Source organism: Streptomyces sp. NPDC029159 (assembly GCF_055564055.1).
This window is the reverse complement of sequence record NZ_JBVHWT010000009.1, coordinates 56,440-171,520: the sequence shown is the minus strand read 5'-3', so window position 1 is coordinate 171,520 and position 115,081 is coordinate 56,440. Positions and strand designations below refer to the sequence as shown.

General features: G+C 74.2%; 93 protein-coding genes (2 of these 93 running past the window's edge). 41 read left to right on the top strand and 52 right to left on the bottom strand.

Translation table 11 applies throughout. The features are described from left to right. A protein-coding gene (locus ACZ4U4_RS19370; RefSeq protein ID WP_467875596.1) for an AfsR/SARP family transcriptional regulator crosses the window boundary here: on the top strand, positions 1–1,251 show its end. Its footprint begins 2,181 nt before the window's first position; the window shows 1,251 of its 3,432 coding nt (coding positions 2,182–3,432); its start codon lies beyond the left edge, outside the window; its stop codon occupies positions 1,249–1,251. A gap of 117 nt (positions 1,252–1,368) precedes the next feature. Here ACZ4U4_RS19370 and ACZ4U4_RS19365 read toward each other — a convergent pair whose 3' ends face one another. The 3 genes from ACZ4U4_RS19365 to panB all read right to left on the bottom strand — a co-directional run bounded on the left by ACZ4U4_RS19365 (position 1,369) and on the right by panB (position 4,242). After that, on the bottom strand, positions 1,369–2,199 hold the full coding sequence (locus ACZ4U4_RS19365) for an ABC transporter permease (protein WP_467875593.1): 831 nt from the start codon (positions 2,197–2,199) through the stop codon (positions 1,369–1,371). Beyond that, positions 2,196–3,227 carry an ATP-binding cassette domain-containing protein gene (locus tag ACZ4U4_RS19360; RefSeq protein WP_467875590.1) on the bottom strand — a complete coding sequence of 344 codons (1,032 nt, stop codon included), beginning with the start codon at positions 3,225–3,227 and terminating at the stop codon, positions 2,196–2,198. Before ACZ4U4_RS19360 ends, ACZ4U4_RS19365 begins: the two co-directional genes overlap by 4 nt. 121 nt (positions 3,228–3,348) lie before the next feature. After that, positions 3,349–4,242 (bottom strand): 3-methyl-2-oxobutanoate hydroxymethyltransferase, encoded by an 894-nt coding sequence (gene panB / locus ACZ4U4_RS19355; protein ID WP_467875588.1) that lies wholly within the window; start codon positions 4,240–4,242, stop codon positions 3,349–3,351. A gap of 178 nt (positions 4,243–4,420) precedes the next feature. On the opposite strand from panB, the gene ACZ4U4_RS19350 reads away from it, so the two are divergent. The 4 genes from ACZ4U4_RS19350 to ACZ4U4_RS19335 all read left to right on the top strand — a co-directional run bounded on the left by ACZ4U4_RS19350 (position 4,421) and on the right by ACZ4U4_RS19335 (position 9,435). Further along, complete coding sequence (locus ACZ4U4_RS19350; RefSeq protein ID WP_467875585.1) at positions 4,421–6,040, top strand: MFS transporter; 1,620 nt, start codon at positions 4,421–4,423, stop codon at positions 6,038–6,040. Next, positions 6,037–6,645 (top strand): TetR/AcrR family transcriptional regulator, encoded by a 609-nt coding sequence (locus ACZ4U4_RS19345; protein WP_467875582.1) that lies wholly within the window; start codon positions 6,037–6,039, stop codon positions 6,643–6,645. The genes ACZ4U4_RS19350 and ACZ4U4_RS19345 overlap by 4 nt, the downstream gene beginning before the upstream one ends. A gap of 239 nt (positions 6,646–6,884) precedes the next feature. Continuing rightward, positions 6,885–7,901, top strand: coding sequence for an endonuclease/exonuclease/phosphatase family protein (locus ACZ4U4_RS19340; protein ID WP_467875882.1), 1,017 nt, complete (start codon positions 6,885–6,887; stop codon positions 7,899–7,901). Positions 7,902–8,208: 307 nt separating this feature from the next. Then, entirely contained in the window at positions 8,209–9,435 is a 1,227-nt protein-coding gene (locus tag ACZ4U4_RS19335; protein WP_467875580.1) for an MFS transporter, read from the top strand. 13 nt (positions 9,436–9,448) lie between these two features. On the opposite strand, the gene ACZ4U4_RS19330 is transcribed toward ACZ4U4_RS19335, so the two are convergent. Together ACZ4U4_RS19330 and ACZ4U4_RS19325 are read right to left on the bottom strand one after the other, a co-directional pair. Beyond that, positions 9,449–11,203: an NAD+ synthase gene (locus ACZ4U4_RS19330; RefSeq protein WP_467875577.1), complete on the bottom strand. Its 1,755-nt coding sequence runs from the start codon at positions 11,201–11,203 to the stop codon at positions 9,449–9,451. Between the two features lie 159 nt (positions 11,204–11,362). After that, positions 11,363–12,967, bottom strand: a complete 1,605-nt coding sequence (locus ACZ4U4_RS19325) for a multicopper oxidase family protein (protein ID WP_467875574.1) — start codon at positions 12,965–12,967, stop codon at positions 11,363–11,365. 701 nt (positions 12,968–13,668) lie between these two features. Here ACZ4U4_RS19325 and ACZ4U4_RS19320 point away from each other — a divergent pair. The 3 genes from ACZ4U4_RS19320 to ACZ4U4_RS19310 all read left to right on the top strand — a co-directional run bounded on the left by ACZ4U4_RS19320 (position 13,669) and on the right by ACZ4U4_RS19310 (position 19,244). Next, positions 13,669–14,490, top strand: a complete 822-nt coding sequence (locus tag ACZ4U4_RS19320; RefSeq protein ID WP_467875880.1) for an alpha/beta fold hydrolase — start codon at positions 13,669–13,671, stop codon at positions 14,488–14,490. 312 nt (positions 14,491–14,802) lie between these two features. Next, positions 14,803–16,164: a type I glutamate--ammonia ligase gene (gene glnA / locus ACZ4U4_RS19315; RefSeq protein WP_467875571.1), complete on the top strand. Its 1,362-nt coding sequence runs from the start codon at positions 14,803–14,805 to the stop codon at positions 16,162–16,164. A 56-nt stretch (positions 16,165–16,220) separates the two neighbouring features. Beyond that, entirely contained in the window at positions 16,221–19,244 is a 3,024-nt protein-coding gene (locus tag ACZ4U4_RS19310) for a bifunctional [glutamine synthetase] adenylyltransferase/[glutamine synthetase]-adenylyl-L-tyrosine phosphorylase (RefSeq protein ID WP_467875569.1), read from the top strand. A gap of 82 nt (positions 19,245–19,326) precedes the next feature. Here the strand turns inward: ACZ4U4_RS19310 and ACZ4U4_RS19305 are convergent, their stop codons facing one another. Beyond that, complete coding sequence (locus tag ACZ4U4_RS19305; protein ID WP_467875566.1) at positions 19,327–19,935, bottom strand: TetR/AcrR family transcriptional regulator C-terminal domain-containing protein; 609 nt, start codon at positions 19,933–19,935, stop codon at positions 19,327–19,329. 166 nt (positions 19,936–20,101) lie between these two features. On the opposite strand from ACZ4U4_RS19305, the gene ACZ4U4_RS19300 reads away from it, so the two are divergent. Together ACZ4U4_RS19300 and ACZ4U4_RS19295 are read left to right on the top strand one after the other, a co-directional pair. Beyond that, entirely contained in the window at positions 20,102–21,658 is a 1,557-nt protein-coding gene (locus ACZ4U4_RS19300) for an APC family permease (protein ID WP_467875563.1), read from the top strand. A 53-nt stretch (positions 21,659–21,711) separates the two neighbouring features. Continuing rightward, positions 21,712–23,325, top strand: a complete 1,614-nt coding sequence (locus ACZ4U4_RS19295; RefSeq protein WP_467875879.1) for an amidohydrolase — start codon at positions 21,712–21,714, stop codon at positions 23,323–23,325. A gap of 119 nt (positions 23,326–23,444) precedes the next feature. Here ACZ4U4_RS19295 and ACZ4U4_RS19290 read toward each other — a convergent pair whose 3' ends face one another. Further along, entirely contained in the window at positions 23,445–24,185 is a 741-nt protein-coding gene (locus tag ACZ4U4_RS19290) for a DUF899 domain-containing protein (protein WP_467875561.1), read from the bottom strand. 92 nt (positions 24,186–24,277) lie between these two features. On the opposite strand from ACZ4U4_RS19290, the gene ACZ4U4_RS19285 reads away from it, so the two are divergent. After that, positions 24,278–24,763, top strand: coding sequence for a winged helix-turn-helix transcriptional regulator (locus ACZ4U4_RS19285; RefSeq protein ID WP_467875559.1), 486 nt, complete (start codon positions 24,278–24,280; stop codon positions 24,761–24,763). Between the two features lie 22 nt (positions 24,764–24,785). On the opposite strand, the gene ACZ4U4_RS19280 is transcribed toward ACZ4U4_RS19285, so the two are convergent. From ACZ4U4_RS19280 to ACZ4U4_RS19270, 3 genes are read right to left on the bottom strand one after another with little or no spacing between them, the layout of a single operon-like run. Further along, positions 24,786–25,643: a phosphatase PAP2 family protein gene (locus ACZ4U4_RS19280; RefSeq protein ID WP_467875557.1), complete on the bottom strand. Its 858-nt coding sequence runs from the start codon at positions 25,641–25,643 to the stop codon at positions 24,786–24,788. A gap of 36 nt (positions 25,644–25,679) precedes the next feature. Continuing rightward, entirely contained in the window at positions 25,680–26,867 is a 1,188-nt protein-coding gene (locus ACZ4U4_RS19275) for a LacI family DNA-binding transcriptional regulator (RefSeq protein WP_467875555.1), read from the bottom strand. A gap of 24 nt (positions 26,868–26,891) precedes the next feature. Continuing rightward, the gene (locus tag ACZ4U4_RS19270; RefSeq protein ID WP_467875552.1) at positions 26,892–28,502 is read right to left on the bottom strand and encodes a glycoside hydrolase family 13 protein; all 1,611 of its coding nucleotides are present in this window, start codon (positions 28,500–28,502) and stop codon (positions 26,892–26,894) included. Positions 28,503–28,763: 261 nt separating this feature from the next. Between ACZ4U4_RS19270 and ACZ4U4_RS19265 the strand changes: the two genes are divergently transcribed. From ACZ4U4_RS19265 to ACZ4U4_RS19240, 6 genes are all read left to right on the top strand, one after another. Then, positions 28,764–30,038, top strand: coding sequence for an extracellular solute-binding protein (locus tag ACZ4U4_RS19265; RefSeq protein WP_467875549.1), 1,275 nt, complete (start codon positions 28,764–28,766; stop codon positions 30,036–30,038). After that, entirely contained in the window at positions 30,035–30,970 is a 936-nt protein-coding gene (locus tag ACZ4U4_RS19260; protein WP_467875547.1) for a carbohydrate ABC transporter permease, read from the top strand. The genes ACZ4U4_RS19265 and ACZ4U4_RS19260 overlap by 4 nt, the downstream gene beginning before the upstream one ends. A gap of 2 nt (positions 30,971–30,972) precedes the next feature. Further along, the gene (locus ACZ4U4_RS19255) at positions 30,973–31,839 is read left to right on the top strand and encodes a sugar ABC transporter permease (RefSeq protein WP_467875544.1); all 867 of its coding nucleotides are present in this window, start codon (positions 30,973–30,975) and stop codon (positions 31,837–31,839) included. Position 31,840: 1 nt separating this feature from the next. After that, positions 31,841–33,451 carry a glycoside hydrolase family 13 protein gene (locus tag ACZ4U4_RS19250; protein WP_467875541.1) on the top strand — a complete coding sequence of 537 codons (1,611 nt, stop codon included), beginning with the start codon at positions 31,841–31,843 and terminating at the stop codon, positions 33,449–33,451. Next, positions 33,448–34,485: a LacI family DNA-binding transcriptional regulator gene (locus ACZ4U4_RS19245; protein WP_467875537.1), complete on the top strand. Its 1,038-nt coding sequence runs from the start codon at positions 33,448–33,450 to the stop codon at positions 34,483–34,485. The genes ACZ4U4_RS19250 and ACZ4U4_RS19245 overlap by 4 nt, the downstream gene beginning before the upstream one ends. A gap of 110 nt (positions 34,486–34,595) precedes the next feature. After that, positions 34,596–35,366 (top strand): HAD hydrolase family protein, encoded by a 771-nt coding sequence (locus ACZ4U4_RS19240; RefSeq protein ID WP_467875535.1) that lies wholly within the window; start codon positions 34,596–34,598, stop codon positions 35,364–35,366. 9 nt (positions 35,367–35,375) lie between these two features. On the opposite strand, the gene ACZ4U4_RS19235 is transcribed toward ACZ4U4_RS19240, so the two are convergent. Next, positions 35,376–35,564 carry a DUF397 domain-containing protein gene (locus ACZ4U4_RS19235; protein WP_467875533.1) on the bottom strand — a complete coding sequence of 63 codons (189 nt, stop codon included), beginning with the start codon at positions 35,562–35,564 and terminating at the stop codon, positions 35,376–35,378. Continuing rightward, positions 35,561–36,391: a helix-turn-helix domain-containing protein gene (locus ACZ4U4_RS19230; RefSeq protein WP_467875530.1), complete on the bottom strand. Its 831-nt coding sequence runs from the start codon at positions 36,389–36,391 to the stop codon at positions 35,561–35,563. Before ACZ4U4_RS19230 ends, ACZ4U4_RS19235 begins: the two co-directional genes overlap by 4 nt. Positions 36,392–36,550: 159 nt before the next feature. Between ACZ4U4_RS19230 and ACZ4U4_RS19225 the strand changes: the two genes are divergently transcribed. From ACZ4U4_RS19225 to ACZ4U4_RS19215, 3 genes are all read left to right on the top strand, one after another. Further along, positions 36,551–37,012 (top strand): ATP-binding protein, encoded by a 462-nt coding sequence (locus ACZ4U4_RS19225; RefSeq protein WP_467875527.1) that lies wholly within the window; start codon positions 36,551–36,553, stop codon positions 37,010–37,012. Between the two features lie 128 nt (positions 37,013–37,140). Continuing rightward, positions 37,141–37,425, top strand: coding sequence for a hypothetical protein (locus tag ACZ4U4_RS19220; RefSeq protein WP_467875524.1), 285 nt, complete (start codon positions 37,141–37,143; stop codon positions 37,423–37,425). Between the two features lie 132 nt (positions 37,426–37,557). After that, on the top strand, positions 37,558–38,040 hold the full coding sequence (locus ACZ4U4_RS19215; protein ID WP_467875521.1) for a GreA/GreB family elongation factor: 483 nt from the start codon (positions 37,558–37,560) through the stop codon (positions 38,038–38,040). 147 nt (positions 38,041–38,187) lie between these two features. On the opposite strand, the gene ACZ4U4_RS19210 is transcribed toward ACZ4U4_RS19215, so the two are convergent. The 3 genes from ACZ4U4_RS19210 to ACZ4U4_RS19200 form a co-directional block, all read right to left on the bottom strand. Beyond that, complete coding sequence (locus tag ACZ4U4_RS19210; protein WP_467875518.1) at positions 38,188–39,330, bottom strand: serine hydrolase domain-containing protein; 1,143 nt, start codon at positions 39,328–39,330, stop codon at positions 38,188–38,190. A 229-nt stretch (positions 39,331–39,559) separates the two neighbouring features. After that, complete coding sequence (locus ACZ4U4_RS19205; protein WP_467875516.1) at positions 39,560–40,069, bottom strand: GNAT family N-acetyltransferase; 510 nt, start codon at positions 40,067–40,069, stop codon at positions 39,560–39,562. A gap of 200 nt (positions 40,070–40,269) precedes the next feature. Next, complete coding sequence (locus ACZ4U4_RS19200; RefSeq protein ID WP_467875877.1) at positions 40,270–41,256, bottom strand: GNAT family N-acetyltransferase; 987 nt, start codon at positions 41,254–41,256, stop codon at positions 40,270–40,272. A gap of 872 nt (positions 41,257–42,128) precedes the next feature. Here ACZ4U4_RS19200 and ACZ4U4_RS19195 point away from each other — a divergent pair. Next, complete coding sequence (locus ACZ4U4_RS19195) at positions 42,129–42,959, top strand: thioesterase family protein (protein WP_467875513.1); 831 nt, start codon at positions 42,129–42,131, stop codon at positions 42,957–42,959. 181 nt (positions 42,960–43,140) lie between these two features. Here ACZ4U4_RS19195 and ACZ4U4_RS19190 read toward each other — a convergent pair whose 3' ends face one another. The 3 genes from ACZ4U4_RS19190 to ACZ4U4_RS19180 all read right to left on the bottom strand — a co-directional run bounded on the left by ACZ4U4_RS19190 (position 43,141) and on the right by ACZ4U4_RS19180 (position 44,558). After that, a complete protein-coding gene (locus ACZ4U4_RS19190) occupies positions 43,141–43,365 on the bottom strand; it encodes a helix-turn-helix domain-containing protein (RefSeq protein WP_467875511.1) in 225 nt (74 codons plus the stop codon). After that, a complete protein-coding gene (locus ACZ4U4_RS19185; RefSeq protein ID WP_467875508.1) occupies positions 43,365–43,862 on the bottom strand; it encodes a DUF2975 domain-containing protein in 498 nt (165 codons plus the stop codon). Before ACZ4U4_RS19185 ends, ACZ4U4_RS19190 begins: the two co-directional genes overlap by 1 nt. An 81-nt stretch (positions 43,863–43,943) precedes the next feature. Then, a complete protein-coding gene (locus tag ACZ4U4_RS19180; protein WP_467875505.1) occupies positions 43,944–44,558 on the bottom strand; it encodes a TetR/AcrR family transcriptional regulator in 615 nt (204 codons plus the stop codon). A gap of 117 nt (positions 44,559–44,675) precedes the next feature. On the opposite strand from ACZ4U4_RS19180, the gene ACZ4U4_RS19175 reads away from it, so the two are divergent. Further along, positions 44,676–45,641, top strand: coding sequence for an alpha/beta fold hydrolase (locus ACZ4U4_RS19175; RefSeq protein WP_467875502.1), 966 nt, complete (start codon positions 44,676–44,678; stop codon positions 45,639–45,641). Positions 45,642–45,692: 51 nt separating this feature from the next. On the opposite strand, the gene ACZ4U4_RS19170 is transcribed toward ACZ4U4_RS19175, so the two are convergent. The 6 genes from ACZ4U4_RS19170 to ACZ4U4_RS19145 form a co-directional block, all read right to left on the bottom strand. Further along, positions 45,693–46,391 (bottom strand): TetR/AcrR family transcriptional regulator, encoded by a 699-nt coding sequence (locus tag ACZ4U4_RS19170; RefSeq protein WP_467875499.1) that lies wholly within the window; start codon positions 46,389–46,391, stop codon positions 45,693–45,695. 36 nt (positions 46,392–46,427) lie between these two features. Further along, entirely contained in the window at positions 46,428–47,552 is a 1,125-nt protein-coding gene (locus ACZ4U4_RS19165) for a PDR/VanB family oxidoreductase (RefSeq protein WP_467875496.1), read from the bottom strand. Between the two features lies 1 nt (position 47,553). Further along, complete coding sequence (locus ACZ4U4_RS19160) at positions 47,554–48,468, bottom strand: metal-dependent hydrolase (RefSeq protein ID WP_467875493.1); 915 nt, start codon at positions 48,466–48,468, stop codon at positions 47,554–47,556. A gap of 127 nt (positions 48,469–48,595) precedes the next feature. Next, positions 48,596–50,566: a hypothetical protein gene (locus tag ACZ4U4_RS19155; RefSeq protein WP_467875490.1), complete on the bottom strand. Its 1,971-nt coding sequence runs from the start codon at positions 50,564–50,566 to the stop codon at positions 48,596–48,598. A 112-nt stretch (positions 50,567–50,678) separates the two neighbouring features. Continuing rightward, positions 50,679–50,963, bottom strand: coding sequence for a DUF397 domain-containing protein (locus ACZ4U4_RS19150; protein ID WP_467875487.1), 285 nt, complete (start codon positions 50,961–50,963; stop codon positions 50,679–50,681). Positions 50,964–51,021: 58 nt separating this feature from the next. Next, a complete protein-coding gene (locus ACZ4U4_RS19145; RefSeq protein ID WP_467875484.1) occupies positions 51,022–54,159 on the bottom strand; it encodes an alpha-N-acetylglucosaminidase in 3,138 nt (1,045 codons plus the stop codon). Between the two features lie 663 nt (positions 54,160–54,822). Between ACZ4U4_RS19145 and ACZ4U4_RS19140 the strand changes: the two genes are divergently transcribed. Continuing rightward, positions 54,823–55,590 carry a GNAT family N-acetyltransferase gene (locus tag ACZ4U4_RS19140; RefSeq protein ID WP_467875481.1) on the top strand — a complete coding sequence of 256 codons (768 nt, stop codon included), beginning with the start codon at positions 54,823–54,825 and terminating at the stop codon, positions 55,588–55,590. After that, positions 55,587–56,399 (top strand): lysophospholipid acyltransferase family protein, encoded by an 813-nt coding sequence (locus ACZ4U4_RS19135; RefSeq protein WP_467875478.1) that lies wholly within the window; start codon positions 55,587–55,589, stop codon positions 56,397–56,399. Before ACZ4U4_RS19140 ends, ACZ4U4_RS19135 begins: the two co-directional genes overlap by 4 nt. A 67-nt stretch (positions 56,400–56,466) precedes the next feature. Here the strand turns inward: ACZ4U4_RS19135 and ACZ4U4_RS19130 are convergent, their stop codons facing one another. After that, the gene (locus ACZ4U4_RS19130) at positions 56,467–57,090 is read right to left on the bottom strand and encodes a winged helix-turn-helix domain-containing protein (RefSeq protein WP_467875476.1); all 624 of its coding nucleotides are present in this window, start codon (positions 57,088–57,090) and stop codon (positions 56,467–56,469) included. A gap of 586 nt (positions 57,091–57,676) precedes the next feature. Here ACZ4U4_RS19130 and ACZ4U4_RS19125 point away from each other — a divergent pair. The 3 genes from ACZ4U4_RS19125 to ACZ4U4_RS19115 all read left to right on the top strand — a co-directional run bounded on the left by ACZ4U4_RS19125 (position 57,677) and on the right by ACZ4U4_RS19115 (position 60,662). After that, positions 57,677–58,564 carry a Gfo/Idh/MocA family protein gene (locus tag ACZ4U4_RS19125; protein ID WP_467875474.1) on the top strand — a complete coding sequence of 296 codons (888 nt, stop codon included), beginning with the start codon at positions 57,677–57,679 and terminating at the stop codon, positions 58,562–58,564. Between the two features lie 134 nt (positions 58,565–58,698). Next, positions 58,699–60,276: an AMP-binding protein gene (locus ACZ4U4_RS19120; RefSeq protein WP_467875472.1), complete on the top strand. Its 1,578-nt coding sequence runs from the start codon at positions 58,699–58,701 to the stop codon at positions 60,274–60,276. Positions 60,277–60,389: 113 nt separating this feature from the next. Continuing rightward, a complete protein-coding gene (locus ACZ4U4_RS19115; RefSeq protein ID WP_467875469.1) occupies positions 60,390–60,662 on the top strand; it encodes a hypothetical protein in 273 nt (90 codons plus the stop codon). A 400-nt stretch (positions 60,663–61,062) separates the two neighbouring features. Here ACZ4U4_RS19115 and ACZ4U4_RS19110 read toward each other — a convergent pair whose 3' ends face one another. Both ACZ4U4_RS19110 and ACZ4U4_RS19105 read right to left on the bottom strand, forming a co-directional pair. Continuing rightward, positions 61,063–61,653: a PadR family transcriptional regulator gene (locus ACZ4U4_RS19110; RefSeq protein WP_467875466.1), complete on the bottom strand. Its 591-nt coding sequence runs from the start codon at positions 61,651–61,653 to the stop codon at positions 61,063–61,065. Positions 61,654–61,751: 98 nt separating this feature from the next. Further along, entirely contained in the window at positions 61,752–63,779 is a 2,028-nt protein-coding gene (locus ACZ4U4_RS19105; RefSeq protein WP_467875464.1) for an oxidoreductase, read from the bottom strand. Positions 63,780–64,142: 363 nt separating this feature from the next. Between ACZ4U4_RS19105 and ACZ4U4_RS19100 the strand changes: the two genes are divergently transcribed. Beyond that, on the top strand, positions 64,143–65,015 hold the full coding sequence (locus ACZ4U4_RS19100) for a HalD/BesD family halogenase (protein WP_467875461.1): 873 nt from the start codon (positions 64,143–64,145) through the stop codon (positions 65,013–65,015). Between the two features lie 77 nt (positions 65,016–65,092). Next, entirely contained in the window at positions 65,093–66,928 is a 1,836-nt protein-coding gene (locus tag ACZ4U4_RS19095) for a choline/carnitine O-acyltransferase (protein WP_467875458.1), read from the top strand. 71 nt (positions 66,929–66,999) lie between these two features. On the opposite strand, the gene ACZ4U4_RS19090 is transcribed toward ACZ4U4_RS19095, so the two are convergent. After that, entirely contained in the window at positions 67,000–67,860 is an 861-nt protein-coding gene (locus ACZ4U4_RS19090) for an Fpg/Nei family DNA glycosylase (protein WP_467875455.1), read from the bottom strand. Positions 67,861–68,040: 180 nt separating this feature from the next. Here ACZ4U4_RS19090 and ACZ4U4_RS19085 point away from each other — a divergent pair, with 180 nt between their 5' ends. Further along, entirely contained in the window at positions 68,041–70,173 is a 2,133-nt protein-coding gene (locus ACZ4U4_RS19085; protein WP_467875453.1) for an ATP-binding protein, read from the top strand. Here the strand turns inward: ACZ4U4_RS19085 and ACZ4U4_RS19080 are convergent. Continuing rightward, a complete protein-coding gene (locus ACZ4U4_RS19080; protein WP_467875450.1) occupies positions 70,101–70,619 on the bottom strand; it encodes a hypothetical protein in 519 nt (172 codons plus the stop codon). The two genes, ACZ4U4_RS19085 and ACZ4U4_RS19080, sit on opposite strands and share 73 nt — an antisense overlap. After that, positions 70,616–71,881: a hypothetical protein gene (locus ACZ4U4_RS19075; RefSeq protein ID WP_467875447.1), complete on the bottom strand. Its 1,266-nt coding sequence runs from the start codon at positions 71,879–71,881 to the stop codon at positions 70,616–70,618. The genes ACZ4U4_RS19080 and ACZ4U4_RS19075 overlap by 4 nt, the downstream gene beginning before the upstream one ends. 335 nt (positions 71,882–72,216) lie before the next feature. Here ACZ4U4_RS19075 and ACZ4U4_RS19070 point away from each other — a divergent pair, with 335 nt between their 5' ends. Next, positions 72,217–75,438: an AfsR/SARP family transcriptional regulator gene (locus ACZ4U4_RS19070; protein WP_467875444.1), complete on the top strand. Its 3,222-nt coding sequence runs from the start codon at positions 72,217–72,219 to the stop codon at positions 75,436–75,438. A gap of 379 nt (positions 75,439–75,817) precedes the next feature. On the opposite strand, the gene glnA (ACZ4U4_RS19065) is transcribed toward ACZ4U4_RS19070, so the two are convergent. Continuing rightward, complete coding sequence (glnA, locus tag ACZ4U4_RS19065) at positions 75,818–77,227, bottom strand: type I glutamate--ammonia ligase (RefSeq protein WP_467875442.1); 1,410 nt, start codon at positions 77,225–77,227, stop codon at positions 75,818–75,820. A gap of 247 nt (positions 77,228–77,474) precedes the next feature. Here glnA (ACZ4U4_RS19065) and ACZ4U4_RS19060 point away from each other — a divergent pair, with 247 nt between their 5' ends. Next, on the top strand, positions 77,475–77,942 hold the full coding sequence (locus tag ACZ4U4_RS19060; protein ID WP_467875439.1) for an RDD family protein: 468 nt from the start codon (positions 77,475–77,477) through the stop codon (positions 77,940–77,942). Between the two features lie 182 nt (positions 77,943–78,124). On the opposite strand, the gene ACZ4U4_RS19055 is transcribed toward ACZ4U4_RS19060, so the two are convergent. The 4 genes from ACZ4U4_RS19055 to lipB form a co-directional block, all read right to left on the bottom strand. Further along, positions 78,125–78,820, bottom strand: coding sequence for a DUF4191 domain-containing protein (locus ACZ4U4_RS19055; RefSeq protein ID WP_345083438.1), 696 nt, complete (start codon positions 78,818–78,820; stop codon positions 78,125–78,127). A gap of 10 nt (positions 78,821–78,830) precedes the next feature. Then, the gene (locus ACZ4U4_RS19050; RefSeq protein WP_467875437.1) at positions 78,831–79,046 is read right to left on the bottom strand and encodes an SCO2195 family GlnR-regulated protein; all 216 of its coding nucleotides are present in this window, start codon (positions 79,044–79,046) and stop codon (positions 78,831–78,833) included. A 205-nt stretch (positions 79,047–79,251) separates the two neighbouring features. Beyond that, positions 79,252–80,202: a lipoyl synthase gene (lipA, locus tag ACZ4U4_RS19045; RefSeq protein ID WP_467875435.1), complete on the bottom strand. Its 951-nt coding sequence runs from the start codon at positions 80,200–80,202 to the stop codon at positions 79,252–79,254. Positions 80,203–80,326: 124 nt separating this feature from the next. Continuing rightward, positions 80,327–81,151, bottom strand: coding sequence for a lipoyl(octanoyl) transferase LipB (gene lipB, locus ACZ4U4_RS19040; protein ID WP_467875432.1), 825 nt, complete (start codon positions 81,149–81,151; stop codon positions 80,327–80,329). A 383-nt stretch (positions 81,152–81,534) separates the two neighbouring features. Here lipB and ACZ4U4_RS19035 point away from each other — a divergent pair, with 383 nt between their 5' ends. Next, positions 81,535–82,989 carry a regulator gene (locus ACZ4U4_RS19035; RefSeq protein WP_467875429.1) on the top strand — a complete coding sequence of 485 codons (1,455 nt, stop codon included), beginning with the start codon at positions 81,535–81,537 and terminating at the stop codon, positions 82,987–82,989. A gap of 58 nt (positions 82,990–83,047) precedes the next feature. On the opposite strand, the gene ACZ4U4_RS19030 is transcribed toward ACZ4U4_RS19035, so the two are convergent. The 3 genes from ACZ4U4_RS19030 to ACZ4U4_RS19020 all read right to left on the bottom strand — a co-directional run bounded on the left by ACZ4U4_RS19030 (position 83,048) and on the right by ACZ4U4_RS19020 (position 86,048). Continuing rightward, a complete protein-coding gene (locus ACZ4U4_RS19030) occupies positions 83,048–84,337 on the bottom strand; it encodes an FAD-dependent oxidoreductase (RefSeq protein WP_467875426.1) in 1,290 nt (429 codons plus the stop codon). Positions 84,338–84,610: 273 nt separating this feature from the next. Continuing rightward, positions 84,611–85,492: a TIGR01777 family oxidoreductase gene (locus tag ACZ4U4_RS19025; protein WP_467875423.1), complete on the bottom strand. Its 882-nt coding sequence runs from the start codon at positions 85,490–85,492 to the stop codon at positions 84,611–84,613. Between the two features lie 37 nt (positions 85,493–85,529). Then, positions 85,530–86,048, bottom strand: a complete 519-nt coding sequence (locus tag ACZ4U4_RS19020) for a DUF4240 domain-containing protein (RefSeq protein ID WP_467875420.1) — start codon at positions 86,046–86,048, stop codon at positions 85,530–85,532. Between the two features lie 416 nt (positions 86,049–86,464). Between ACZ4U4_RS19020 and ACZ4U4_RS19015 the strand changes: the two genes are divergently transcribed. After that, entirely contained in the window at positions 86,465–88,366 is a 1,902-nt protein-coding gene (locus tag ACZ4U4_RS19015; protein WP_467875418.1) for a hypothetical protein, read from the top strand. Between the two features lie 152 nt (positions 88,367–88,518). After that, positions 88,519–89,460 (top strand): SDR family oxidoreductase, encoded by a 942-nt coding sequence (locus tag ACZ4U4_RS19010; RefSeq protein ID WP_467875416.1) that lies wholly within the window; start codon positions 88,519–88,521, stop codon positions 89,458–89,460. Positions 89,461–89,539: 79 nt separating this feature from the next. Here the strand turns inward: ACZ4U4_RS19010 and ACZ4U4_RS19005 are convergent, their stop codons facing one another. From ACZ4U4_RS19005 to ACZ4U4_RS18955, 11 genes are all read right to left on the bottom strand, one after another. Next, positions 89,540–90,631: a helix-turn-helix transcriptional regulator gene (locus ACZ4U4_RS19005; protein ID WP_467875413.1), complete on the bottom strand. Its 1,092-nt coding sequence runs from the start codon at positions 90,629–90,631 to the stop codon at positions 89,540–89,542. A gap of 291 nt (positions 90,632–90,922) precedes the next feature. Continuing rightward, a complete protein-coding gene (gene aceE, locus ACZ4U4_RS19000; RefSeq protein ID WP_467875410.1) occupies positions 90,923–93,586 on the bottom strand; it encodes a pyruvate dehydrogenase (acetyl-transferring), homodimeric type in 2,664 nt (887 codons plus the stop codon). A 240-nt stretch (positions 93,587–93,826) separates the two neighbouring features. Beyond that, on the bottom strand, positions 93,827–94,450 hold the full coding sequence (locus ACZ4U4_RS18995) for a GntR family transcriptional regulator (RefSeq protein ID WP_467875407.1): 624 nt from the start codon (positions 94,448–94,450) through the stop codon (positions 93,827–93,829). Between the two features lie 211 nt (positions 94,451–94,661). Then, on the bottom strand, positions 94,662–96,425 hold the full coding sequence (sucB, locus tag ACZ4U4_RS18990) for a 2-oxoglutarate dehydrogenase, E2 component, dihydrolipoamide succinyltransferase (protein WP_467875405.1): 1,764 nt from the start codon (positions 96,423–96,425) through the stop codon (positions 94,662–94,664). Positions 96,426–96,515: 90 nt separating this feature from the next. Beyond that, positions 96,516–97,904 carry a dihydrolipoyl dehydrogenase gene (gene lpdA, locus ACZ4U4_RS18985; RefSeq protein ID WP_467875402.1) on the bottom strand — a complete coding sequence of 463 codons (1,389 nt, stop codon included), beginning with the start codon at positions 97,902–97,904 and terminating at the stop codon, positions 96,516–96,518. Between the two features lie 391 nt (positions 97,905–98,295). After that, positions 98,296–99,843, bottom strand: a complete 1,548-nt coding sequence (locus ACZ4U4_RS18980) for a leucyl aminopeptidase (RefSeq protein ID WP_467875400.1) — start codon at positions 99,841–99,843, stop codon at positions 98,296–98,298. Positions 99,844–100,294: 451 nt separating this feature from the next. Further along, positions 100,295–101,155 carry an adenosylcobinamide-GDP ribazoletransferase gene (locus ACZ4U4_RS18975; protein WP_467875396.1) on the bottom strand — a complete coding sequence of 287 codons (861 nt, stop codon included), beginning with the start codon at positions 101,153–101,155 and terminating at the stop codon, positions 100,295–100,297. 44 nt (positions 101,156–101,199) lie between these two features. Then, positions 101,200–101,919 (bottom strand): hypothetical protein, encoded by a 720-nt coding sequence (locus ACZ4U4_RS18970; protein WP_467875393.1) that lies wholly within the window; start codon positions 101,917–101,919, stop codon positions 101,200–101,202. 182 nt (positions 101,920–102,101) lie between these two features. Next, positions 102,102–103,148: a nicotinate-nucleotide--dimethylbenzimidazole phosphoribosyltransferase gene (gene cobT, locus ACZ4U4_RS18965; RefSeq protein ID WP_467875391.1), complete on the bottom strand. Its 1,047-nt coding sequence runs from the start codon at positions 103,146–103,148 to the stop codon at positions 102,102–102,104. A 144-nt stretch (positions 103,149–103,292) separates the two neighbouring features. After that, complete coding sequence (locus ACZ4U4_RS18960) at positions 103,293–104,099, bottom strand: class I SAM-dependent methyltransferase (protein WP_467875389.1); 807 nt, start codon at positions 104,097–104,099, stop codon at positions 103,293–103,295. Positions 104,100–104,161: 62 nt separating this feature from the next. Continuing rightward, positions 104,162–105,505, bottom strand: coding sequence for a bifunctional adenosylcobinamide kinase/adenosylcobinamide-phosphate guanylyltransferase (locus ACZ4U4_RS18955; protein ID WP_467875387.1), 1,344 nt, complete (start codon positions 105,503–105,505; stop codon positions 104,162–104,164). Positions 105,506–105,681: 176 nt separating this feature from the next. Here ACZ4U4_RS18955 and ACZ4U4_RS18950 point away from each other — a divergent pair, with 176 nt between their 5' ends. Further along, positions 105,682–105,894, top strand: a complete 213-nt coding sequence (locus ACZ4U4_RS18950) for a hypothetical protein (protein WP_467875385.1) — start codon at positions 105,682–105,684, stop codon at positions 105,892–105,894. A gap of 78 nt (positions 105,895–105,972) precedes the next feature. Here the strand turns inward: ACZ4U4_RS18950 and ACZ4U4_RS18945 are convergent, their stop codons facing one another. Next, positions 105,973–106,728 carry a class I SAM-dependent methyltransferase gene (locus tag ACZ4U4_RS18945; RefSeq protein ID WP_467875383.1) on the bottom strand — a complete coding sequence of 252 codons (756 nt, stop codon included), beginning with the start codon at positions 106,726–106,728 and terminating at the stop codon, positions 105,973–105,975. Positions 106,729–106,832: 104 nt separating this feature from the next. Further along, positions 106,833–107,429 (bottom strand): DUF3043 domain-containing protein, encoded by a 597-nt coding sequence (locus tag ACZ4U4_RS18940; protein ID WP_467875380.1) that lies wholly within the window; start codon positions 107,427–107,429, stop codon positions 106,833–106,835. A gap of 287 nt (positions 107,430–107,716) precedes the next feature. On the opposite strand from ACZ4U4_RS18940, the gene ACZ4U4_RS18935 reads away from it, so the two are divergent. The 5 genes from ACZ4U4_RS18935 (at position 107,717) to ACZ4U4_RS18915 (ending at position 114,307) form a co-directional block, all read left to right on the top strand. After that, the gene (locus tag ACZ4U4_RS18935) at positions 107,717–108,514 is read left to right on the top strand and encodes a PspA/IM30 family protein (RefSeq protein WP_467875379.1); all 798 of its coding nucleotides are present in this window, start codon (positions 107,717–107,719) and stop codon (positions 108,512–108,514) included. A gap of 57 nt (positions 108,515–108,571) precedes the next feature. Then, positions 108,572–108,850 (top strand): PspA-associated protein PspAA, encoded by a 279-nt coding sequence (gene pspAA, locus ACZ4U4_RS18930; protein ID WP_467875377.1) that lies wholly within the window; start codon positions 108,572–108,574, stop codon positions 108,848–108,850. A gap of 93 nt (positions 108,851–108,943) precedes the next feature. After that, a complete protein-coding gene (locus tag ACZ4U4_RS18925; protein WP_467875375.1) occupies positions 108,944–110,218 on the top strand; it encodes a sensor histidine kinase in 1,275 nt (424 codons plus the stop codon). Continuing rightward, positions 110,215–110,901, top strand: a complete 687-nt coding sequence (locus ACZ4U4_RS18920) for a response regulator (RefSeq protein WP_467875373.1) — start codon at positions 110,215–110,217, stop codon at positions 110,899–110,901. The genes ACZ4U4_RS18925 and ACZ4U4_RS18920 overlap by 4 nt, the downstream gene beginning before the upstream one ends. A gap of 229 nt (positions 110,902–111,130) precedes the next feature. Next, on the top strand, positions 111,131–114,307 hold the full coding sequence (locus ACZ4U4_RS18915) for an efflux RND transporter permease subunit (RefSeq protein WP_467875371.1): 3,177 nt from the start codon (positions 111,131–111,133) through the stop codon (positions 114,305–114,307). A gap of 152 nt (positions 114,308–114,459) precedes the next feature. Here the strand turns inward: ACZ4U4_RS18915 and ACZ4U4_RS18910 are convergent, their stop codons facing one another. After that, a protein-coding gene (locus ACZ4U4_RS18910) for an MBL fold metallo-hydrolase (RefSeq protein WP_467875369.1) crosses the window boundary here: on the bottom strand, positions 114,460–115,081 show its 3' portion. It continues 266 nt past the right edge of the window; only the last 622 of its 888 coding nucleotides appear in the window; its start codon lies off the right edge, out of view — the gene reads right to left on this strand; the stop codon is at positions 114,460–114,462.

The following is a 115,081-nucleotide window of genomic DNA, read 5'->3' as shown; positions in this document are numbered from 1 at the left end:
CGCACCTGGTCGCGGGCGGCGGGCGCGCTGGGCCCCAACCCCTTCCTGCCGCCCGTCACACCGGCGCCGCGCCTCTACGACCGGCCGATCGACGCGCCGCCGCCGATGAGCCCGGAACAGCTGGTGGAGGCCCGCCGGGAGGTGCGGCTGGTGGAGCTGACGTGTGCGGAGACGTATACGGAGGTCTTCACCGATCCGGAGCGGAAGGAGGAGATGGCCGGGATCCTCGCCGCGTACCGCGGGGGTGTCCCGCAGACCTGCCGGGTGCCGGGCGTGCTCTGGTTCTACCCGGTGCTGCTCTCCGGGCGCCAGGAGGACCTGATCGCCTTCGTCGACCAGGGCGTGGCCGCCTGCCGCGCGCTGGGCTACGACTGGGAGCTGGCGTACGTCCTCCAGCTGCGCGCGAAGATCCTCAGCGAGCGGCCCGGCGGCCTGGAGCAGTCGGGCCGGGACGCGGATGAGGCGCTGCGGCTGTTCCTGGAGATCGGCGACGACTGGGGCGTCGCCGAGGCGCTGGCGGGGCGCGGCGAGGCCCGGGAGGCGTGCGGCCGGTACGCGCTCGCCGCCGACGACTACCGCGCGGCGATGCGGTACGCCCGTGACCTGGGCGCCCACGGTCAGACGCTGGTCCTGCGGACCCGGCTGGGCGGGGTGCTCATCGAGGACGGGCGGGAGGCGGAGGGGGAGCGGCTGCTGCGCGAGGTGCTGGCGCGGACCGAGGATCTGGCAGCCGGGCGGGACGCGCTGCCGTTCGCCCGGCTGACGCTGGCGATGCATCTGCTGGTGACGGGGCGGCTGGAGGCGGCGCGTGAGCAACTGAGGCTGGTCCGCGCGGAATCGCTGACCTGGGGCCCGGACCTGTTCGCCGGGATGGTGGACGCGGCGCTGGTCACCGTGGATGTCGAGGCGGGCCGCTCCGACGGGCTGCGGGCGCGGCTGCGGTCGGCCGTCGCCAAGATGCAGGGCGAGCTGACCCGGCTGGTGGCCCCGGACCTGCCGGTGACCCAACTGCTCGTTGGTGCACGGGTGCTGCTCACGGAGCACGGCGCCGAAGCCGGGCGGGACGCGGCGCGGCTGGTGGGCGCGTACGACGCACTGTGGTCGCCGGGGCACGTCCCGCCGCGGACGATCCGGTTCTTGAGGGCGTCGGCGGAGGCGGACGTCCGCACGGCGGTCGGCGACGCGGCGTACGAGCGGGGGCACGCCGAAGGCGGCGGCCTCTCCCTGGAGGAGGCCACCGCCCTCATCTGACGCGAGCCGGGCGAGGTGTCTCCCGGGGGCTCCACGGCCCCCGGGCGCGTCAGGGCCCGGTCCGGGCCGGCGGCGGAACGGGTCCGCCCCCGCCGCGGGGCGCTTCTCCGCACCGGATCAGGTCTTGGTACGGAACTTCTTGACCGCCAGCGGCATGGTGACCGCCGTGATGACCGCCGCCCAGCCGAGCGTGATCAGCGTGGGGTGGGCGACCGCACCGTGCCCGCCGATCAGGGCGCGGGCGGCGTCGGCGAGGTTGGAGAGCGGGTTGACCTTGGTGAAGCCCTCCAGCCAGCCGGGCATCGACGCGGTCGGCGTGAAGATCGACGAGCCGAACTGCAGCGGCATCAGGACGATCATCGCCAGCCCCTGCACCGCCTGCGGCGTCTTCACCGACAGCCCCAGCAGGATGAAGATCCACATCAGGGCGGCGCCGAACACCGTCGACAGGGCGACCGAGGCGAGGAACGGCAGGAAGCCGCCCTTGATCTCCAGGCCCAGCAGAAAGCCCATGACCAGCAGGATCGCGGTGGCGATCAGCATCCGGCCGATCTCGACGACGATTTTGGCGATCAGCACCGAGGAGCGGGCTATCGGCATGGTCCGGAAGCGGTCCATGACGCCCTTGCGGAAGTCCTCGTTGACGCCGGTGCCCACCGCCATGGCGATGTTCATGCCCATCATCGCCATCATGCCGGGCACCAGATACTGCACGTACTGCTGCTGATGGCCCTTGCCGGCGATGGCGCCGCCGAAGACGTACACGAACAGCAGGATGAAGATGATCGGCATCAGCAGGACGTCGAACATCGACTCGGGATCCTGCTTGATCTGGAGGGCGTTGCGCCGCGCCAGCGCGACGATGTGGCGCAGATTGGCCCGCAGCCCGATCCGGCCCTCGTCGGCGCCCGGCTTCGTCGCCGGCGGTGTCAGTGTCGCGGCACTCATGCCGATACCTCCGCGTACTGCTGGTCGTTCGCCGGCGCGCCGTCGGCCGGTGCCTCCGAGGACTTCTGGCCGGTGAGGGCGAGGAACACCTCGTCCAGGCTGGGCAGATGGGTGCTGATCCCGGCCAGGGCGATGCCCTGCGTGCCGAGCAGACCGATCACCGCGGTCAGCTGTTCGTCGCTGATGATGGGGACGTTGACGACGCCCTCGGCGGGGTCGGGCGTCGCGCCGCCGAGGCCGTCGAGCCCGGCGCCCGCGAGGGCCGCGGCCACCGCGTCCAGGGCGGTGGGGTCGGCGGGCCGGATCTGCAGGGTGCGGCCGCCGACCTTGGCCTTCAGCTCGTCGACGAGGCCCTCGGCGATGACCCGGCCGCGGTCGATGACCGTCAGCTCGTTGGCCAGCTGTTCGGCCTCCTCCATGTACTGCGTGGTCAGCAGCACGGTGGCGCCCTCGCGGACCATCCGCTGCACCTCTTCCCACACCTCGTTGCGGGTGCGCGGGTCGAGGCCGGTGGTCGGCTCGTCCAGGTAGAGGACGGCGGGCTGTCCGATCATGGACGCGGCGAGGTCGAGGCGGCGGCGCATACCGCCGGAGTACTTCGCGGCCGGGCGCTTGGCGGCCTCGGTGAGCGAGAACCGCTCCAGCATCTCGTCGGCGCGGCGCCGGGCGTCCTTGCGGGACAGGTCGAGCAGCCGGCCGATCATGTAGAGGTTCTCGTAGCCGGAGAGCTTCTCGTCGACCGAGGCGTACTGGCCGGTCAGCCCGATGGTGCGGCGCAGCGCCCGCGGCTGGCGCACCACGTCGTACCCGGCGACGTGGGCGCTCCCGGCGTCCGGGACGAGCAGCGTGGACAGGCAGCGGACGAGCGTGGTCTTACCGGCGCCGTTCGGTCCGAGTACGCCGAGCACGGTGCCTTCGCGCACGTCCAGGTCCACCCCGTCGACGGCTTTGACGTCGCCGAAGTGCTTGACCAGACCGCGCACCTCCACGGCGTTGCCGCCCCGGGGGGTTTTCGTCTGTCGTGTCATGCCCCCTACGGTGCCGGGCCCCGCCGATACCGCACCGACAGACCGCCGACAGGGGCCGGACCGCGGCCACGGGCCGCCGACACGGGGCCGGTACGCGTACGCACCGGCCCCGTTGGCACCGCTAGTGGAAGGTGTGCCGCTCCTCCGGGAACGTCCCGGCGACGACCTCCTCGGCGAACTCCTTCGCCGCGCCGCCCAGCAGCTCCCGCAGTGCGAGGTACTGCTTGACGAACTTCGGCACCCGGCCGGCGGTCATCCCGGCCATGTCCGTCCACACCAGCACCTGCGCATCGCACTCCGCCCCGGCGCCGATGCCGACCGTCGGGACGTGCAGCGACCGCGTGACCTCCGCGGCCAGCTCCGCCGGGACCGCCTCCAGGACCACCGCGAACGCGCCCGCGTCCTGCACCGCCTTGGCGTCCCGCAACATCTGCTGCGCGGCCTCCTCACCGCGGCCCTGGACCGGGTAGCCGCCGAACGCGTGGACCGACTGCGGGGTCAGCCCGATGTGCGCCATGACGGGGATCCCGGCCGACACCAGCAGCTCCACCTGGTGCGCGGAGCGCTCCCCGCCCTCCAGCTTCACGGCCCCGGCGCCGGCCTCCTTGACCAGCCGGGTGGCGTTGCGCAGCGCCTGGACAGGGCCCTCCTGGTACGCGCCGAACGGCAGGTCGGCGACGATCAGGGCGCGGTCGGTGCCGCGGACGACGGCGGCGGACAGCAGGGCGATCTCGTCCATCGTGACCGGCACGGTCGACTCGTAGCCGAGGTGGCAGTTGCCCATCGAATCGCCGACCAGGAGGACGGGGATCCCGGCCTCGTCGAAGACGGATGCGGTCATCGCGTCGTAGGCGGTCAGCATCGGCCATTTCTCCCCGCGCCGCTTGGCGGCGGCGATGTCACGGACGGTGACCCGGCGGGAGCGGGTACCGCCGTAGAGGGTCTTGCCGGGCTCGGCGGGCGGCGTCGCTGCGGGCTCCGCGGCCGGTTTCCGGGCAGGCGAAAGCTGCGTCATGGTGACGGCTCCTGTTCTCATCTCGAAGCGCCCTGACGGCGTCTCCGGAATCCCCTCCATGCTGGCACGCCCCGCCGGGACGGGGAAGGGGGAGCCCGCCGGGCGCGCTCGCGGCGCGGCGGCCCGGTCGAACATCGATACGGAACGGACCCGTATCGAAAGGCGTACGCTGGCCGGTATGGCCAACTCCCCGAGTCGCTCCGGCGGCCCGCGCCCCGGCCGGGCCGGCGCGGCCGTGCACCGCCGCCGCTGGGTGATCCTCTCCGTGCTCATGCTCAGCCTGCTGATCGTGGTGCTCGACAACTCGATCCTCAACGTCGCGATGAAGACCATCGCCACCCCCGCGCCCGCCGGTCTGGGCGCCACCCAGAGCGAGCTGGAGTGGGCGATCAACGCCTACACCCTGGTCTTCGCCGGGCTGCTGTTCACCGCGGGGCTGCTCGGCGACCGCCTCGGCCGCAAGAAGGTCCTGCTGTTCGGGCTGGCGGTGTTCGGCGCCGGGTCCGTGCTCGCCGCGTTCGCCGCCTCGCCCGTCGAGCTGATCGTCTTCCGCGCCCTGATGGGCCTGGGCGGCGCCTTCGTGATGCCCGCGACCCTCGCCATCCTGATGAACGTCTTCGAGCGCGAGGAGCAGCCCAAGGCGATCGGCATCTGGGCGGGCGGGGTGGGTCTGGCCATCGCCATCGGCCCGATCGCCGGGGGACTGCTGCTCGACCACTTCTGGTGGGGCTCGGTCTTCCTGATCAACGTCCCGATCGTGCTGCTCGCCCTGGCCGCGATGGTCTTCCTGGTGCCCGACTCCCGCGACCCGGCGCCCGGCCGCCTCGACCCGGTCGGCGTCGCGCTCTCCGTCGTCGGCCTGGTCCTGCTGGTCTACGGCATCATCCAGGGCGGCCGGCTCGCCGACTTCACCGATCCCGAGGTCGTCTCCACCGTCCTCGGCGGCCTCGCCGTCCTTACGCTCTTCGTCCTCCAGCAGCGGCGCAGCGACCATCCGTCCATCGACATCGACTACTTCCGCAACCCGGCCTTCTCCGCCGCCGTCGCCGCCATGGCGCTGGTCTTCTTCGCGCTGATGGGCGTCACCTTCTTCATCGTCTTCTACGTGCAGAGCGTGCGCGGCCGTACCCCGCTGGAGTCGGGGATGCTGATCCTGCCGCTGGCCGCCGCCCAGATGATCTTCGCGCCGCGGGCCCGGCACGCCGTCGACCGGTTCGGCGCCCGCGCGGTGTGCACCGCCGGGATGTTCACCGTCGCCGTCACCATGGCCGGACTGCTGCTGCTCGACGCCACCACCCCGCTGTGGGTGATGGAGGTGCTGTTCTTCCTCCAGGGCACCGGCTCGGCGCACATCATGCCCCCGGTCACCGTCTCGATCATGCAGGCGCTGCCCCGTGAGAAGGCCGGGTCCGGCTCGGCGCTCAACAACACCTTCCGGCAGGTCGGCGGGACCCTCGGCGTCGCGGTCCTCGGCTCGGTGCTCTCCACGGCCTACCGCGACTCCATCAAGGGCACCCTCGACGCCGTCCCCGGGCTCCCCGGTCCGGTGCGGCACGCCGCCGGCGAGTCCATCGAGGCCACCCTCGGCGTCGCCGCCCGGCTGGGCCCCGCCGGCCGGCCCCTGGTGGCCGCCGCGCAGGACGCCTTCGTCCACGCCATGCACCTCACCGCGCTCGTCGCGTCCGGCACCGCGCTGATCGGCACCGTGGTGGTCGCGGTGTTCCTGCCCGGCCGCCCGGCGCCCGCCGTGTCCGTCGCCGCCCCGGACGGGGACGAGACCGAACGGGCCCCGCGGTGACCGGCCCGGAGGCGGCGGGGGACGGGCGCCGCGGCCGTCCCCGCTCCGCCGCGGCGGACACCGCCATCGTCGAGGCGGTGCTGCGCCTGATCGAGGAGGGCGCCTCCATCGGTGACCTGTCCATGGAGGGCATCGCCCGCGCCGCCGGCGTCGGCAAGGCCACCGTCTACCGCCGCTGGTCCGGCAAGGACGCCCTCCTCCTGGACGTCATCCGCTCCCTGGACGACGACCTCCCCCCGGCGCGCGGCGACTCGGTCCGCGACGACCTCGTCGCCCTGCTGGAGCATCTGCGCCGCCGTGGCCTGGTCAAACGCCACTCCGCTGTGCTGCGCACCGTCCTCACCCACGTCCAGGCGCAGCCCGCCGTCTGGCGCGAGTACCACGAGACGGTCATACGGGCCCGCCGCGAGGCGGTGCACGCCGTGCTGCGGCGGGGCATGGCGCGGGGCGAGATCCGCGCCGACCGCGAGGTCGATGTGCTCGCCGATCTCTTCGTCGGCCCGATGCTGGCGCGGGCCCTGATCGACGAGCGCACGGCGCTGCCCGAGGGGCTCGCCGAGCAGATCGTCGACACGGTGCTGGAGGGGGTGCGCCCACGCCCCTGACGCACGGCGCCCGAATGACGCGGGGGGCGCCCGGCGGGTGCCGCGCGCCGGGGTGGACGGAGGCATGTGCCCGTTCTGTCACAGCATGCGGTGCGGGAGGCGCGGCCGGAACTTTCCGCCGTGGGCGCCTCGTCACTAAGGGTGGAAAAGCACCGTCCCACGATCACCTAGGGTCGGTGGGCGGAGTCGAGGCCGCGGCGGAACAGAGCAGTGAGGGAAGCGGAATGACGCAGGCGTACATGACGGAGCCGGAGCAGGGACCCGGCCCTGAACGGACCGGTTCCCGGGCCGAGCGTCTGCGCAGGTGGTGGCGGCCGGAGCGGATGTGGCGGCGCGGCATCGTCCTCGCGGTGCTGGCCGTGGCGCTCGGTCTGCTGATGCTGCTGCACGCCAAGGTCCCCAACACCGTCGGCAACCTCGGCAGCCTGCTGGAGACGTTCCTGCCGTGGGTGGGCCTGGCCATCCCGCTGCTGCTCCTGCTGGCGGTGGTCCGCCGCTCGGCGACCGCGCTGGTCGCGCTGGTGCTGCCGGTCCTCGCCTGGGCCAACCTCTTCGGCGGCCAGCTCATCGGCAAGTCGGGCACCGGCGGCGACCTGACGTTCCTCACCCACAACGTCGACGCCGGCAACCCCGACCCCGCGGGCACCGCCCGCGACCTCGTCGCCGCCGACGCGGACGTCGTCGCCCTGGAGGAGGTCACCGCCCAGGCGCTGCCCGCCTACAAGAAGGGCCTCGCGGCGGCGTATCCGTACCACGCGGTCAAGGGCACCGTCGGGCTCTGGAGCAAGCGGCCGCTGTCCGACGCGGCGGCGGTGCCGATCAAGATGGGCTGGACGCGCGCGCTGCGCGCCACGCTGACCGCGCCGGACGGCGAGAAGATCGCGGTGTACGTCGCGCATCTGCCCTCGGTGCGGGTCAAGGTCAAGGCGGGCTTCACCGCCAGCCAGCGCGACGACAGCGCCGCCGCGCTCGGCAAGGCCGTCTCGCAGGAGCCGCTGCACCGGGTGGTCCTCCTCGGCGACCTCAACGGCACGATGAACGACCGCTCGCTGGCGCCGGTCACCTCCCAGATGCGCTCGGCGCAGGGCGCGGCGGGCGACGGTTTCGGCTTCACCTGGCCGCAGTCGTTCCCGATGGCCCGGATCGACCAGATCATGACCCGGGACCTGGAGCCGGTGTCCGCCTGGACGCTGCCCGCCACCGGCAGCGACCATCTGCCGATCGCCGCCTCGATCAACCTCACCGGCGGCTCCTGACCCCACCGGCACCGGGCGGGCGGAACGGCGACGTTCCGCCCGCTCCGGCATGTCCGGGGCCGTACGGAGCCGGGCCGGGCCCGTGAGGGACGCGCCCGCCGACCCGTAGGGGACGGCCCCGCGGCCCACCCCCACCGTGCGCAACGGCACACCCCGAGGTCACACCGCCGTCACCCGCCGGAATTCCGGACCTGCCAGACTTTGTTCCGTCCCCGAACTTACGTCGTCCTGGCCGAGGCGATCCGGCGGCGCGGCCCGTACGGACGCCCCGTGCCCGCCGCCCGCCCACCGCTCCGAAAGGTCTCCCATGCCCTTGGCTCTGCTCGCGCTCGCGATCTCGGCCTTCGGAATAGGCACCACCGAATTCGTGATGATGGGCCTGCTGCCCAACGTCGCGGACGATCTGGGCACCTCCGTCCCCACCGCCGGATACCTCGTCTCCGCCTACGCGCTCGGCGTCGTCATCGGCGCCCCGCTGCTGACCGCGCTCGGCTCCCGCGTCCCCCGCAAGCCGATGCTGGTGGCGCTGATGGCGCTCTTCACCGCCGGCAACCTCGCCTCCGCCCTCGCCACCGACTTCCCGCTGCTGGTCGCCGGGCGGCTCCTCGCGGGCCTGCCGCACGGTGCGTTCTTCGGCGTCGGCGCGGTGGTCGCCGCCCGGCTGGTGCGCGAGGGGCGGCAGGCACGCGCCGTCGCCACGATGTTCCTCGGCCTGACCGTCGCCAACATCGTCGGAGTGCCCGCCGCGACCCTCCTCGGCCAGCATCTGGGCTGGCGCGCCACCTTCCTCGTGGTCGCGGGCATCGGCCTCGTCGCGATGGCGGCGCTGGCCCGGCTGGTGCCGCCGCTGCCCGCCGGGGAGCGCACCGGACTCGGCCGGGAGGCGCGCGCCCTCGCCGGGCGGCAGGTGCTGCTCGGGCTGCTCACCACGGTCCTCGGCTTCGCCGGGGTCTTCGCCTTCTACAGCTATCTCGCCTCGGTGCTGACCGAGGTCACCGGCTTCTCCGAGACCTCCGTGACGGTCGTCCTCGCCCTCTTCGGCATCGGTATGACGCTCGGCGCCCTCGCCGCCGGACCGCTCACCGACCGGGCGCTGCGGCCCACCCTCTACGGTTCGCTGGCCGCCCTCGCCGCCGTCCTCGCGCTCTTCCCGCTGGCCGCGCCGCACAAGCCGCTCGTCCTGGCCGCCGTCGTCCTGATCGGCGCCGTCGGCTTCATGACGACCACCCCGCTGCAGATGCTGGTGATGGAGAAGGCGCAGGGCGCGCCGACGCTGGCCGCCGCCTCCAACCAGTCGGCGTTCAACCTCGCCAACGCGGGCGGCGCCTGGGCGGGCGGCCTCGCCCTGTCGGCGCACCGGGGCTGGACCTCGCCCGCCCTCGTCGGCGCGGTGCTGGCCGCCGCCGGGCTGGCCGTCGCCGTCACCGCCGGACTCCTGGACCGCAGGGACGGGGGCGACGCCTCCCGCGTCGTGGCCCGCGGCGGCGCCCCGGACGAAGCCGCGGCACCGGCCCCCGCCGGCCGGCGGGGCTGACGGGCGTCGGCGGTCAGCCGCCCTCCCGCCACAGGTTGGTGACCGGCAGCCGCCGGTCCTTGCCGAAGCCCTTCGCGGAGATCTTGGTGCCCGGCGGGTACTGCCGCCGCTTGTACTCCGCCGCGTCCACCATCCGCAGCACCCGCACCACCAGCTCGTCGTCGAACCCCTCGGCGACGATCTCGGCCCGCCCCCGGTCCCCGTCGACGTAGCGCGCGAGAATCCGGTCGAGGACGGCGTAGTCGGGGAGGGTGTCGGTGTCGAGCTGGCCGGGGCGGAGTTCGGCGCTGGGCGGTTTGGTGAGGATGTGCTCCGGGATCGGCGGGGTGGTGCCCCGCTCGGTGGCCGTGGCGTTCCGCCGGCGGGCCAGCGCGTAGACGTCGCTCTTGTAGACGTCCTTGATCGGCCCGAACGCGCCGACGGAATCGCCGTAGAGCGTGGAGTAACCGCAGGCCAGCTCGGATTTGTTGCCGGGCGCGAGGACGAGGTGGCCCTCCTGGTTGGAGAGCGCCATCAGCGTGGTGCCGCGCACCCGCGACTGGAGGTTCTCCTCCGCCGTCCCGCTCAGCCCCAGCGACGCCAGGTACACGTCGACCATCGGCCCGATCGGCACCGTACGGAACGCCAGCCCGGTGCGGCGGGCCAGTTCGGCGGCGTCGGTGAGCGAGTGCTCCGAGGAGTACGCGGACGGCATCGCGACGCCGTGGACGTTCCGGGCGCCCAGCGCATCGCAGGCGAGCGTGGCCACCAGCGCCGAGTCGATACCGCCGGACAGGCCCAGCACCACGCTGCGGAAGCCGTTCTTCGTGACGTACGCCCGCACGCCGCAGGCCAGCGCGGCGTAGATCTCGTCCAGGTCCGACAGCCGCTCCGCCGTGCCGCCCGGGTGCTGCGGCGGGTAGGCGGGCAGCGGGTCGGCGGAGAGGGTGACGTGGTCGATGCGCAGCCCGTCGTCGACCACTCCGGACGGGGGCTCGGCGGCGGCCGCGGGCAGCTCCAGATCGACCAGGAGGCACTCCTCGGCGAACTGCGCGGCCCGCGCCAGGACCTGGCCGTCGGGCGCGACGACCAGCGAGTCGCCGTCGAAGACCAGCTCGTCCTGGCCGCCGGTCATCGCCAGGTACGCGGTGGTGCACCCGGCCTCCCGGGCCCGGCGGCGCACCAGCTCCAGACGGGTGTCGTCCTTGTGCCGTTCGTAGGGGGAGGCGTTGAGGGAGAGCAGCAGCCCGGCCCCGGCGGTGCGGGCGGCGGGCACCCGGCCGCCGTCCTGCCAGAGGTCCTCGCAGATCGCCAGCGCCACATCGACGCCGTGCACCCGCACCACGGGCAGCGTGTCGCCGGGCACGAAGTACCGGAACTCGTCGAAGACGCCGTAGTTGGGCAGATGGTGCTTGGCGAAACGCAGCGCGACCCGGCCGCGGTGCAGCACCGCCGCCGCGTTCTGCGGCGCCCCGGCGGGCCGCCCGTAGCGCGCCGGCTCCGGTGCGCCGCGGTCGAGGTGGCCGACGACGACGGGGAGGTCGCCCAGCCCCTCGGCGGCCAGCCGCCCGGCCAGCTCGGCCAGCGCCGCCCGGCTCGCCTCGACGAACGACGGGCGCAGCGCGAGGTCCTCGACGGGGTAGCCGGTCAGCGCCATCTCCGGGAAGGCGACGAGGTGCGCGCCCTGCTCCGCGGCGGCCCGGGCCCGGCGGAGCAGCGTCCCGGTGTTGCGCGCGAGCGCGCCCACACAGGTGTCGATCTGGTTCAGGGCGAGCCGAAGCTGAGGCACCCCACCATTTTATTCGCCCACCCGGCGGGGGAGGGGTCGGGAAGGTTACGGGCCCGGCGCCCGCGTTACGGGCGGATGACGGGGCGCGGGCGCCCGGCCGGGCGGGGGCGGCGGCCCGTGAAGCCCGGGCCGCCGTCCTCAACTCCCGTACGTGCCGGGCTAGTCGCGGTACCCGAGCACCGTCATCATGCCGCTCTCCGAGTGGTACACGTTGTGGCAGTGGAGCATCCACAGGCCCGGGTTGTCGGCGTCCAGGTGGACCCGGATGGTGTGGCCCGGGCGCACGATGACGGTGTCCTTGCGCGCCCCGCCGTACGCCAGCTCGAAGGCGTGGCCGTGCAGATGCATCGGGTGCCACATCCCGGTGTGGTTGCGGAACACCAGCTCCACCCGCTCGCCCTCCCGGACGGCGTACCGCTGCGACGGCTTGAAGGGCGCGTGGTTGATCGCCCAGTCGTAGCGGCGCATCGAGCCGGTCAGCACCAGCTGGTGGCTGCGGTCGATCGCGCGGTCGGGCAGCCGAACCGATTCCGCACAGTCCAGATCGAACGCGGTGACCAGCTTCCCGTCCAGCTCCTTGGGGCGGGTGCCGGGGCCGGGCGCCGCGCCGCCGCCGGTCCGCAGCACCGCCTGGGCCAGGTGGTTCTTGCCCTCGGCGAGCGCGGTGAACGGGAAGACGCCGTCCTTGGCGGTGACCAGCACGTCGTAGCGCTCGCTCATACCGAGTAGCAGGGTGTCGGTGTCGGCGTGCTCGACGGGGTGGCCGTCGGTGTGGGTGACGGTCATGGTGTGCCCGCCGAGCGCCACCCGGTAGGCGGTGTCGCCGCCCGCGTTGATGATCCGGATCCGGATGCGGTCGCCGGGGGAGGCGGTGAAGGTCTGCGGGTCGTCCGCGGTCCGCCCGTTGATCAGGTGGAGCGGGTAGTCGACGTTGCCCGCCATACCGCCGAGCAGATCGCTGTGGGCGTGGTCCAGGATCCGCGACGGCCCCTCCTTCTTCTTCTCCTCCTTCGCGGCGGCCCGCATCTCGTGGCCGCTGTGGTGCTCCCCGTGGTTCAGCTCGTCGAGGATCGCGTCCGGGGTGGAGCCGTCGATCCCGTCGACCCAGTCGTCGAGGACGACCACCCACTCCTTGTCGTACGCGAGCGGCTCCCGGGGATCGTCGACGATCAGCGCCCCGTACAGGCCGCGGTCCTGCTGCACGCCGACGTGCGGGTGGTACCAGTACGTGCCCGGCCGCACCGTGGCGTAGCGGTACGTGAAGGTCTCCCCGGGCGCCACCGGGTCCTGGGTGATGCCGGGCGCCCCGTCCATGTCGTTGCGGAGCGCCATGCCGTGCCAGTGGACGGTGGTGGCCTGCGGCAGGTTGTTGGCGAAGTCGACCGCCAGGGTCTCGCCCGCCGTCACCCGCATCTCCGGGCCGGTCAGCGAACCGTCGTAGGCCCAGGTGTGGACGGTGCGGCCGCCGAGTTGGACGAGGGCGGGCGTGGCGAGCAGGGACAGCTGCCGCACCGGGCCGTTGCCGCGCCGCTTCTCGGCGTCGTGGACCCGGGGGCCGCCGGGCGTGACGTAGCCGGGCGGGACGTCGTCGGAGGCGGCCGCCGCGCCCCTGCCGGCGGCCGGGCGGGCGACGGCGGTGCCGCCCGTGCCGAGCAGCCCGGCGGCGACGGCGGCGGCTCCCGCGCCGAGCAGTGCCCGCCGCCCGGGTTCGGCGGGGCGGGCGGACGGTTCGGACTGGGGACGGGAGGGGCGCTCAGGTCGCATGGAGTACCTCGGGGTGTCGGTGGGTGCACGGCCGGCTGGGCGGACGAGACGGGGACAAGCGTGGAGCAAAAGCGGATGAATGCGGACAAATCGCCGATGGGGGAGTGGGTGGAGGGAGGGTGGCTGGGGGTGGCGGACGGATGCCGGTGACGGCGTGCGGCGGACCCGGCGGTCGGGTGGTGCCTCGCGGGGCACCTTACGACCTGGGACCCGGGAATCCGCGGCGTCACGGCGCCCACCCGGACGCCGCTCCTCCCTCCGGGGTCATCCGCCACTCCGGGTCGTTACCCCCACGGGGTATCCACCGGGCGGCGGGGCGCCCTCCGCCGACGCCGCCCGGAGCGTCCGGCGCACACCTGCGGCGCACGGCCCCGCGCGCCGCCCCGTGCACCCGCTCCCACCGGCCCCGCCTCGGCCCACGGGAGAATCACCGCGTGGGGCGGGAAAATCTCAGGGCCGGGCGGGCGGGAAAATGGGGTGCCGGGCGGGAAGGAATCGAGCAGGGCGCGGCCGGGGGCGGTGCGAGACGGATGAGCGGGAGGCCGCGGATGAACCGCAGCAGGGGCAGCAGTCACGACAGCGGCAGCCGCGGGAGCGGCCGCCACGAGGACACGTTCCCCGGCGGCCCGGACCGCGCGCCGGACCGGCCCCGCGGTGCGGACACCACGGACGGCCCGGGCCCCGGCGCGCCGCCCGGCCGGATGCTGCGCGTCGACGGCGTGCCGCTGCACGTCCTCCGGGAGGGCACCGGCCCCGCCGTGGTGCTCTGCGGCGGCCTCGGCATGGCCTGGTTCGACTGGGAGGCGGTGGCCGCCCTGCTCGCCCCCGACCGCACCGTCATCCGCTTCGACCGCCCGGGCCTCGGCCTGAGCGCCCCCGCGCCCGGCCCGCCGACCGCCGCCGCCGAGGCCGACCGGATCGCCCACGTCCTCGACGCGCTCGGCCACCCCGGCCCGGCCACCGTCGTCGGCCACTCCATGGCCGCCTTCCACGCCGAGGCGTTCGCCCGGCTCCATCCGCACCGCTGCGCGGGCCTCGTCCTCGCCGACGGCTCCCTCGCCGACCCGGCCCGCCCGGTGCTGCCGCGGGCCGTCCGGCACGCCTGGGCGGGCGGCGTGGCGGACGCCGCCTCCGCCGCCGGACTGCCCCGCGTCCTCGGCCCGGCCGGCCGCCGGCTGATCTCCCGCGCCGGGGCGCTCGGCCCGCACCCCGCACACCCCTGGGAGCGCACCACGTACCGCACCAGCCGGGTCGTCCGCGCCTGCGCGCTGGAGAACGCCGCCCACCCCTACCAGGCGGCGGAGGTGGCGGCGCTCCGTCCGGCGCGTGCGCTGCCACCCGTACCGGTGACGGTCCTCGCGGCGTACGGCGGCGGGGAGACCCCCCGTGAGCTGCGATGGCTGGAGCGGCAGCGGGAACTCGCCGCGGAGCTGGGTGGCCGGTTCGTGGTGGCCGCGCCCGCCGGACACCTGCTGATGGCCGACGCGCCGGACGCCGTCGCCCGCGCCGTGCGCGAGCTGTGACCGGGGCCGCACCCCGGCACGCCATGGGCGGGTCAACGGCGCCTTTGCGGGAGGTCAGGAGTGCGCCAAGCCGCCGGTTTGCCCTGCCGCGGGCCGTGACAGACGGCGCCCGCTCGCCCCACGCTGACCATGGCGGGCTCACCGGGCGCGCCCCGGACACGACGGGTGAGGGCCCGAGGACACGGCCGGGCGGTTCTGAATCAGGCCAAGGGTGCGTAATGTGACGGTAACCCCCGCGCGTGATACTGGTGTGCCACACGATGTGATCCCACACGTGGGACGGGCTGATTGACCTGCAAGGATTGGTGAACCATGGACAAGCAGCAGGAGTTTGTGCTCCGCACGCTGGAGGAGCGTGACATCCGTTTCGTACGGCTGTGGTTCACCGATGTGCTCGGGTTCCTGAAGTCCGTGGCGGTCGCACCCGCCGAGCTTGAGCAGGCGTTCGACGAGGGCATCGGCTTCGACGGCTCCGCCATCGAGGGCTTCGCCCGGGTCTACGAGTCCGACATGATCGCCAAGCCGGATCCGGGCACCTTCCAGATCCTGCCCTGGCGCGCCGAAGGCCCCGGCACCGCCCGGATGTTCTGCGACATCCTGATGCCCGACGGCTCCCCCTCGTACGCCGATCCGCGCTACGTCCTCAAGCGCATCCTGGCGAAGACCTCCGACCTCGGCTTCACCTTCTACACCCACCCCGAGATCGAGTTCTTCCTGCTCAAGGACAAGCCGGTGGACGGCCGGCGGCCCACCCCCGGCGACTCCTCCGGCTACTTCGACCACACCCCGCAGAACGTCGGCATGGACTTCCGCCGCCAGGCGATCACGATGCTCGAATCGATGGGCATCTCCGTGGAGTTCAGCCACCACGAGGGCGCCCCCGGCCAGCAGGAGATCGACCTGCGGTACGCCGACGCGCTGGCGACCGCCGACAACATCATGACGTTCCGGCTGGTCATGAAGCAGGTGGCGCTGGAGCTGGGCGTGCAGGCGACGTTCATGCCCAAGCCGTTCTCCGAGTACCCCGGCTCCGGCATGCACACCCACCTCTCCCTCTTCGAGGGCGACCGCAACGCCTTCCACGAGTCCGGCGCCGAGTACCAACTCTCCAAGGTCGGCCGGTCGTTCATCGCCGGACTGCTCCGCCACGCCGGGGAGATCTCCGCCGTCACCAACCAGTGGGTCAACTCCTACAAGCGCATCTGGGGCGGCACCAACCGCACCGCGGGCGCCGGCGGCGAGGCCCCCTCGTACATCTGCTGGGGCCACAACAACCGCTCCGCGCTGATCCGGGTGCCGATGTACAAGCCCGGCAAGATGGGCTCCACCCGCGTCGAGGTCCGCTCCATCGACTCCGGCGCCAACCCGTACCTGACCTACGCGGTCCTCCTCGCCGCCGGACTCAAGGGCATCGAGGAGGGCTACGAACTGCCGCCCGGCGCCGACGACGACGTCTGGGCGCTGACCGACGCCGAGCGCCGCGCGATGGGCATCGAGCCGCTGCCGCAGAACCTCGGCGAGGCCATCGACCTGATGGAGCGCAGCGAACTGGTCGCCGAAACCCTCGGCGAGCACGTCTTCGACTTCTTCCTGCGCAACAAGAAGCAGGAGTGGGAGGAGTACCGCTCCGAGGTCACCGCCTTCGAGCTGCGCAAGATGCTGCCGGTCCTGTAACCCGAACCCCGCCGTCGCCCGGCCCGGCGGCCGGGCGGACCCGAGAGGCGCCCGCCATGGCACAACCCGCTTCGCAGGGCCGGCGGAGCAGCACCTTCACCCGGCTGCTGCGCCACGGCTTCACCGACCCGTCGGCCGCCACCCGGCTGCTGCAGACACCCGAACTCGCCCCCGTGCACGAGGACCCGGTGCTGCTGGAGGCGTTCGCCGGTGTCGCCGACCCGGACCAGGCGCTGCTCGGGCTGGTCCGGCTGGTCGAGGCGCAGGACGAGGCGGAGCGGCAGCGGCTGCTGGCCACGCTGGTCACCGCGAAGCCGCTGCGGGACCGGCTGCTGGGCGTCATGGGCGCCTCCGAGGCGCTCGCCGACCACCTCGCCCGCCACCCGCGCGACTGGCAGTCGCTCGTCACGTACGAGGCGGCCGATCTCCACCCGGCCACCCCGGAGTTCGAGGAGGCGCTCGCCGAGGGCGTCTGGGGCGAGGAGGGCTCCGTGCTGCCGCGGGCGGACGCGCTGCGGATCGCCTACCGCCGCGCCCTGCTGGGCATCGCCGCCCGCGACGTGTGCGGCACCACCGACGTCAGCGAGGCCGCCGCCGAGCTGGCCGACCTGGCGACGGCCACCCTCCGCGCCGCCCTGCAGATCGCCTCCGAGGAGGCGCCGGGCGACGCCGCCGTCTGCCGCCTCGCCGTCATCGCGATGGGCAAGTGCGGCGGCCGGGAGCTGAACTACGTCTCCGACGTCGACGTCGTCTTCGTCGGCGAGGCCAAGGAGGGCACCGAGGAGGCGGCCGCGCTCCAGGCCGCGAACCGGCTGGCCGCGCGGCTGATGCGGGTCTGCTCGGACGTCACCCCCGAGGGCACCATCTGGCCCGTCGACGCCAACCTCCGGCCCGAGGGGCGCAACGGCCCGCTGGTCCGCACCCTCAGCAGCCACCTCGCCTACTACCAGCGCTGGGCCAAGACCTGGGAGTTCCAGGCGCTGCTGAAGGCCCGGCCGACGGCGGGCGACCCCGAGCTGGGACGGGCGTACGTCGACGCCCTCGCCCCGCTGGTGTGGCAGGCCGCCGAGCGGGAGAACTTCGTCACCGACGTCCGGCAGATGCGGGGCCGGGTGATCGCGGGCATCCCCGTCGCGGAGGTCGACCGGGAGCTGAAGCTCGGGCCCGGCGGGCTGCGGGACGTCGAGTTCGCCGTCCAGCTCCTCCAGCTGGTGCACGGCCGCAGCGACGCCACGCTGCGCAGCCCCACCACCCTCGACGCCCTCGCCGCGCTCGCCGCCGGCGGCTACGTCGGCCGCCAGGACGCCGCCGCCCTCGACGCCGCCTACCGCTTCCTGCGCACCCTGGAGCACCGCATCCAGCTCCAGCGGATGCGCCGTACCCATCTGATGCCCGAGGGCGAGGCCGATCTGCGGCGTCTGGCCCGCTCGCTGGGGCTGCGCACCGAACCGGTCGACGCGCTGCGCGCCCAGTGGAAATGGCACGCCCGCGAGGTGCGGCGGCTGCACGAGAAACTGTTCTACCGCCCGCTGCTGGACGCCGTCGCCCATCTGGAGCCCGGCGAGACCCGGCTGTCGGCGAAGGCCGCGGGCCAGCGCCTCGAAGCGCTCGGCTACGCGGACCCGGTCGGGGCGCTGCGCCACATGGAGGCGCTGGCGTCCGGGGTGACCCGCAAGGCGGCGATCCAGCGGACGCTGCTGCCGGTGCTGCTCGGCTGGTTCGCCGACTCCGCCGACCCGGACGCCGGACTGCTCAACTTCCGCAAGGTCTCCGACGCGCTCGGCAAGACCCCCTGGTACCTGCGGCTGCTGCGCGACGAGGGCGCCGCCGCGGAGAACCTCGCCCGGGTGCTGTCCGGCGGCCGCCTCGCCCCCGACCTGCTGCTGCGCGCGCCGGAGGCGGTGGCGCTGCTCGGCGCCGCCGACGGGCTGCGCCCGCGCGGCCGCCTCGCCCTGGAGCAGGAGGTGCTGGCGGCGGTCGGCCGCGCGGACGGCGCCGAGGCGGCGGTGGCCGCGGCCCGCGGGGTGCGCCGCCGCGAACTGTTCCGCACCGCCGCCGCCGACCTGATCGGCGCGTACGGCACGGAGGACCACCCCGCCGAGGAGGACCGCGGGCGGCTGCTGGACACGGTCGGCTCCGCCGTCTCCGATCTGAACGCCGCGACGCTCGCCGGCGCGCTGCGCGCCGCCGTCCGCGAGAGCTGGGGCGACACCCTGCCGACCCGCTTCGCGGTGATCGGCATGGGCCGCTTCGGCGGCCACGAGCTGAGCTACGGCTCGGACGCCGATGTGCTCTTCGTCCACGAACCGCGCGAGGGCGCCGACGAACAGGAGGCCGCCAAGGCCGCCCAGGCCGTCGCCAACGAGATGCGCCGCCTGCTCCAACTCCCCTCCGCCGACCCGCCGCTGCCGATCGACGCGGACCTGCGCCCGGAGGGCCGCTCCGGCCCGCTGGTGCGCACCCTCGCCTCGTACGCGGCGTACTACCGGCGCTGGTCGCTGACGTGGGAGGCGCAGGCGCTGCTGCGCGCCGAACCGGTCGCGGGCGACGCCGAGTTGGGCCGCCGCTTCATCGACCTGATCGATCCGCTGCGCTACCCCGTCGAGGGCCTGGGTGAGGACGCGGTCCGCGAGATCCGGCGGCTCAAGGCCCGGATGGAGTCCGAGCGGCTGCCCCGCGGCGCCGATCCGACCACCCACGCCAAGCTGGGCCGCGGCGGCCTGAGCGACGTCGAGTGGACCGTCCAGCTCTTCCAGATGCGGCACGGCTGGGAACTGCCCGGCCTGCGCACCACCCGCACCCGCGAGGCCCTGGCCGCCGCCCACCAGGCCGGGCTGATCGGCACCGAGGAGGCCCAGATCCTCGACGAGGCATGGGTGCTCGCCGCCCGCGTCCGCAACGGCGTGATGCTGGTCCGCGGCCGCCCCGGCGACACCTTCCCCGCCGACGCCCGCGAACTGGCCGCCGTCGGCCGCTACCTCGGCTACGAGGAGGGCCACGTCGGCGACATGCTCGACGACTACCGCCGCATCACCCGCCGCGCCCGCGCGGTGGTGGAGGAGGTGTTCTACGGGGGGTGAGCCTTCCGCGGGGCCGCGGCGGGGGCGGGAGGCTTCCGTGAACTGCCTTGGGGGCCGGGCCCGTTGACGTAATCCCCCCGCCCTACCGCCCCTCCCGCATCCCCCGTACCCGCTCCAGCACCCCCGTCAGGGAGAGTTCGAAGGCGGTGTCGGCGCGGTGCGGGCCCGCTTGGGCGGTGGCGGCGGCGAGGCGGGGGGTGTCGGCGGGGTCGGCGACCTCCCACATCGTTTCGGGGGCGGCGAGGTCGAGGGCGGAGCCGAGGACGACGTTCTCCACGGCGACGATCACCGGGATCACCTCCGGCGCGGCGAACCCGGCGTCCAGCAGCACCCCGCAGGCCCGCTCGTAGAGGGCGAGTACGCGCGGGGCGCGGACGGGGGAGACGGTCAGCAGCGGGATGGTGCGGGGGTGTGCGGCGAAGGCGGCGCGGTAGCTGCGGGCCCAGGCTTCCAGGGCCGCGTCCCACGGGGTGATCTCCAGCGTGGTGGCGTCGATGGCGGCGCCGACGTGCTCGCGCAGCAGCTCGATGACGCCGGCCCGGCCGTCGACGTGGTGGTAGACGGAGGCCGTGCGCACGCCCAGTTCCCGGGCGATCTGCGGCACGCTGAAATCGCCCTGTTCGTCCACGAGCCGCAGCGCCGTCGCGCCGATCCGTGCCCGGTCCAGCAGCGGTGTCCGCGGCCTCGCCATGTCGTCTTCTCCCGCCCGTGAGGTCTTCCCGAATCGTACGGGCGGGGGTTACGGTGCAAAAACCGAAAGGCTTTAGGTTAAATTCCTTGCGGTCCCGTTGCCGTGCCCACCCCTCCCGCGCACCGGGCCGCCCTCCTCCTCCGCCGCAGAAGGGCACCCGCACGCCATGGCCGCACCCGCCACCACCTCCCAAGGGGCCCCGCCCCGCCCCGCGCCACCCGGCACCTCGCAGCCGACGCTGCGCCGCGGCAGCCTCTCCGCCGCCGACATCGCCTTCTTCGTCATCTCCGCCGCCGCCCCGCTCACCGTCATGGCCGGGACCTCACCCGTCGCCATCGGCGCCGGCGGCCTCGGCGCCCCCGTCGGCTACCTCCTGGCCGGCGCCACCCTCGCCCTCTTCGCCGTCGGCTTCACCACCATGGCCCGCCACGTCCGCCACGGCGGCGGCTTCTACGCCTTCATCACCCGCGGACTGGGCCGCCCCGCCGGATTCGGCGCCGCCACCCTCGCCCTCCTCGCGTACAACGGCATGCAGATCGGCGTCCACGGGCTCTTCGCCACCGCCACCCAGGACGCCCTCGAAGCCTTCTGGGGCGTGCACCTCCCCTGGCCGCCGCTGGCCTTCGCCGGGATCGCCCTCGTCTGGTACCTCGGCCACCGCAGCATCGACTTCGGCGCCAAGGTCCTCGGCGTGCTGCTGGTCGCCGAGACCGGCATCCTCGTCCTGCTGGCCGGCGGCGTCCTGCTGCACGGCGGCGCGCACGGCCTCGGCGCCGACTCCTTCACCCCGGCGCACGTCCTGGTGCCCGGCACCGGCGCCGTCCTCGCCTTCGCGTTCGCCGCCTTCACCGGCTTCGAGTCGACCGCCATCTACCGCCGCGAGGCCCGCGACCCGGGCCGCACCATCCCCCGCGCCACCTACGTCGCCGTCGCCTTCCTCGGCCTCTTCTACGCCTTCATCATCTGGATCATCGTCCAGGCGTACGGCCCCGACCGCATCGTCGCCGCCGCCCTGCACGACCCGGCCGGACTCTTCTTCTCCGCCACCACCCGCTACGTCGGCGCCTGGGCCACCGACCTGATGCACATCTTCATCGTCACCAGCATCGTCGCCTCCCAACTCGCCTTCCACAACGCCATCAACCGCTACGCCCTCTCCCTCGCCCAGGAAGGCGTGCTGCCCGCCGCCCTCGGCCGCGTCCACCCCCGCAACCGCTCCCCGTACGTCGCCGGAGCGGTGCAGAGCGCCCTCGCCGTCCTCGTCGTCGCCGGGTTCGCGGTGGCCGGCGCCGACCCGTACCGGCAGTTGCTGCTGTGGATGAACACCCCCGGCATGCTGGGGCTCCTCGCGCTCCAGGCGCTCACCGCCGCCGCCGTCCCGCTCTTCTTCCGCCGCCTCACCCACGGCGAGGGCGTCTGGCGCACCCGGATCGCCCCGCTCGCCGCCGCCGTGCTGATGACCGGCGCCCTCGGCCTCGTCATCTCCAAGATCGACCTGATGACGGCCGCCCCGCTCACCACCAACACCGTCCTGGTCCTCCTCGTCCCCGCCGCCTTCCTCCTCGGCCTGGCCTTCGCCCGGCGCATCCGGCGCAGCCGCCCCGCCGTGTACGAGGGGTTCGCCGCCGATCCGGCGGAAGCCGACGACGATGACGGCGCGACGGGCGGGGCGGGCGACCCCGCGCCGGTCCCCGGAACCACCCGCCCCACCGACCACCCCTGACACCGCCCCACCACCACCGAGGAGGCCCCGTGCCCACCGCATCCCCCGCCCCGCTGACCGCCGCCGACACCGTGCTGACCGGCGCCCGGGTGCGCACCCTCGACCCGCGGCGCCCCTGGGCGGGCGCCGTCGCCGTCAAGGACGGCCGGATCGCGGCGGTCGGGGAGGACGCCGACGTACGGGACTGGCGGGGCGCGGCCACCGAGGTCGTCGACCTGGGCGGCGCCACCCTCACCCCGGGCCTCGTCGACGGCCACAGCCACCCCGTCTGGGGCGTCGACATGTCCGACGGCACCGACCTCACCGCCGTCCGCGACCTCCACCAGCTCCGCGCCGCCCTCGCCACCGCCGCCCGCGACCTGCCGCCCGGCGGCTGGGTCACCGGCTGGGGCCTCGACCACAACGCCTTCGGCGACCAGCCCGTCCACCGCGCCCTCATCGAGGACGCCCTCGGCGGCGCCCCCGCCTTCCTCCGCCTCTACGACGGCCACTCCGCGCTGGCCAGCGGCGCGGCGCTGGCCGCCGCCGGGGTCACCGGACCGCGCACCTTCGCCCAGCGCGCCAGCGTCGTCTGCGACGCGGACGGCCCCACCGGGCACCTCATCGAACACGCCGCGATGGAGCTGCTGGCGGACGTCGTCCCGCTGCCCGACCCCGCACAGCGCCGCGCCCGGCTGCTCGCCTCGCTGCACGAGATGGCCGCCGCCGGACTGACCGGCGCCCATGTGATGGACATGCAGAGCCCCGGCGTCCCCGAACTCCTCGACGCCATCGAGGCGGACGGCCACCTCCCCGTCCGCCTCCGCCTCGCCCCCTGGTGCATGCCCGGCATCGACACCGACGGCCTCGACCACCTCGTCGCCCTCCAGCAACTGCACGGCCGCCAGTGGCGGGTCGGCGGCGTGAAGTTCTTCATGGACGGCACCGTCGAGGGCGGCACCGCCTGGCTGGAGCACCCGGACTGCCACGGCGAGTCCACCGACGCCCTCTGGCCGGACCCGGCCGCGTACACCCGCGCCGTCCACCACCTCGCCCGCGCCGGCGTCCGCACCGCCACCCACGCCATCGGCGACGCCGCGGTACGCCACGCCCTCGACACCGTGGAACTCCTCGGTTCCACCTGTGACACGACCGGCTTCCGCCACCGCATCGAGCACATCGAGACCGTCCCCGCCGACCAGCTGCCCCGCTTCGCCGCGCTCGGCGTCGCCGCCTCCATGCAGCCGCTGCACACCGCCTACACCCGCGCCGACCACACCGACGCCTGGTCCCGCCGGGTCGGCGAGGAGCGCGCCGGACGCGCCTGGCGCTGCCGCGATCTGCGCGACGCCGGCGCCGTCCTCGTCCTCGGCTCCGACTGGCCGATCGCCCACCACGACCCGCGCGCCACCCTCGCCACCGCCCGGCTGCGCCGCCCCGCCGGCCACCCCGACACCGCGCCCGTCACCCCCGAACAGGCCCTGACCGGCCTGATGGCGCTGGAGGGCTGCACCACCCACGCGGCGCTCGCCGTCGGCGAGGAGCACGAGGCGGGCCGGATCGTCCCCGGCCACCGTGCCGACCTCACCGCCCTCGCCGTCGACCCGGTCACCGCCCCCGCCGACGACGTCGCCGCCGCCCCCGTCCGGCTGACGATGTCCGGCGGCCGCATCACCCACCGCGGCTGAACGGAGAGCGGGGCCGGGGCAACCGCCCCGGCCCCGGCCGCTGTGTCCCCCGGTCACCGGCCGGGGGACAGGACGTCATCGCGGACGCGGCGTAGAGATGGTGCCCCGGCTGCGCCCGGTCAGCGCCCGAGGATGGGGTCCTGGGGGTGGATGAGGGGGGCCCGGCCCTCGGGCTCTTCCCACGCTTCCTGCCGGCCCAGCGCGGTGATGTCGAGCAGTGGGTAGGCCGGCATCATCACTTCGACGCCGCGGTGGTAGGTCGAGTAGGTGTGGAACACCGTGTCGCCGTCGCGCAGGAAGCTGCTGATGCCGGGCTGTTCGCCGGTGAAGTCCACCATCCATGCCATGCCCGCGCCGGCCAGTTCGTCGGCGTCGCGGTAGTTGTAGGAGGTGGGGCGCACGGCGGGGTCGAGGGTGACATGGAAGTCGTAGTTGAACTCGCTGCCGTACGAGGAGTACCAGGGGAACGTCCAGCCCTGGTCCGTGCGTACCTTCTCCAGCTTCGGGTGGGGCGCGAGGGAGACGGCCGCGAAGGCCGTGTCGCGGGTGCGCAGCTGGGCGCGGGCGCCGTCGCTGAGTCCGTCGGCCATGGCGGTGCAACTGCCGCAGGGCCGCTCCCAGGCCGGATCGAACATCATGTGGTGGACGATGAGCTGCCGGCAGCCGTCGAACAGATCGAGCAGGCTCACCCGGCCCTCGGGCCCGGTGAGCCGGTAGTCCTTGTCGATCCGCACCATCGGCAGCCGCCGCCGGTCGGCGTTCAGCCGGTCGCGGGCGCGGACGAGTTCCTTCTCCCGCTCCAGCAGGTGCTTGCGGGCGGCGAGCCACTCGTCGCGCGAAACGATCTGCGGAAGGCTCATGAGATCCCCCAGTTCGATGCAGCTGGCGTGAGGCCAGCAGGCTAGGCAGAGTGACTTGCATCACGCAAGTAACCGTCGGCTAGCATCGAGAAATGCTGGGCCGGATGTACGAACGCGAGAACTGTTCCGCGGCGCGCGCTCTGGAGTTGGTGGGCGAGCGCTGGAGTCTGCTGATCATCCGCAACGCGGTCTTCGCGGGGACGGTCCGCTTCACCGAGTTCGAGCGTCGGCTGGGGATCGCGTCGAACATCCTCGCCAAGCGCTTGGACGGGTTCGTGACCGACGGGTTGATGGAGTTGCGCGCGCCCGAGGGCGGGGCCACGGGCCGCGAGTACGTGCTCACCGAGAAGGGACGCGAACTCGCGGCGGTCATCATCGCGCTGACGGAGTGGGGCGACCGGTGGGCGGCGCCGGACGGGCCGCCGGTCCTGTTCGAGCACGCCGACTGCGGTGGTCCGGTGCACCTGGCCGCCCGCTGTGACCGGTGCGGGCAGATGCCGGAGCCGACGCAGATCGGGGCCGTGGCCGGCCCCGGCGCGGGCGAGCAGCAGCGCCGCCTCCGCGGACTCCGCCGCTGAGCCGGGCCCGCCCCGGCCCCGCTCAGACCCGCACCAGCTCCCGTTCCCGCCCCACCGCGTGCCGCGCCAGATGGTGCGGCAGCGTCCCGTACCAGAGGAAGGCCACCGCGAAGCCGAACAGCAGGCACAGGGCGCCGCCGAAGGCGTCCAGCCAGAAGTGGTTGGCGGTGGAGACGATCACCAGCAGGGTGAGGAACGGGTAGAGCAGCGCCACCGTCTTCACCCACGCCCGGCGGGCCAGCAGCGCCACCGTCAGACCGCACCACAGCGACCAGCCGATGTGCATCGACGGCATCGCGGCGTACTGGTTCGACATCGACGCGAGGTTTCCGGACGCCATCGAGCCCCAGGTGTTGTGCTGGACGAGGGTGTCGACGAACCCGCCGTCGGCCATCAGCCGCGGCGGCGCCAGCGGATAGAAGTAGTAGCCGACGAGCGCGACGCCGGTGGTGGCGAAGAGCGCCAGCCGGGCGGCGGCGTACCGGCCCGGGTGCCAGCGGTAGAGCCAGACCAGCACGCCGATCGTCGCCACGAAGTGCAGCGTGGCGTAGTAGTAGTTCATCGGCACGATCAGCCAGGTCACGGCGTTCACCGCGTGGTTGACGGTGTGCTCGACGGCGATGCCGAGGGTGTGCTCGACCTGCCAGATCCAGTCGGCGTTCCGCAGCGCCTTCGCCTCCTGCTCGGGCACCGCGTTACGGATCAGCGAGTACGTCCAGTAGCTGAGCGCGATGAGCAGGATCTCGAACCACAGCCGGGGCGCGCGGGGGGCCCGCAGCCGGGTCATCCGGCTCGGGCGGGGAGGGCGCTTCGCGGTCGCACCATGCGGCGGCGGGCTGGCCGGCCGGTCGTCGATGGTCCTCACATGCGCTTCACCCATAGGCAGACAGTTTGCCAGAAAGGGGTTACCCGGCTGTCATTCCCTGGTGGGGTTGGCGACGACCTGTGTACCTCTCGGGGTGGATGCCCCACCCCCGCCTGCCGGGGGCGGAGTGGGCTGTTCCGGGATCTTTGTCCGCTTTGCGGGGGATGCGGGCTCCGCGAGGTCGGGGTCCGCGGCGGGCCACGCCTCGGTGTCCGCGCCCGCCGTCCGCGGCGCCGACGCGGTCGAGCCCCGCACCACCAGCTCCGGGTGGAAGACGAACTCGCTGTGCGGCGCGGGCGTCCCGCCGATCTCCTCCAGCAGGGCGCGTACCGCGGCCTGCCCCATCGCCGGGACCGGCTGCCGGATGGTGGTCAGCGGCGGGTCGGTGAACGCGATCAGCGGGGAGTCGTCGAACCCGACGACGGAGACCTCGCGCGGCACGTCCAGCCCCCGCTGCCGGGCCGCCCGGATCGCGCCCAGCGCCATCATGTCGCTGGCGCACACCACGGCCGTCGCCCCGCGGTCCAGCAGCGCGCCGGCCGCCGCCTGCCCGCCCTCCAGGGAGTACAGCGAGTGCTCGATGCACCGATCGGCCGCCGCCGCGTCCAGCCCCAGCTGTTCGCCCACCGCCCGGACGAACCCCTCGATCTTCCGCTGCACCGGCACGAACCGCCGCGGCCCGAGCGCGAGCCCGATCCGGCGGTGGCCGAGCGCCGCGAGGTGGGTGACCGCCAGGTGCACCGCCGCCCGGTCGTCGGGGGAGACGAACGGCGCCTGCACCTGGGGGGAGAAGCCGTTGATGAGGACGAACGGGACGCCCTGGCCGCGCAGCCGGGCGTAGCGCTGCATGTCGGCGGAGGTGTCGGCGTGCAGTCCGGAGACGAAGATGATCCCGGCGACCCCGCGGTCGACCAGCATCTCCGTCAGCTCGTCCTCGGTGGAGCCGCCCGGCGTCTGGGTGGCGAGCACCGGTGTGTACCCCTGCCGCGTCAGCGCCTGGCCGATCACCTGGGCGAACGCCGGGAAGATCGGGTTCTCCAGCTCCGGGGTGATCAGCCCGACCAGGCCCGCGCTGCGCTGCCGCAGCCGTACCGGGCGCTCGTAGCCGAGGACGTCGAGGGCGGCCAGCACCGATTGGCGGGTGGTCGCGGAGACGCCCGGTTTACCGTTGAGCACCCGGCTGACGGTGGCCTCGCTGACACCCGCCTGCGCTGCGATATCGGCAAGCCGGGCGGTCATGCCAGGGACTTTACCTTTCGCCCCTCAGATTGCCCACCAGGCGCAGCTGTCCCCCGGGAGCACCGCGGACGCCCCCCGGGCGGGCAGCGGCGCGCTGGCCAGCAGCAGCTTTCCGGGTGCCTCCAACGCGACGTCGCCGCCGGTGGTGTTGACGGTGCAGACCACCCCGGGACGGGTGAACGCCAGTACCCCGTCCGGCGCCTTTCGCCAGGTCATCTCGCCGTCGCCCAGGCCCGGCAGCGTCCGCCGCAGCGCCAGCGCCGCGCGGTACAGCTCCAGCGTGGAGTCCACGTCGCCGGTCTGCGCCGCGACCGAGAGGCCGCCCCATCCGGCCGGTTGCGGCAGCCAGCTCCCGCCGTCGCCGAAGCCGTACGAGGGACCGTCCACGGCCCACGGCAGCGGCACCCGGCAGCCGTCGCGCAGCCCGTCCTGCCCGGAGGGGCCGGCGTCGGCGGCGCGGCGGCGGAGGAACGCCGGGTCCTGACGGGCCTCGTCCGGCAGGTCGGTGACCTCGGGCAGGCCCAACTCCTCGCCCTGGTAGAGGTAGACGGAGCCGGGCAGCGCCAGCATCAGCAGCGTCGCGGCCCGGGCGCGGGTCAGTGAACCGAGGCGGGTGGCGTGCCGGACCACGTCGTGGTTGGAGAGGACCCAGGTGGTCGGGGCGCCGACGGAGGCGGTGGCGGCCAGCGACGCGTCGATGACCTCGCGCAGCGCCGCCGCCTCCCAATCCGCCGTCAGGAACTGGAAGTTGAACGCCTGGTGCAGCTCGTCGGGGCGGACGTAGAGCGCCAGCCGCTCCGGGGTGGGCGCCCAGGCTTCCGCGACGCCGATGCGGGCGCCGCCGTAGCTCTCCAGCAGGGTGCGCCAGGAGCGGTGGATGGCGTGGACGCCGTCCTGGTCGAAGAAGGGCAGCGACTGGTTGCCGATCAAGGTGGCCTGGCTGCTGTGGCCGATGTCCGGCAGGCCCGGCGCCTTGACCATGCCGTGCGCGACATCGATCCGGAAGCCGTCGACGCCGAGGTCGAGCCAGAACCGCAGGATCGCCGTGAACTCCGCGTGCACCTCGGGGTCGTCCCAGTTCAGATCGGGCTGTTCGGGGGCGAAGAGGTGGAGGTACCAGTCGCCGCGGTCGGTACGCGTCCAGGCGGGGCCGCCGAACACCGACTCCCAGTCGTTGGGCGGCAGTGCGCCGTCGGCGCCGCGGCCGGGCCGGAAGACGTAGCGCTCCCGGGCCAGCTCCGGGTCGCGGAACCACGGGTGCCGGTCGGAGGTGTGGTTCGGCACGATGTCGACGATCACCCGCAGTCCGTGGGCGTGGGCCGCGCGGATCAGCGCGTCGGCGTCCTCCAGGGTGCCGAAGAGCGGGTCGACGGCGCGGTAGTCGGCGACGTCGTACCCGCCGTCGGCCTGCGGTGAGGCGTAGAACGGCGTGAGCCAGACGGCGTCCACGCCCAGCTCCTTGAGGTACGGCAGCCGCTCGCGGACCCCGCGCAGATCGCCGATGCCGTCGCCGTCGCTGTCCGCGAACGAGCGTACGTAGACCTGGTAGATGACGGCGTCGCGCCACCAGCCGGGCCCGGGGGCCGGTCCGGCGGGGCGGCGGGCGGGGCTGGGGGAGGTGAGCTGCTGGGTCATCTGCCGTCCCTGTTCGTGCGGGGAGGGCGGACGGCGGGCCACCGGTGCGGCGCGGTGCCGCCGGGGCGCCGTGCGCCACCAGGAGTAGGTCGCCTGGCACCGGAATCAACGCGCCAAGGGGCGCCGGGTGACGGCTCGTACGCCTTCCCGCCGCAGACCTTTCCAGCAACCTTGCAGAAATTTCCCGCAAGGTCTTTCGGTTTTCTTGCGGCGCTGTTACGTTCCACCACGCCATCTCAGGCGATTCCCAAAGGAGTTCACATGCGGCGTGGCATACGTGGCGTCACCGCCACCGCACTGGCGGCGGGCCTGGCCCTCACGGCGACAGCCTGCGGTGGCGGCGGTGGTGACAGCAAGGGCGACGACGGAAAGATTTCCGGCACCGTCACCTTCTGGGACACCTCCAACGACGCCGAGAAGGGGACCTACCGCAAGCTTGCGGAAGGCTTCGAGAAGGAACACCCCGGCGTCCACGTCAAGTACGTCAACGTGCCCTTCGGCGACGCCAACGCCAAGTTCAAGAACGCGGCGGGCGGCAACGCCGGCGCCCCCGACGTGATGCGCACCGAGGTCGCCTGGACCGCCGACTTCGCCCACCTCGGCTACCTCGCCCCCCTCGACGGCACCCCCGCCCTCGACAACACCGCCGACTACCTCCCGCAGGCCCTCGGCTCCACCAAGTTCGACGGCAAGACCTACTCCGCCCCGCAGGTCATCGACACCCTCGGCCTCTTCTACAACAAGCAGCTGCTCAAGAAGGCCGGGGTCACCGTCCCCAAGACCATCGACGAGCTGGAGTCCGCCGCGAAGAAGATCAAGGCGAAGACCGGCGCCACCGCCCTCTACCTGCGCGGCGACGACCCGTACTGGTTCCTGCCCTACCTCTACGGCGAGGGCGGCGACATGGTCGACGCCCGCGACAAGACCATCGAGATCGACGACGACGCCGGCACCCGCGCCTTCGCCACCCTCAAGCGCCTCGTCGACTCCAAGGCCGCCGTCACCGACGCCACCGACGGCCAGGAGAACGAACTCAAGGCCCTCAAGGACGGCGACGTCGCGATGGCGATCGACGGCCCCTGGGACATCGAGGGCGCCCGCGCCGGCAAGGCGTTCACCGACAAGGACAACCTCGGCGTCGCCCCCGTCCCCGGCGGCAGCAAGGCCCAGGGCTCCCCGCAGGGCGGCTGGAACCTCTCCGTCTACGCCGGATCCGCCAACCTCTCCACCGCCTACGCCTTCGTCAAGTACATGAGCGGCGCCGACGTCCAGCGCAAGACCACCGAACAGCTCAGCCTGCTGCCGACCCGTACGTCCGTCTACCAGCTCCCGTCGGTCAAGAAGAACGAGATGGTGAAGTTCTTCAAGCCCGCCGTCGACGGCGCCGTCCAGCGTCCGTGGATCGCCGAGGGCAACTCCCTCTTCGAGCCGATCAAGGTCCAGATGAACAAGGTCCTCACCGGCGCCGCCACCCCGAGCCAGGCCGCCAAGGCCACCGGCGACGCCTACCGGAAGCTGCTCAAGGACTACAAGTGACCCTCGCCGCCCGCGTCCGCCGCGCGCTGGCACCCCACTGGTACGCCTGGACGATGGTGGCGCCCGTCACCGTCGTCCTGGGCGTCATCATCGGGTTCCCGCTGGTGCGCGGCGTCTACCTCTCCCTCACCGACGCCGACGAGGCCAACGTCGCCCGCGACATCGGCGTGAACCACCTCCCGGCGACCTACCACTTCACCGGCCTCGACACCTACCGCGCGATCCTCACCGACTCGGTGTTCTGGGGCCGCCTGGGCTGGACCGTGGTCTGGACGGTCGCCTGCGTCGGCATCACGTACCTCATCGGGCTGGGCCTGGCGACGCTCCTCAACCGCCCGCTGCGCGGCCGCACCGGCTACCGCCTCGCCCTGATCCTGCCGTGGGCGCTGCCCGCCTTCGTCTCCGTCTTCACCTGGCGGATGCTCTTCAACGACCGCAACGGCCTGCTCAACTCCGTGCTGACCGGCGGCGGCATCGACGCGGTCCCCTGGCTCAACGACCCCACCTGGGCCAAGATCGCGGTGATCGCCGTCAACGTCTGGCTGGGCGTCCCCTTCATGCTCGTCGCCCTCCTCGGCGGCCTCCAGTCCCTCCCGGGCGAGCTGTACGAGGCGGCCGAGATGGACGGCGCCGGGCCCTGGCAGCGCTTCCGCCACATCACCCTGCCGGGCCTGCGCACCGTCAGCTCCACGGTGATCCTGCTCTCCACCATCTGGACGTTCAACATGTTCCCGGTGATCTTCCTGCTCACCCGGGGCGGCCCCGGCGACGCCACGGAGATCCTGGTGACCTACGCCTACCGCCTCTCCTTCGTCGACAGCCCCCGCGACTTCTCCGGCTCCGCCGCCTGGGGCGTCCTGATCCTCCTGCTCCTCAGCGCCGCCGCCGTCCTCCACCGCCGCGCGCTCCGCAAGCAGGGAGAGACGTGGTGACCATGACCGAGACCGGTACCGGGACGCCTCCCAAGGTCCGCCGCCGCGGCGAGCGCTCGCCCCTCGCCTCCGTCGGCCTGCACGCCACGCTGCTCCTCGCCGCCGTGATCGCCGTCTTCCCGCCCCTCTGGCTGCTGATCACCTCGTTCAAACCGAAGAACGACGCCTTCACCACCGACGTCGTCTCCCACCCCACCCTCGCCAACTACCGCCACGTCCTGGGCGACACCTCGTTCCCGACGTGGTTCGGCAACTCCGTCCTCGTCGTCGCCGTGACCACCGTCGTCGGCGTCCTCCTCGCCGCCACCACCGGCTACGCGCTCAGCCGCTTCCGCTTCCCCGGGATGCGCCCGCTGCTGTGGCTGCTGCTCATCACCCAGATGTTCCCGGTGGCCGTGCTGATCGTGCCGCTCTACAACCTGATGGCGGGCCTCGGCCTCCTCAACCAGCCCGGCGGCCTGATCATCACGTATCTGACCATCGCCGTGCCGTTCTGCGCCTGGATGATGAAGGGCTACTTCGACACCATCCCCGTCGAGATCGACGAGGCGGGCCGCGTCGACGGCCTCAGCCCCTTCGGCACCTTCTGGCGGCTCGTCCTGCCGCTCGCCCGCCCCGGCCTCGCCGTCACCGGCTTCTACACCTTCGTCACCGCCTGGGCCGAGGTCGCCTACGCCTCCGCCTTCATGACCGGCGACGAACACCTCACCCTCGCCGGCGGCCTGCAGACCTTCGTCAACCAGTACACCAACGACTGGGGCTCGATGACCGCCGCCGCCGTCCTCATCGCCGTCCCGGCCACCGCCGTCTTCGCCTTCGCCCAGCGCCACCTCGTCGCCGGACTGACCGCCGGCACCACCAAGGGATGACATGACTCCGGACCCGACCGCACCCGCCCCGAGCCAGGATTCCGCCCGCCCCGACTGGTGGCGTGACGCGGTGATCTACCAGGTCTACCCCCGCAGCTTCGCCGACGCCGACGGCGACGGCATGGGCGACCTGGAAGGCATCCGCCGCCGCCTGCCGCACCTGCGTGACCTCGGCGTCGACGCCGTCTGGCTCTCCCCCTTCTACGCCTCCCCGCAGGCCGACGCCGGCTACGACGTCACCGACTACCGCGCCGTCGACCCGATGTTCGGCACCCTCGACGACGCCGACGCCGTCCTGCGCGACGCCCACACCCTGGGCCTGCGCGTCATCGTCGACCTCGTCCCCAACCACTGCTCCGACCAGCACCCCTGGTTCCGCCAGGCCGTCGAGGAGGGCCCCACCTCCCCGCTCCGCCACCGCTTCCACTTCCGTGACGGCCGCGGCGAGCACGGGGAACTCCCGCCCAACGACTGGGAATCCGTCTTCGGCGGCCCCGCCTGGACCCGCCTGCCCGACGGCCAGTGGTACCTCCACCTCTTCGCCCCCGAACAGCCCGACTTCAACTGGGAACACACCGCCGTACGCGACGAGTTCCGCTCCGTGCTGCGCTTCTGGCTCGACCGCGGCGTCGACGGCTTCCGCATCGACGTCGCCCACGGCCTGATCAAGGCCGCCGGTCTGCCGGACATCGGCCGCGGCAGCCAGGCCACCCTGATCGGCAACCAGGAACTGCCCTTCTTCGACCAGGACGGCGTCCACGAGATCTACCGCGACTGGCGCACCCTCCTGGACGAGTACGACGGCGCACGCATCGCCGTCGCCGAGGCATGGGCCCCCAGCCCCGCCCGCACCGCCCGCTACGTCCGCCCCGACGAACTCCACCAGGCGTTCAACTTCCACTACCTCGGCACCGCCTGGGACGCCCCCGCCCTCCGCGAGACCATCGACGCCTCCCTCGACGCGATGCGCCCCGTCGGCGCCCCGGCGACCTGGGTCCTCTCCAACCACGACGTGGTCCGCCACCCCACCCGCCTCGGCGGCGGCGCCCGCGCCCGCGCCGCGACCCTGCTGATGCTCGCCCTCCCCGGCTCCGCCTACCTCTACCAGGGCGAGGAGCTGGGCCTCCCCGAGGTCACCGACCTGCCCGACGAGGCCCGCCAGGACCCCGCCTTCGCCCGCCGCACCGGCACCTCCGGCCAGGACGGACTGCGCGACGGCTGCCGCGTCCCGATCCCCTGGGAGAAGGGCGGCTGCTCCTACGGCTTCGGCCCCGGCGGCAGCTGGCTCCCGATGCCGACGGAGTGGGGCGCCCTCTCCGTCGCCGCCCAGACCGGCGACCCGGACTCCACCCTGGAGCTGTACCGCGCCGCCCTCGCGACGCGCCGCACCCACCCGGGACTCGGCGCGGGCACCGACCTCACCTGGCTGGACGCCCCCGACGGCATCCTCACCTTCCGCCGCCCCGGCGGCCTCGTCTGCACCGTCAACACCACCGACACCGCCGTCCGCCTCCCGGCCCCCGGCACGCCCCTCCTCTCCTCCGGCCACCTCCCGCCCACCGACAGCGAATTCATCCTCCCGCCCGACACCACCGTCTGGTGGGACGCGTGAGCGCACCGGCCTCCCGCGCCACCCCCCGCCTCGCCGACCTCGCCGCCCAGGCGCAGGTCAGCGAGGCGACCGCGAGCCGAGTCCTCAACGGCCGCGCGGGCGTCGCCGCCGCCACCCGGCAACGCGTCCTCGCCGCCCTCGACGTCCTCGGCTACGAACGCCCCGTCCGGCTCCGGCGCCGCAGCGCCGGGCTGGTCGGGCTGGTCCTCCCGGAACTCACCAACCCGATCTTCCCGGCGTTCGCCCAGATCATCGAGCAGTCCCTGGCCGGCCACGGCTACACACCGGTCCTCTGCACCCAGATGCCGGGCGGCTCCACCGAGGACGAACTCGTCGAGCAGCTGGAGGAACGCGGCGTCACCGGCATCGTCTTCCTCTCCGGCCTGCACGCCGACACCGGCGCCGACCCGGCCCGCTACCTCCGCCTGCGCGACCGCGGCGTCCCGTACGTCCTGATCAACGGCCACCGCCCGGACATCCCGGCCCCGTCCGTCTCACCCGACGACGGCGCCGCCGCCCGCATGGCCGTCGACCACCTCGCCGCCCTCGGCCACACCCGCATCGGCCTCGCGGTCGGCCCCGAACGGTTCGTCCCCTCCCGCCGCAAGGCGGCCGGCTTCACGGCGGCGCTGGCGGACCGCTTCGCCTTACGACGCACGGACGCCGAACGCCGCATCCGTCACACCCTCTTCACCGTCGAGGGCGGCCACGCCGCGGCCGACGCCCTCCTCGACGACGGCTGCACCGGCCTGGTCTGCGGCAGCGACCTGATGGCCCTCGGCGCCGTCCGCGCCGCCCGCGGCCGCGGCCTCGCCGTCCCCGACGCGATCTCCGTCGTCGGCTTCGACGACTCCCCGCTGATCGCCTTCACGGACCCACCCCTGACGACGGTCCGCCAACCCGTCCAGTCCATGGCCGCGGCCGCCGTCGACACCCTCATCGAGGAACTCCAGGGCCACCCCGTCCGCCACACGGAGTTCGTCTTCCAACCGGAGTTGGTGGTGCGGGGGTCCACGGGGGTGGTACGGGGGTGAGCGCCCGGGGCGTGTCTCCTTCGCCCGTCGTGTGCCTGCGCGCACCTGTGGGGAGCCGCGCCTCGGTGGGCGGCAGGCCGGGTGCCGCGTCGGCTCGGTACCATCCTGCCGTGATCACTTCCAGCGCTCGCACCACGGTCTTCGACATCGACGGCACTCTCTGCTTCGACGGAAGGACGATCGACAGCAAGATCCTCGCCGCCGTGGCGGACTGCGAACGCGCCGGCCACCAACTGGTCTTCGCCTCCGCCCGGCCGGTCCGCGACCTCCTGCCCGTCCTTGACGGGGCCTTCCCCGCCGCCACACTGATCGGCGGGAACGGCAGCCTCGTCTCGGTCGGCGGCCAGATCCGGGCGCGGGCCGCGTTCGGCACCCTCGAACTCGATGCCTTGCTCGCAGAGGCCGAGCGGTTCCAGGCGGGCTACCTCGCCGACGGCCCCTGGGACTACACCTACACCGGTCCGGCCGACCACCCGATCCGCAACCGCGTCGACCAGGGCCGCCTCGCCCGCCGGGTCGCACTCGCCGATCTCCCCGCCGTCGTGAAGTTCCTCGTGGTCGACGCAACCGACATGGCGGCCCTCGCCGAGGCCGGCCGCGCGCTCGGGATGACCGTCAACCACCATCTCGACGAGGCGATCATCGACTTCGCCCCGGGCACCACGAACAAGTGGGAGGCCCTGACCTCGCTGGGGATCGACGCGTACAACGCCTTCGGCAACGACATCAACGACCTCGACCTGCTGCGCCACGCACAGCACGGGGTGCGCGTCGGCACCCACCCGGGCCTGGACGGCGTCGCCCGTGTCACCGTCGCCCCCGACCCGGATGCCATCGCCGCGGAGATCTCCCTCCTGGCCGCCACGGCACCCGCGGCCTGAGGGCTCCACCTAGCCCTGAGCGACCGCGTACGCGACGAAGTCCCGCCAGGTACCGGACGTGACGGCGAGCTGGGGGCCGTCCTTGTCCTTGGAGTCGCGGATGTGGATGCTGGTGGGGGAGGCCGCCACCTCGACGCAGCTGTCGCCGGAGCTGCTGCTGTAGCTGCTCTTGAACCAGGCCAGGTCGGTGGTGCTCATAGCGCTCCTCGCATCCGCTGCAACAGGCTCAGAGAGTCATCCAGGGAGAGAGCCTGCGAACGCATCCTGGCATACCGCATCTGGAGCATGCTGACCACTTTGGGGTCCGAGACGAACTGGCCGTATTCCTGGCCCTCGCAGTACGCAAACCACTTCCCGCCGGTGACCTCTGCAAGTTGGATCGGACCGGCCAAGCCTGAGTGAGTCGGCCGTACTTGCGGCATCACCTGCACCTCGACATTCCGCAGGGAGGCGACCTCGATGATGTGGTCGATGAGTTCCCGTGTCACGTTGCCCCCGCCCAAGCCGCGCAGAAATAGGTGCTCTTCCAGAATGAAGCTGAAGGCGGTGTTCGGCCGCTCTTTGAGCAGGCGCTGCCGTTCCAGCCGAGCCGCCATGTGCTCAGAAATCTGTTGGTCGTTCAGCGGCGGCAGATGGTTGTGGAACAGGGCTTGGGCGTACGCCTCTGTCTGCAACAGCCCCGGAATCATGCGGCACTCGTACGTATACAAACTCAGCGCTTTCTCCTCCAGCGCTGCCCACTGACGGAACCAGGCCGCCAATCCCGGCTTGCGGGCGAGGTGCGGGGCCATCGCCCGCAGCACCCCGTGCGCGTCCAGCACTTCCTCCGCCTGCTGGATGAAATCAGGCGGAGGGAACCGCCTGCCCTGCTCGATCGACGCCACCGTCTGGGCCGAGAACCCCACCATTGGTGCCAGCTGTTCCTGCGTCAGGTCGGCTCGTTCCCGGAGCGTCTTGACTGCCGCGCCGAACGCCTTGAGGCTGTCCGTGGACTCCGGCTCTCCGCCGCCCGTGTTCCCTGCCATCTCCGGCCACCTCCGGTGTGCTCCGTGCCGCCCCTCCGGCCAACTCGGCCATGCTCACGGTCCGTTACCCGTACTGTCCACTCTCCGCACCCGTACGCTAACCAAGCGTACGGGCGCAGGTGCTGGTCAGCGGGCGAGTTGGGCCGCCAACTTGGGCACATGCACGCCTCATCCGCCACTGCTGCGGCCCCCACCCCCGTTACCGCGCGTGTGTTCGTACAGCGCTTCAGTGCCACCCGACGCGGCGCCCGCCTCGCCCGGCGGCTGGCCACCGCCCAGCTCGACGCCTGGGGCACCCCGTACGGCACCGAACGCTCCGACACCGCCCTGCTCGTCGCCGAACTCGCCGCCAACGCCGTCCTGCACGGCCGCGTCCCGGGCCGCGACTTCGAGCTACGGCTCACCCTCGTAGCCGGTCCCGACGGGCGCGACCGCCTACGGATCGAGGTCGCCGACACCCGCACCGAGGCCCGGCCACCGGACCCGGCCGCCCTCCGCCCACCCGCCCCGCACGCCGAATCGGGCCGCGGCCTCCTCCTCGTATCCGCCCTCGCCGACCACTGGGAGGTCACCGGCCGCCTCGGCGTCGGCAAGATCGTCCGCGCGGAGGTGGGGCTGTGATCGCCCGCGGTCCGGCACCCGTCCCGACATGCACCCGCCCGCCACCCCGGCGATCCTGGGAGAAGCGCATCCCTCGGGGGGCCGGGCGCGGGACGCGGTCCGGCTGCCGCAGCCGATGAGGAGGGCGCATGGGACACCACCATCACAAGCCGAACAAGGCGGTCGAGGGTGACCCGGACGCGGGCCATGGGCGCGGGATGCCCCGGCGCCCCGACGGACGCGAGGCCGAGCGCCGTACCGAGGGGGACCGCCGGGAGGCGGGTTTGCCCGACGGCGCGGGGAAGGACGAGGCGACCCGGTACGCGGAGGAACGGGCCGAGGTGGAACGCGAGGCGGACAGCGGCACCATGCCCCGCAGCGTCGCCCCGCGGAAGCAGCGGAACCCGTACCCGCCCTCCGACTACGAGGAGTGAGCGCGGGGCCGTCACTCGTACGGGCGGGCCGGAGGCCCGGGCGAGCCGGGCGCGCGGGCCCCGCCGCGCCCGCAGGTCGGGCGTCCGCGCAGGTCAGAGGTACGGAGCGGGAATCAGAGGTACGGAGCTGGAATGAGTCAGGGACCCGAACCGATCAGCGCCGCCGAACGCCGCGCGCTGGAGCGGGACCGCGACGCGCTGCGCGCCGCCCACGCGGCCGACGCTCCGGCGCCGCAGGACTCCGGCCAGGCGGGCGACCGCGGCGACGAAGCCGACCAGTCGGAACGCGTCGACGAGGCCACCCACATCGGGGTCCGCCTCGCGGAGATCACCCTCCGCCTGCACGAGGGCGAACGCGCAGGCGTGCCGCCCGTCGACGCGGTCGGCGTGGGCAGCACCGTCACCGTGCGCTTCCCGGACGGCGACCGCGCCACGCTCCACCTCGCCCGCCTCGCCTCCGACCGCGACCCGACCCTCGTCACCGCCGACAGCCCCCTCGGCCACGCCCTCCTCGGCCACGAGGCGGGCGACCGCGTCGAGTACGCCACCCCCGACGGCCGGCAGACCGTCCACCTGCTGTCGGTCGGCGAACCGGGGCCGGAGAACGGACGGTAGCGGGCCGGCGGCGGAGGGCGTACGCAGGTCCTGGCGTGGCCTGAACTGAGCCGGCCTGACCTGCCCCGGCGTGGTGTGGGCCGCCGTGCCTCGACGGGCACCCGGCACCGGCCGGGGCACCGGTCACCGCCCGCAACCGCCACCCGCTCACGCCCCCAGACACCCCCGCACCGCCGCCACCAGCCGGTTCGCCCGGGCGTCGCCATGGCCGATCATGCGGTTGGCGACATACGCGAAGCCGACGCCGTACGCATCGTCACCGAACGCGAACTGGCCGCCCGCACCGTCGCTGCCGAAGCTGCGCGCACCGAGCATCGGCCGAAACGGCGCATCCAGCAGGAACCCCGCACCCCAGCGGACCCCGGCGTCGAACCCCAGCCAGCCCGCGCCGGACGACAGCTCCCGCACCACATCCGTCACGGACTCCGGCGTCAGCAACCGCCCGTGCCCGCCCAGACCCGTGACGGCCGCCGCGTACAGCCCGGCGAGACCCGTCGCGGAGGCCACCGCGCCCGCGCCCGGCAGCTCCGCGCCGAGCAGCGCCGGATCGTTCCAGCCGTACGGCGCGTCGGTGCCGGGGAAGACCAGCGCACCGTTCATCGTCACGATGCGGGTGAGCAGATGCTCCGGCCCCGGCATCGCGGGCCGCCCCGCCGCCTCCGTCAGCACCGCCCGGCCCGCCATCTCCGCCTCCGGCAGCCCGATCCAGGCCCGCAGCCCCAGCGGATCACCCACCGCCCGGCGGAAATACGCCCCCGGCGTCAGCCCCGTCAGCCGCCGGATCACCTCACCGAGAACGAACCCGAAGACATGGCCGTGGTACTCGTACGACGCACCCGGCTCCCACAGCGGCTGCTGCCGCTCGACGGCACGGACCACCGGCGTCCACGCGGCGATCTCCTCGAACGTCAGCTTCCGGTCGAGGACCGGTATCCCGGCGCGGTGCCCGAGGACCATCCGGCAGGTGATCTCCTCCTTGCCGTGCCGGGCGAACTCCGGCCAGTACCGCGCGATCGGCTCGTCAATGTTCAGGAACCCTTCCTGAACGAGCAGCTGTACGCACACCCCGACCAGGCCCTTGGCGCACGAGAACACCGGCACGGCGGTCTCCCGCTGCCACAGCCGCCCCGTCCGCGCGTCGGCGGTCCCGCCCCACAGCTCGACGACCTTCCGCCCGCCGACGAACACCGTGACCGCCGCGCCCAGCTCCGGAAAGTCCGCGAAGTTCCGCGCGAACACCTCGGCAACGCCCCCGAAGCCCTCGTCCACCTCGCCCCGACACCGCTCCACCGGTCCCGCCCCTCCACCCGTACGCTCCCGACGCGCGGCACCCCGCCCGCCGCCGACCGCGACACCGTACGGCGCCACCCGCCCCGACACGAACGGATTTCCGTACGACGGGACCGGCCCGGAAGACGGCACGTGCAGCGTGGGGCGCCATCGAAAATGGCGCCAACTCGCGCTTATACGGCCGGAGTTGAGGGGCGAGACCCCATCGGGCGCCTCGCCTTCCCGGCCGTCAGACGCCGAACGCCGCCGGGTAGCGGATCGTCCCGGACGGCACCGGCACATCCGGGTCCAGCGCCATCGCCATCAGCGCCTCGTCCGGCACGTCGAACGGCGCGCGGATGCCGAACCGGGAGGCGGGCACGAACCCGAACCGCGGGTAGTACGTGGCGTGGCCGAGGACCACCACGAGGTTCTCGCCCTGCGCCCGGGCCGCGTCCAGCGCCGCCCGGATCGCCGCCGACCCGGCGCCCGTCCGCTGCGCCGACGGCACCACCGCACAGGGCGCGAGGGCGAGCGCCGGCCGCCCGCCCACCTGGCAGCGGGTCAGCAGCGCGTACCCCACCGGCGTCCCGTCCGACGCGAGCGCGAGGAACGACAGCCCGTCGATCCACGCCCCGGAATCGGCCCGCAACGCCTCGACGATCCGCGCCTCCTCGGGGGTCGGGAAGGCGGCGAGGTTGATGTCCCGGACGGCGGGGACGTCGGCGGGGGTTTCGGGGCGGGTGATCCAGGGGGTCATGGCATTCCAGGGAGTGGGGGGTGGACGGTGCGGTTGCGGTTGTCCAGCTGTTCTGGTCGTTCCGGCTGTTCCAGCCGCCGTTCCAGTCGTTCCAGCTGTCAGCTGTTCCAGCCGTTCGGGTCGTTCCGGCCGCTGTTCCAGCCGTCCCGGCCGTCCGGCTGTTCCAGTCGTTCCAGGGTGGCTCGGTCTCAGGTCGGTGGTCAGTCCCAGGTCATATCGATACGGTCCGCGAAATTCCGGTATCCGGCGCGTCGGAACGCGTTCGACATGGGGGCGTTGCCGAGGTCGGTGGCGGCGCGGATGCGGGGCACACCCTGCGCGGCCAGGACGCGGGTGCCCTCCGCGAGCAGGGCGTCGGCGTAGCCGCGACCGCGGTGCGCGGGCACCACGCCGAGGTAGGCGATGATCGCGTGGTAGTCGTTGCGCGCCGGAATCACGAACCCGACCGGCTCCCCACCGGGCAGCACCGCGACCCGCCACCACCCTTGCGGGCTGCGGTAACGCACCAACTCCTCCTCGTACTGCCGGACCGCCGCCTCCCGCGCGGACATCCGCCCCACCGCGGCCCGGCTGTGCGCATCCAACGTGCCGTCCAGCACCGCCGCCATCAGCCCCAGCAACTCCTCTCGGTCGTGGGGCGGCCGGAAGACGAGCGGGCCGGGCGCGCGTACGGGACCGGCCCCGCATTCCAGGGTTCCTGGTGCGTCCGCGGCATCGTGCGGGGTCCACTCCCACCGCAACCGCTCGACGAACAGCCGGGCACCGGTCCGCTCCAGCGCCGCCATACGGCTCTCCACGGCACGCCGCTCCACCGGATCAGCACGCCAACCGGGCGGGAGGAACCGCAGGTACTCGGGGCGCACACCCTCCGGCAACACGGCGGACGACGCGGCGCGCAGCAGCCGCACCCCCGCATCGAACGGATCGGGGCCCGCGGCGGTCGTCCCGGAGCCGTCGGGTGCGGCGCCCGCGTCATCGAGATCGAAGATGTCCAGCAGCGCCGGGACCTCCTCACCCGGCCACGACCACCAGGCCACCCGCGCCAGCACCCGGTCACCGTGGAGCGCCACCCACATCCACGACGGCTTCCGGCGCCCCTCCGCGAGGTCGCCGGCCACCTCGTCGTTGAGGACGTACGGGAGGCGGCAGAAGAGGTTCAACTCCTCGGGCCCGCGCAGGGCGCGCAGCACGAGGCCGCCCGCCCCGGCCCGGCTGCCTGGAGCGGCCTCCGGGGGAATCTCTGCTGTGCCGGGGGAGTCGAGGGCGTGGTCCGGGTTGCTCAGGGGGGTGCTCCGGTGGTTGCTCGGGTTGGAGGTCGGGCGCGGACGGTCGTTCGCGCGTCGGTGGTTCTCCTGCGTGGTCAAGGCGCACTCCTACGGGGCGCCCCGCCCCTCCGGGATCAGCGGGATTCCGTGTCCCGGGAGGACGCGGGCGCGGTGACAGCGGTGGTCATGCCTGCCCCCTCCTTCCGATGTCGCGGCCGTCGGCCACACCTGCGGGCGGGCCGAGGACTCACCTTTCCGAGCCGGAACAGCGACCGCAAACCCTTTTCCGGGAGCCGGACGCGTAGGGGTGGACGGAACGGTGGCACACCGGTTCCGACGGGCCGGAGCCGTGGGCGGGCAGCTCCGTAGTAGGCCGTGCCCGCCTGCTGCTCCGCAGGACGTACTCACCTGCCGTGCCGCAGGACGTACCCGCTTGCTGTGCCACCGGATCAGCCCGCGCCGGGCGCGTGGGCCCGGGGCGCCAGGTGCCCGGGCCTCCGGCCGGGCGGACCGAGGCGTGCCGAGGAACGCCACCGTGCGATTGCTGACGTAAGGGCGTACGGAGGGCTGTACGGGCAGGGGAGTGAGGAGCCGGCGGCAGGCCGGGGCGGCCGGGGCGCGGCCCCTGACGGGCAGCGGTACCTGCGCCGACCTGTGGAATCGATCACGGCCCCTGCCCACGCAACACCGGGGCCTTTACTCTCCTTTGCACGGGCCGGACGGCGCGGCCGGGTGGCCCGCCCGGTCGGCTCCCCGCCCGACCGATGATCTGTCCCGCGTGAGGAGAATCGCCTGTGACCATCGCCCCCACCGGACATGAAAGCCCCCGTCGGAGCAGTCGCGAGAGCTACTACGAGCGCACGGACGAGCACCACTACAAGCCGACCCCCCATGCCCAGGGCGCCTGGAGCCTCGACGAACAGCACTTCGGTCCGGTCTCCGGACTCCTCGCGCACGTCCTCGAGCGTCACCTCGCCGAGCGCCCCGGATCCGGGCTGGCCATGGCCCGGATCAGCTACGACATCCTCGGACGCATCGCCTTCGAGGAGTGCGAGGTCACCGTGGAGACGATCCGGCCGGGCCGGACCATCGAACTCCTCGAAGCCGTCCTGCGGATCGGCGACCGCCCGGTCGTCCGCGCCCGCGCCTGGCTCCTCGCCTCGCTCGACACCACCGCCGTCACCGACACGCCCTTCGAGCCCCTCCCGCACCCCGACACCCTCGCCCCGTGGACGATGGGCGACACCTGGGGCGGCGGCTACATCGCCTCCCTCGACGCCCGCCGGATCCCGTCGCAGCGCAAGGGCCGTAACCAGGCGTGGATCTCGTCCACCGTCGATCTGGTCGCCGGCGAGCCGCGCAGCGAACTCGCCTCCTACCTCACGTTCGTGGACACCGCCAACGGCATCGCCGTCCAGCAGGACCCCGCCGCGTGGATGTTCCCCAACGTGGACCTCACCATCCACCTGCACCGCACGCCCCGGGGGCCCTGGACCGGGCTGGACACCAGCGTCACCTTCGGTCCCACCGGCCAGGGCGTCACCAGCAGCATCCTGCACGACCTCCACGGCCCCGTGGGCCACGCGGAACAGATCCTCACCGTCCGGCCCATGCCTGTCGGCTGACCCCGGAGGCGCGCCGGGCCGGTCATGGGCGCCTGCCCGCCCGGCCCTGCGGGGGCCTCCGGCCGGAGGGCTGGAAGGCCGGGCTAGAGGGACGGGCTGGAGGGGCGGCGCCGGCGGGAGTGAAATCACCGGGGGCTTCCCCCCCCCCGCCCCCTCCCACCCCCGCCTCCCCTCCCTACCCCTACCCCTCCCGCCCCTCCCCGTCCGGTACCCACCGCAGGACCTCGCCCGGCTGGCACTCCAGGACCCGGCAGATCGCGTCGAGCGTGGTGAACCGCACCGCCTTGGCGCGGCCGTTCTTCAGGACCGCGATGTTGGCGGGGGTGATGCCGACGGCGGCGGCGAACTCCCCCACCGAGAGGCCCCGGCGGGCGAGTTGCACATCGAGGTCGACGATGATCGCCATCAGATGACCTCGGCCATCTCGCTCTGCAGCTCCGTCGCCTTGTGCAGCAGGCCCCGCATGACGACGACGAGCATCGCGAAGGCCGCACCCACCCCGACGGCCGCGAGGGCCGCACCCAGGGCGCCGATGACCTCCATGCCGTCGTCGGGCGAGGGTATGGAGGCCAGCGAGAGGTGCCCGGTCACCCCGGCAGCCAGCAGGGTGGCCACGAGGGAGGCGCCGATGATGACGTCGACCCAGCGGAAGGCCCGCGGGGTGAAGAGCGCGCCGCGCCGCACCATGGCGAGCAGCCGCCACACGGCGATCAGCCCCACCTGGACGCAGGCCACCCCGGCGATGGCGATCGCCGCGTACGGCACGGCGAACGGGGCGTACGGCGGGAAGCGGTCGACCTCTTCGGCGGCGGTCCCCGGGATGATCACGCATTGCGCGAACAGGCCGAACAGGATCGCCGCGGCGATGGCGGCCTTGAGCGCGACGATGAGGAGTCGGTGCATGTATCGAATATCGATGGGTTTCCATCGAAAGTCAATCGATATGCGAGAGGTGTGGAGAAGTGGGCTGTCCGCCGGGGGGCGTCAACTCGCCTTCGGTACGCGGAAGATCCGGTTCAGCTGATGCCGGAGCACCTCGGTGGCCGACTCGGGGGTGCGCTGGCCGGTGAGGATGCTCGTGCCCAGCCCGGCGGCGAGTGCGAGCAGGGTGATCGCCTCCGTCCGTGCGTCGGTGTCCGGGACGAGGAGTCCGGCCTCCCGGGCCTGTTCGAGCAGTCCGGTCACGGCGTCCTCGGCGGCGTCGGGGCGCTGGAGGTAGGGCTGGGCGGCGAGCGCCTCGTCGGTCACGGCGAGCAGGGCGTACGAGGTGAGGACGAGGTGGAAGGCGCGGCTCTCCTCGTCGGTGGGGAGTGAGGTGGTGAGGAGCGCCTCGACGATCGCGCGTGGTCCGGGGTTCTCGCCGGCCGCGCGGACCCGTGCGGTCACCCGCTCGCTGAACTCGTCGGTCAGCTGCTGGAGGCCGTGGAGCAGCAGGTTCTCCTTGGTCTGGAAGTAGTACTGCACCAGGCGGAGGGAGATTCCGGCCTCGGCGGCGACGTCGCGCATGCCGACGGCGTGGAGTCCGCGGCGGGCCGCGACCCGGACGAGGGCCCGGCCGATCTCGGCGCGCCGTTCGTCGTGGTCCACGCGCTTGGGCATCGGTGCTCCCCGGGGTCGGTCCGTCCGGCCGCTGCGGCCTCGGATTTTCATGGTACCGCCGTATCGCCAACGTGGTACGGTCGTATCACGAAAACGAGGCCCCCAGGAGGTGCCACCGTGTCCGACACCGCCACCCGCGCCCCGGCCGACATCGGCCGCTACGTCAACGACGCCCTGCGCGACCGGTACTTCGCCGCCTGCGACGCCGTCCACGCACTGGGCGCGCCCGCCCGCGCGGAGTACGACGTGGAGACCTCGTTCGGGACCACCCACGTCTACCGCTACGGGCCCGAGGAAGGCACCGCGGCCGCCGGACGCGCTGCCGACCGCACCCCCGTCGTCCTGGTGCACGGCGCCGGCGGCTGCGCCGCCACGTGGTACCCGAATACCCCGGCGCTCGCCGCCGAGCGCACCGTCTACGCGCTCGAAACCCCGGGCGACGCCAACCGCAGCGTGCACCGCGCCCCGCTCCACCAGCCCGAACGCGCCGCGCAGTGGCTGGACGAGGCGCTCGCCGGACTCGCCCTCGACCGCGTCCACCTCATCGGCGCCTCGTACGGCGGCTGGCTCACCCTCAACATGGCGCACCGGCGGCCCGGACGCCTCGCCTCCGCGACGCTGATCGACCCGGGCGGGCTGGAGAAGGTGGGGCTGCGGTTCTTCGCCTGGGTCTTCGTGAGCCTCTTCGCGACCGCCGCGCCCAAGGCGCTCCGGCCCCGTCTGGCGGCCTGGCTGGAGCAACCGGTCCTCGTCGTACCGGAGTTGCGCGCCATGGTCCGGGCCGGGGTCCGCGCCCACCGCATCCGCCGCCCGGCGCCCCGGCCGCTCACCGACGACGAGATGCGCACCCTCCGCACCCCGCTCCACCTGGTCCTCGGCCGGCGGAGCCTCCTCCTCGACCCGAAGCGGCAGGTGGAACGCGTCCCGCGGCTGGTCCCCGGCGCCCACGCCGTCATCCTGGAGCGCACCGGCCACGGCCCGCAGTTCGACCACGCCGACGAGGTCAACGCCCGGATGCTCACCTACCTGGACGGCGTCGACGACGCGGCCCGCGAAGGGGACGGCGCGCAGGGGAGGGCGTGACGGGTGCGCACCGGGCACGGCGGGATACGGCCCGCCGTGCCCGGTCCCGTCTCAGGCCCGCTGCGGCGCCAGCGCCAGCAGCCGGACCGCCAGATCCGCGAACATCCCGTCCGGCGGCTCCTTCTCCAGGAAGGCGCGGACGATGTCCGCCATCCCGTCGTCGTACGCCGCGCTCACCGCCGCCAACGCCGCGAAATCGTGGACGAGTTGCCGCTCCAGATCCCCGCGCGGCACCGTGCGGCCGTCCAGCCACAGCAGCGCCGTGGTCTCCGCCAGCGACACCCACGAGCGCACCACCAGCGTCAGCCGCGGCGACGGCGCGGTGACCTCCAGATGCGCCAGGATCTGCTCGTACGCGGCCTGGCGCACGCCCTCGATCAGCGCGCCGGTGCGGCCCGAACCGATCGCCGGACCGCCCCGCATCAACGCCGAGAAACCCGGCCCGTGCCCGTCGACGAAGTCGAAGAACCGCTCCATCACCCGCAGCAGCCGCGCCCCGAGCGGCCCCTCGTGCGGCTCCTCGAACCGCGCCGTCAGCTCCTCGGCGGCGCGCCGCAACGCGGCCTCGTACAGCTGCTGTTTGCCCGGGAAGTAGTGGTACACCAGCGGCCGCGATATCCCGGCCGCCTCGGCGATCTCGTCGATCGACACGTCCTCGGGCGAACGGTGGCTGAAATGGTCGAGCGCGACGGAGATCAACTGCTCCCGCCGCTCCTCGACGCCCATCCTGCGGCGCGCCCCGGTCGTCATGGCGCACACCTTAACGACCCGGGGCGCCCGCCCCGCTCACAGGTCCAGCGTCAGCGACGCCCCCCGCGCCCGGGACACACAGAGCAGCATCGAACCGTCGCGCTCGGCGTCGGTCAGCAGCTCGTCGCGGTGGTCGACCTCGCCCGCCAGCACCCGCTGCTGGCACGTCCCGCAGAAGCCCTGCTCGCAGGAGTACAGCAGATCCGGCAGCGCCTGCTCACGGATCGCCCGCAGCGCGCTGGTGCCGGGCTCCACCGTCACCGTGCGGCCGGTGCGGGCCAGCTCCACCTCGAACGGGGTGTCCCCGGCGGTCGCTTCGGGCGCGGCGGCGGGCGCGAACCGTTCGGTGTGCAGCGTCAGCCCCTCCGGGCCGTCCGGCAGCAGCGCCGCCACCGCGTCCATCAGTGGATCCGGGCCGCAGCAGTACACCGCGGCGTGCGGCGGCGCCGCGGCCAGCGCGGCCGCCAGATCGGGCCGCCCGTCGGTGTCCTCGGCCACCACCGTCAGCCGCTCCCCGCCCGCCAGCTTCTCCAGTTCCGCCAGGAACGGCATCGACGCCCGCGAACGCCCCGCGTACACCATCCGCCACGGCACCCCCTCGGCCTCGGCCTGCCGCACCATCGGCAGCAGCGGCGTGATGCCGATACCGCCCGCGACGAAGAGGTACGCGTGCGCGTCGGCCAGCGGGAAGCGGTTGCGCGGGCCGCGCACCTCCACCTCCACGCCCTCGCGCAGCGCCTCGTGCACCTCCCGCGAACCGCCCCGCCCGTCCGCGATCAGCCGCGTCGCGACGGTGTACGACCCGGCGCCCGGCGCACCCGCGTCCGCCGGATCCCCGCACAGCGAGTACTGCCGCACGGTGCCCGACGGCAGGACCAGATCGAGGTGCGCGCCCGGCTCCCAGGCCGGCAGCCGCTCGCCGGTCAGCCGCAGCGCCACCACGCCCTCGGCCGCCTCGGTGCGCTCCGCGACCCGCAGCCGCAGCCCGCCGGCGCCCCGGCCGCCGCCCCGGCCCGAGACCGGCTCCTCCAGCGCCGGCATCGGCCACAGCGGCGACCGCGCGATGCGGCGGCGCAGCGCGGAACGCGCCAGCAGCGCCGCGGCCACACCGCCCACCGCCAGCGCGGACCGTACGGCACGGGAGAGAGGAACGACGGACATCTCAGGCGCCTCCAGGGGATCCGGCCTCGGCACAGGCCGCGGCGGGGGAGCGGGCCAGATAGGCCGCGGCCTGCGCGGTGCTGCCGTGGTGCGAGGGGTGGTACGACGGGCTCAGATACTGCGGGGCGGCCCGGAGGATGGCCGCGGGATCCGGCAGCACGCCCTCCCGGCCACCGCGCCAGAAGTCCTTCGCGGACGCCTTGCCGTCGCGCAGCGTCGGATCGTTCGCCATGAAGAAGCGGATCCCGCGCTGCCACAGGAAGACCAGCGCGCCGAAGGCCAGCGCCCAGGTGCGGGCCCGGCGCCGGTAGCCGCCGTCGACGTGCAGGAAGAGTTCGTAGGCGACCGACCGGTGCTCGACCTCCTCCGCACCGTGCCAGCGCAGCAGGTCCAGCATCACCGGGTCGGCGCCCTTCGCGTCCAGCGCCTCGGCGTTGAGCACCCAGTCGCCGAGGAAGGCGGTGTAGTGCTCGATCGCCGCGATCAGCGCGATCCGCTCCCGCAGCCACCACGCCCGCGCCCGCCCCGGCGGCAGCGTCCGGTCGCCGAGCAGCTTCTCGAAGAACCAGTCAACCTGCGCGGTGTACGGCTCCGGGTCCAGGCCCTGCGCCCGCAGATGCGGCAGCACCCCGTCGTGCGCCTGCGAGTGCATCGCCTCCTGCCCGATGAAGCCGATGACGTCCTCCCGCAGCCGGGCGTCACGGATCAGCGGCAGCGCCTGCCGGTAGACGTGGACGAACCAGCGCTCACCGGCGGGCAGCAGCAGATGCAGCACATTGATGGTGTGGGTGGTGGACGGGTCCCCGGGGACCCAGTGGAGAGGGGTGCCGGCCCAGTCGAACGCGACGTTGCGGGCCTTCAGCGGCACATGCTCCTGTGCGACCGGCTCGGGCCGCGGCGACGCCTTGTTAGACATGGCGTCAATTTACTGGGAGGTAAGGCGTTGGCAACACCCCCGGGACAGGGAAAATCCCGGGAGAACGGCGTGGTCCACCGCCTCCCGGGATCCGTCCCTCCGCCTTTTACGGGCGGTCAGCCGCCCCTCAGCCCAGTCCGTCGATCCGGGCACCGTCCTTCAGACGGCCCGCCAGCTGCGCATGGCTGCCCGCCGGGACCCGCAGCGCCAGCAGCCGCCCCGCCGCGCCGCCCTGCACCCCGCCGGTCGCCGCGATCGACGTGACCTCCCGGCTGCCGGCCGCCAGCAGCCACCACGCGCCGCCCCCGGACTTCCACAACACCCCGGCCAGCACCCGCGGCGCCCGCGGACCGCACGCCGTACCGCCCTCGGCCGCCGCCGTCACCGCACCCGTCGCATACGGCTGCCCGGACGGCGCCGGCGGCTGGAACACCGACAGCGTCCGGCCGCCCGGACCCCGCCAGGTCTCCGCCCGGGCGCAGAGCCACGCTGCCGTGCCCGAACCGCCCGGCAGCGTCTGCCGTGCGAACGGCCACGCGTTCACCGACTGCACCCCAAGGCCCCGCAGCGCCGGCAGCTGACACGCCGTCCGCGCCCACGCCGTCCGCCCCTCCGGACCGTCCACCGCACCCGGCGCCTGCGGCGTCCCGTACGTCAGCCGCGCCGGGGTCGTCTCGCCCAGATCGGTCAGCAGCGCACCGTCCGTCCGCAGCGCCGGCCAGGAATCGCACCCGCCGGACGGGCCCGGCGACGGCGCCGGAGCGGTCAGCCCCTGCCCGTCCACCGCCAGCCGCTCCCCGGGCGCGTCAGGCTTCAGCAGATCCACCAGCCGTACGGACGACGCCCAAGGCGCCGTCAGGTAGCGGACGTTACGGGCCGTGCGGCCCACCGCCAGCACGGCCGCCGACGCGCCCTGCGCACCGTCCACCCGCGCGAAGTCCAGCGCCGCACCCGCATCCGTCGAACCGTCCGCCGCCTCCGCGTACCGCACCACCCGCTGCCCGTCGTGCAGCAGCACCACCGCCGCATGGTCCACCGTCCCCGCGAACAGCAACTGCGCGGGACCGGCCGCCGGACCCGACGCCGTGCCCGGCGTCGCCCCCACCTTCACCTGCGGCCCCGGCCGCGCCCACACCGCCAGCGCCCGCCGCAGCAACGCCTTGTCACCGACCCGGTCGCCCCGCGCCGGCCAGGCCGCGAAGTCCTCCCGCGCCGCCGACTTCCACGCCGTCGGCGACGACACCGCCAACCGCGCCGGATCCAGCGCCGCCCGCGCCGCCGCGTTCTCCGCGTACGGCGGCGCCGCCGCGCCCTGCGGCCCCCAGCCCTGCCCCGGCAACCCCAGCAGCGCCCCGCACACCACCACCGCGACGCCCGCCGCCAGCAGCGCCCGGCCGTGCTGCCGCCGCCGGATCAGATCCGTCGGCCGGGCCTGCAGCACACACGCGTCGAACTCCGGCGACTCCAGCAGCGACCGGCCCCGCACCGCACCCGGCGCCGCCACCTCCTCCGCCTCCACCGCCGCGACCTCCGGGTCGCGCACCCCGGCGGCCTCCAGCGTCCGGAGCACCTCCGTGGCGGTCAGCCGCTCCAGCTCCCGCAGGACGTACGCGGCCCGCCCCGCCGCCGACAACTGGGCCAACTCCCGCTCCAGCGCCGACTCCGCCACGCCGCCGGACCGCGGCGCCAGCCGCACCCCCCACACCCGCGGCAACGGCCCGGCCCGCCGCCACCGGCCGCCCGCCACCGCCAGCGCCTCCCGCACCACCCGGATCCGCAGCACCGCGTACCCGAGATCGTCCGCCTCCAGAGGGCCGCGCGGGCCGGGCAGCGGCAGGGACTCCGTGGCGGTACGGCGGCGCGGAAGAGCACGCTGCGTGACGGCGTGCGCGGCGCGCACCCGGCGGTCGCGCACGCCACCGTGCGGCAGCACCAGATAGGCCAGCCGCACCAGCCGCGGATAGTGCGTGACCAGCGCTTCCTCGGCTTCTTCGACGTCGAGCGCGTCGAAGCCGTCCGGGGCCCGGCCGGCCGGTTGCTCGGCGACGCGGCCCTCGGGGGCGCTGTCCTGACGGGAGGGTGTCGACTGCTGTTTCACGCTCGGTGAACGAGCGAAAACGAGGCCGGTCACCCGCCGGCCCAAAGGCCGGAACGGGTGACCGGAAGGGGCTGCGGGCCCGGCCGTCAACGGCCGCCCGCCACAGGGGCGTTCAGAGTTCCAGGTCGAACTCGCCGTCCCGGGCGCCCAGCACGAACGCGTCCCACTCCGCCTTGGTGTAGCGCAGGACCACATCCGGCTCGGTGGAGTTACGCATCGCGACCGCACCGCGCTCCAGGAACGCGATCTCCACCGCCTCCTCGGCGTCACCCGGGGCGCGCTGCCAGGTGGCGTCCGAGATGTCGAGGCCGTACAGCCAGACCTTCTCGGCCTCCTTCGCCGCCGCCCTCTCGGCCGCTTCCCGGTCGGCTGCTTCCTGCTCCGCTGCGGCGCTCATGCCGTTGTCCCCTCACTCACGTGATCCTTCCGGCTCAGCGTACGGGGTGACCGGCAGGTCACCGCAGGCTCCAGCGGCGGAACTCGGCCGTCCCGCGCACCCCCGAACCGGAGTTGGCCGCGCACTGGTGCAACCCCGCATCCTGCGCCGCGGCCGCCCCCGGCACCCGCACCGTGCCCACCTCCCGCCACGTCGCGCCGCCGTCCACCGAACACGACCCGGTGTACGTACCGCCGCCCGCCCCGTCGGCGCCCCGCACCAGCCGCAGCGTCACCGGCGCGGTCAGGCCCGTCAGCCGCTCGTAGGTGTCGAGGGTGCCGTCGCCGGACGCGTCGTAGGAGAGCACCACACCGTTGGCCGGGGTGACGGAGAGGTTGAGGAAACCGCGCGCCCCGGGGGAACCGGGCGCCGCCGCCAGCCCGTTGCGGACGATCAGCCCGGCCCGCGCCCACGGCGCCGTCGCGTCCTGACGCACCACCTCCACCTGCGCCGACCCGCCCGCGGCGAGCGCCCCCGGCCGGTAGACCGCGCCGAACTCCGCGGTGGCCCGCCACAGATCGGCGCCCCCGCCGTCGATCGCGAACCGCTCCGCCAGCTGACCGAAAACCGCCCCATTGGTGGTGACCGTGGCCAACCCTGCCGCCAGCGGCCCGGCCACCCACAGCGTGCCCTCGCGCACCGCCCGCACCCGCTTCTCGCCGCGCGGCCCGTACGCGGCGGTCAGCGTGTACGGCAGCGCCCGCAGCGGCTCATCGGGCGGGCCCGCCGGTGCCGTGACCTGCCAGCGCGCCCGGCCGGTGGCGCCCGGACCGACGGACGGCAGCGACAGCGGACCCTCCGGCTCGGCCGCCGGGCCGCTCAGCGTGAAGTCCACCCGGCCGGTGGCGCGCAGCCCGTTGACGTTGCGCAGCGCCGCCGTGACCCGCGCCCGCCCGCCCGGCGGCAGCGCCGCGGGCTCCGCCGTCACCGTCAGCGTCCCCTGGTACGGCGCCGCCGCCAGCACGTCACGGACCCGCCGCGCGGTGCGGTACGCATCGGCGTCCGGCCGCTGCGGATGCCGCTCCCGCCGCCGCGCCCACGCCTCCTCCCACGCGTACCAGTCGAACGCCTTCGGCTCCCGCCCCGCCGCCAGCGCATCCCCCCACTCATCCAGATACGCCCGCCACTGCGGCAGATACACCTCACCGATCAGCCCGTGCCAGTCGCGGTTGGCGTAGCGGGCCAGCTTCCCGCCGTCCGCCGTCGGCCGGTCCGCCCAGGAGGTGATCAGCGCCCGCGCCGACCGCTCCAGCCGCGCCGCAAGCGCCGCGTCCCCGGCGGCCGCCGCCCGCGCCTGCGCCAGCCACGGCCCCAGCAGGAAACGCCGGTGCGCGCCGGTGACCTCCTCGCTCAGCTGCATCAGCCGCAGCCACAGCGCCGACAGCGCCCCGAACGCCGCCCCGTCACGGCGCCCGTACGCCTCCTGGAGCTGCCCGATCAGCTGCCAGGAACGGTTGGCGAGCGCCTGCCGGGCCAGGTCGGTCAGATCGTGGCGGTAGGTGTCGGCACCGCGCAGCCCCGGCCGTACGTCCAGCAGCGCGGCGAACGCGGTGTCCACCGCCGCCGGATCGCACGCCGGGGTGTGCGTGGCGTGCGCCGTCCCCGACCGCGCGGCCAGGTCCGGCCGGGCCGCGAACACCGCGTCGTGCGGCCGCCCGTCGGCGCTTGCGATCTCGTACGCGCTGGTGCGCAGCGCGGCGAACGCGGCCCGCGCGGCGGTGTCCCGGCCCCCGTACCGGGCATCGGCCCAGCCGTCGAACCACGCGGCGCGGTCCACCGGCCGCTCGCTCCACGCCAACTCCGCGAAGAGCGCGAACGCCGCCGGATCGCGCTCCGCCGCCTCCGGCATGTACGCCGTCCCGGCCAGCGCGCTGCCCGGCTTGTCCCGCCACACCGTGAACCGCTCCGTCCACCGGTGCGTCTTCGCCCCGATCGTGGTCCGCCCGCCGAAGTTGGGGATCGTCCCGAACGCGTACGGCGTCCCGCGCCAGTCCCGCTCCCGGTCGCCGACGGTGTCCAGATCGCTCAGCCCGTCCACGATCAGCATCCGGTCCCGGTCGACGCCGTCCAGCAGCTCCGGCCGCGGATTCTCCTGCCAGCCGAGGATCACCCACGTCGCTCCCGGGCACGCGGTGTGCAGCGCCCGCTCCACCGCCCGCGCCGCGTCCGCCACCGGTACGTCACCCGCATCGCCGCCCTCGTGCAGCAGATCCATCTTGAAGTGGTCGGCCGGGCCCAGCAGTTCGCGCTGGTGACGGTAGAACGCGGCGGCGACGTCGGCGAACACGCCGGTGCGCGGGTCCAGCCAGTCCGGGCGCCGCAGCCCCGCCCAGACGCCCTGCGGCACGGTGACCGCCCCCGGGTTCCGCGCCGCGAAGTCCACCGGCACGGTGCCGAAGTAGCCCGGCAGCACCGGCCGCATCCCCAGGGCGCGCAGCCGGTCGGTGATCCGCCGCCCCAGCTGCGCCCGCCGGTCGAGCAGCGCCGGATCGATCGGCCCGCCGTAGCCGCTCATGTTCTGCAGCAGCCACCACGGCTGGTGGGTCGGCTGCGGAATCCAGGCCCGCGCCTCGGCGTCGGAGTACCCGAACCCGGTCAGCAGCCGGTGGTAGACCGCCTCTGCACCGGGCGTGACCAGCACCTCGTTCACCCCGTGCAGCGCCAGCAGATCGATCAGCCGCTCCCAGCGCGGCCAGTCGGCGTACGGGGCGGTGTAGCCGTCGTGGGTGTCGTTGAGCGCGAAGCGGTGCGGCAGCGCACAGGACCGCTCGGCGGACCCGTCCGGCGCGGGCAGCCGCTCCGGCAGCGCCAGTTGATCGCCGCCCCAGGACAGCTGGGCCCCGCAGGTGTGGCGCAGATAGTGGTGCACACCGGTCAGCAGCGTCGCCGCGGAGGTCGCCGCCACCTCGATCCGCCCGGCCCGCCCGCCGACCCGGAAACGGTCCCCGGCCCCGTCGCGGACCAGCGGGACGAGCCGGAACTGCGCCGCATGGTGCGGCAGCAGACGGCGCAGCGCCTCGTGCGCCGGACCGGCGCCGAACGGGACGCCCTCGCCGCCCGGGCCCGGCCCCGGGACGGCGGCGCCCCCGCCGAGCGTGGCCCGCACCCCGAGCGCGGCGGCGGAGCCCAGCAGCGTACGACGGGTCGGACGGGTCATGGCGGCCTCCACTGCTCGGCGGTCGTACGGCGACACAACGGGGACGTACAAAAGCGCGGCGCGGGCGGCACTCCCGCCCCGGCACGCTAACGGGCCCCGGACGCCCCTCCAAGGAGGCGGGAGACCGGGAAGCCGGGCCATCGGCGGGATCCGGCCTCGCGGGGGAGGCCCGTTCCGGGGCCGGGCTTCGTGTTCGCCGCGCCGGTCCGGGGCAGCCCTCCGCGTCCGCCGCGCCGCCCCGGGGCCGGGCCTCCCACTCCTGCCGTGCGGCCCGTTCCGGAGTCGGGCCCTCACGTCCGCCCCGGGGCCGGGCCTCCCACGCCCGCCCCGCGACCCGCCCCGGAACCAACCCCTCGCGCCCGGCGGCCCGCACCCGTCCGTCCCGCCCCTCCGGTGACTGTTCCGCGGCCCCTCACCCGTTCGCTCCCTCCGCTTCACGCGCCCGGGAGGCACCCGCGGGGACAGTCGGGGCGGCGGGGCGCACCGCCACCCGGCCGCCGGGTCCGCCCGCGCACCGTTCCGCGGCCCGCCCCGCCCGTCCGTCTCCCGACACCGCTCCGTCCCCGGACCCGTATCCCGCCGGCCGCGTTCCCCCGCGGCCGGTGTCCGTCACCGTTCCGCGGCCCCGCAGCCGGCCGCCGCGGCCTCCCCGGAGGATTCCCCATGCGTACGGTCCCGACCGCCCCCGCCCGCCCCGCACCCGACGCCGCTCCGCAACCCACCTACACCACCGCGCTCGCCGCCACGGACGCGGAGATCCGCGCCGCGCAGCGGCTGCGGCACCGGATATTCGGCCAGGAGCTGGGCGCCACCCTCCACACCGAACTGCCCGGCCACGACACCGACGCCCTCGACGCCCACGCCGACCACCTCGTCACCGTCCACCACCCCACCGGCGAGGTGGTCGGCACCTACCGGCTGCTGCCGCCCGGCCGCACCCGGCGGCTCTACTCCGACGGCGAGTTCGACCTCACCGCCCTGGACGCGCTGCGCCCCGCGCTGATCGAGGCGGGCCGCAGCTGCGTCCACCCCGACCACCGCGGCGGCGCCGTCATCCACCAGATGTGGGCCGCCCTCGCCCGCTACACCCTCCTCTCCGGCCACCGCTACCTCGCCGGCTGCGCCTCCGTCCCGCTCGCCGACGGCGGCACCGCCGCGGCCCATGCCTGGGCCCTGGCCCGCACCCGCCACCCCGCCCCGCCCGGCCTCGACGCCGTCCCGCACCGGCCCTGGCTCCCCGCCGGACCGCTGCCCGAGCGGCCCGCCGCGGCCCAGCTGCCGCCGCTGCTCCGGGGCTATCTGCGGCTCGGCGCCTGGATCGCGGGTCCGCCCGCCCACGACCCGGAGTTCGGCGTCGCCGACTTCTTCGTCGTCCTCGACATGGACCGCCTCGGCGCCCGCTACCGCCGCTACTTCCTCGGGCAGTCATGACCCGCGGCCCCTGGGACGTCGTCCCCGGCTGCGACCGCGACTGCGCCCGCCACGCCCGGCCACCGGTCCCCGCGTACGCCACCGCGCTGCGCGGCGCCGCGTTCGCCGCCACCGTCCGCCGCGCCCTGGCCGACGGCGACCGCCTCGCCGACCCGGCGCGGCTGCGCACCCACGCCCGGGCGCTGCTGTCCGCGCTCGGCGTCCGCCTGGACGGCGCCGGGCCGCTGCGCGCACCGTCCACCGGGCCGGGCACGCTGATCGTCGCCAACCACATCTCCTGGCTCGACATCCCGGCGCTGCTCGCCGTCGACCCGGTGGCGGTGCTCGCCAAGCGCGAGGTCGGTGCCTGGCCGGTGGTCGGCGGCCTCGCCCGCCGCGCCGGTACCCACTTCATCGACCGGACCAGCCCGCGCGGACTCCCGCAGGCGGTCGCCGAGTTGACGCGGATCCTCGCCTCGGGCCGGTCCGTCGCGGTGTTCCCGCAGGCCACCACCTGGTGCACCGCCGACGCGGGCACCTTCCGGCGGGCCACCTTCCAGGCCGCCCTGGACGCCGGCGCCCCCGTCCGCCCGGTGACGCTCACCTACACCCAGGACACCCGCCCCGCCACCGTCGCCGCGTTCTGCGGCCCGGACACCTTCCTCGCCTCGCTCCGCCGCGTCCTGGCCGCCCGCGACCTCGCCGTACGCGTCACCGCCCACCCGCCGCTGCCCCCGGGCCACTGCCACGACCGCCGCGAGCTGGCGGCCCTGGCCTGGGAAGCCGTGTGCGGAATACCCGGCAACGCGCCCGTATATCAAGGCAGTTGAGTCTCCGGGCAGCCGAACGGCCGGGCGCGCACCGTGGTGGTGCCGCGCCCGGCCGTGGCCGTACGGATCAGGTGCTGGGCACGTACTTGTAGCCGACGCGCCGCACCGTGACGATCGACGCCCGGTGGTCGGAGCCGAGCTTCCGCCGCAGCCGGGCGATGTGCACATCGACGGTCCGGCCGTCACCGACGTGCCCGTACCCCCACACCGTCGTCACCAGCTGATCGCGGGTGTGCACCCGGTGCGGATGCGCCACCAGGTGGGCCAGCAGCTCGAATTCGAGGTACGTCAGGTCCAGCGGGCGGCCCAGCACCCGGGCCGTCCGCTGCTCCGGATCGATCCGGACGACCTCGTCGCCGGTCTCCGCGGCGGGCCCGGACGCGGGCTGCGGGGCGGGCTCGCCGGGCGGTCCGGAGGCGGCGGGCGCGGCGTCCGTACGGCGGCCCGCGGCGGCGGCCTGCTCGGCGGGGACGAGGACCAGATAGCCGACCATCGGCGGGCGGCCCGGCAGCACCGGCAGGCTGCTCTGCGGGGCGGGCAGCCACGTGGCGCCCGCGGTCAGCAGCTCGGCGACCGGCGGCACCTCATCGGGTGCCACGGCGCGCAGCCGCTGCCGGGCGAGGTGCGGGGCGGGGGCGGAAGGGTGCGGAGCCGTCGCGGAAGTCGCAGGCAGAGGGCGGATGTTCGTCATGGAATTCAGCTCTTTCGCGCAGAGAAGCGTCAGGGGACGTCGTGCGCGCGGGCAGGGCCGACGACACCGGTCAACGGCGTCGGACTGAGGAGTGCGGGCCCGCGCTCAGTGCGCGTGGCAACACAGACGATCGAAGGCGTGCGCCTGGCGGGACGGCCAGAAGGGCTCAAGGTCGCTGCGACCTGTCGCGCTGTCAAGGAGGCTGGCCATGCCGCACATTCAACCAGACGGCTGTTGATATGTCCTTCACAAGACCGTGGTGTGAGACGGAGTGCCCGTATCGCGGGCACCGTGCCCCCGCCGTACGCCCCGCCCCTGTCCACCACGGCCCCCGTTCCGCGCCGCCACGGCTCCGCCGAACGGGCGCGGGCGGGGCGTACGGAGCGACCGCGGGGGAGCGCGGGGGCGTACGCGAGCCCCCTGGCGGACGGGGCGCGCCGCCGCCCCGGGCCGGTTCGGTGGCGGCGCCCCCGGCCGGGCCCGTCCGACGGCCGCCGCCCGGATGCGCGCGACCCCGGGTGATTCGGGACCCCGCACCGGGTTGCGGCACCCCGGGGAGCGGGGCGCGGCGGGGCAGACTGGCCCCATGACGACCCCGCGCATCGGACTTCTCGGTACCGGCTTCTGGGCGCAGCGCGTCCACGCACCCGCCCTGGCCGCCCACCCCGGAGTGGAGCTGACCGGCGTCTGGGGGCGCCGCCCGGAGGCCGCCGAGGAGCTGGCCCACGCCCACGGCGCCCGCGCCCACACCTCCCCGGACGCGCTCTTCGCCGAGTGCGACGCCGTCGCCCTGGCGCTGCCCCCGGCCGTCCAGGCGCCGCTGGCGACCCGCGCCGCCGAGGCCGGCTGCCACCTCCTCCTCGACAAACCCGTCGCCCTCGACCCGGACGACGCCCGGACCCTGGACGAGGCCGCCACCCGCGCGGGCGTCGCCTCCGTCGTCTTCTTCACCGCCCGCTTCGGCACCCACGAGGCGGAGTGGATCGCCGGCCGGGCCGAGGAGGGCGGCTGGTTCACCGCCCACGCCGACTGGCTCGGCTCGGTCTTCGCCGAGGGCAGCGACAGCCCGTACGCCGCCTCCGCCTGGCGCCGCGAGAAGGGCGCCCTGTGGGACGTCGGCCCGCACGCGCTCTCCGTGCTGCTGCCGGTCCTCGGCGACGCGGTGGACGTCGCCGCCCGCCGCGGCCCCGCCGACACGGTGCTGCTGACGCTCCGCCACCGGGGCGGCGCGGCCAGCTCCGCCACCTTGAGCCTGACCGCGCCCCCGGCCGCGGCGGGCGTCGCCGTCACCCTGCGCGGGGCCGCCGGGGTCGCCGTCCTGCCGCGCCGCCAGGACGGCCCGCTGCCCGCCTACCACCGCGCCGTCGACGCCCTCCTCCTCGCCGCCCGCACCGGCCACCCGCACCCCTGCGACCTCCGCTTCGGCCGCCGCGTCACCGAGATCCTGGCGACGGCGGAGCGGGCCCTCGACTGACCGGGCGCCCGCCCGGTGGCGCATTTCCGCAGGTGCGGGCGGCCTTCGGCCGTAGCGTCGGCGTACCGGCGGACCGGCCGCTCCGGTGGCGGCCACCCGTCCGCCGCACCGCCACCGCGCGAAGGAGCCCACCCGTGAACGCCTCCGAGCCCACCGACGCCCCCTATACGGACGTCGTCCTCGCCGCCCTGCGCCGCGACCCCGCCCGTACGGCGCTGATCGCCGCCGACGGCACGGAGATCACCGCCGGCGAACTGACCGCCACCGTGCACCGGACGGCCGCCGTCCTCGCCGCCCGCGGCATCGGCCGCGGCGCCACCGTCGCCCTGCTCAGCGGCAACGCCCCCGCCGTCCTCGCCGCCCGCTACGCCGTCAACCACCTCGGCGCCCGCGTGGTGCTGCTCTACGACGGGCTGGCCCCCGCGGCCCTCGCCACCCTCGTCGACAGCGTGGACGCCGCCCTGCTGCTCGTCGAACCGGAGCTGGCCGCCACCGGCCGCGCCCTCCTCGGCCACCTGCGCGGCCCCCGGCCCGCCGTCCTCACCCTCGGCCCGGACCCGGACGCACCGCCCCTGGGCGACGACCTCCTGGCCGCCGGCGCCGCGCTGCCGCAGACCCCGGAGGTGCCGGGCGCGGCGCTCCCCGGGGACGACTGGTGCATCCGCCACACCGGCGGAACGACCGGCATCCCCAAGGGGGTCCGGATGGCGCACGCGCCCTACGCCCGGATGCTGACCCGTCCGATGGCCGCCGCCGGGGACCCGCCCCGCTTCCTGGCCGCCACCTCCCTCGCCCACCTCGCGGGCATCTTCACCGACGCGGCGCTGGTGGCCGGCGGCCTCTCCGTCCTGCGGCGCGGCTTCGAGGCGGGCGACGTCCTCGCCTCCGTCGCCCGTCACCGCATCACCCACCTCTGGGTCCTCCCGCCGCTCCTCTACCGCCTCCTCGACCACCCGGACCTGCCCGCCGCCGACCTCTCCTCCCTCACCCGCGTCACCTACGGCGGCAGCCCCGCCTCCCCGTCCCGGATACGGCGCGCCGCCGAGGTGCTGGGGCCCGTGCTCTACGGGGAGTACGGCCAGTCCGAGGCGCTGTCGATCACCGAGGCGCTCCCCGCCGACCTCGACACCGCCGGGCCCGGCGGCCGGCTCACCGTCGGCCGCGCCCGCCCGGGCGTCGAGATCGCCGTACGCGACGGGGACGGCCGCACCCTGGGGCCGGGGGAGCAGGGCGAGATCCACGTCCGGTCGGCGGGCGTGATGACCGGTTACTGGAAGGACCCGGAGCGCTCCGCCGAGGTCCTGGTCGGCGACGGCTGGCTGCGCACCGGCGACATCGGCCTCCTGGACGAGGAGGGGCGGCTGTACCTCGCCGACCGCGCCAAGGACGTGATCATCGTCGTCGGCGGCCATGTCCACCCGCTGGAGATCGAGGACCTGCTGCACACCCACCCGGACGTCGCCCAGTGCGCCGTCTACGGGGTGCGCACCGACGACGGCGAGGAGGTGCACGCCGCGGTGGTCCCGGCGCCGGGCCGTACCGTCGACCCGGAGGAGCTGCGCGCCTTGGTGGTTCACCACAAAGGCGCCATGTACGCGCCGGTGGCGTTCCGGATCCGGGACGCGCTGCCGCTGACGCCCGTCGGCAAGCCCGACAAGGTCCGGCTGCGGGCAGTGGACGGCCCGGCCGCGGAGGGTGTCACCGCACCCTGACCGGAGCCGTCCAGGAGCCGTCATATCGCCGCTGGTCAGGGGCTTTTGTCAGTGGTCGGCCGTAGAATGGGGACCAGTAAGTGAGGGTTCACCCAGCACTCGGAGGTTGCCCGATGGCCCCTGCCACTCTGATGACGAAACCTCTTCCCACCCATCCGCTGCCCAAGAAGCCGCTGCCCGCCGGCTGGCCCCGCGAGCGGTATGAATCCCACAATCGCCGCCTCAAGGCGATGCGTCTGGCGATAGCCCTGCTCGACACCGGCGCCCACTGCCCCGACCAGGCCCCCAACGGTCGTATCCGCGCGGTGGCCGAGGCCATCGGCGTCCACCGTCCGTCCGACACCACCTGCCGTCTGGTGCGCGCCCTGCTCTACGACAACTGCTGACCGAGGGGGCGCGCTCAGGAGAACGGGCCCTCGCGGGCGTCGTGGTGACGCCTGCGAGGGCCCGGTATCCCCCCGATTCCCCCGTCGGACGGTGCAGGCACCGGTGGCGCGGGCCGGCGCGCGGGATGCGTCGCCGGGGCCGTGATGTCCGAGGGCGGCCCGCTGTACGCGCCCCGCGGGGCGGACGCCGCCCGCGTGGCATCGCAGCGCCTGCCGCCCGCGCCACATTCAGCAGCCTGTCACCCCGTCCGCACCGGTCACAACGGCGGAGTGATAGCACCTCAACGCGGTTTGATCGCCCAGGGGTTATCAATTCCGGAGAGAGGGGCCCGGGGCCGGTGCGACCCCGGCCGTGCGGGCCGGGTGGGGCGTGGCACCGCAGGGGAGCGTGACGACAGTCCTAGGGCGCTTCCTCCGCGCCACCCGGGCCCGGGCGCTCCGCCTCCGCCGTATCCGGATCCGGCATCTCCTCCAGCTCCGCCAGTGCCGACGTCAGCCAGGTGATCCAGAACGTCTCCAGCTCGATCCCGGCGCGCATGACCAGCCGCTGGAGCCGCTCGGCGGGGGAGGCGGCGGCCGCGAAGTCACGTTCCTCGATCGCGGTGTACTCCGCCAACTGCCGCCGGTGCAGGACGAGATGGCGGCGCAGCTCGTCGTCGAGTCCGGTGTGTCCCACCACGGCCGCGGCCCGCATCCGCAGCAGCAGGGCGTCCCGGTGCGGTTTGGGGTCCTGGGGCTCGGCCGCCCAGGCGGTCAGCGCGGCGCGGCCGGAGGGCAGGACCTCGAACTCCTTCTTCTGGCCGCGGGCCGGCTGCGCCGCGGGGAGCGCCCGGATCAGTCCGGACGCCTCCAGTTTGCCCAGTTCGCGGTAGATCTGCTGGTGTGTCGCCGACCAGAAGTAGCCGATCGACTTGTCGAACCGCCGTGTCAGCTCCAGCCCCGACGACGGCTTCTCCAGCAGGGCGGTGAGGATGGCGTACGGCAGGGACATGGACGCATCCTAGGCCGGGCCCGCTGCCCGGCCCCGGGGCCGGGCGGCGAGCGGTCCGCGTCCGCCCGAGGCCGGGCGGCCCCGGGCGGACGCGCCCCTCACAGCCTCGCCGCGAGCCGCGTCCCGCCGTCGATCGCCCGCTTGGCGTCGAGTTCGGCCGCCACCTCCGCGCCGCCGATCAGATGGACACGGTGCCCGTCCCCGGCCAGCGCGTCGTACAGCTCGCGCCGCGGCTCCTGGCCGGTGCAGAGCACGACCGTGTCCACCGCGAGCACCTGCCGCTCCCCGCCGACCGTCAGGTGCAGCCCCGCGTCGTCGATGCGGTGGTACGTGGCGCCCGCGACCATCGTCACGCCGCGGTGGCGGAGTTCGGTGCGGTGGATCCAGCCGGTGGTCTTCCCCAGGCCCGCGCCGACCTTGGTGGTGCTGCGCTGGAGCAGATGGACCCGGCGCGGCGGCGCGCTCCGCTCCGGCGCGGTCAGCCCGCCCCGGGCGCCGTAGCCGGTGTCGACGCCCCACTGCCGGAAGAAGACCTCCGGGTCCCGGCTCGCCGGTTCGCCGCCGTCCGTCAGGAACGCCGCGACGTCGAAGCCGATGCCGCCGGCGCCGATGACCGCCACGCGCTCACCGACCGGTGCCCCGTCCCGCAGCACGTCGAGATAGCCGAGCACGTCCGGCCGGTCGGCGCCGGGGATCGGCGGGGTGCGCGGGGTGACGCCGGTGGCCAGCACGATCTCGTCGTACCCGGCGCCCGCCAGCGTCTCGGCGGTGACCTGCGTGCCGAGGCGGACGTCGACGCCCCACCGCTGAAGCGCATGGCGGAAGTAGCGCAGCGTCTCGTCGAACTCCTCCTTGCCGGGGATGCGGCGGGCGATGTCGAGCTGCCCGCCGATCGTCGCGGCGGCGTCGAAGAGCGTGACGGTGTGGCCGCGTTCCGCCGCCGACACCGCGCAGGCCAGCCCGGCGGGACCGGCGCCCACCACGGCGATGCGCTTGCGCCGCCGCGTCGGCGACAGCACCAGCTCCGTCTCGTGGCAGGCCCGCGGATTGACCAGGCAGGAGGTGAGCTTCCCGCCGAAGGTGTGGTCGAGGCATGCCTGGTTGCAGCCGATGCAGGTGTTGATGGCCTCCGGCTCGCCCCGTCCGGCCTTGGCCACGAACTCCGGGTCGGCGAGGAACGGCCGCGCCATGGCGACCATGTCGGCCGCCCCGCCGGACAGCAACTCCTCCGCGACGTCCGGGGTGTTGATGCGGTTCACGGCGACCAGCGGCAGCTTCACCGCCTCGCGCACCCGCCGCGTCACCCAGGAGTACGCACCGCGGGGCACGGAGGTGGCGATGGTCGGGATGCGCGCCTCGTGCCAGCCGATCCCGGTGTTGAGCAGTGTCGCCCCGGCCGCCTCGACCGCCTCGGCCAGCGCGATCACCTCCGGCAGCGTGGAGCCGTCCGGCACCAGGTCGAGCATGGACAGCCGGTAGATGATCAGGAAGTCCGGCCCGGTCCGCTCCCGTACCCGCCGGACGATCTCCACCGGGAACCGCATCCGGTTCTCGTACGTGCCGCCCCACCGGTCGGTGCGCCGGTTGGTGGCGGTCACCAGGAACTCGTTGATCAGATAACCCTCGGAGCCCATGATCTCGACGCCGTCGTACCCGGCGGAGCGGGCCAGTTCCGCGGCGCGGACGAAGTCCTCGACGGTCCGCTCGACCTCGTCGTCGGTCAGCGCGTGCGGGGTGAACGGGCTGATCGGCGCCTGGAGCGCGCTCGGCGCCACCAGGTCCGGGTGGTGCGCGTACCGGCCGAAGTGCAGTAGTTGGAGCGCGATCCGGCCGCCCTCGCGGTGCACCGCGTCGGTGATCTGCCGGTGCTCGGCGGCCTGCTCCTCGGTGGTCAGCGTCGCCCCGCCCTCGTAGGGCCGTCCGGCGTGGTTGGGCGCGAATCCGCCGGTGACGATCAGGCCGACGCCGCCGCGCGCCCGCTCCGCGTAGAACGCGGCCATCCGTGCGAACCCGCCCGGTGCCTCCTCCAGACCGAGGTGCATCGACCCCATCAGCGCACGGTTGGGCAGCGTCACGGAGCCCAGGTCGAGCGGGCTCATCAGATACGGATACGGGCTCGGGCGCATCGGGGCCTCCTGGCGCAGCGGCGGTCGTCAGGGACGTTCTAGGGCACCGGAGCCGGGATGTGCAACAAGTTGCATAAAAGAGTGACCGAGACGACGGCCGGCCGCTCGTTCCGCCCGCGGCGGCGCCCGGCCCTGCCTGCACGCACACCCCGGCGCCCGCGCCCCACCTGCGCGCTCCCGTCCCGGCCACCCGGGTCCGGGCCGCCGTGGGCCGTCTCACAGCGAACTTCCGCTCCCCGCACCCCCAACTCTGTTACCTGTCAGTAGAGTTGCCGCATTCCGAGGGGTGGCCTCCGGCGCGCCCCGCACGGGAGTGACGCCGCGCGCCGCGCTGCCCGCCCGCCCGCACACGGAAGGGACCGCATGAGCACACCGCCCACCACGCTCACGCTCGACCACCTCGTCGACACCGACCGCTACCCCCTCACCGACCCCGACGCCCCCGCCGCCCGCGCCGTCGTCGACCGGGCCCGCCGCGACCTGCGCACCCACGGCTGCACCGTCCTCACGGACTTCCTCCGCCCGCCGCAGCGCGACGCCCTCCGCGAGGAGTGCGCACAGCTCGCACCGCGCGCCCACTTCGCCACCGAGACCGTCAACGTCTACAACATCGCCACCGACACCCCGCTGCCCGACGGCCACCCCGGGCGCCGTACCTTCCGGCGCGGCAACGCCTTCGTCCCCCGCGACCGCATCCCCGCCGACGCGCTCATCAGCCGCCTCCACACCGACCCGGACTTCCAGCGCTTCCTCGCCACCTGCTTCGGCCTGCCCCGGCTGCACCCGCTCGCCGACCCGCTCGCCGGACTCGTCCTCAACGTCGTCGAACCGGGCATGGACCACCCCTGGCACTTCGACACCAACGAGTTCACCGTCAGCATGCTCACCCAGGAAGCCACCGACGGCGGCGACTTCGAATACTGCCCCGGCATCCGCTCCGCCGACGACGAACGCTTCGACGACGTCCGCGCCGTCCTCGACGGCGACGGCGGCCACCTCGTCCACCGCCTCCCGCTGCGCCCCGGCGACCTCCAGCTCTTCCGCGGCCGCTACTCCCTGCACCGGGTCAGCCCGGTCCGCGGCGCCCGCGCCCGCCACTCCGCGATCTTCGCCTACAGCGAGCGCCCCGGCGTCATCGGCTCCGTCGCCCGCACCCGCCAGCTCTTCGGCCGGGTCCTCCCCGCCCATCTCGCCGCCGCCCGCCGCACCGTCCGCGGCGACGCCCTCCTGGACTGACCCAACCCCCGTACGATTCCGGCTCGTTGCCCCGTTACCACGCTGTCCCGTACGTCACCGTCGAATCGAGAGCCGCCATGCCCACACCCGAGGACACCGCACCCGGCACCACCTTCGCCCACGACGACCAGCTCCCGAAGGTGCCGCTGCCCACCCTTGAGGAGAGCTGCGCCCTCTTCCTGGAGTGGTGCCGCCCGCTGCTGACCGACGCCGAACGCGCCGCGACCGAGGCCGAGGTGGCGGCCTTCCGCGCCCCCGAGGGCCCCGGCCCCGTCCTGCACGCCGCCCTCGCCGCCTACGACGCGCTCCCCACCACCCACAGCTGGCTCGACACCTTCTGGCCCTACCGCTACCTCGGCCGCCGCGACCGCATCGCCCTCAACGCCAACTTCTTCTTCCTCTTCCGCGACGAGGAGCCCGCCGGGCCCGGGAGCGACCCGCAACTCGACCGCGCCGCCGGCCTGATCGCCGGCGCCCTCCACCACAAGCGCCTCCTCGACGAGGAGAGCCTGCCGCCCGTCGTCCAGCGCGGCCGCCCGCACTCGATGGACCAGCACCGCTACCTCTTCTCCACCACCCGCATCCCCGGCACCGGCCAGGACACCGTCCGCGCCCCCTACTCCGCCGAGTGGCCCGGCCCCTCCCGCGCCCGCCACATCGTCGTCTTCTTCCACGGCCGGATGTTCCGCCTCGACGTCCTCGCCCCCGACGGCACCCCCTACGGGCTCGACGACCTGCGCGCCGCGCTCGACGCCGTACGCAAGGCGGGCGCCGACCCCGCCGAACCGGGCACCTCCGTCGGCCACCTCACCACCCTGGCCCGCGCCGAATGGGCCGACGCCCGCGCCGACCTGCGCACCGACCCCGGCAACGCCGCCGCCCTCGACACCGTCGAAACCGCCCTCTTCTGCGTCTGCCTGGAGGACTTCGCCCCCGCCGGCACCCAGGAGGCGTGCGACGAGCTGCTGTACGGCGACCGCGGCAACCGCTGGTTCGACAAGGCCGTCTCCTTCGTCGTCTTCGCCGACGGCCGCGCCGGTATCAACATCGAACACTGCGAACTGGACGGCACCACCGTCCTCGCCTTCGTCGACGGCCTCCTCGCCACCACCCCCGAGGACCACGCCCGCCTCGCCGGCGCCCGCACCCAGGGCCCGCCCGAGCCGTCCCCGCTCACCTTCACCACCGACGACGCCACCCGCGCCCGCATCCGCGCCGCCGCCGACGCCTTCACCGCGTACGGCGAGGCCACCGCCACCCGCACCGTCGCCTTCGACGACTTCGGCGCCGACACCGCCAAGGCCCTCGGCGTCTCCCCGGACGCCTTCGTCCAGCTCGCGTACCAACTCGCCCACCGGCGCGCCAAGGGCCACCTCGGCGCCACCTACGAATCGATCGCCACCCGGCAGTGGCGCCGCGGCCGCACCGAGGCGATGCGGGTGGTCACCGAGGAGATCCAGCACTTCGTGGCCACCATGGAGGACCCGGCCGCCGACCCCGCCACCCGCCGCGCCGCCCTCCGCGCCGCCGCCGCGGCCCACGTCTCCCGCGCCAAGGACTGCCAGGCGGGCCGCGCCCCCGAACAGCACCTGTGGGAACTGGAACTGATCCAGCGCCGCCGCGGCCCCGAACTCGGCCTCCCCGACCAGCCCGCCCTCTACCGCTCCCCGGGCTGGCTGACCATGCGCGACGACTACCTCAGCACCAGCTCCGCGCCCTCCACCCACATCCAGTACTTCGGCTTCGGCTCCACCAGCAGCCGCTGCATCGGCGTCGCCTACGTCCTCCTCCCCGACCGCTTCCACCTCTACCTCAGCACCCCGGAGGCGGTCGCCGGCCCCATGCACACCTTCGCGGCGGAACTCCGGGGAGCGGTGGCGGAGCTGCGGGAGCTGCTGGGGGAGGAGGGGTGAGCTAACGGCGCTCGCTCACCTCATTGGCTCTTCGGCGGGCGCCGCATGTCCCGTGCGGCGCCCGTCGGCCCCTACTTCAACAACCGCGACATCCGCCGGTCCGCCAGGATCTTCCCGCCCGTCTGACACGTCGGGCAGTACTGCATCGACCGGTCCCGGTACACGACCTCCCGCACCGTGTCCCCGCACACCGGACACGCCTGACCGGCCCGCCCGTGCACCCGCATCCCGCTCTTCTTCTCCGCCTTCAGCTTCCCCGGCTCCAGCCCGCCCGACCGCGCCACCGCGTCCGTCAGCGTCGTCCCGATCGCCGCGTACAGCAGATCGGTCTCCTCCGCCGTCAACGACGCCGCCGCCTTGAACGGTGACATCCGGGCGACGTGCAGAATCTCGTCCGAGTACGCGTTCCCGATCCCGGCCAGCACGCCCTGATCCCGCAGTACGCCCTTGATCTGCCGCCGCTCACCGCTCAGCAGCGCCGCGAACGCCTCCCGCGTGAACGCCTCGTCCAGCGGATCGGGCCCCAGCCGCGCCACCCCGGGCACCTCCCGCGGATCCCGCACCACGTACACCGCCGCCTGCTTACGGGTCCCCGCCTCCGTCACGTCGAACCCGTCGCCCTCGACCAGCCGCACCCGCAACGCCAACGGCCCCTTCCCCGGCCGCGGCGGCGCCTCCGGCACCTCCTCCCGCCACCGCACCCACCCGGCCCGCCCCAGATGCATCACCAGATGCAGCCCCCCGGCCTCCACATCCAGAAACTTCCCCCACCGCACGACGCCCCCGCACACCTGCTCCTCCAATTCCGTCACGGCAGGCTCGTACGTCTTGAGCACACTGACCGCCACCGGGAACACCCGCCCCACGGTCTTCCCCACGACCCGCCCCCGCAGGTACCGAACAAGCGACTCGACTTCCGGCAATTCGGGCATGGGGTCAGTGTGGCGGATGCGGGCCCGTCCGGCCCGGCCGCAGCGGCTCCCGGGCGGGGAAGCACCACCCGCGGGGCGCCCGGCCGGGTGTACCGCCCCCGCTTCCTGCGCCGCGTCCTCGGACATACTCATGCAGAGTCCGGGTGCAGCCGGAGACCGTGCCGAAGGGGGCGCATGCCGGTGGACGAGCGAAGCGTTCACAACGACATCAGCGGGCAGGTCCTCGGCCCCAGCGTGCAGGCGGGGATCATCCACGGCGATGTGTACATCGGGAGCGGGGAGCCCGTCCTCCCGCCGATACCGTGGCAGTTACCACCCGCCGTACCGCTCACCGACCGCGCGGACGAGCTGCTGTTCCTCGAGCGCCGCCACGACCGCTCCGTCCGCCGCGGGCACCCCTTCCTGGCGGCCGTCAGCGGCCTGGGCGGCGTCGGCAAGACCGCCCTCGCCCTGGGCTGGCTGCACGCCCTGCGGCCGTCCCTGCCCGGGGGACAGCTCTACGCCGATCTGGGCGCGCGGGCGCCGAGCGGCCCCGTCGACCCGGCGGAGACGCTCAGCGGCTTCCTGCGCGGACTCGGCGTCGCCCCGCAGCAGGTGCCGCACACCCTCGCCGAACGCGCCGCGCTGTACCGCTCGCTGACCTCCCGGCGCCCGGTCGCGGTGCTGCTGGACGACGCCGAGAGCGCGGCACACGTCCGCCCGCTGCTGCCCGGCGGGGACAGCGTCACCGTGGTCACCAGCCGCGGACGGATGACCGGCCTCACCCTCGAAGGCGGCCACCAGCTCCACCTCGAACCGCTCGCCCCGCAGGACGCCATGGAGCTGCTCGCCGACACCCTCGGGGACCGCCGCGTGGCCGAGTGCCCCGATGACGCCCACGACCTGGTCGCCCTCTGCGCCGGCCTCCCGCTCGCCGTACGTGTCGTCGGCGCCCGCCTCGCCGCCCGGCCGCGGCGCAGCATCGCCATGATGGTCGGCGCCCTGTCCGAGGAGCGCGGACGCCTCGACGCCCTCGCCATCGACGGGGACCGCAGCGTCCGCGCCGCCCTGGACCTGTCCTACCGCGGCCTGCCCCCCGAGGCCGCCCGGCTCTACCGGCTGCTCGGCACCCACCCGGGCAGACACTTCGACGACGGCCTCGCGGCGGCCCTGCTGGCCCCCACCGGGGCGACGGCCGGTGCGGCCGCGGACCTCCTCGACGCCCTCCTCGACACGCATCTGATCACCGAGACGGGTGAGGACCGCTACCGCTTCCACGACCTCGTACGGCTGCATGCCCTGGCGCGGGCCGAGGAGGAGGAACCGGCGGCGGAACGCGCCGCGGCGCTGCGCCGTATCGCCGGGCACTACCTCGCCCTCGCCACCCGCGCCGAGCACGCCGTCGAGCCGCGGCGGCCCACCCTGGAGCGCGACCCGGCCGCCGGGGAGCCGTATGCCGCACCGTTCGGCGCCGGGGACGCGGAGGCGGCGCTGGACTGGCTGGAGCGGGAGCTGCCCGATCTCGTCGCGGTCATCCGGCGCGTGCGGACCACCGCGTTCCCGTGGTTCAGCTGGCAGCTGGCCGACGCCCTGTGGCCGCTCTTCCCGCGCCGCAAGCACTACGACCACTGGCGCACCGTGCACGGCGAGGGGCTGACGGCGGCCCGGGAGCACGGCGACCGGGCGGCGCAGGCCCGGATGCTGACCTCCGGCGGCCTGGGTGAACTGGGACGCGGCGAGCACGACCGGGCCCTGGAGATGTTCGAGGCGGCGGCGGAGATCCTGGCCGCGGACGGCGACGCCCTGGGCCACGCCCGGACGCTCAACTACCGCGGCCTCGCCCTCCAGCGCCGCGGCGAACCGGCGGCGGCCGCGGCGCTGTTCGCCCGCGCCGCGGCCGAGCTGCCCCGCCACGGAGATCCGCGCGCCGGCGGCCTGGCCCGCCTCAACGCCGCCGGTATCGCCCTCGACGCCGCCCGCCCCGAGGACGCCACGGCCGCCGCCCGGGCGGCCCGCGACGTACTCCACGAGGCGGGCGACCCGTACAACGCGGCCCGCGCGACGACCGTCCTGGGCCGGGCCCGTCTGCTCGCCGGGGCGCCGGCCGAGGCGGAGGGCCTGCTCGCCGAGGCGCTGGCCGTGCTCCGCGGCGTCGACGCGGGCTACGAGGTCGCCCGGGCCCTGGAGGCCCTGGCCGAGATCGCCCGGGACCGCGGGGAGACCTCGCTGGCCAGGGCCCGCTACGAGGAGGCGCTGGACCTCTACGTCGGTGTCCACCGTCCGGAACGCGCCGACGCCGTCCGGGCCCGGCTGGGCGCGCTCGGCGCCGGATGACCGGCCGGAGCGGCCCGTACCGCCGCCAGCGCCCGCACCGGCAGTCCGGCCACCAGCCAGGCGTGCGCCAGCGAGGCCCACACCTCCCACGGCGCCACCGCGGCGTGCCCCGGGCCCAGCGCCACCCAGGCGTCCCGCCGCGGACCGCACCGCAACCGGCACCCCGACGGCCCCTGCGGCAGGGCCAGCACCGCGGCCCCGGGGGCGAGGTGCGCCGCCCCGGCCCGCCCCGGGTCCCGTACCACCAGCACATCGGCGAGCAGCGGCCACGGGCGCGGGGCCGGCGGCGCCACGCGCAGATGGTGATCGGTCACCCGCCCGCCGTCCGGCAGCCGGAGCCGTACCGCGGTCCGCACCGCCGTCCCGGCCCCGGGCACCGGTGTCTGCGCGACGGCGGCGCGCAGCACACCGCCGGGCCCGTGGAGGTCCAGCCACCGCGCCGTCATGTCTCCGCCCCGCCCGGTACCTGGAAGTCCAGGGTGACCGGCCGCGACGCCGTCTCCTGCATCAGCCGCGCGGCCGGTGCCCGCAGCCGCAGCGTCCGGTAGATCAGCGACCGCATCCGGCGGGCGAACCGTCCGGGCTCCGACGTGAGCCGGGCGGCCACCCGGGCGTACAGCTCCGGCCGGGCCGCCGCGGCCGGGGCGCGCAGCTGCCGCCGCAGCGGACGGTCGGCCCGCAACCGGGGCGCGAAGGACCGCAGTTCGGCCATGGGGGAGCCCGGGTCCAGCTCCGCCTTGGCCGAGCCCGTGGTCAGCACCCGGGCGCCGGTCACCGTCCCGTACAGGGCGGCCGAGCCGTGGTCCCCGACGATGATGTCGGACGCGACGACCGCACCGCACCAGTCCGAGTACTGGCTGATGACCTGCACCCCGGCGCGTCCGAGCCGGGTCAGCCAGCTCTTGATCTGCCACTCCCCGTGCGCGTTCCAGACGTTCGGGTGCAGCATCAGCGCGATGCTGTACTCCTCCCGCGGAAGATCCGCCACCAGCCGCTCCAGCAGCTCCCACTCCTCGCCCAGCAGCGACTGCGGCCCCCAGGTGGAGCAGGCGAGCAGCAGTTCCTGGTGCGCCCCGGTACGCAGCGCCTGCCGGTACAGCGCTCGCGACGGCATGCTCGCCCTGATCCGGTCGTAGCAGGGGTCCCCGACCACATGGGCCACCGGGACCGCCTCCGGGCACTCACGGCCGAGCCGGGCCAGCTCCTCGGCGTGCGCGAGCACGATCGCCGCCGGTATGACCGTGCCGTCCCGGACCAGCCGCTGCCGGCTGAGCCCGTACACCCCGCGCTCCGCCGGACCGGCCGCCGGGGCGACGCCGGTGGCCGGCGACGAGACGACCTTGTTGTGTCCCACGCCGTGCGGCAGCACGATCACCGGCGCGTGCAGCTCGTGCAGGCTGCCGTGGCTGGCCGCCAACGCCAGGTCGAACGGGATGTTCACGGCCTGCGCCCAGGGCAGCACCAGCGCCCGGGTGCCCTCCAGGAAGGCGTCCACGCCGTGGCTGAAGACGTCGGGCGCGACCGTGAAGATCACCTGGAGCCGCGGGTCCCCGGCGAGCAGCTGCACCGCGTCCAGCAGCCGCTGCCCCGCGGTGACCGTGTGCACCACCGCGAGGATCTTCTTCCGGACCCGGCGGGTGGCCCACCGTTCGACGTCCAGCCGCAGCGGCACATGCCGCCACTCGAATCCCGATACCGTCACACTCATCCGAACTCCCCCATGTTCCGGCCTGGTCGGCCGCTCCCTGCGAGGTGGCCGCGGTGCCCGCCCCGTCGGCCGGCCCCGCGTGTACGGCCCCTTCCGCCGCGCTGCCCACTGTGCGGGGGAGACCTGTCACCGGGCCTGCAGAATCCCTGTACGGTCCCTGAGCCGCCGGTCGGAGCGGGTGCGGAAGCCGCCCCCGGCACGTGCGCCCCTGGCGCGACGGTGCGCCCCTGCCCGCCCCCTCCGGTCCCCCCGGCACCGGGCAACAGTGAGAAGGGCCCTGCCCAGGTGCCCGGGGACCTCCGGGCGGGGGTGGGCGGGCGAACCATCAGGGGGCGATGGTGGAACTTCTGTTACTGGGGCCGCTCGAACTGTGGCACGACGGCCGCCAGTGGCCGATCGGCTCACCCAAGGCGCGCCATGTGCTCGCCTCCCTGCTGTACGCACAGGGCGAGCCGGTGGGCGTCGAGACACTTCTGGACCGCGTCTGGGGCGAGGAGGACGAGACCCTGGACTCTCCCGTGGCCACCTTGCAGAGCTATCTGTCGCGGCTGCGCACCAACCTCACCAGAACGGTCGGCGACCGGGCCCGTCTCGACCTCGTCTCCCCGCGCCGCTACCGGCTCACCGTCGCGGACCCCGACGACGTCGACCTCTACCGCCTGCGCCGCATCCGCGCCGAGGCACGCGCGGCACAGGCCCACGGGGACCGGGAGACCGCCGTCGCCCACCTGCGGCGCGCCCAGGCCCTGTGGCGGGGCGAGCCGCTCGCCGAATTCCCCGGGGCCTGGGCCGCGGCGGTGGGCGCCCGGCTCACCGAGGACCGCCGCTCCCTCCAGGAGGAACGCATCCGCCTGGAGCTGGAACTGGGCCGCCACACCGACCTGATCGGCGAACTCCGTGACCTCGTGGCGGAGAGCCCGCTCGCCCAGCGCGCCGTCGCCGCCCTGATGCTGGCGCTCTACCGTTCCGGCCGCGACGGCGAGGCCCTGGAGCTGTACGCCGCCACCCGGCGCCACCTTCACGACCAGCTCGGCATCGACCCCGGTGCCGACCTGCGGACCCTCCAGCGCCGCATCCTCGCGCAGGACGCCACGCTGGACGCGCCGCCCGCGCCACCCACCGCCCGCTCCGGACCGGGCCCCGCCGCGCCGCCGCGCACCGGGGCGAGCAGCACCCTGCCCCGCGACACCAAGGACTTCACCGGCCGCACCGGCGAACTGCGCACCCTGCTCGCCGCCCCGCCGCGCGAGGGCCACACCACCGCCCTGCCGCTGACCGTCGTCCACGGCATGCCGGGGGTGGGCAAGACCGCCCTCGTCGTCCACGCGGCCCACCGCCTGCGCACCAGCTACCCCGACGGCCTGCTCTACGTCGACCTGCGCGGCTACAGCGACCAGCCCGCGTACGAGCCCGCCGAGGCGCTCGCCTTCCTCCTGCGCAGCGCCGGCGTCCCCGACCCGCTCCCGGGCACCCTCGACGAACGGGTGGCCCGCTGGCGGGAGTGGACCGCCCACCGCCGGGTGCTGGTCGTGCTGGACAACGCCAAGGACGCCGACCAGATCCTCCCGCTGCTCCCCGGCGCCGCGAGCTGCCGGGCGATCGTGGCCAGCCGCAACCGCCTCGCCGAACTGGACGGCGCCACCTCCCTGCTGCTGCACGAACTCTCGCTCTCCGAGGCGTCCACGCTCTTCACCCGGGTCGCCGGCCGCGGCCGCTCCTCGGACACCGCCCTGCGCCGCATCATGCGGATCTTCGGCGGCCACCCGCTCACCCTGCAGCTCATCGCCGGACTATTACGCCACCGCGACGCCTGGGACCTGGAGTACGTCGCCGGCCGTCTGGCCCACGCCGACGACCCCCTCGACGAGTTCGGCGAACGCGTCACCGCGGCCTTCCAGCTCTCCTTCGCCGACCTCCGCCCCGCGGCCCGGCGGCTCTTCCGGTACGCGGCGCTCCACCCGGGCCCGGACTTCACCGTCGACGCGGCGGCGGCCCTGTGCGCCGCGCCACCGGACGAGGTCCGCCGCGCCGCGGAGGAGCTGCTGGACCGGCACCTCATCGAGGAACCCGTCCGCGACCGCTACCAACTCCACGACCTCTCCCGGGTGTTCGGCCGCCGCATGTGCCGCATGGAGGTACCCCGGCACGACCGCCGCCGGGCGATCCGCGGGCTTCTGTCGTACTACCTGACGGCCGCCGACCGCGCGGAGCGCTCCGCCCACCCGGGATGGCGGCGCGCCCCCGCCCTGGACCGGGAATCCCCCTACGCACCGGACTTCGCCGCGACCGGCGACGGGGCCGCCGACCGCGCCGCCGTCTGGCTCACCGTGGAGCGCGCCAACCTCCTGGCCGCGGCACGCACCGCGGCCGCCGAATTCCCGGAATTCGCCGTCCTGTTCCCGCTCGCTCTCGTGCACTCCCTCAAGCTGTGGGGCATCAGGGAGGTCGCGGCGGAGCTGCTGGACACCGCCGTCACCGTACTGAGGGCGACCGGCGACCGAGCTGCGCTGGCCCGGTCCCTGGTGGCCCGGGCCGATGTGCTCGCCCAGTCGGATCCCGTACAGGCCCTGAGCTGTGCGTCCGAGGCGCAGACGCTCTTCGAGGCCGTCCGCGACGACCACGGACGGGCCGACGCCGCGCTGCAGACCGGCAGGGCACATCTCGCGGCCGGCCGCGGTGACGACTGCCTGCGCGCACTGGAACGGGCGTTGGAGCTCTACCGGTGGACCGACGACCGCCGCGGTGTCGCCGAGAGCCTCAACGTCCAGGGTGCCGCGCTGATCTTCGGCGCCGACTACCCACGGGCGATGCGCTGCTTCGTCGCGATGCTGGACATCCACCGCGGCCTGGGAGACCTGCACGGCCAGATCAAGGCCCTCAACAACATGGGCGAAATCCACTCACGCGAGGGCAAGAAGGAACAGGCTCTCCATTACTACGAACAATCCCTGAAGCTGGTCCAGCGCTTCGGCGGGCGCCAGGAGGCCGCGATCCTCGACAACAACCTCGGCGGCGTGTACCTGGACATGGGCCGGATCGATCAGGCTTTTGCCTACTTCCACCGGGCGCTGTCCAGCAACCGCGCCCGGGGCGACGCCGTCGGGGAGGCGAACTCGCTGATCGGGCTGGGCCGGGCGTATGCCGCGGCCGGGCGGACGGCGGAGGCGATGTGCCACCTCCGCGCCGCCGAGGCACTGTCCCTGCGCCTCGGCAACGTCTACGAGCGGCAACGCGCCATGGTGGGCCGCGCCGACGCCCACCGCCTGGCCGGGGAACCCGCGACGGCCCTGGAAACCTACGACCACGCCCGCCGCCTCGCCGAGGACTTCGCCCTCCACCACGGCGTCGCCGACGCCCTGGCCGGAATCGCCCGCACCCACCTGCAACTGCAGGACAAGGAAACGGCCCGCTCCTACGCGGAGCGGGCCCTGATGCTCTTCCACCGCCTGGGCGCCCGAGGCGAGGCGGACACCCTGCGCCACCTCCTCGGCCGCCGGCAGACATCGACCCCCGAACCTGCACCACCCACCCGGGAGCCACTGACCGACGGGGCCTAGCTGGTCGTCTGCTCCTGCTTCGGACCGGTCAGCCACATCACCTGGCTCGGGGAGACGGCGAGGACGGTGAGGACGAGCAGCGTCGCCGTGGCGGCGCCGCGGAATATGTACTTCAAGTGCACATCTTTCGATCTCGATCGGCCAGGAAAGCGCCGAGAGTGGACGCGTTGAGTGCCTGCGGTGATCACCGGAGCATGATCAAACGTATACAGGCTTACGTCCTATGTCCAACTAACCTACTTGTGTAACAAAAGGAGTAGGTCAGTGGCATATGCCGGAATTATCCCTTCGTGAACAGCGAAAAGGCCACCCCATCCGGAGTGGCCCTTCGCCGTGAAGCTGTTACCCACCGAGGCGCATCAAAGCCCCCGGCAGCCGCTTACAGGTCGTAGTAAAGCTCGAACTCGTGCGGGTGCGGGCGGAGCTGGATCGGGGCGATTTCGTGGGTGCGCTTGTAGTCGATCCAGGTTTCGATCAGGTCGGAGGTGAAGACGCCGCCCTGCTGGAGGTACTCGTTGTCGGCCTCCAGGGCCTCCAGGACCGCCGGGAGGGAGGTCGGGACCTGCTGGACGTTGGCGTGCTCCTCGGGAGCCAGCTCGTAGAGGTCCTTGTCGATCGGCTCGGCCGGCTCGATCTTGTTCTTGATGCCGTCCAGGCCCGCGAGGAGGAGCGCGGAGAACGCCAGGTACGGGTTGGACGACGGGTCCGGGGCGCGGAACTCGACGCGCTTGGCCTTCGGGTTGGTGCCGGTGATCGGGATGCGCATCGCGGCGGAACGGTTGCGCTGCGAGTACACCATGTTGACCGGGGCCTCGAAGCCGGGGACCAGGCGGTGGTAGGAGTTCACCGTCGGGTTGGTGAAGGCCAGCAGCGACGGGGCGTGCTTGAGGATGCCGCCGATGTAGTAGCGGGCGGTGTCGGAGAGGCCCGCGTAGCCCTGCTCGTCGTAGAAGAGCGGGTTGCCGCCCTGCCACAGGGACTGGTGGACGTGCATACCGGAGCCGTTGTCACCGAAGATCGGCTTGGGCATGAAGGTCGCGGTCTTGCCGTTGCGCCAGGCGACGTTCTTCACGATGTACTTGAAGAGCATCAGGTCGTCGGCGGCGGCGAGCAGCGTGTTGAACTTGTAGTTGATCTCCGCCTGGCCGCCGGTGCCGACCTCGTGGTGCTGGCGCTCGATCTCCAGGCCGGCGGCCTCCAGCTCCAGCGACATCTCGGCGCGCAGGTCGGCGTGGTGGTCGACCGGCGGGACGGGGAAGTAGCCGCCCTTGTAGCGGACCTTGTAGCCGCGGTTGTTCTCCTCGGAACCGGTGTTCCACGCGCCGGACTCGGCGTCGATGTGGTAGAAGGACTGGTTCGCGGTGGTGTCGAAGCGCACCGAGTCGAAGACGTAGAACTCCGCCTCGGGACCGAAGTAGGCGGTGTCGGCGATGCCGGTGGAGGCGAGGTACGCCTCGGCCTTCTTGGCGATGTTGCGCGGGTCGCGGCTGTACTGCTCGCCGGTGATCGGGTCGTGGATGAAGAAGTTGATGTTCAGCGTCTTGTCGCGGCGGAACGGGTCCAGCCGGGCCGTCGACAGGTCGGCGCGGAGCGACATGTCGGACTCGTGGATCGCCTGGAAGCCGCGGATCGAGGAACCGTCGAACGCCAGCTCCTCGTCCGGGTCGAACGCCTTCGCCGGGATCGTGACGTGCTGCATCACACCGGGCAGGTCGCAGAACCGCACGTCGATGAACTTGACGTCCTCATCGGCGAGGTATTTCTTCGCGTCGTCGGCGTTCTGGAACATCCCTACTCCTCCTAGCCCGGTCACCGGTCGGCGGACGCGGGGCTGATGCACGGAGCGCGACCCTCTTCAGTGGCGCGCTTGCCCGACCATAGGCAGCCGTGATTTCCCAAGCATGACCCATTTGTTTCGTCGCGGTTAACCGGGACGCGGCCTACCTCACCTTCGATCATGCCTGGTCATCCGGCATCCGGCCGCTCGGCGGCGCCCCTCGGCCGGGGAACGGACGCGTGCGCAGTACCGTGGTCGGGTGGACAACAGGCAAGCAATCGGATCGTGGATCTCCGGCCCCCGCGCGGCCGCCGAGGACATGGGTGTCGAGTTCGGGCACCGCGGGGCGCAGCTCGGTCTGCCGGAGGAGGGGCCCGGTTCGATCGCCCGTCCGGGCCGCCGCTTCGCCGCCCTCTTCATCGACTGGGCGCTGTGCATGCTCATCGCGTACGGGCTGCTCAGCGGCGGTCGCGCGCAGTCGGCGAGCAACTGGGCGCTGGTCGTCTTCGCCGTCTTGAGCATCCTGACCGTCGGCACCGTCGGGTTCACCCCCGGCAAGCGGCTGCTGGGGCTGCGGGTCGTCGCCGAGGGCGGCGGCCGCCTCTCGCTGCCGCGCGTGGTGCTGCGCACCGTGCTGCTGGTGATCGTGATCCCCGCCGTCATCTGGGACCGCGACGGCCGCGGCCTCCACGACCGCCTCAGCCGTTCGGTGCAGGTCCGTATCTGAGCCCGCGGCGGACGGGGTACGTCCCGTACGCGTATACGAAAGGGCGGCGGTGGCCATACGGTCCGTGACCACCGGACCCGGCCCGGAACGCCGGGGCCTTAGCCGGGGAGCGGCATACAGAACGCCCCGGAGCCTTGCAGGCTCCGGGGCGTCGTGGTCGGTGGGGAGGCGGGCCGGACGCGTCAGCGCATCTTGCCGCGCGGCGGCCGCATGTTCATGGGGCCCTTCGGCACCGGCATGTTGCTCATCAGGTCGCCGAGCGCGCGCAGCCGGTCGTTGACGGCGGTGACCTGCGCGCCGGGCAGCACACGGGGCAGCTTCATCAGCCGGGTGCGGAGCTTCTTCAGCGGCACCTCACCCTCGCCCTCGCCGATCACGAAGTCGTGGACCGGGGCGTCGGCGACCGTACGCGCCATCCGCTTCTTCTCGGCGGCCAGCAGGCCGCGCAGCCGGTTCGGGTTGCCCTCGCCGACCAGGACGATGCCCGCCTTGCCGACGGCGCGGTGCACCACGTCCTGGCTGCGGTTCATCGCCACCGCGGGCGTGACCGTCCAGCCGCGGACGTTCTCCAGCACCGCGGCGGCCGCGCCCGGCTGGCCCTCCATCTGCCCGAAGGCCGCCCGCTCGGCGCGGCGCCCGAAGACGATCGCCATCGCGAGGAAGGCCAGGACGAAGCCCAGGATGCCCGCGTAGACGGGGTGGCCGATCGCGAAGCCGATGCCGAGGAGTACGCCGAACACGACGATGCCCACGCCAGCGACGACAAGACCGACCTTGGAGTCGACCCGACGGGTCATCTTGTAGGTCTGGGCGATCTGCTTCAGCCGCCCGGGGGTGCCGGCGCCGGCAGCGCCGTCTGTGTTTGCCTTCCTCGCCATACCAAGAAGTTTACGTGGCCCGCGGGCGGCGGGTCGCCGCGGCCTCCAGTACGTCCTGCGCCTCCTGCCGGTCGCCGGCCCGGCGGCGGTCCTCCAGGACCGCGTCCCAGGCGTTGCGGCGGGCGGTGCGCTGGCCGCCGCCGAGGAGCAGCGCCTCGACGGCGCGCAGCGCTCCGGTGACGGACGGGACGGGGCGTGCGGTGGCGCGGAGCGGCACGGCCTGCATGGTGGGGGTCTCCCTCGGAGAGGTCGGCGGGCGGGCGGACGCGGTGCGTGCATCCATCGTCACCGGCGGGTGTTTCCGGCGGATGACCCCGCGGTCACACCTGGACGCGACGACGAAGCGGCCCGCGCAACCCCCGGCCTGGGGGAGTGCGGGCCGCGTTCTCCCAGCATGTGCCAGGAAGCGCCGATCAGCGCGCCGGGGCGGCTCAGACCGCCTGAGTGGCGGCCTCGACCTCGCGCCGCTCGATCGCCTGCTGGTAGAGACGGCCGGCGCGGTACGAGGAGCGGACCAGCGGGCCGGACATGACACCGGCGTAGCCGATCTCCTCGGCCTCCTCCTTCAGCTCCACGAACTCCGCGGGCTTGACCCACCGCTCGATGGGGTGGTGGCGGACCGACGGCCGCAGGTACTGCGTGATCGTGATCAGCTCGCAGCCCGCGTCGTACAGGTCCTGGAGCGCCTCGCTGATCTCCTCGCGGGTCTCGCCCATGCCCAGGATCAGGTTGGACTTGGTGACAAGACCGGCCGCGCGGGCCTCGGTGATGACCTTGAGGGAGCGCTCGTAGCGGAAGCCGGGACGGATGCGCTTGAAGATCCGCGGGACCGTCTCGACGTTGTGCGCCAGCACCTCGGGGCGGGACGAGAAGACCTCGGCCAGCTGGTCGGGGTCGGCGTTGAAGTCGGGGATCAGCAGCTCGACGCCGGTGTCCGGCATCGCGGCGTGGATCTGGCGGACCGTCTCGGCGTACAGCCAGGCACCGCCGTCCTCCAGGTCGTCGCGGGCGACGCCGGTGATGGTGGCGTAGCGCAGCTCCATCTTCTGCACGGACTCGGCGACCCGGCGCGGCTCGTCGCGGTCGAGGGCCTGCGGCTTGCCGGTGTCGATCTGGCAGAAGTCACAGCGCCGGGTGCACTGGTCGCCGCCGATGAGGAAGGTCGCCTCGCGGTCCTCCCAGCATTCGAAGATGTTGGGGCAGCCCGCCTCCTGGCAGACCGTGTGCAGGCCCTCGCTCTTCACCAGGCCCTGCAGATGGTTGTATTCGGGGCCCATCTTCGCCCGGGTCTTGATCCACTCGGGCTTGCGCTCGATGGGGGTCTGGCTGTTCCGGACCTCCAGGCGCAGCATCTTGCGTCCGTCGGGTGCGACAGCGGACACGTCGGCGCCCCTTTCTGCTATCGCGGCATTCGATTCAGCGGCGTCCACCAGGGTACGCCCGGTAATTCGCACGTCTTTACGTGCTCGCCAACCCCGGATACGAGGCCGGCATTCCTGACGGTGCTCAGACCGCGCGGGGGAGGAGTTCCGCACCCTCCAGGACGTCCCGCAGATGCTTCTCGACCGAGGGCAGCACCTCGGCGATGGTGATCTCGCGCCCCAGCTCACCGGAGAGCGAGGCGACCCCCGCGTCCCGGATGCCGCACGGGACGATCTTGTCGAACGAGGTGTTGTCCGGGTTCACGTTCAGCGCGAAGCCGTGCATCGTGACGCCCTTGGCGACGCGGATGCCGATCGCGGCGAGCTTGCGGTCCTCACCGCGCTGACCGGCGTTGGACGGCGCGTACTCGGGACCGCGCAGCCGTGCGTCGTACATCTCGTCCGCGTCCTCGTCGGAGTGCGGGGCGAGGTCGAGCTGGAGACCGCCGAGCGACGGGCGCTCCTCGACCGGGTCGCCGAGGATCCAGACGCCGCTGCGGCCCTCGATGCGGGTGGCCTCGACGCCGAAGTCGGTGCAGACCCGGATCAGGGCCTCCTCCAGGCGGCGGACGTGGGCGACGACGTCGACCGGGCGCGGCAGCTTCTGGATCGGGTAGCCCACCAGCTGGCCGGGGCCGTGCCAGGTGATCTTCCCGCCGCGGTCCACGTCGATGACGGGGGTGCCGTCCAGCGGGCGTTCGTCGTCGGCGGTGCGGCGGCCCGCGGTGTAGACGGGCGGGTGCTCCAGCAGCAGGCAGGTGTCGGGGACCTCGTCGGCGAAGCGGGCGGCATGGACCTGCCGCTGCTCCTGCCACGCCGTCTCGTACGGCACGGCGTCGGCGCCGAAGCCCAGATGCACAAAGCGCAGCCCCTCGGGTGCGGGGGTGTCCCCCCGAGAGATCGCAGTCACGGCAGCTCCTCTTCGCACTTCTGTCGCAGCGGGCTGCGACGTTTGATGCAGTACCTCCGCATCCGTTCGATACGGGACTCCTGCATGTCCGATGCCACTTCGCGCCCAGGCCACTGTACGGCCGGGGGGCCGGGCGGCCGGTGGCCGGGGGACCCGCGCGCACCGGCCGGAAAACCGGCCGCCGGGTCGGGACGGCGGGGCGTGAGCCGGGTGAACCTCGGGGCGGAGCGCATGCGCCCTGCTCACACGATCGGATGAACGCGGTGCTCAGGCGGCCAGAAGAGCCCCGAAGGCCGTTACATTCGCGCCGTTCCACAAGGGCGACGAGCGTGCCGGGCCGGGCCCGGCGGCCCGGCCCGGAAGGCAGGAGACCGGTAAAGCTGATGACGGAACGACCCCCGCACCGCACGCCCAATCGCCGGCTGGCCGCCCTCATCGCCGAGGCAGGGTTCTCCAACGCCGGACTCGCCAGGCGCGTCGACCAGCTCGGCATCGAGCACGGCCTCGACCTGCGCTACGACAAGACATCCGTGACCCGATGGCTCCGCGGCCAGCAGCCCCGCGGCACCACCCCGGCGCTGATCGCCGAGGTCTTCACCCGCAAGCTGGGCCGCCGCCTGTCGGCCCAGGACCTCGGCCTGGACGCCTGCGCACCCGTCTACGCCGGGCTGGAGTTCGCCGCGACGCCCACCGAGGCCGTCGACATCGTCAGCGGTCTGTGGCGCAAGGACTCCGGCAGCCATGTCGAGCTGCGCAAGATCGCCTTCACCCCGGCGGGGCTGGTGGTGCCCAGCCGGGACTGGCTCATCGGCCGCCCCGACGAACGGGTGGCCCGCGGCGAGCTGGGCCCCGACGGCACCGGCCGGGTCCCGCTCCAGGGCCGGATCGCGGTGCCCCGCCAGCGCCGCACCGACCATCTCGACCGGGTCGGCGGCGCCCGCATCACCGCCGGGGACATCGCGGCGCTACGCTCCGTCGGGGAGCTGTTCCGCGCGCTGGACCACGCCTACGGCGGCGGCCACGCCCGCCAGGCACTGGTGCGCTATCTGGAGCACGAGGCCGAGCCGATGCTGCGCGGCACCTACGGCGAGTCGACCGGCCGCAAGCTCTTCGCCGCGGCCGCCGATCTGACCCGGCTGGCCGGGTGGACGTCGTACGACATCGTGGCGCACGGGCTGGCGCAGCGGTACTTCGTCCAGGCGCTGCGGCTGGCGCAGGCGGCGGGCGACCGCGCCTACGGCTCGTACGTGCTGGTCACGATGAGCCGGCAGGCGGTCTACCTCGGGCACGGCCGGGAGGCGGTGCAGCTGGCGCGGGTGGCGCAGCAGGGCGTCGGGGCCGCGGCGCCGCCCGCCGTGCTGGCGCTGCTGCACGCGGCGGAGGCGCGCGGCCACGGCCTGATGGGCGAGGTACGGGCCTGTACGGCGGCGCTGTCGCGCTCCGAGCGGGCGCTGGAGGTCGCCCGGCCCGGCGACGAGACACCGCACTGGGCGCGCTTCTTCGACGAGGCGCAGCTCGCCGACGAGCTGGCGCACTGCCACCGCGATCTGCGGCAGTTCCGCGCCGCCGCCCAGCACGCCGAACGCTCCCTGGAACTGCGGGCACCGGGCTTCGCCCGCAGCCGCCTGTTCTGCCGGGTGGTGCTGGCCACCTCGCGGCTGGCCCTGGGCGAGCTGGAGCAGGCGTGCGCGCTGGGCGCGGAGGCGGCGCTCCAGGCGGCCGACATGCGGTCGGTGCGCGCCCATGAGTACGTCACCGAGTTCGAGCGGCGGCTGGAGCCGTACCGCGACGCGGCGCCGGTACGCGGGTACCGCGACCGGGTGGCCGCCCTGGGGTGAGACGGGCCCCTGCCGACCGGCCCGTACCGCCTCCCGAGCGGTGCGGGCCGGTCGTCCGTCAGGCGGCCGTGTGGAAGGCGGCCGGGTCGGCGGCGGGCAGCCCGAGGTCGCTCAGGAGGGCACGGGCGGCCCGGCGGCCGGAGTCCAGCGCCCCCTGGACGGTGCTGATGCCGCGGTGGTCGCCGCACACGTACAGCCCGGAGAGCAGCCGGACCGGCCGCTCCGGGTCGTGCGGTGCGGGCATCGCCGGGATCGCCGCCGGGGTGTGCCGCGCCGACAGCAGCTCCCAGTCGTCGGTGGCGGTGGCGTGGACCCGGGCCAGCTGCGGGCGGATCGCCGCGTCCAGGGTGGCGGTCGGCAGCGCCGCGGGGGCGCCCAGCACCACCGTCGTCAGCAGCGTCCGGCCCGCCGGGACGCGCGAGGGGTCGATGGCCCCGGCCGCGTAGCTGCAGGCCAGCGGGGACTGCGTGGTGAGCAGCAGCGGGGTCTCGCGCGGCCCGGCCGGGTGCGGGCCGTGGCCGGGCGGGGTGGTGTGGTGCAGCACCGTCGCCGGGTGGAACGGCGGCACCCGCAGCCCGGGCAGCAGCGCCGCCGCGTCCTGCGCCCCGGTCGCGACGATCACCGCGCGGCAGGTCACCTCGCCGTGGTCCGCGGTGGTGACGGAGGTGGTGGCGACGGAGGTGACGCGGACGCCGGTGCGGACGGTGCCGGGCGGCAGGCCCGCGGCGAGCGCGGCGGGCAGCGCGGCGGCGCCCCCGGCGGGCAGACAGAGCCGCCCCTCCGCGAACGCCCGCAGGGTCAGCGCGGCGCCGCGGCTGGAGCCGGCCAGCCGCGGATCACCCAGCAGCACGCCGAGCAGCGGCCGCAGGAACGCGTCGTGGGCGCGCGGGGCGAAGACCGGACGGGCGGACAGCGCGTCGGCCGCCGGGCGGTCGGGGGCCGTACGGTCGCCGAGGCGGTCCATCCGCCGGTCCTGGGGGCGCTCCGGATGCCGGTCGGCGCGCGAAAGGGCGCGCGCGGCGGCGAGTGCGCCCCTTGTGCTCCGGAGGGCGCTGACCCGCTGCGCGCGCCGCCCGTTGTGCAGCCCGATCCACGGCGCGAACCGGCAGAGCTTCAGCGTCTCCAGGCCGGGCATGCGCAGCAGGCCGGGCGTGGCGATGAGCGGCCTGCCGCCGTGGTCCAGCAGGAAGCCGTCGATGTCGTCGGTGGCCGACCGGCCGCCGATCCGCTCGGCGGCCTCCAGCACGGTGACCGTCAGCCCGGCGGCGGTCAGTTGACGGGCGGCGGCCAGCCCCGCAGGGCCGGCCCCCACGATGACCGCGTCCACGGCCGGTGAGGTGCGCTGCACGAGCCCCTCCTCAGATCGGTCCCGCCCGCCCGCTCCGGGCGGTACGCGGGACGCCGGATGATGTGTGGGGGCACGGTAGGGACGGGCCGCACCGGGCGGCCAGGGATCGTGCGGGGCGCGTCGGAGCGGGACGGGCGCCGGGCCCCGCCGGGGACGGGGTCGCGCCCACGGGCGGGACACGGGGCCGGCACCACCCGGACGGCGGCGGGCGGCGGCCGCCGCGCGGCGCCGGAGCCGCCGGGGACCGGCCCGTCCGCGACGGCCGAACGCCCCTCACGCCGCCCGGACGGCCGCCTCGATGCCCGGGTACGTGAAGGTGAACCCGCTCGCCAGCAGCCGGCGCGGGATCACCCGCTGGCTGCCGAGGACGTCCCCGGCGAACTCGCCCAGGACCACCTTCAAGACCGCCGCCGGCACCGGGAACGGCGTCGGGCGGTGCAGCACCCGGCCCATCGCGGCGGTCACCTCACGGTTGGTCACCGGCTCCGGGGCGGTGAGGTTGACCGGCCCGGAGAGGTCACCGTCGACCAGATGGCGCAGGGCGGCGACGTGGTCGTGGAGCGCGATGAAGCTCCAGAACTGGCTGCCGTCGCCCAGGCGGCCGCCGAGCCCCAGCCGGAACAGCGGGAACAGCCGCCCCCAGGCACCGCCCGAGCGGGCCACCACCAGGCCGGTGCGGGCGAACGCCGTCCGGATCCCGGCCGCCTCGGCGGGCGCCGCCGCGCCCTCCCAGTCGACGCAGAGCTCCGGCAGGAACCCCGTACCGGCCGGTGCCGACTCGTCCGTGCGGCGGCTGCCGGTGTCGCCGTAGTAGCCGACGGCGCTGCCGCAGACGAAGACCCGCGGCGGGGTGTCCAGCGACGCCAGGGCGGTGGCGAGGGCGGCGGTGCCACGGACCCGGCTGTCGTAGATCTCGCGCTTGTACGCGGCGGTCCAGCGGTGGTCGCCGACGCCCGCGCCCGCCAGGTGCACCACCGCCTCGCACCCGGCGAGCCCGGCGACGTCCACCTCCTGACGGCGCGGATCCCAGCGCACCTCGTCCGGCGCCGCGGGCGGCCGCCGCACCAGCCGGACGGGGGTGTGCCCGTCCGCCCGCAGCGACCGGACGAGAGCTGAGCCGATGAGACCGGTCGAGCCGGTGATCGCGATCCGCATGGCGCCATACTGCCCGCCGGGCGGGCCCGCGCGCGGCCTACGCGCGCAGGCGTTCCCACAGCCGGGGCAGCCGGGCCTCCAGGGCCGCGTCGTCGTCGACGTCGACATAGCCGCCCAGCGGTTCGGCGGGCTGCGGCGGCAGGCCGAGGTCCGGCAGCTCGGCGCCGGTCAGCTGCTCGTAGGCGTCGTCGGCGGCGTACCCCAGCTCCTCGCCGTCGCCGTCCGTCTCCTCGTCGAACTCGCCCAGCAGCTCGGCGAGTTCATCGGGGTCGTGGAGCGCGCCCTCGAAGACCTCCCGGCCCTGGCCGATCAGCCAGCAGCGGAACGCGTCGAAGACGTCGTCGCTCGCGCCGTCCAGCAGCACCGCCGCGGCCGCCCACAGGTCCCAGGTGTACGCGCGGTGGTAGCGGGCCTCGAAGTGGCGGGCGAAGTCCAGGACGGATTCCGGGTCGCGGCTCAGCAGCCGCTCGGTCAGCTCGTCGGCCTGATCCTCCGGATCGCCGTCGGCGGCCGTGCGGGAGGCGTCGATCAGCTCCCAGAACTCCGTCTCGTCCATCACCGCTCCAGCATCGGGCCTGCCGGGGCCGCACGCATGTGGAGCGATGAGCCGCCACCCGCGCGGCGGCGCCCGCGCGGGCGCAGGCGGAATGCCCCCGGATGCGGGGTACGCGCCGTGCGGGCACCGGAGTTGTTGATCAAGGGCGGGGCGACCGGTGCAAGAATCACCCGTGGGAAGGTCGGCCCCTGGGGGGTGTCTTCCCGCTCTTCGTGGGGTCGTGGCGCCTGATACCGCACCTCGCCGCGTTGTCGCCCCACCCACGGACACCCGGTCCGCGGGCAGGGCTCCGCCTTGCGATGCACGGCACCGGACGCCACGCCCTGATCCACGAAGAGCGAAAAGACACCCCCTAGCGGTACCTTCCCTACCCGATCGGCAGACCCATTCCTGAAGGGCGCTTCCACGCCATGCCCATGGACGAACGAACCCGCGCCGATGTCGAGCGGGCCGAGGCGGCCATCGTCGAGCACTACCCGCGCCTGGTGCGCCTCGCCCATCTCGTCCTGCCGCCCGCGATGGGCCGCCACCGCCGGGTGCTGACCGCGCACGGGATCGTCCAGCGCGCCCTGCCGTCCACGAGCCGGGAGCGGGCCCGCGCCGTCCTGCCCGGCCAGCGCGGCCCGCGCCCCGAGCCCGGCTATCCGCTCGTCCGCTCGCGCGTCCTGGAGCTGGCGCTCGCCCAGGCGAAGCCGCCGCGCTGGCGCTCTCCGCTGCCCGTCGTGTGGGGGCTGCGGCTCTTCCCGCGGGCCGGCGGCGCCGACGAACTCGCCCTGGACCAGGCGCTGTCCGCGCTCTCCGCGCCCGCCCGCGCCGCCGTCGCCCTGTGGCATCTGGAGGAGCTGGCCGAGGACGAGGTTGTCGCGGTCCTCGGCGCGGCCGGGGTCGCCGACCCGGACGCAGCCCACCGCGCCGCCGTCGACCTCGGCCCGGGGACCGCCGCGCTGCTGCACTCCGGCGAGTTCGACCCCTGCACCGTCCAGGCCCGCCCCACCGATCTGCTCCGGCGCCGCCAGGGCCGGCGGGTGGCGATCGCGGGTGCCGCGGTGCTGACGGCCGGTGCGGCGCTGCTCGCCGCCGTCGGCGGACCGGACGGCCCCCCGCCGCCCGCCCGGCCGGACCCGGCCACCGTCCGCGCGCGGCAGGCCCTGGACCCGCAGCGGCTGGTGCGCACCCCCGACGACGCCTGGGCCGACACCTCCCGGGTGGACTTCACCGCCTGGTCGCCGCGGGGCGAGTACGCCGGGGACACGGCGCTGCTCCGGCGCGCCCTGCGGGCGTGGGGCGCGCCGGACCCCGACGTCCGTGTCACCGCCGCCGACTCCACCTCCACCCGGCCGCCGGACCAGCCGCCCCGGCTGCTCTACGGCGGGGTGATCGACGGGGTGACGGTGGTCGTCCTCCACGACGGCGACCGGCTGGTGCGGTACGCCGAGCCCGAAGGGGCGCCCGCGGAGCTGGAGTTCGCCCGTGTCGACAACGCCGATCTGACGACCGCCGGAGCGCTGGTCATCGGGCGCGGCACCGGCTGGATGCGCTACCTCATCGCCCCGTGGATCACCGACACCACCACCCGCGACCTGCTGCGTCCCGGCGCCCCCGAGAAGGTGCTGCACGTCGCCCCGGACGGCGTCACCGACCGCATCCCCGAGCCGCCCGCGAACGGCGCCGCCTGCGGGCGGTGGCCGGTGACCCGGCTGCACTCCTCGGCGCGGGTCACGGCCCGGCACAGCTTCCTGCTGACCGACCTCGGCGACCTCACGCCCGTCCACCTCACGTACGGCCCGGCCACCGGCGGCGGGCCCACTGCCGCGCCCCCGGCCGAGGCGACCACCCCCGCGGCGCTGCTGAGCTGGGCCCGCACCGCCTGCTCGCTGCGCGAGGAGCGGGGCGCCGGTGTCCGGTCGGTCAACAACTGGGTCTACGCCCGCCAGCGGCTGCCGGAGGGCGGCGCCGCCGCCACCTGGACGTGCAGCCGCGCCGACACCTGGCGCGGCCCGGGCCGGGTCGCCGTGCAGTTCCACCCGGCCGCCGCCGGGCCCGCGCGGCCCGCCCGGACCGTCGGCCGTGCCCGGGACACCGCGGCGTGCAGCCCGTACGGCCCGGAGGTCGTCGGCGAGACACGCTGGCGCGCCGGTTCCGGCCACTGGTACCTGCTCGCGGCGGGCAGCTCCGCGGTGCGCGGCCTCGACGTCACCGGCGCGGTGCACCGCACCACCCGCGACACCACTCTCGCCGTCGCCGTCCCCGCGAACGCGCCGGTGCGGGTCGCCGGGGTGCTGCCCTCCGGGGGGCTGCTGCACGCCGTGCGGCGCTGATCGGGGGGGCGGACGGCGGCCGGCCCGCACCGGCTACCGTCCGCCTTCTTCCCGAACCTCCGCCGGGTCCCACGGATACCTGACAGAAGATGTCCGGTATCGCTGGCACGGTCGCCATGTACGGACACCGCATACGGCGAGGAGTGGCACGGATGACGACGGAACGGAACGGCACGGCGGGCGCGGGGAGCCTGGCGGGACGGGTGGCGCTGGTGGCCGGGGCGACCCGGGGCGCGGGCCGGGCGATGGCCGTGGAGCTGGGCCGGGCGGGGGCGGTCGTCTACGTCACCGGCCGCACCACCCGGGACCACGTCAGCGAGGTGGGCCGCCCCGGCGAGACGATCGAGGGCACCGCGGAGCGGATCACCGCCGCGGGCGGCACCGGCATCGCCATCCCCTGCGACCACCTCGTACCGGAGCAGGTCGCCGCTCTCGTCGCTCGGATCGACCGGGAGCAGGGCCGGTTGGACGTGCTGGTCAACAGCGTGTGGGGCGGCGACCACCTCCTCCGGTTCGACACCCCGCTGTGGGAACTGGACCTCGCCGACGGCCTGCGGATGCTCCGCCTCGGCGTGGAGACCCACCTGATCACCAGCCACCACGCACTGCCGCTGCTGCTGCGCGCCCCCGGCGGCCTGCTGGTCGACATGACCGACGGCACCGCCGCCTACAACCGCACCTACCGCGGCAACCTCTGCTTCGACCTCGCCAAGAACGCCCCGCACCGCATGGCGTTCGGCCTCGCCGCCGAGGTGGAGCGGTACGGCGCGACGGTCGTCTCGCTCACCCCCGGCTTCCTGCGCTCCGAGGAGATGCTGGACCACTTCGGCGTCACCGAGGAGAACTGGCGCGACGCCATCGCCCAGGAACCGCACTTCGCGGTGGCCGAATCCCCGGCCCTGGTCGGCCGCGGTGTCGCCGCCCTCGCCGCCGACCCCGACCGCGCCCGCTTCACCGGACAGTCCCTCTCCAGCGGCCACCTCGCCAAGGTCTACGGCTTCACCGACACGGACGGCTCCCGCCCCGACGGCTTCGGCTACTTCGAGGACGTGGTCCTCGGCGGGAAGGAGGGGACGGCGGAGGACTACCGGTAGGCGCCCGGGCCGGGGCACGGGCGGGCGCGCCCCACCGGCCGGCCGGGTCCGCCGCGTGCCAGGAGGGCCGGACGGCCGCTCACCCGCCGTACAGCTCGGCCGCCCGGCGGGCCGCCGCCGCGAATCGGTCGCGCAGCGGCTCGGGCGCCAGCACCTCGCACTCCGGGCCCAGCCCCAGCAGCTGCGCGTAGGCGACCTCGGCGTTCTCTACCGCGAGGGTGAGCGTCCACCGGCCGCCGGTGTCCGGGCCCTGCGCGCCCGCCACCGCCTCGTGCGCCGCGGTGACCTCGGTGACGTGCGGCAACTGGCGTATCCCGGGCTCCGTGAGCCGGAGCACCACCTCCTCGCGCAGCAGCGATCTGGTGAACTGCGCGGCCCGCTCCTCCCAGAACGCGGGCAGCTCGAAATCGGGATCCCGGACGAAGTGCCCCTCCTCCGCCACCGTCACGGAGGTGAAGCGGTCGACGCGGTAGATACGGAACGACGGGGGCGGCGGGGCGTCCCCGGGCCCCGGTGCGGCGCCGGAGACCTCCCCGGAGCCCGGCGGCCCGGGCGCGGCCCCGCCCGCACCCGCTTCCCCCGCCGCGGCCGCCCCGCGCCCCTCCCGCCGGGCGCACGCGGCCAGATACCAGACCCCCGCCTTCAACACCAGCCCGTACGGCTCCAACTCCCGCTCGACCTCGCGGTCCTTGCGGCGGTAGCGGGCGCGGACCGGGCGGTCGTCCCAGACCGCCTCGGCCAGGGACGGCAGCTCGGCGGGGGTCTCGGGGCTGCGGTACCAGGCCGGGGCGTCGAGATGGAAGCGCTGGGCGGCGCCGGAGGCGGCCTCGCGCAGCTCCGGCAGGAGCGCCGCCGAGACCTTCAGCCGCGCCGCGGACGCCGCATCCGCCAGGCCCAGCTCCCGCAGCGCCGACGGCACCCCGGACAGGAACAGCGTCTCCGCCTCGCTGCGGCCCAGGCCCGTCAGCCGGGTGCGGTACCCGCCGAGGAGGCGGTAGCCGCCCGCGCGGCCGCGGTCGGAGTAGACCGGCACGCCCGCCTCGGAGAGCGACAGGACGTCCCGGGCGACCGTGCGCTCGCTGACCTCCAGCTCCTGGGCCAGCTCACCGGCGGTCATCGACGGCCGGGACTGGAGGAGCAGCAGCATCTTGATCAGCCGGGCAGCACGCATGGATCCATCATGCCGGGCACCACTGACAACGCCCCGCCGTGCGGCGGCCGTTGCGGCCCCGCACGCGAACGGCCCGGCCCGCCGCGCCCGAAGGCGCGGCCGGCCGGGCCGGAAGGGTTTCCCGTGCGAAGACCCCGGGCGCGGTGGGTGATCTCCGCACGGGAGCGGGTGGAGCGGCCCGTGGCGCCGGATGGTGCACCACGGACCACCCGGTCCGAGGGGCGGCACCCGGCACCAGCCGGGCCGCCCGGAAGCGGGGCGCTCCTGATCACAGGCCGGAGCGGCCTTCGATCACAGGCCGTAGCGCGCCTTGGCCTCCTTGACCGTCTCCGGCTTGACCTCGCCCCGGCGGGCCAGCGCGGCCAGCGCCTGGACGGTCACCGACTGCGGGTCCACACCGAAGTGACGGCGGGCCGCGTCACGGGTGTCGGAGAGCCCGAACCCGTCGGTGCCGATGGAGGTCCAGTCCTGCTCGACCCAGGGTGCGATCTGGTCGGGCACCGCCCGCATCCAGTCGCTGACCGCCACCACGGGACCGGGCGCGCCCTCCAGCGCACGGGTCACGTACGGGACGCGGTCCTCCCCGTCGAGCCGGGCGGCGTCGCACTCCAGCGCCTCGCGGCGCAGCTCCGTCCAGGACGGCGCCGACCACACGTCCGCGGCCACGCCCCAGTCCTCGGCCAGCAGCCGCTGGGCGTCCAGCGCCCAGTGGATGGCCGTACCGGACGCCAGCAGCTGGAGCCGCGGCGCGTCCGCGGCCGGGGCCGCCGCCTCCTGGAAGCGGTACAGACCCCGCAGGATCGCCTCCTCGTCCAGCCCCGCGGGCATGGCCGGCTGCACCTTGGTCTCGTTGTAGACCGTCAGGTAGTAGAAGACGTCCTCGGCGTCGGGGCCGTACATCCGGCGCAGCCCCTCCTTGACGATCACTGCGACCTCGTACGCGAACGCCGGGTCGTACGAGAGCGCCGCCGGGTTGGTGGAGGCGATCAGGTGCGAGTGGCCGTCGGCGTGCTGGAGGCCCTCACCGGTCATGGTGGTGCGGCCCGCGGTCGCGCCGATGACGAAGCCGCGGCCCAGCTGGTCGGCGAGCGCCCAGAACTGGTCGGCGGTCCGCTGCCAGCCGAACATCGAGTAGAAGATGTAGAACGGGATCATCGGCTCGCCGTGCGTCGCGTACGACGTGGCGGCGGCGGTGAAGTCCGCGAGCGAACCGGCCTCGGTGATGCCCTCGTTGAGGATCTGGCCGTTCTTCGCCTCCTTGTAGTACAGGAGCTGGTCGCGGTCGACCGGGTCGTAGGTCTGGCCCACCGGCGAGTACAGACCGGCCGACGGGAACAGCGACTCCATGCCGAAGGTGCGGGCCTCGTCGGGGACGATCGGGACCCAGCGCTTGCCGGTCTCCTTGTCCCGCATCAGGTCCTTGACCAGCCGGACGAACGCCATGGTGGTGGCGATCTCCTGGCTGCCCGAGCCCTTCTTCAGCGCGTCGAACGCCTTCTCCGACGGCATCGGCAGCGGCTTCGGCGTCACCTTGCGGGCGGGCGCGGGGCCGTCCAGGGCCGCCCGGCGCTCGCGGAGGTAGACCATCTCCGGGGAGTCCTCGGCGGGCCGCCAGTACGGAACGGTGTCGCCCTCCAGGGCGCTGTCCGGGATCGGCAGCTCCAGCAGGTCGCGCATGGCGCGGAACTCCTGCCCGGTGAGCTTCTTCATCTGGTGGTTGGCGTTGCGCGACTCGAAACCGGCGCCGAGGGTGTAGCCCTTGACGGTCTGCGCCAGGATGACGGTCGGCGCGCCCTTGTGCGCGAGGGCCGCCTGGTACGCGGCGTACACCTTGCGCGGCTCGTGGCCCGCGCGGGAGGTCTGGAACAGCTCCAGCAGCTTGGCGTCGTCGAGGGAGTCGCCCAGCGCGCGCAGCCCCGGCGTGGCGCCGAAGAAGTGCTCACGTATGTAGGCGGCGTCCCGCGTGGCGTACGTCTGGAACTGCGCGTCCGGCGTCTCACGCAGGCGGCGCAGGAGCGCGCCGTCGGTGTCGAGCGCGAAGACCTCGTCCCACGCCCGGCCCCACAGCGACTTGACGACGTTCCAGCCGGCGGCGCGGAACTGCGCCTCCAGCTCCTGCACGATCTTGAAGTTCGGGCGGACCGGGCCGTCCAGACGCTGCAGGTTGCAGTTGATGACGAAGGTGAGGTTGTCCAGGCCCTCACGGCCGGCCAGCGCCAGGGCGGCGGTCGACTCGGGCTCGTCCATCTCGCCGTCGCCGAGGAACGCCCAGACGTGGCTGCCCGCGGTGTCCTTGATGCCGCGGTGCTCCAGGTAGCGGTTGAAGCGCGCCTGGTAGATGGCGGAGAGCGGGCCCAGGCCCATCGAGACGGTGGGGAACTCCCACAGCCAGGGCAGGCGCCGCGGGTGCGGGTACGACGGCAGGCCGTCGCCGCCGGCCTCCTGGCGGAAGCGGTCGAGCTGCTCCTCGCTCAGCCGGCCGTCGAGGAAGGCGCGGGCGTAGATGCCGGGGGAGGCGTGGCCCTGGATGTAGAGCTGGTCGCCGCTGCCGTCCCCCTCCTTGCCGCGGAAGAAGTGCTGGAAGCCGGTCTCGTAGAGCCACGCCGCCGACGCGAAGGTGGCGATGTGGCCGCCGAGGCCGAGCTTGGAGCCGCGGGTGACCATGGCGGCCGCGTTCCAGCGGTTCCACGCCGTGATCCGGGCCTCCATCGCCTCGTCGCCGGGGAATTCCGGCTCGGCGGAGGTCGGGATGGTGTTGACGTAGTCCGTCTCCAGGGGCGCGAGCGCCGGGTCGGCGGTGTGTTCCACCGCGCGGCGCATCAGGTACGCCGCGCGGTGGGGGCCCGCCGCCGCGGTGACGGCGTCGAGCGACTCGCGCCACTCGGCCGTCTCCTCCGGATCCCGGTCCGGGAGCTGGTCGAGCTGGCTGTACGGCAGGCGCACGGGATCGGGCATGGGTGGCCCCTTTCCGGACAGAGGGGGAACAGAGGGGAATGCGTTCGGCAGGCATTCGGCAGGCAGGGGTGTCGCGCCCCGCGGGCGACGATACGCCCCTGATCGATGATCGATCAACGCTGCCCGGGAGAATCACCGCAGGTCGGCACGGGGTGCCGCATATCCGGGCACCGCGTGCCAGACGAAAAGCGGGCGGGAACGCCGCCGTACGGCCGCCCCCGCCCCGCCGCTCCCCGCCGGTCAGACCCGCGGCGCGCAGCTCAGTACGTGTGTCCGCAGCAGCGCACCGATGCGCGGATCACGGCGCCGGAACGCGTCCACGATCTCCTGGTGGTCCTGGGCGTGCGAGCGCGGCTCGGGGCTGAACCAGCGGATCGACAGCGTCGTCCACACCTCCACCCCCAGCGACTCCCAGGTGTGCAGCAGCACGCCGTTCCCGGCCGCCCGCACGATCTCCCGGTGGAACGCCACCGTGTGCCGCACCTGCGCCTCGCCGTCGCCCGCCCGGTCCGCCTCCCGCAGCCGCTCCACCTCGCGCTCCAGCGCCTCGGTGTCCTCGGCCAGTTGACCGGCCGCCAGCTCCGCCGCGACCTGCTCCAGACCGGCCCGTACGGGGTAGCTCTCCTTGAGGTCGGCGGGGGTCAGGTCCCGCACCCGGACGCCCTTGTTCGGCGCCGACTCGATCAGCCGCAGCGACTCCAGCTCCCGCAGCGCCTCCCGCACCGGCGTCTGGCTGACCTCCAGCTCCGCCGCGATCCGCCGCTCCACGATCCGTTCGCCGGGCTGCCACCTGCCGCGGACGATCCCCTCAAGGATGTGCTCGCGGATCTGCTCGCGCAGCGAATGGACGACGGGCGGGGTCATGACGGTGCTCCTCGCGGGTGGGGTGGTGACGGAGACGATACGGGGCGTGGTCGTCGCCGGGCGGGGCCGCGGGACCTGGATCACACGTGGTGTGGCTCACGGCCCTCCGGTTCCGGTGCGGCGCCCACCAGGGAGAACGCGGTCGGGAACGCGAGCGGCCCCGCCCGGGAGAACCCGGACGGGGCCGTTGCACGCGCTGGTCGCGCCTCGCTCAGAGACCGATCTCGGTCTCGAACTCGGCGGCCTCCAGGATCTGCTTGACCGTGGTCAGGTAACGGGCGGCATCCGCGCCATCCACCAGACGGTGGTCGTAGGAGAGCGCCAGGTAGGTCATGTCCCGGACGGCGATGGTCTCGCCGAGGTCGGGGTGGTTGATGACCACGGGGCGCTTGACGGTGGCGCCGATACCGAGGATGCCGACCTGGTTCGGCGGCACGATCACGGTGTCGAAGAGCGCGCCGCGGGAGCCGGTGTTCGAGATGGTGAACGTGGCTCCGGCGAGGTCGTCCGGGGTGATCTTGTTGGAGCGGACCTTGCCGGCGAGGTCGGCGGTCTTCTTGGCGATACCGGTGATGTTGAGGTCGCCGGCGTCCTTGATGACCGGGGTCATCAGGCCCTTCTCCGCGTCCACCGCGATACCGACGTTCTCGGTGTCGAAGTAGGTGATCGTGCCCTCGTCCTCGTTGATCCGGGCGTTGACGACCGGGTGGGCCTTCAGCGCCTGGACAGCGGCCTTGACGAAGAACGGCATCGGGGAGAGCTTGACGCCCTCACGCTGCGCGAAGGCGTCCTTGGCCTTGTTGCGCATCCGCATGATCTTGGTGACGTCCACCTCGACCACGCTGGTGAGCTGCGCCTGGCTGTGCAGGGCCTTCATCATGTTGTCGCCGATGACCTTGCGCATCCGCGGCATCTTGATCGTCTGACCGCGCAGCGGCGACGCCTCGATGACGGGGGCGGCCGGCGCCGACGAGGCAGCGGCCGGGGCGGCCGGAGCCGGGGCGGCGGCCTTGGCGGCCTCCGCGGCGGCGATGACGTCCTGCTTGCGGACGCGGCCACCGACGCCGGTGCCCTTGACCGTGGCGAGGTTGACGCCGTTCTCCGCGGCGAGCTTGCGCACCAGCGGCGTGACGTACGCGCCGTCGCCCTCACCGGCGGCCGGAGCCGGGGTGACCGGCGCCGGGGCGGCCGGGGCCGCGGGGGCCGGAGCCGGAGCGGCGGGCGCGGCCGGAGCCGGGGCCGGGGCGGCCGGGGCGGCGGGCGCGGGCGCCGGAGCCGCGGGGGCGGCCGGAGCCGGAGCCGGGGCCGGGGCGGCCGGAGCAGCCGGGGCGGCGGGCGCCGCGGCGGCCGAGCCGATGACGGCGAGCTTGGCGCCGACCTCGGCGGTCTCGTCCTCGGCCACCAGGATCTCCAGCAGGGTGCCGGAGACCGGCGCCGGGATCTCGGTGTCGACCTTGTCGGTGGAGACCTCCAGCAGGGGCTCGTCCTCCGAGACCTCCTCGCCGACCTCCTTCAGCCAACGGGTGACGGTGCCCTCGGTGACCGACTCGCCCAGCGCGGGCAGCGTGACGTCGGTACCGGAGGCGCCACCCGCCGGGGCGGCGGCGGGGGCCGGGGCCTCGGCCGCCGGCTCGGGCTGCGGCTCGGCGGCGGGGGCCTCGGCGGCGGCCGCAGTCGGCTGCGCGGCGTCAGCCGCTCCAGTGGAGCCGGTGCTTGCACCGGGGGCGGGGGCGCCGGAGCCGTCGTCGATGACGGCCAGCTCGGAGCCGACCTCCACGGTCTCGTCCTCGGCGACCTTGATGGCCGCGAGGATGCCCGAGGCGGGGGCGGGGATCTCGGTGTCGACCTTGTCGGTCGACACCTCCAGCAGGGGCTCGTCGGCCTCGACGCGCTCACCCTCGGCCTTGAGCCAGCGGGTGACGGTGCCCTCGGTGACGCTCTCGCCGAGCGCCGGAAGGGATACGGAAACCGCCATGGTTTCTGTTGCTCCTAACGGATGGTTTCCCGCGCGGGCCGGTGTCGGCCCGCGGGGAGGTGCGGATGTGGTCGCGCCCGGGACTGAGGGTCAGTCGTGGGAGTGGAGGGGCTTGCCGGCCAGCGCCAGGTGGGCCTCCCCGAGAGCTTCGTTCTGCGTCGGGTGCGCGTGAACGAGCTGCGCAACCTCGGCCGGCAGGGCTTCCCAGTTGTAGACCAGCTGGGCCTCACCGACCTGCTCGCCCATACGGTCACCGACCATGTGGACGCCGACCACGGCACCGTCCTTGACCTGGACGAGCTTGATCTCGCCCGTGGTCTTCAGGATCTTGCTCTTGCCGTTGCCCGCGAGGTTGTACTTCAGCGTGACGACCTTGTCGGCGCCGTACAGCTCCTTGGCCTTCGCCTCGGAGATGCCCACCGAGGCGACCTCGGGGTGGCAGTACGTCACGCGCGGCACGCCGTCGTAGTCGATCGGCACGGTCTTCAGACCCGCCAGCCGCTCCGCCACCAGCATGCCCTCGGCGAAGCCGACGTGCGCGAGCTGGAGGGTGGGGACGAGGTCGCCGACGGCCGAGATCGTCGGAACGTTGGTCTGCATGTACTCGTCGACCAGGACGTAGCCGCGGTCCATGGCGACGCCCTGCTCCTCGTAGCCCAGGCCCGCCGAAACCGGCCCGCGGCCGATCGCGACCAGCAGGACCTCGGCCTCGAAGCTCTTGCCGTCGGCCAGGGTCACCTTGACGCCGTCGGCGGTGTACTCGGCCTTGTCGAAGAAGGTGCCGAGGTTGAACTTGATGCCGCGCTTGCGGAAGGCGCGCTCCAGCAGCTTGGAGCTGTTCTCGTCCTCGACCGGGACGAGGTGCTTGAGGCCCTCGACGATGGTGACGTCGGTGCCGAAGGACTTCCACGCCGAGGCGAACTCGACGCCGATGACGCCGCCGCCCAGGACGATCGCGGACTTCGGCACGCGGTTCAGCTTCAGCGCGTGGTCCGAGGAGATGATGCGGTCGCCGTCGATGGTCAGACCCGGCAGCGACTTCGGCACGGAGCCGGTCGCCAGCAGGACGTGGCGGCCGGTCACGCGCTGGCCGTTCACGTCGACGGAGGTCGGCGAGGAGAGCTTGCCCTCGCCCTCGATGTAGGTCACCTTGCGGGAGGCGATCAGCCCCTGCAGGCCCTTGTAGAGGCCGGAGATGACGTCGTCCTTGTACTTGTGGACGGCGTCGATGTCGATGCCCTCGAAGGTGGCCTTGACACCGAACTGCTCGCTCTCGCGGGCCTGGTCGGCGATCTCACCGGCGTGCAGCAGCGCCTTGGTGGGGATGCAGCCGTTGTGCAGGCAGGTACCGCCGACCTTGCCCTTCTCGATCAGGGCGACGTCCAGGCCCAGCTGCGCCCCGCGCAGGGCCGCGGCGTAACCGCCACTGCCGCCACCGAGGATCACTAGGTCGAAAACGGTGCTGGCGTCGTTCGCCACGTCACGTCCTCCATGCATGGGTACGCCGGAACCGGTCTCCGATGACCGGTCGGCGGCTGTGGTTCGGCCGCTCTTCACGTCGGCCCTGGGTAAGGGGGGCCCTGTCCTGCCGAGAACCCATCTTCGCACTTGTTCGGTGAAGCTGGGACGGCGGGCCGGGCCTGGCGGTGGTACGTGAGCCGTCTCTCACGGGGTTACTCGGGCGTAGGCGGCGCCAACCGCCACCTGGGAAGCGCGGCGGCGCGCCCTGCGGATTTCGTTGAGGGCGAACGCCACTCCGTAGGGCGGGGCACCCACCGCTCCCGCGGGGCGCCCGGATCGTGGTCACCCGTGGCGCGCCGACGGCCCCGGACGGTGAAGCCCGGGGCCGTCGGCGCGTGAGGGAGCGGGCTCAGCCCAGGTCGCCCGAGGCGGTGCGCTCGGCCAGCCGCAGCAGGGTGCGGACCGAGGAGCCGGTGCCGCCCTTGTGCGTGTAGCCGTACGGCGCGCTCTCGTGGAACGCCGGGCCCGCGATGTCGAGGTGGGCCCAGGTGATGCCCTCGCCGACGAACTCCTTCAGGAACAGACCGGCGACCAGGCCGCCGCCCATCCGCTCGCCCATGTTGGCGATGTCCGCCACCGGGGAGTCCATGCCCTTGCGCAGCTCGGCGGGCATCGGCATCGGCCAGGACTGCTCGCCGACCTCCTCCGAGATCTCGTGGATCGTGGTGCGGAACGCGTCGTCGTTCGCCATGACCCCGAAGGTGCGGTTGCCCAGCGCCAGCACCATCGCGCCGGTGAGCGTCGCGACGTCCACGATGGCGTCCGGCTCCTCCTCCGACGCGCGGGTCAGCGCGTCGGCGAGCACCAGCCGGCCCTCGGCGTCGGTGTTGAGCACCTCGACCGTCTTGCCGCTGTACATCGTCAGCACGTCACCGGGGCGGGTGGCGTTGCCCGACGGCATGTTCTCGGCGAGCGCCAGCCAACCGGTGACGTTCACCTCCAGGCCCAGGCGGGCCGCGGCGACGACGGTGGCGAACACCGCGGCGGCACCGGCCATGTCGCACTTCATCGTCTCGTTGTGCCCGGCCGGCTTCAGCGAGATGCCGCCCGAGTCGTACGTGATGCCCTTGCCGACCAGCGCGAGCGTCTTCTCGGCCTTGGCGTGGGTGTGCGCGATGCGCACCAGGCGCGGCGGGGCGTCCGAGCCCTGGCCGACGCCGAGCAGACCGCCGAAGCCGCCCTTCTTCAGCGCCTTCTCGTCCAGCACCTCGACCTTGAGGCCGAACTCCTTGGCCGCGGCCTGCGCCTCGGCGGCGAAGGACTTCGGGTTCAGCGAGTTGGACGGGGTGTTGACCAGGTCGCGGGCGCGGTGGATCTCCGCCGCCAGCACCTGGGCGCGCTCGGTCGCCGCCTTGAACTCCTTGTCCCGCGGCTTGCCGCCGACCAGGGTGACCTCCGCGAGCGGGGCCGAGGAGTCGTTACCGGCCTTCGCGCCCTTCTTGCCCTTGGCCGGGGCGGCGTCGCTGCGGAACGCGGTGAAGGCGTACGCGCCGAACAGCGCGCCCTCGGAGACCGCGGCGGCCGCCTCGGCGTCCTCCAGCGGCAGCGCGAAGGCCGCCTTCTTCGTGCCGTTCAGCGCACGGGCGGCACTGCCCGCGGCGCGGCGCAGCGTCTCGTTGTCGTACGTCTCGCCCTTGGCCGGTGCGGCGCCGAGGCCGACCGCCAGCACGACCGGCGCCTTGAGGCCGTCGGCGGCGGGCAGCTTGGTCACCTCGCCCTCGGCACCCGTCGCGCCGAGAGTCTCCAGGACGGCGGCGAGCTTGCCGCCGAACGCCTCGTCCACGGCTTCGGCGCCGGTGGCGGGCACGGGGCCCTTGGCGCCCTTGGCCACGCCCACGACGACGGCATCCGCGCGCGCCGTTGCGGCGGAAGAAGTACTGAGGGTCAGTGCAGTCACGGTGATGAAAGTCCTGTTCCGTCCGGGGATCCGTTCGCGCTCAGGGAGCGGCGTGCGGCCGAGCCTACGCTCGGGGCGCCCGCACGGAACGGGGAGCGACGGCGGAGGTCCGATCCCCGCCGCCTGCGCGGACGGTGCCCGTGCGACCCAACGACCCTGTTGTGACAGGGGAGTTGAGGGTTTTCCAGCCGGTACGGAAGGCCGGTGCAAAGCGGGCGAACGGCTTGTTCCGCACCCGGAATGAGAGCGGCGCCACAGTGACGCCGCACGCGGCGGCGGCGCCAACGGCCCCTGAACGGCGCCCTCGCAGGGACTCAGCCCAGGGGGTGTCTTCCCGGTCTTCGTGGGGCAGGGCGTGGCGTCTGGTGCCGTGCATCGCAAGGCGGAGCCCCTCCCACGGACTGGGTGTCCGTGGGTGGGGCGACAACGCGGCGAGGTGCGGTGCCAGGCGTCACGACCCCGCGAAGACCGGGAAGACACCCCCTAGCGCCAGAACCACCAGCGCGGTGAGCGCCGCCGTCTCCGCGAGCGCCCCGAACACATCGCCCGTCACCCCGCCCAGCCGCCGCCGGCAGTGCCGCAGCAGCCCCTCGGCGACGGCCACCGCCACCGCCACCGCCACCGCGGCGTGCACCGCACCGGACGGGCCGCCGGTGGCGCCGAGCCCGGCCGCCGCCGCACCGACCAGCACCGCGCACCCGGCCGCCGCACCGCGTGGCACCGCCCCGGCCACCGCGGCGCCCAGCCCCTCCGGCCGCGCGGCGGGCACCCCCCGGCGGCAGGCGAGGGTCAGCGCGCAGCGCGCCACGGTCGCCGAGACGACGGCGGCCACCGCGCCGCGGACCCAGCCGTCCGCGTACAGCCCGGACAGCGCCGCCACCTGTGCCACCAGCGCGAGCAGCAGGGTGATCACACCGAACGGGCCGATGTCGGACTGCTTCATGATGCGCAGCGCGTCCTCGGGCGGCTTGGCGCTGCCCAGACCGTCGGCGGTGTCCGCGAGGCCGTCCAGATGGAGGCCGCGGGTGAGCGCGGCGGGCACCGCGGCGGAGCCGGTCGCGGCGAGCAACGGCGAGCCGCCCAGCGCGAGCAGCGCCGTACCGACCGCCGCCGCACCCACCCCGACAACCAGCCCGGCCAGCGGTGCGCAGAGCATCCCGCCGCGCGCCGCCGCCCGGTCCCAGCGGCGCACCCGCACCGGCAGCACGGTCAGCGTCCCGAAGGCGAACCGCAACGCGTCCCCGGCACCGGCCCGGCCGCCGGGCGGTGTCGTTGCGGGCGTGGGGGCGGCGGAATCGGGCGCATCGGTCATCGCGGCAGGCTAACCCAGCGGCCGGGGCGCCCGCCGCGCCGCCCTCACCGCGACCGCTCGGCCGCACCGGCACCGGGCGCCCCGGCCGCCCGGCGGCGCCGCGCCGCCAGCTCCCAGCCCAGGCAGACCAGCAGCGTCGCCGCGACCGCCGCGATGTGCTCCTTGCCCGCGAGGTTGTTCTTGACGAACACCACCTCACCGACCATCGCCGCCACCACCAGCGCACACGTCACCCGCGCCCGCAGCCGCCAGCACACGAACACCGCCAGACCCACCACCGCGGCCGACGGCCCGGTGTCCACCACCCAGGCGTCCCCGGGCGGCAGCCCGATCGGCGTGCCCGGCCCGAGCCGGATGCCCAGCCGTGCGTAGAGCGTCCCGGCGAGCGTCGCGGTGTACGCCATCGCCAGCGTCCGCCACCGGCCCAGCGTCACCTCCGCGATCCCGAACACCACCAGGACCTGCGCCAACGCGCCCCACACCGGCAGATCGAGCGCCGGGACGAAGAGCGAGAGCGGGGTGCGCAGCAGCGCGAGCCAGAGCGGCGTCCCGGCGGTCGGCGCCCCGGCCGCCTGCACCGGTCCCTGCCCCCACGGCTGGTTCTGCACGATCTGGAGCACCAGTGTCAGCGTCACCGACGCCAGCGTCAGCGGGATCGCCCGCAGCCCGCGCGCCGCCAACGGCCCCCGTACGGCCCGCCACAGCGGACCCCACTCGGCCGCCACGGCACGGCGCACCACACCGGCCCGGACCGGCTCGCTCATCGGTTGCTCCCCTGCTGCTCACGGCGCGGCGCGCCCGTACCGCCTCTCCCGTCCGGAGGCCGCCGCGCGGCCCCGCACCGCCCCGAGCATGGCCCGGCCGACCGGCGGCCTCCGGCATTTCACCGGGGCGCGGACGGGCGAATCGACGCGGCGACACGCGGGAGAGGTCCGGGCGGCCGCCGTCAGTCGCGGACCGGAAGCTGCGCCGCCAGGTCGGCGGCCGCCCGGACCAGCGGCAGCGCCAGCAGGGCGCCCGTTCCCTCGCCGGCTGTGACGCCGTGGTCGAGCAGCGGGTTGAGCGCGATCCGGTCCAGCGCCTTGGCCTGCGCCGGTTCGCCGCTGAGCTGCCCGGCCAGCCACCAGTCCGGCGCGCGGAACGCCACCCGCTGCGCCACCAGCGCGCACGCCGCCGACACCACCCCGTCGAGGATCACCGGCGTCCGGCGCACCGCGCTCTGCAGCAGGAACCCGGTGATCGCCGCCAGATCGGCGCCCCCGGCGGTGGCCAGCAGCGCCAGCTGGTCGCCGAGGACCGGACGGGCCCGGCGCAGCGCGTCGCGGATCGCCGCGCACTTGCGCATCCACGCCAGGTCGTCGATCCCGGCACCGCCGCGGCCGGTCACCACCGACGCATCCGTCCCGCAGAGCGCGGCGATCAGCGTCGACGCCGCGGTCGTGCCGCCGACGCTCAGATCGCCCAGCACCACCAGGTCCGTCCCGGCGTCGGCCTCCTCGTCGGCGACCGCCATCCCGGCCCGGAACGCCGCCTCGGCCTCCTCGGCGCTCAGCGCGTCCTCGATGTCGATCCGCCCCGAACCGCGCCGCACCCGGTGCCGGGTGACCTCGGCGGGCAGCTCCTCGACGGCGCAGTCCACCGCCATGTCGATCACCCGCAGCCCGGCCCCGGCGCCGCGGGCCAGCACCGCCGCCGGACTGCTGCCGTCCAGCGCGGCCCGTACGAGGTCCTTCGTGCCGCCCGCCGGGCGCCCGGAGACGTTCAGCTCCGCGACCCCGTGGTCACCGGCGAAGAGCAGCACCCGGGCGCGCTCCAGCGGCCGCACCGGCACCTGCCGCTGGGTGGCGGCCAGCCACTCGCCCAGCTCGTCCAGGCGGCCCAGCGCACCGGGCGGCAGGGCGAGACGCGCCCGCCGCTCCTCGGCGTCACGGCGCGCGCCGCCGTCGGGGCGCTCGATCAGGTGGGCGAAGTCATCGAGATTCAGGGCGCTCATTCGGCGCAGATTACCGGCAACCGCGCCCCGCCGACGCGCCCGGAGCGCACCCCGTACCACCGGAGGCACACCACCCGCCACCGCACCCACCGCAGGCCGGGGGCGGTGCCGCGCCGCTCGGCCGCCCCCGGAGGCGGCACCTCCCTACCGCGCGAACCGCACCTCGCACACCATCGGCGCCCACGCACGCAGCACCGGGAACCGCTGCCCGTACCCGCCCGCCGCCCCCGGCAGCGCCAACCCTCCGACCGGCGGCGGCAGTTCCCGTACCGACGCGATGGCCGGATGCACCGCGGCGAGCGCCGCCAGCTGACCGCGCTCCAGACACCAGCGCACCGGGCCCGGCAGCGGCCCGGCGGCCGGCACCGGGAACCGGCGGGCCACCGCCGCCGCCCGCCGCGGCAGCGCGTCGAAGACCAGCGCCCCGCCGGGCAGCCGCTCCGCGCACGCCGCCAGCAGCGCCCGCACCTCCCCGGGCGGCTGCCGCATCAGCAGCCCCGGCGCCGTCACGATCACCCCGCGGGACGGCTCCCCGACCGCGTCCAGCCAGCCGGTGCCGTCCGCCGCACGCACCAGCGTGCGGCGCCGCACCCCGTCCGGCAGCAGCATCCGCCGCACCGCCGCGGTCTCCGGCGACAGCACCGACAGCCAGCGCAGCCGCCCGTTGTCCAACCGCCAGTAGCCGGTGCCCAGCCCTTCGCCGAGCGCCACCACCGTCGCCTCCGGGTGCCGCGCCACATACGCCCGCACCGCCGCGTCCACGCACCGGCCGCGCCGCCCCGCCGCCCGCACCCCGGGCGGATCGACCGCCCCGGGATCCCGCGGCGCCCGCGCCCCGGCCCCCGCGGTAGGTGCGTGGGCCCGCGGCGCGCCCCGGTGGCACGCCCCGACGGGGGCGGCGGAACCCGGCCCCGTCCGCCCGGTCGGCTCCGTCAGCTCGGAATCGGTCACCGTTCAAGAGCACCCGCCACCGGGCCGCCGGGCAAGCGGACACGTGCCCCACCGGCCCCGCGTCATCCGCGCAGCGCAAGCGGCTGCCCGGCGACGACCAGCAGCACCTGCTCGCACTCGGCGCCGAACGCCGCGTTCAGCCGCCCCAGTTCGTCCCGGAACCGCCGCCCGGCCGGGGTCGCCGGCACCACCCCGGACCCGACCTCGTTGCTCACCGCCACCACCTGCCTGCGCGTCGCCCGGACGGCCGCCACCAGCGCATCCGTCCGCTCCCGCAGCGCCCGCCGCCCCCCGGCCTCCCACGCCGCGTCGTCCCACGCCCCGACCTCGTCCATGGCGTGCGTCAGCCACAGCGCCAGACAGTCGATCAGCAGCGGCGACGCGTCGAAGACCCGGTCGGCCGCGTCGTCGCCGCCCGGCCCCGCCCGCCGCCCGGCCCCCGGCTCCGGCGCCGGACCGAGCAGCGGACCGCCCGCCGCGTCCTGCTCCTCACCCGTCAGCAGCGGCACCAGATCGCAGGTCTCGGCGGTACGCCACCCCGGGGGCCGCCGCTCGCGGTGGAGCGCCACCCGGTGCGCCCACTCCGTGTCGCCCTCCCGGGTGCCGCCGGTCGCCACGTACAGCACGTCCGGGAAGGCCGCCAGCCGCCGCTCGGCCTCCGCCGACTTGCCGCTGCGCGCACCGCCCAGCACCAGCGTCCGCCGCGGCAGCTCCGGCGGCGCCCCCACCGGGAACTCCCCGGCCACCAGCGTCGTCCCGTCCGGCACCGCCCGCGCCCCCGCCGCGGCCAGCCTGCGGTGCAGCTCAGGGCCCGGCGGCACCGTGTGGTCGAGGTGGACGGCGAGCACATCGGTCGCCGCGTCCACCGCCCCGCTCGCCCGCAGCCGCGCCAGCGCGTCCGGCCGCCCGATGACGTCCAGCAGCACCAGGTCGTACGGGCCGGTGCCGCCCATCGCCTCGTAACCGCCGGCCGCCGCGCCGTTGACCGGCCCCGCGGGCGCGGCGCCCGGCGGCAGGTACAGCAGCCGCTCACCGCCCCCGCCGCCGATCTCGTAGCCGGTACCGGGGATGTCCACCGCGATGGCCCGCACCCGGTGCCCGTCCAGCAGCGCCAGCTCCCGCCCGTCCGCGACCCGCCCCGGCTGCGGGAGCCCCGCCGGGACCTCCAGCGCCGGACCGTCGTGCGGATGCGACAGCAGCACCTGCCGCACCCCCGCCAGCGACTGGCCGGCGCGGGCGGCGGCGAACGCCGGGCCGGGGGTGAGATCGATGAGCAGCGCGCCGTCGATCAGCAGCGAGGTCGCCGCCCGCGCCTCGTCGCCGACGGCGGTGGCGCAGGCCGCACACGGGCAGCCGGGGCGCGGCAGCCCCTGGGGGGCTCCGGTGCCGAGCAGTGTCAGTTCCACGCGGCGATTTTCCCCCGGGCCCGGCCCGACAGCGCGCCGGGGACCTCTCGACACGGCCGATAGGCTCTGACCGGCACCACGTACGACCAGCAGGACAACACGCTCAGCAGCACATCACGGCACGGCGGACGGGGCCCCGGCACCTCCCGCCGCGCCCAGGCACCCAGGAGGCGGACATGGCGTGGACGTGGCGGTTCGAGACGGCGGACGGTACGGAGACGGCGCCGTCCGTGCAGCCGGAGGAATTCACGACCCAGGGCGACGCCGAATCCTGGATCGGCGAGGAGTGGCGGGCGCTGCGCGACGGCGGCGTCGACCAGGTCCGTCTCTTCGAGGACGGCACCGAGATCTACGCGGGCCCGATGAGCCTCCACGCCGCCGACGACTGAGCGCCATCCCGCACACGACGAGGCCCGCGCCCCCCTGCACCGGGGGCCGCGGGCCTCGTGACGTGCACACCGGGGGCGTCAGCCGCCCCGCACACCGCACAGATGCAGCAGCCCGGCGACCGTACGGTACGGATCGCTCCGCCCGGCCCGCTCCTCGGCACTCAGCAGCAGCTCCCGCCGCCGCGCACCGTCCGCACCGCCCTGGGCGGGCACCTGCGGCGCCGCGTCGGCCGAGGCGTCCGTGAAGACGCCGACGCCGTACCACTCCTGGAGCGGCGCACCGATCCCGGCCAACGACGCGGTCAGCGCGTCGAGCCCCGACCGCCGCTCGCCCTCGGGCGCCTCGAACGCGGCGAGGACGCCGTGCCAGTCCCCGGCGAGCCCGGGCCGCATCGCGGCGGCGCCGGTGTTGCGGACGACGAGGGAGAGCAGGCCACCGGGGGCCAGTACCCGCGCGAGGCCCGCCAGATGGGCGTCCGGGTCCCGCGCGCCGCTCAGCAGTCCGTGGCAGAGCACCACGTCGAAGGAGCCCGGCAGGAAGTGCCCGCCGGTGTCCCGGCCGTCGCCCTCGACCAGCCGCACCCGCTCCCGGATGCCGTCCGGCTCGGCCGTCAGCGCCGCCCGGACGCCCTCCAGGGCGCCCGGGTCCTGCTCCAGTGCGGTGACGTGGTGCCCGGCGCGCGCCAGCCGCAGCGCCTGCACACCGTCACCCGTCCCGGCGTCGAGCACCCGCAGCCGCTGCCCGACGGGGAACCGCCCGGCGATCTGCTCCTCGATCTGCCGCCCCAGCAGCTCCTGCCGCACCGACGGCCGCACCACGGGCGCGGCGGGCACGACGGGAGGGGCAGGGGTGACGGGCTCCGCGGGAGCGGCCGGCTGGGCGGGCACGGTCAGGGCAGCCGCCTCCGGATGGGGCACCGTGGCGGCGTCGGTCGCGGTCAGGGCCGCTCTCCGCGCTTGACCTGCGGCTTCGGCAGCCGCAGCCGGCGCATCTGGAGCGTGCGCATCACCGCGTACGCCTTGACGCCCCGGTGGCTCTCGTCCGGGAAGCGCTCCTTGAGCTGCTTGCCCATACGGAGCCAGATGCCGACGGAGTCCAGCACGATCAGCACGATGATCACGAGCCAGAGCAGCAGCGCCACGTTCTGGATCTGCGGCACCCGGATCATGGTGAGCACCAGGATGATCACTGCCATCGGCAGGAAGAACTCGGCGACACACCAGCGCGAGTCGACGTAGTCACGGGCGAAACGCCGCACCGGACCTTTGTCACGCACGGGCAGATAACGCTCATCGCCGTTGGCCATGGCCTCGCGCTGCTTGGCCATGTCGGCGCGGCGCGCCTCACGCTGCGCCTTCGCCGCATCCTTGCGGTTGGCCGGCGTGTGCGCACGGGTACGGCGGTTGGCCTGCGCATCGCTGCGCTTCGGCGTCGGGCGGCCCTTGGGGGCCTGCGGGTCGCGGGGCTGCTGGGGCTGGTCCGCGGTCACCTTGGCGGTCGCGGCCTGCTCATCCTTCGAACGGCTTCGGAACACAACACCCAAGGGTACGGGGTCGGCGAAGAGGAGCGGCGGTCCGAGGGGGCACGATCCGGCAACGGTACGGACCGGCCGTACCCGCTGTAACGGGACCAAACGGGCACGGTGACGGCGCCCGGTGACGCCGTCTCCACCCTGTGCGGGAGAAATCCTCGTCCTGGAGGAGGAGCACATCCGGCCCCGAACAGTGCGGTAATGGAACCAGGGCCCGTACTGTGGGGTCTGTAGGTGTGCTGGAGTCCAACGCCCGAGGTAATTCGGTCAGAAGGGGGCGCGCGAGGCCCATGAGCGGTGTCATGAAGCGGATGGGGATGATCTTCCGCGCGAAGGCCAACAAGGCCCTGGACCGGGCCGAGGACCCGCGCGAGACCCTCGACTACTCGTACCAGAAGCAGCTGGAGCTGCTCCAGAAGGTGCGCCGCGGCGTCGCCGACGTGGCGACCTCCCGCAAGCGCCTGGAGCTGCAGCTCAACCAGCTCCAGGGGCAGTCCGCCAAGCTGGAGGACCAGGGCCGCAAGGCGCTCGCGCTCGGCCGCGAGGACCTGGCCCGTGAGGCGCTCTCGCGTCGCAGCGCGGTGCAGCAGCAGGTCACCGACCTGCAGACGCAGCACCAGAACCTCCAGGGCGAGGAGGAGAAGCTGACGCTGGCCGCCCAGCGGCTGCAGGCCAAGGTCGACGCCTTCCGCACCAAGAAGGAGACGATCAAGGCGACGTACACCGCCGCCCAGGCGCAGACCCAGATCGGGGAGGCGTTCTCCGGCATCTCCGAGGAGATGGGCGACGTCGGCCTCGCCATCGAGCGTGCCGAGGACAAGACCGCGCAGATGCAGGCGCGCGCCGGTGCCATCGACGAGCTGCTCGCCTCCGGCGCACTCGACGACCCGACCGGTATGGCCAAGGACGACATCACGGCCGAGCTGGACCGCCTCTCCGGCGGCAGCGACGTCGAGCTGGAGCTGCAGCGGATGAAGGCCGAGCTGGCCGGTGGCTCCTCCGCCGGACAGCAGGCCATCGAAGGTGGTCAGGGCGGTCAGGCACAGCCCTCGGCCCCCCAGGACCAGCCGCGTTTCGACAAGCAGTGACCGTCATCGGCGGATAGCCTCACAGGGATCGCCGGACCGCACACGAGGGAGACCGTCGTGATCGTACGGATCATGGGGGAGGGCCAGGTGAAGCTGGACGACGTCCACTTCACCGAGCTCAACGCGTTGGACGACGAACTGCTCGCCGAGATGGAGAGCGGTGACGAGGAGGGCTTCCGCCGAACGCTGGGCGCCCTGCTCGACGCGGTGCGCCGGCTGGGCAAGCCGCTACCCGACGACGCCCTCGAACCGTCCGAGCTGATCCTGCCCGGGCAGGACGCCACGCTCGACGAGGTCCGCGAGATGCTCAGCGACGACGGGCTCATCCCCGGCTGACACCGGTCGGCGCCCCTGCCCCGGGCGCCCACTCCAGCGCAGACGGACAGCGCCCCGGCCCCTCGGTGGGCCGGGGCGCTACCGTGTGCTCTCGTGACTCCTCCCGACACCGGCCGGGAAGCCCCGCGTCCCGGCCGCTTCCAGTGGCACCGGACGCACCCCCTGGCGTTCGACGCCGCCGTCGCGGTCTGCGCCCTCGCCGCGATCCTTTTCGGCGCGGTCGCCCACCGGCACGGTCCGCCGGGCCCGCGCCTCGTCGGCCACCCGCCGGCCCTCGCCACCGCCGTCCTCGCCGTCCTGGCCTGCACCGCACTGGTGGCACGCCGTCGCGCCCCGCGCACCGTCCTCGCCGTCACCAGCGTGCTCACCCTCGTCGAGCTGGTCACCGAGACGGGGGACTCCCGCGCCCCGGTCGCCGGGGCGGCGATCCTCGCGCTCTTCACCCTCGCCGCCAGCACCGACCGCCCCACCACCTGGCGGGTCGGCGTGCTGACCGGCGCCGCGCTGACCGCCGCCGCGATGCTCTTCGGGCCCGGCCCCTGGTACTCCCAGGAGAACCTCGCGATCATCGCCTGGACGGGGATGGCCGCCGCGACCGGCGACGCGGTCCGCAGCCGCCGCGCCTACATCGACGCCATCCACGAACGCGCCGAACGCGCCGAACGCACCCGCGAGGAGGAGGCCCGCCGCCGCGTCGCCGAGGAGCGGATGCGCATCGCCCGGGAGCTGCACGACGTCGTCGCCCACCACATCGCGCTCGTCAACGTCCAGGCAGGCGTCGCCTCACACGTCATGGACACCCGGCCCGACCAGGCGAAACAGGCCCTGGCGCACGTCCGGGAGGCGTCCCGCTCGGCCCTCGGCGAGCTGCGTGCCACCGTCGGGCTGCTGCGCCAGTCCGACGACCCGACCGCGCCCACCGAGCCCGCGCCCGGCCTCGGCGTCCTCGACCAGCTCATCGACGGCTTCGTCCGCGCCGGGCTCCCCGTCGACCTCCAGGCACCGGCCTCCGCCCAGGGGCTGCCCGCCTCCGCCGACCTCACCGTCTACCGCGTCGTCCAGGAGGCGCTGACCAACGTCCGCAAGCACGCGGGCGACGGCGCCCGGGCGGCGGTCCGCATCGTCCGCACCGAGGCCGCGCTCACCGTCACGGTGCTGGACGACGGCGCCGGACGGCCCCCGGTGCCGCGCGCCCGGACCGGTTCCGACGGCGGGGGGCCCGGCGGCGGCCACGGGCTGATCGGGATGCGCGAGCGGGTCCAGGCGCTGGGCGGCACCGTCGCCACCGGGACCCGGCCGGCGGGCGGCTTCCAGGTGCGTGCCACCCTTCCTCTGCACCCCGCCGGTTCGGAAGGGACCCCGCTGTGACGATCAAGGTGTTGCTCGCCGACGACCAGGCGCTGCTGCGCAGCGCGTTCCGGGTGCTGGTCGACTCGGAGCCGGACATGGAGGTCGTCGGCGAGGCGTCCGACGGCGCCCAGGCGTACGAGCTGGCCCGCACCACCGTGCCCGACGTGGTCCTGATGGACATCCGGATGCCCGGCACCGACGGCCTCGCCGCGACCCGGCTGATCAGCGAGGACCCGCAGCTGTCCGGCGTCCGCGTGGTGATCCTGACGACCTTCGAGGTCGACGACTACGTGGTCCGGGCGCTGCGCGCGGGGGCCGGCGGCTTCCTCGGCAAGGGCGCCGAGCCGGACGAGCTGATCGCCGCGATCCGTATCGCCGCCGCCGGCGAGGCGCTGCTCTCCCCGGCCGCGACCAAGGGCCTGATCGCGAAGTTCCTCGCCCAGGGGGAGGACACGCCCGCCCTCGGCGACCGCTCCGACGACGCCCGGCGGCTGGCCACCCTCACCGGCCGCGAACGGGAGGTCCTGGTGCATGTCGCCGGGGGCCTGTCCAACGACGAGATCGGCACCCGGCTCCAGGTCAGCCCGTTGACGGTGAAGACACACGTGAACCGCGCGATGGCCAAGCTCGGCGCCCGCGACCGGGCCCAGTTGGTGGTCACCGCGTACGAGACCGGGCTCGTACGCCCACGGGTGCAGTGAGCGCGCAAGGGGCGTACTCCGATCGCGGTACGCCCCGTCTGCGGAAACCGACCTGGGAGCGAGGAAAATCGGCCGTTGCATGGCCGAAGGTGTATTCGGGCCACTCCGTGTGTGCCCGCCGACGCCCGAACGGCCGGGAGCCGCAGGTCCGCTGAGCGCGGCTGCCGCCCGGCCGTCACCCGATCCGTTCACCGCCGCCCCCTCCAGAACAGAAGAAGGACCCTCACCCATGTCCTGGCTGTCCCGCATCAGCCTCGTGCAACGCGGCCTGATAGCGCTGATATCCATCGTCGCGATCGCCTTCGGCGCCCTCGCGATCCCGCAGCTCAAGCAGCAGCTTCTGCCCTCCATCGACCTGCCGATGGTCTCCGTGGTCGCGCCGTACCAGGGCGCCTCGCCCGATGTCGTCGAGAAGCAGGTCGTCGAGCCGCTGGAGAACGGCATCCAGGCGGTCAACGGCATCAAGAGCGTCACCTCCACGTCGAGCGAGGGCGCCGGTGTGATCATGGCGTCGTTCGACTACGGCAACGAATCCAAGACCCTCGTCGCCGACGTCCAGCAGGCCGTCAACCGGGCCCGGGCGAAGCTGCCGAAGGACGTGGACCCGCAGGTGGTCTCCGGCGGCACCGACGACCTGCCCACGGTCGTCCTCGCCGTCTCCTCCACCGAGCGGGACCAGCAGAGCCTCGCCGACCAGCTCGACCGTACGGTCGTCCCGGACCTGAAGAACATCGACGGCGTCGGCCAGGTCAACGTCGGCGGCGTCCAGGACCGGATCGTGGCGGTCACCCCGGACGAGAAGAAGATGGCCGCCGCGGGCCTCAACGGCGCGGCGCTCGGTCAGGCGCTCCAGGCGGGCGGCGCCTCGGTGCCCGCCGGTGCCTTCGCCGAGGACGGCCGCAGCAAGACCGTGCAGGTCGGCACCGGCTTCACCTCCGTGCAGCAGATCAAGGACCTGATGGTGGCCCCGGCGGCCGGTGCGGCCGGCAGCCAGGGCGGCAAGCCGGCCCGCCTCGGCGACCTCGCCACCGTCGCGGAGACCTCGGCCACCCCGACGTCGATCACCCGCACCGACGGGAAGCCCAGCCTCTCCGTCACCGTGACGATGAGCCAGGACGGCAGCGCCGTCGCCATCTCCGACGCGGTCAAGGACAAGCTCGACACCATCCGCAAGGACCTGGGTGCCGGCGCCAGCGTCACCATCGCCTCGGACCAGGGCCCGCAGGTCTCCAAGTCCATCGAGTCGCTGACCACCGAGGGGCTGCTCGGCCTGGTCATGGCCGTGATCGTGATCCTGGTCTTCCTGCTGAGCCTGCGCTCGACGCTGGTCACCGCGGTCTCCATCCCGCTCTCCGTGGTCCTCACCCTGATCGTGCTGTGGGTCGGCGACCTCTCCTTGAACATGCTGACCCTGGGTGGTCTGACCATCGCCATCGGCCGGGTCGTCGACGACTCGATCGTCGTCCTGGAGAACATCAAGCGGCACCTCGGCTACGGCGAGGAGCGCCGCGACGCGATCATCAACGCGGTCAAGGAGGTCTCCGGCGCGATCACCTCCTCCACCCTCACCACCGTCGCGGTCTTCCTCCCGATCGGCGTGGTCGGTGGCATGGTCGGCGCCCTCTTCGGCTCCTTCTCGCTCACCGTCACCGTCGCGCTGCTCGCCTCGCTGCTGGTCTCGCTGACCGTGGTGCCGGTCCTGTCGTACTGGTTCCTGCGCGCCCCCGAACTCCCCGAGGGCACCGACGTCGAGCAGCTGCGCCGCGAGGCCGAGGAGAAGGAGGCGAAGAGCGCACTGCAGCGGATGTACGTACCGGTGCTGCGGTTCGCCACCCGCCGCCGCGCGGTCAGCCTGCTCATCGCCGTGGCGGTCCTGATCGCCACCTTCGGCATGGCCCCGCTGCTCAAGACCACCTTCTTCGACCAGGGCCAGCAGGACACCCTGAGCATCAAGCAGGAGCTGAAGCCGGGCACCAGCCTCGGCGCGACCGACGCCCAGGCCAAGCGGATCGAGAAGATCCTCGCCGCCGACAAGCGGGTGGCGGACTACCAGGTCACCGTCGGCTCCTCCGGGATGATGGCGGCCTTCGGCGGCGGCTCCGCCGCCAACCAGGCCACCTACCAGGTCAAGCTGAAGGACGCGGCCGACTCCGACCAGGTCACCGAGGACCTCCGCGCCGATCTGGCGAAGCTCGGCCGGTCCGCCGGCACCACCTCGGTCAGCGCGGGCGGCGGCGGCTTCGGCAACCAGGACCTCAGCGTGGTCGTCAAGGCCGGTGACGCCGGTGTCCTGGCCAAGGCGAGCGAGCAGGTCCGCAAGGCGGTCGCGGGTCTCGACGACGTCACCGACGTCCGCAGCGACCTCTCGCAGTCGGTGCCGCGGATCTCCGTGACGCCCAACGACAAGGCCGCCGCGGCCGGTTACACCCAGGCCACCCTCGGCCAGGCCGTCGCCCAGGCCGTGAGCGGCACCCCCAGCGGCAAGGCGGTCCTCGACGACACCGAGCGCGACGTGGTCATCAAGTCGGCCCACCCGGCGACCACCGAGGCCGAGCTGAAGGGCCTGCCGCTGCCGACCCCGTCCGGGATGGCCCGCCTCGGCGACCTCGCCACCGTCAAGACCGTGGCCGGCCCGGTGCAGATGACCCGGATCGACGGCGCCCGCTCGGCGACCGTCACCGCCAAGCCCACCGGCGACAACACCGGCGCGGTCTCCGCCAAGCTGCAGAGCGAGATCAACGGGCTGAAGCTGCCGTCCGGCGCCACCGCGACCGTCGGCGGCGTCTCCCAGGACCAGTCCGACGCGTTCGGCAAGCTGGGCCTGGCCATGCTGGCGGCCATCGCGATCGTCTTCCTGCTGCTGGTGGGGACGTTCCGCTCGATCGTCCAGCCGCTGATCCTGCTGATCTCGATCCCGTTCGCCGCCACCGGCGCACTCGGTCTGCTGGTGGTCACCGGCACCCCGATGGGCGTCCCGGCGATGATCGGCATGCTGATGCTCATCGGCATCGTCGTCACCAACGCGATCGTGCTGATCGACCTGATCAACCAGTACCGGGCCCAGGGCCACGGCGTCGTCGAGGCGGTCATCGAGGGCGGCCGCCACCGGCTCCGCCCGATCCTGATGACCGCACTCGCCACGATCATGGCGCTGCTGCCGATGGCGCTCTCGCTCACCGGCGACGGCGGCTTCATCTCCCAGCCGCTCGCGGTGGTCGTGATCGGCGGTCTGATCACCTCCACCCTGCTCACCCTCCTCCTCGTCCCGACGCTCTACGCGATCATCGAACTCCGCAAGGAGCGCCGGGCGCGGAAGAAGGCGGACAAGCGGGCCCGCAAGGACGGCGGCCCGGCCGCGACCCCGGAAGCGGAGGACGACCGGGCACCGGAGCCCGCGGGGGTCTGACGGCCTTCCGCACGGCGTGACATGACGGCGTGACATGACGTCAGCGCGCAGCCCCCGCGACCGCATCCGGCGGTCGCGGGGGCTGCGGCGTTCCTGCGGCGTTCAGCGGGCGTCCCGCCTGAGCACCGGGCGCGCCCCGGCCCGCCCCGCGCTCACCACCGCAGCGCCGTGAAGTCCACCGGCCGCGGCCGCATCCGCTGCGCCCGGTCGGTCAGCTCCCGCAGCCGCCGGGCCATCTCCGCCTCCGGCAGCTGCCTGCGGTCGCCGTGCCCGGGGAGCAGCCAGGAGAAGCGCAGCCGCTCGGCGGTCCGGGCCAGCGAGGCGGCCAGCTCCGTGACGGAGTACCAGGTGACGCTCTCCGCGATTTCGAGGTCGCCGGTGGTCCGGGACCAGAAGAAGCTGTCGCCGCTGAAGCAGTACCGCTCGTCCGCGACGTAGAGGACGCTGCCCCGGGTGTGGCCGGGCAGCGGATGGGCGACCACCCCGTCGGCGACGGTCACCGGGTCGGTGCCGCGCAGCACCTGGTCCGCGTCGGGCGAGGCGTCCAGATCGCCCTCGTGGATCCAGAGCCGGGCCCCGAACCGGTCGGCGTAGCGGCGGCCGTGCGCCGCGTGGTCCCGATGGGTGAGCAGGACATCGGTCACCGGCCCGTCCGTCTCGAACCGGGCGGCCAGCGTCTCGGCGAACCGCGGGGTGTCGATCATCAGCTGCGTCCCGCCGGGCCGCCGCAGCAGATAGGCGTTGGCGCCCGCGGTGTGCGGCGAGTTGTGCCCG

Excerpts from the sequence above, each read along its gene's own strand:
- ACZ4U4_RS19105 (WP_467875464.1), bottom strand. The coding sequence starts at position 63,779 with ATGCGCCCGAGCCCGTATCCGTATCTGATGAGCCCGCTCGACCTGGGC.
- ACZ4U4_RS19215 (WP_467875521.1), top strand. The coding sequence starts at position 37,558 with ATGAGTCAGGGACCCGAACCGATCAGCGCCGCCGAACGCCGCGCGCTG.
- glnA (WP_467875442.1), bottom strand. The coding sequence starts at position 77,227 with ATGTTCCAGAACGCCGACGACGCGAAGAAATACCTCGCCGATGAGGAC.
- ACZ4U4_RS19115 (WP_467875469.1), top strand. The coding sequence starts at position 60,390 with ATGGCCCCTGCCACTCTGATGACGAAACCTCTTCCCACCCATCCGCTG.
- ACZ4U4_RS19350 (WP_467875585.1), top strand. The coding sequence starts at position 4,421 with ATGGCCAACTCCCCGAGTCGCTCCGGCGGCCCGCGCCCCGGCCGGGCC.
- ACZ4U4_RS19035 (WP_467875429.1), top strand. The coding sequence starts at position 81,535 with ATGACGGAACGACCCCCGCACCGCACGCCCAATCGCCGGCTGGCCGCC.
- ACZ4U4_RS19165 (WP_467875496.1), bottom strand. The coding sequence starts at position 47,552 with ATGTCCGTCGTTCCTCTCTCCCGTGCCGTACGGTCCGCGCTGGCGGTG.
- ACZ4U4_RS19130 (WP_467875476.1), bottom strand. The coding sequence starts at position 57,090 with ATGACGAACATCCGCCCTCTGCCTGCGACTTCCGCGACGGCTCCGCAC.
- ACZ4U4_RS18970 (WP_467875393.1), bottom strand. The coding sequence starts at position 101,919 with ATGAGCGAGCCGGTCCGGGCCGGTGTGGTGCGCCGTGCCGTGGCGGCC.
- ACZ4U4_RS19265 (WP_467875549.1), top strand. The coding sequence starts at position 28,764 with ATGCGGCGTGGCATACGTGGCGTCACCGCCACCGCACTGGCGGCGGGC.
- ACZ4U4_RS19015 (WP_467875418.1), top strand. The coding sequence starts at position 86,465 with ATGGACGAACGAACCCGCGCCGATGTCGAGCGGGCCGAGGCGGCCATC.
- ACZ4U4_RS19160 (WP_467875493.1), bottom strand. The coding sequence starts at position 48,468 with ATGTCTAACAAGGCGTCGCCGCGGCCCGAGCCGGTCGCACAGGAGCAT.
- ACZ4U4_RS19290 (WP_467875561.1), bottom strand. The coding sequence starts at position 24,185 with ATGAGCCTTCCGCAGATCGTTTCGCGCGACGAGTGGCTCGCCGCCCGC.
- ACZ4U4_RS19230 (WP_467875530.1), bottom strand. The coding sequence starts at position 36,391 with ATGGCAGGGAACACGGGCGGCGGAGAGCCGGAGTCCACGGACAGCCTC.
- ACZ4U4_RS19235 (WP_467875533.1), bottom strand. The coding sequence starts at position 35,564 with ATGAGCACCACCGACCTGGCCTGGTTCAAGAGCAGCTACAGCAGCAGC.
- ACZ4U4_RS19100 (WP_467875461.1), top strand. The coding sequence starts at position 64,143 with ATGAGCACACCGCCCACCACGCTCACGCTCGACCACCTCGTCGACACC.
- ACZ4U4_RS19075 (WP_467875447.1), bottom strand. The coding sequence starts at position 71,881 with ATGAGTGTGACGGTATCGGGATTCGAGTGGCGGCATGTGCCGCTGCGG.
- ACZ4U4_RS19340 (WP_467875882.1), top strand. The coding sequence starts at position 6,885 with ATGACGGAGCCGGAGCAGGGACCCGGCCCTGAACGGACCGGTTCCCGG.
- ACZ4U4_RS19310 (WP_467875569.1), top strand. The coding sequence starts at position 16,221 with ATGGCACAACCCGCTTCGCAGGGCCGGCGGAGCAGCACCTTCACCCGG.
- ACZ4U4_RS19010 (WP_467875416.1), top strand. The coding sequence starts at position 88,519 with ATGACGACGGAACGGAACGGCACGGCGGGCGCGGGGAGCCTGGCGGGA.
- ACZ4U4_RS19250 (WP_467875541.1), top strand. The coding sequence starts at position 31,841 with ATGACTCCGGACCCGACCGCACCCGCCCCGAGCCAGGATTCCGCCCGC.
- ACZ4U4_RS19005 (WP_467875413.1), bottom strand. The coding sequence starts at position 90,631 with ATGCGTGCTGCCCGGCTGATCAAGATGCTGCTGCTCCTCCAGTCCCGG.
- ACZ4U4_RS19225 (WP_467875527.1), top strand. The coding sequence starts at position 36,551 with ATGCACGCCTCATCCGCCACTGCTGCGGCCCCCACCCCCGTTACCGCG.
- ACZ4U4_RS19255 (WP_467875544.1), top strand. The coding sequence starts at position 30,973 with ATGACCGAGACCGGTACCGGGACGCCTCCCAAGGTCCGCCGCCGCGGC.
- ACZ4U4_RS19055 (WP_345083438.1), bottom strand. The coding sequence starts at position 78,820 with ATGGCGAGGAAGGCAAACACAGACGGCGCTGCCGGCGCCGGCACCCCC.
- ACZ4U4_RS19050 (WP_467875437.1), bottom strand. The coding sequence starts at position 79,046 with ATGCAGGCCGTGCCGCTCCGCGCCACCGCACGCCCCGTCCCGTCCGTC.
- ACZ4U4_RS19150 (WP_467875487.1), bottom strand. The coding sequence starts at position 50,963 with ATGAGCGCCGCAGCGGAGCAGGAAGCAGCCGACCGGGAAGCGGCCGAG.
- ACZ4U4_RS18935 (WP_467875379.1), top strand. The coding sequence starts at position 107,717 with ATGAGCGGTGTCATGAAGCGGATGGGGATGATCTTCCGCGCGAAGGCC.
- panB (WP_467875588.1), bottom strand. The coding sequence starts at position 4,242 with ATGACGCAGCTTTCGCCTGCCCGGAAACCGGCCGCGGAGCCCGCAGCG.
- ACZ4U4_RS19270 (WP_467875552.1), bottom strand. The coding sequence starts at position 28,502 with ATGACCCAGCAGCTCACCTCCCCCAGCCCCGCCCGCCGCCCCGCCGGA.
- ACZ4U4_RS19095 (WP_467875458.1), top strand. The coding sequence starts at position 65,093 with ATGCCCACACCCGAGGACACCGCACCCGGCACCACCTTCGCCCACGAC.
- ACZ4U4_RS19090 (WP_467875455.1), bottom strand. The coding sequence starts at position 67,860 with ATGCCCGAATTGCCGGAAGTCGAGTCGCTTGTTCGGTACCTGCGGGGG.
- ACZ4U4_RS19305 (WP_467875566.1), bottom strand. The coding sequence starts at position 19,935 with ATGGCGAGGCCGCGGACACCGCTGCTGGACCGGGCACGGATCGGCGCG.
- sucB (WP_467875405.1), bottom strand. The coding sequence starts at position 96,425 with ATGGCGGTTTCCGTATCCCTTCCGGCGCTCGGCGAGAGCGTCACCGAG.
- ACZ4U4_RS19365 (WP_467875593.1), bottom strand. The coding sequence starts at position 2,199 with ATGAGTGCCGCGACACTGACACCGCCGGCGACGAAGCCGGGCGCCGAC.
- ACZ4U4_RS18950 (WP_467875385.1), top strand. The coding sequence starts at position 105,682 with ATGGCGTGGACGTGGCGGTTCGAGACGGCGGACGGTACGGAGACGGCG.
- glnA (WP_467875571.1), top strand. The coding sequence starts at position 14,803 with ATGGACAAGCAGCAGGAGTTTGTGCTCCGCACGCTGGAGGAGCGTGAC.
- ACZ4U4_RS19020 (WP_467875420.1), bottom strand. The coding sequence starts at position 86,048 with ATGGACGAGACGGAGTTCTGGGAGCTGATCGACGCCTCCCGCACGGCC.
- ACZ4U4_RS19185 (WP_467875508.1), bottom strand. The coding sequence starts at position 43,862 with ATGCACCGACTCCTCATCGTCGCGCTCAAGGCCGCCATCGCCGCGGCG.
- ACZ4U4_RS19205 (WP_467875516.1), bottom strand. The coding sequence starts at position 40,069 with ATGACCCCCTGGATCACCCGCCCCGAAACCCCCGCCGACGTCCCCGCC.
- ACZ4U4_RS19025 (WP_467875423.1), bottom strand. The coding sequence starts at position 85,492 with ATGCGGATCGCGATCACCGGCTCGACCGGTCTCATCGGCTCAGCTCTC.
- ACZ4U4_RS19135 (WP_467875478.1), top strand. The coding sequence starts at position 55,587 with ATGACCCGCGGCCCCTGGGACGTCGTCCCCGGCTGCGACCGCGACTGC.
- ACZ4U4_RS19080 (WP_467875450.1), bottom strand. The coding sequence starts at position 70,619 with ATGACGGCGCGGTGGCTGGACCTCCACGGGCCCGGCGGTGTGCTGCGC.
- ACZ4U4_RS19140 (WP_467875481.1), top strand. The coding sequence starts at position 54,823 with ATGCGTACGGTCCCGACCGCCCCCGCCCGCCCCGCACCCGACGCCGCT.
- ACZ4U4_RS19325 (WP_467875574.1), bottom strand. The coding sequence starts at position 12,967 with ATGCGACCTGAGCGCCCCTCCCGTCCCCAGTCCGAACCGTCCGCCCGC.
- ACZ4U4_RS19110 (WP_467875466.1), bottom strand. The coding sequence starts at position 61,653 with ATGTCCCTGCCGTACGCCATCCTCACCGCCCTGCTGGAGAAGCCGTCG.
- cobT (WP_467875391.1), bottom strand. The coding sequence starts at position 103,148 with ATGAGCGCCCTGAATCTCGATGACTTCGCCCACCTGATCGAGCGCCCC.
- ACZ4U4_RS19360 (WP_467875590.1), bottom strand. The coding sequence starts at position 3,227 with ATGACACGACAGACGAAAACCCCCCGGGGCGGCAACGCCGTGGAGGTG.
- ACZ4U4_RS18995 (WP_467875407.1), bottom strand. The coding sequence starts at position 94,450 with ATGACCCCGCCCGTCGTCCATTCGCTGCGCGAGCAGATCCGCGAGCAC.
- ACZ4U4_RS19275 (WP_467875555.1), bottom strand. The coding sequence starts at position 26,867 with ATGACCGCCCGGCTTGCCGATATCGCAGCGCAGGCGGGTGTCAGCGAG.
- aceE (WP_467875410.1), bottom strand. The coding sequence starts at position 93,586 with ATGCCCGATCCCGTGCGCCTGCCGTACAGCCAGCTCGACCAGCTCCCG.
- ACZ4U4_RS19335 (WP_467875580.1), top strand. The coding sequence starts at position 8,209 with ATGCCCTTGGCTCTGCTCGCGCTCGCGATCTCGGCCTTCGGAATAGGC.
- ACZ4U4_RS19190 (WP_467875511.1), bottom strand. The coding sequence starts at position 43,365 with ATGGCGATCATCGTCGACCTCGATGTGCAACTCGCCCGCCGGGGCCTC.
- ACZ4U4_RS18975 (WP_467875396.1), bottom strand. The coding sequence starts at position 101,155 with ATGACCGATGCGCCCGATTCCGCCGCCCCCACGCCCGCAACGACACCG.
- ACZ4U4_RS19280 (WP_467875557.1), bottom strand. The coding sequence starts at position 25,643 with ATGGGTGAAGCGCATGTGAGGACCATCGACGACCGGCCGGCCAGCCCG.
- ACZ4U4_RS19125 (WP_467875474.1), top strand. The coding sequence starts at position 57,677 with ATGACGACCCCGCGCATCGGACTTCTCGGTACCGGCTTCTGGGCGCAG.
- ACZ4U4_RS19220 (WP_467875524.1), top strand. The coding sequence starts at position 37,141 with ATGGGACACCACCATCACAAGCCGAACAAGGCGGTCGAGGGTGACCCG.
- ACZ4U4_RS19180 (WP_467875505.1), bottom strand. The coding sequence starts at position 44,558 with ATGCCCAAGCGCGTGGACCACGACGAACGGCGCGCCGAGATCGGCCGG.
- ACZ4U4_RS18915 (WP_467875371.1), top strand. The coding sequence starts at position 111,131 with ATGTCCTGGCTGTCCCGCATCAGCCTCGTGCAACGCGGCCTGATAGCG.
- ACZ4U4_RS19145 (WP_467875484.1), bottom strand. The coding sequence starts at position 54,159 with ATGACCCGTCCGACCCGTCGTACGCTGCTGGGCTCCGCCGCCGCGCTC.
- ACZ4U4_RS19170 (WP_467875499.1), bottom strand. The coding sequence starts at position 46,391 with ATGACGACCGGGGCGCGCCGCAGGATGGGCGTCGAGGAGCGGCGGGAG.
- ACZ4U4_RS19320 (WP_467875880.1), top strand. The coding sequence starts at position 13,669 with ATGCTGCGCGTCGACGGCGTGCCGCTGCACGTCCTCCGGGAGGGCACC.
- ACZ4U4_RS19070 (WP_467875444.1), top strand. The coding sequence starts at position 72,217 with ATGGTGGAACTTCTGTTACTGGGGCCGCTCGAACTGTGGCACGACGGC.
- ACZ4U4_RS19300 (WP_467875563.1), top strand. The coding sequence starts at position 20,102 with ATGGCCGCACCCGCCACCACCTCCCAAGGGGCCCCGCCCCGCCCCGCG.
- ACZ4U4_RS19285 (WP_467875559.1), top strand. The coding sequence starts at position 24,278 with ATGCTGGGCCGGATGTACGAACGCGAGAACTGTTCCGCGGCGCGCGCT.